At 72.6% G+C, this 112,613-nt stretch carries 98 protein-coding genes and 1 pseudogene (1 of these 99 only partly in view); 53 read left to right on the top strand and 46 right to left on the bottom strand.

Going from position 1 to position 112,613, the window contains the following annotated elements; genetic code table 11:
• The first annotated feature begins 133 nt into the window (after positions 1-133).
• The 6 genes from rhaI (at position 134) to ACWGKT_RS00975 (ending at position 7,933) form a co-directional block, all read left to right on the top strand.
• Positions 134-1,294: an L-rhamnose isomerase gene (gene rhaI, locus ACWGKT_RS01000; RefSeq protein WP_453271921.1), complete on the top strand. Its 1,161-nt coding sequence runs from the start codon at positions 134-136 to the stop codon at positions 1,292-1,294.
• Positions 1,295-1,468: 174 nt separating this feature from the next.
• Entirely contained in the window at positions 1,469-3,508 is a 2,040-nt protein-coding gene (locus ACWGKT_RS00995; RefSeq protein WP_453271920.1) for a bifunctional aldolase/short-chain dehydrogenase, read from the top strand.
• An 8-nt stretch (positions 3,509-3,516) separates the two neighbouring features.
• Entirely contained in the window at positions 3,517-4,953 is a 1,437-nt protein-coding gene (locus ACWGKT_RS00990) for a rhamnulokinase (protein ID WP_453271919.1), read from the top strand.
• Positions 4,954-5,025: 72 nt separating this feature from the next.
• Positions 5,026-5,781 carry a (Fe-S)-binding protein gene (locus ACWGKT_RS00985; protein ID WP_356144740.1) on the top strand — a complete coding sequence of 252 codons (756 nt, stop codon included), beginning with the start codon at positions 5,026-5,028 and terminating at the stop codon, positions 5,779-5,781.
• A complete protein-coding gene (locus ACWGKT_RS00980; RefSeq protein ID WP_453271918.1) occupies positions 5,778-7,256 on the top strand; it encodes a LutB/LldF family L-lactate oxidation iron-sulfur protein in 1,479 nt (492 codons plus the stop codon). The genes ACWGKT_RS00985 and ACWGKT_RS00980 overlap by 4 nt, the downstream gene beginning before the upstream one ends.
• The gene (locus ACWGKT_RS00975; protein WP_453271917.1) at positions 7,253-7,933 is read left to right on the top strand and encodes a LutC/YkgG family protein; all 681 of its coding nucleotides are present in this window, start codon (positions 7,253-7,255) and stop codon (positions 7,931-7,933) included. The genes ACWGKT_RS00980 and ACWGKT_RS00975 overlap by 4 nt, the downstream gene beginning before the upstream one ends.
• Here ACWGKT_RS00975 and ACWGKT_RS00970 read toward each other — a convergent pair.
• Complete coding sequence (locus ACWGKT_RS00970) at positions 7,900-8,853, bottom strand: hypothetical protein (RefSeq protein ID WP_453271916.1); 954 nt, start codon at positions 8,851-8,853, stop codon at positions 7,900-7,902. The genes ACWGKT_RS00975 and ACWGKT_RS00970 overlap by 34 nt on opposite strands.
• 124 nt (positions 8,854-8,977) lie before the next feature.
• A complete protein-coding gene (locus tag ACWGKT_RS00965) occupies positions 8,978-9,550 on the bottom strand; it encodes a TetR/AcrR family transcriptional regulator (protein WP_453271915.1) in 573 nt (190 codons plus the stop codon).
• A 145-nt stretch (positions 9,551-9,695) separates the two neighbouring features.
• On the opposite strand from ACWGKT_RS00965, the gene ACWGKT_RS00960 reads away from it, so the two are divergent.
• From ACWGKT_RS00960 to ACWGKT_RS00945, 4 genes are all read left to right on the top strand, one after another.
• Positions 9,696-10,553 (top strand): AAA family ATPase, encoded by an 858-nt coding sequence (locus ACWGKT_RS00960; protein WP_235452405.1) that lies wholly within the window; start codon positions 9,696-9,698, stop codon positions 10,551-10,553.
• Positions 10,550-11,914: a vWA domain-containing protein gene (locus ACWGKT_RS00955; protein ID WP_453271914.1), complete on the top strand. Its 1,365-nt coding sequence runs from the start codon at positions 10,550-10,552 to the stop codon at positions 11,912-11,914. The genes ACWGKT_RS00960 and ACWGKT_RS00955 overlap by 4 nt, the downstream gene beginning before the upstream one ends.
• 74 nt (positions 11,915-11,988) lie before the next feature.
• Positions 11,989-12,963: a pyridoxal-phosphate dependent enzyme gene (locus ACWGKT_RS00950; RefSeq protein ID WP_453271913.1), complete on the top strand. Its 975-nt coding sequence runs from the start codon at positions 11,989-11,991 to the stop codon at positions 12,961-12,963.
• Positions 12,964-13,074: 111 nt separating this feature from the next.
• The gene (locus ACWGKT_RS00945; RefSeq protein ID WP_453271912.1) at positions 13,075-14,046 is read left to right on the top strand and encodes an NAD(P)-dependent alcohol dehydrogenase; all 972 of its coding nucleotides are present in this window, start codon (positions 13,075-13,077) and stop codon (positions 14,044-14,046) included.
• Between the two features lie 51 nt (positions 14,047-14,097).
• On the opposite strand, the gene ACWGKT_RS00940 is transcribed toward ACWGKT_RS00945, so the two are convergent.
• Positions 14,098-14,463, bottom strand: coding sequence for a cupin domain-containing protein (locus tag ACWGKT_RS00940; RefSeq protein WP_453271911.1), 366 nt, complete (start codon positions 14,461-14,463; stop codon positions 14,098-14,100).
• A gap of 358 nt (positions 14,464-14,821) precedes the next feature.
• Between ACWGKT_RS00940 and ACWGKT_RS00935 the strand changes: the two genes are divergently transcribed.
• Both ACWGKT_RS00935 and ACWGKT_RS00930 read left to right on the top strand, forming a co-directional pair.
• Positions 14,822-16,699, top strand: coding sequence for a glycoside hydrolase family 47 protein (locus tag ACWGKT_RS00935; protein ID WP_453271910.1), 1,878 nt, complete (start codon positions 14,822-14,824; stop codon positions 16,697-16,699).
• A 45-nt stretch (positions 16,700-16,744) separates the two neighbouring features.
• Positions 16,745-17,353 carry an HD domain-containing protein gene (locus ACWGKT_RS00930; RefSeq protein ID WP_453271909.1) on the top strand — a complete coding sequence of 203 codons (609 nt, stop codon included), beginning with the start codon at positions 16,745-16,747 and terminating at the stop codon, positions 17,351-17,353.
• 67 nt (positions 17,354-17,420) lie between these two features.
• On the opposite strand, the gene ACWGKT_RS00925 is transcribed toward ACWGKT_RS00930, so the two are convergent.
• Positions 17,421-18,326 (bottom strand): LysR family transcriptional regulator, encoded by a 906-nt coding sequence (locus tag ACWGKT_RS00925; RefSeq protein ID WP_453271908.1) that lies wholly within the window; start codon positions 18,324-18,326, stop codon positions 17,421-17,423.
• A 165-nt stretch (positions 18,327-18,491) separates the two neighbouring features.
• Between ACWGKT_RS00925 and ACWGKT_RS00920 the strand changes: the two genes are divergently transcribed.
• Positions 18,492-19,457 (top strand): pirin family protein, encoded by a 966-nt coding sequence (locus ACWGKT_RS00920; RefSeq protein ID WP_453271907.1) that lies wholly within the window; start codon positions 18,492-18,494, stop codon positions 19,455-19,457.
• A 20-nt stretch (positions 19,458-19,477) separates the two neighbouring features.
• Here ACWGKT_RS00920 and ACWGKT_RS00915 read toward each other — a convergent pair whose 3' ends face one another.
• From ACWGKT_RS00915 to ACWGKT_RS00885, 7 genes are all read right to left on the bottom strand, one after another.
• A complete protein-coding gene (locus ACWGKT_RS00915) occupies positions 19,478-19,825 on the bottom strand; it encodes a zf-HC2 domain-containing protein (RefSeq protein ID WP_453271906.1) in 348 nt (115 codons plus the stop codon).
• A 233-nt stretch (positions 19,826-20,058) separates the two neighbouring features.
• Positions 20,059-20,754, bottom strand: coding sequence for a response regulator (locus tag ACWGKT_RS00910; protein WP_453271905.1), 696 nt, complete (start codon positions 20,752-20,754; stop codon positions 20,059-20,061).
• Entirely contained in the window at positions 20,751-21,971 is a 1,221-nt protein-coding gene (locus tag ACWGKT_RS00905; protein ID WP_356144710.1) for a sensor histidine kinase, read from the bottom strand. Before ACWGKT_RS00905 ends, ACWGKT_RS00910 begins: the two co-directional genes overlap by 4 nt.
• A 203-nt stretch (positions 21,972-22,174) precedes the next feature.
• Positions 22,175-22,864: a response regulator gene (locus ACWGKT_RS00900; RefSeq protein ID WP_453271904.1), complete on the bottom strand. Its 690-nt coding sequence runs from the start codon at positions 22,862-22,864 to the stop codon at positions 22,175-22,177.
• Complete coding sequence (locus tag ACWGKT_RS00895; protein WP_453272086.1) at positions 22,861-24,141, bottom strand: sensor histidine kinase; 1,281 nt, start codon at positions 24,139-24,141, stop codon at positions 22,861-22,863. The genes ACWGKT_RS00900 and ACWGKT_RS00895 overlap by 4 nt, the downstream gene beginning before the upstream one ends.
• A 70-nt stretch (positions 24,142-24,211) precedes the next feature.
• A complete protein-coding gene (locus ACWGKT_RS00890) occupies positions 24,212-25,051 on the bottom strand; it encodes an ABC transporter permease (protein ID WP_453271903.1) in 840 nt (279 codons plus the stop codon).
• Positions 25,048-25,995 (bottom strand): ATP-binding cassette domain-containing protein, encoded by a 948-nt coding sequence (locus ACWGKT_RS00885; RefSeq protein WP_356144705.1) that lies wholly within the window; start codon positions 25,993-25,995, stop codon positions 25,048-25,050. Before ACWGKT_RS00885 ends, ACWGKT_RS00890 begins: the two co-directional genes overlap by 4 nt.
• 335 nt (positions 25,996-26,330) lie before the next feature.
• On the opposite strand from ACWGKT_RS00885, the gene ACWGKT_RS00880 reads away from it, so the two are divergent.
• The 3 genes from ACWGKT_RS00880 to ACWGKT_RS00870 all read left to right on the top strand — a co-directional run bounded on the left by ACWGKT_RS00880 (position 26,331) and on the right by ACWGKT_RS00870 (position 29,342).
• Complete coding sequence (locus tag ACWGKT_RS00880) at positions 26,331-27,113, top strand: COG4705 family protein (RefSeq protein ID WP_356144703.1); 783 nt, start codon at positions 26,331-26,333, stop codon at positions 27,111-27,113.
• 190 nt (positions 27,114-27,303) lie between these two features.
• Positions 27,304-27,966: a response regulator transcription factor gene (locus tag ACWGKT_RS00875; RefSeq protein WP_356144701.1), complete on the top strand. Its 663-nt coding sequence runs from the start codon at positions 27,304-27,306 to the stop codon at positions 27,964-27,966.
• Complete coding sequence (locus tag ACWGKT_RS00870) at positions 27,963-29,342, top strand: sensor histidine kinase (protein WP_453271902.1); 1,380 nt, start codon at positions 27,963-27,965, stop codon at positions 29,340-29,342. The genes ACWGKT_RS00875 and ACWGKT_RS00870 overlap by 4 nt, the downstream gene beginning before the upstream one ends.
• A gap of 4 nt (positions 29,343-29,346) precedes the next feature.
• Here ACWGKT_RS00870 and ACWGKT_RS00865 read toward each other — a convergent pair whose 3' ends face one another.
• Together ACWGKT_RS00865 and ACWGKT_RS00860 are read right to left on the bottom strand one after the other, a co-directional pair.
• Positions 29,347-30,225: a COG4705 family protein gene (locus ACWGKT_RS00865; RefSeq protein WP_453271901.1), complete on the bottom strand. Its 879-nt coding sequence runs from the start codon at positions 30,223-30,225 to the stop codon at positions 29,347-29,349.
• A 159-nt stretch (positions 30,226-30,384) separates the two neighbouring features.
• Positions 30,385-30,708: pseudogene (locus ACWGKT_RS00860) on the bottom strand (hypothetical protein); the annotation flags it as partial.
• Positions 30,709-30,759: 51 nt separating this feature from the next.
• Between ACWGKT_RS00860 and ACWGKT_RS00855 the strand changes: the two are divergent.
• From ACWGKT_RS00855 to ACWGKT_RS00845, 3 genes are all read left to right on the top strand, one after another.
• A complete protein-coding gene (locus tag ACWGKT_RS00855) occupies positions 30,760-31,206 on the top strand; it encodes a MarR family transcriptional regulator (RefSeq protein ID WP_453271900.1) in 447 nt (148 codons plus the stop codon).
• A gap of 88 nt (positions 31,207-31,294) precedes the next feature.
• Positions 31,295-31,642 carry a tetratricopeptide repeat protein gene (locus tag ACWGKT_RS00850; protein WP_356144836.1) on the top strand — a complete coding sequence of 116 codons (348 nt, stop codon included), beginning with the start codon at positions 31,295-31,297 and terminating at the stop codon, positions 31,640-31,642.
• Positions 31,643-31,769: 127 nt separating this feature from the next.
• Complete coding sequence (locus tag ACWGKT_RS00845; protein ID WP_453271899.1) at positions 31,770-32,447, top strand: peptide deformylase; 678 nt, start codon at positions 31,770-31,772, stop codon at positions 32,445-32,447.
• Between the two features lie 22 nt (positions 32,448-32,469).
• Here the strand turns inward: ACWGKT_RS00845 and ACWGKT_RS00840 are convergent, their stop codons facing one another.
• Complete coding sequence (locus ACWGKT_RS00840) at positions 32,470-33,906, bottom strand: dihydrolipoyl dehydrogenase family protein (protein ID WP_453271898.1); 1,437 nt, start codon at positions 33,904-33,906, stop codon at positions 32,470-32,472.
• Between the two features lie 119 nt (positions 33,907-34,025).
• Between ACWGKT_RS00840 and trxA the strand changes: the two genes are divergently transcribed.
• The gene (gene trxA, locus ACWGKT_RS00835) at positions 34,026-34,406 is read left to right on the top strand and encodes a thioredoxin (RefSeq protein WP_356144687.1); all 381 of its coding nucleotides are present in this window, start codon (positions 34,026-34,028) and stop codon (positions 34,404-34,406) included.
• Between the two features lie 144 nt (positions 34,407-34,550).
• Here the strand turns inward: trxA and ACWGKT_RS00830 are convergent, their stop codons facing one another.
• Entirely contained in the window at positions 34,551-35,597 is a 1,047-nt protein-coding gene (locus ACWGKT_RS00830) for a LacI family DNA-binding transcriptional regulator (RefSeq protein ID WP_453271897.1), read from the bottom strand.
• A gap of 125 nt (positions 35,598-35,722) precedes the next feature.
• Between ACWGKT_RS00830 and ACWGKT_RS00825 the strand changes: the two genes are divergently transcribed.
• The gene (locus ACWGKT_RS00825) at positions 35,723-36,406 is read left to right on the top strand and encodes a TetR/AcrR family transcriptional regulator (RefSeq protein ID WP_453271896.1); all 684 of its coding nucleotides are present in this window, start codon (positions 35,723-35,725) and stop codon (positions 36,404-36,406) included.
• Positions 36,407-36,547: 141 nt separating this feature from the next.
• The gene (locus tag ACWGKT_RS00820; protein ID WP_453271895.1) at positions 36,548-37,684 is read left to right on the top strand and encodes an FAD-dependent oxidoreductase; all 1,137 of its coding nucleotides are present in this window, start codon (positions 36,548-36,550) and stop codon (positions 37,682-37,684) included.
• A gap of 124 nt (positions 37,685-37,808) precedes the next feature.
• On the opposite strand, the gene ACWGKT_RS00815 is transcribed toward ACWGKT_RS00820, so the two are convergent.
• Positions 37,809-38,492, bottom strand: a complete 684-nt coding sequence (locus ACWGKT_RS00815) for a TetR/AcrR family transcriptional regulator (protein ID WP_356144679.1) — start codon at positions 38,490-38,492, stop codon at positions 37,809-37,811.
• A 98-nt stretch (positions 38,493-38,590) separates the two neighbouring features.
• Here ACWGKT_RS00815 and ACWGKT_RS00810 point away from each other — a divergent pair, with 98 nt between their 5' ends.
• Entirely contained in the window at positions 38,591-39,148 is a 558-nt protein-coding gene (locus ACWGKT_RS00810) for an NADPH-dependent FMN reductase (protein ID WP_235452372.1), read from the top strand.
• 133 nt (positions 39,149-39,281) lie between these two features.
• Here ACWGKT_RS00810 and ACWGKT_RS00805 read toward each other — a convergent pair whose 3' ends face one another.
• Together ACWGKT_RS00805 and ACWGKT_RS00800 are read right to left on the bottom strand one after the other, a co-directional pair.
• Positions 39,282-40,163, bottom strand: a complete 882-nt coding sequence (locus ACWGKT_RS00805; RefSeq protein WP_453271894.1) for an LLM class F420-dependent oxidoreductase — start codon at positions 40,161-40,163, stop codon at positions 39,282-39,284.
• Between the two features lie 67 nt (positions 40,164-40,230).
• Positions 40,231-41,220, bottom strand: coding sequence for a metalloregulator ArsR/SmtB family transcription factor (locus ACWGKT_RS00800; RefSeq protein WP_453272085.1), 990 nt, complete (start codon positions 41,218-41,220; stop codon positions 40,231-40,233).
• Positions 41,221-41,276: 56 nt separating this feature from the next.
• Here ACWGKT_RS00800 and ACWGKT_RS00795 point away from each other — a divergent pair, with 56 nt between their 5' ends.
• Complete coding sequence (locus ACWGKT_RS00795; protein ID WP_453271893.1) at positions 41,277-42,581, top strand: MFS transporter; 1,305 nt, start codon at positions 41,277-41,279, stop codon at positions 42,579-42,581.
• Between the two features lie 36 nt (positions 42,582-42,617).
• On the top strand, positions 42,618-43,592 hold the full coding sequence (locus ACWGKT_RS00790; protein ID WP_453271892.1) for an alpha/beta hydrolase: 975 nt from the start codon (positions 42,618-42,620) through the stop codon (positions 43,590-43,592).
• 27 nt (positions 43,593-43,619) lie between these two features.
• Here ACWGKT_RS00790 and ACWGKT_RS00785 read toward each other — a convergent pair whose 3' ends face one another.
• Both ACWGKT_RS00785 and ACWGKT_RS00780 read right to left on the bottom strand, forming a co-directional pair.
• Positions 43,620-44,090, bottom strand: coding sequence for a (2Fe-2S)-binding protein (locus ACWGKT_RS00785; protein ID WP_235452368.1), 471 nt, complete (start codon positions 44,088-44,090; stop codon positions 43,620-43,622).
• Positions 44,091-44,170: 80 nt separating this feature from the next.
• Complete coding sequence (locus tag ACWGKT_RS00780; protein ID WP_453272084.1) at positions 44,171-46,240, bottom strand: molybdopterin cofactor-binding domain-containing protein; 2,070 nt, start codon at positions 46,238-46,240, stop codon at positions 44,171-44,173.
• 203 nt (positions 46,241-46,443) lie between these two features.
• Between ACWGKT_RS00780 and ACWGKT_RS00775 the strand changes: the two genes are divergently transcribed.
• The gene (locus ACWGKT_RS00775; protein WP_453271891.1) at positions 46,444-47,505 is read left to right on the top strand and encodes a helix-turn-helix domain-containing protein; all 1,062 of its coding nucleotides are present in this window, start codon (positions 46,444-46,446) and stop codon (positions 47,503-47,505) included.
• On the opposite strand, the gene ACWGKT_RS00770 is transcribed toward ACWGKT_RS00775, so the two are convergent.
• Entirely contained in the window at positions 47,502-51,596 is a 4,095-nt protein-coding gene (locus ACWGKT_RS00770) for a molybdopterin-dependent oxidoreductase (RefSeq protein WP_453272083.1), read from the bottom strand. The two genes, ACWGKT_RS00775 and ACWGKT_RS00770, sit on opposite strands and share 4 nt — an antisense overlap.
• Before the next feature lie 288 nt (positions 51,597-51,884).
• Here ACWGKT_RS00770 and ACWGKT_RS00765 point away from each other — a divergent pair, with 288 nt between their 5' ends.
• The 6 genes from ACWGKT_RS00765 (at position 51,885) to ACWGKT_RS00740 (ending at position 59,889) form a co-directional block, all read left to right on the top strand.
• Complete coding sequence (locus tag ACWGKT_RS00765) at positions 51,885-52,217, top strand: hypothetical protein (RefSeq protein ID WP_453271890.1); 333 nt, start codon at positions 51,885-51,887, stop codon at positions 52,215-52,217.
• Positions 52,218-52,220: 3 nt separating this feature from the next.
• Positions 52,221-55,949, top strand: a complete 3,729-nt coding sequence (locus ACWGKT_RS00760) for a tetratricopeptide repeat protein (protein ID WP_453271889.1) — start codon at positions 52,221-52,223, stop codon at positions 55,947-55,949.
• A gap of 156 nt (positions 55,950-56,105) precedes the next feature.
• Complete coding sequence (locus tag ACWGKT_RS00755; RefSeq protein ID WP_453271888.1) at positions 56,106-57,530, top strand: amidase; 1,425 nt, start codon at positions 56,106-56,108, stop codon at positions 57,528-57,530.
• Positions 57,531-57,556: 26 nt separating this feature from the next.
• A complete protein-coding gene (locus ACWGKT_RS00750) occupies positions 57,557-57,775 on the top strand; it encodes a hypothetical protein (protein ID WP_235452363.1) in 219 nt (72 codons plus the stop codon).
• Positions 57,776-57,906: 131 nt separating this feature from the next.
• Positions 57,907-59,391 (top strand): flotillin family protein, encoded by a 1,485-nt coding sequence (locus ACWGKT_RS00745; RefSeq protein ID WP_453271887.1) that lies wholly within the window; start codon positions 57,907-57,909, stop codon positions 59,389-59,391.
• A 51-nt stretch (positions 59,392-59,442) separates the two neighbouring features.
• Positions 59,443-59,889 (top strand): type II toxin-antitoxin system PemK/MazF family toxin, encoded by a 447-nt coding sequence (locus ACWGKT_RS00740; protein WP_453271886.1) that lies wholly within the window; start codon positions 59,443-59,445, stop codon positions 59,887-59,889.
• Here ACWGKT_RS00740 and ACWGKT_RS00735 read toward each other — a convergent pair.
• Entirely contained in the window at positions 59,874-60,698 is an 825-nt protein-coding gene (locus tag ACWGKT_RS00735) for a TIGR02452 family protein (protein ID WP_356144655.1), read from the bottom strand. The two genes, ACWGKT_RS00740 and ACWGKT_RS00735, sit on opposite strands and share 16 nt — an antisense overlap.
• Positions 60,699-60,967: 269 nt before the next feature.
• Here ACWGKT_RS00735 and egtA point away from each other — a divergent pair, with 269 nt between their 5' ends.
• Genes egtA through egtD form a run of 4 tightly spaced genes read left to right on the top strand, consistent with a single transcriptional unit; the run spans position 60,968 to position 65,401 of the window.
• Complete coding sequence (gene egtA / locus ACWGKT_RS00730; protein ID WP_453271885.1) at positions 60,968-62,314, top strand: ergothioneine biosynthesis glutamate--cysteine ligase EgtA; 1,347 nt, start codon at positions 60,968-60,970, stop codon at positions 62,312-62,314.
• On the top strand, positions 62,311-63,627 hold the full coding sequence (gene egtB / locus ACWGKT_RS00725) for an ergothioneine biosynthesis protein EgtB (protein WP_453271884.1): 1,317 nt from the start codon (positions 62,311-62,313) through the stop codon (positions 63,625-63,627). The genes egtA and egtB overlap by 4 nt, the downstream gene beginning before the upstream one ends.
• A complete protein-coding gene (gene egtC / locus ACWGKT_RS00720; protein WP_453271883.1) occupies positions 63,627-64,442 on the top strand; it encodes an ergothioneine biosynthesis protein EgtC in 816 nt (271 codons plus the stop codon). Before egtB ends, egtC begins: the two co-directional genes overlap by 1 nt.
• Positions 64,439-65,401: an L-histidine N(alpha)-methyltransferase gene (egtD, locus tag ACWGKT_RS00715; RefSeq protein WP_453271882.1), complete on the top strand. Its 963-nt coding sequence runs from the start codon at positions 64,439-64,441 to the stop codon at positions 65,399-65,401. Before egtC ends, egtD begins: the two co-directional genes overlap by 4 nt.
• 1 nt (position 65,402) lies before the next feature.
• Here the strand turns inward: egtD and ACWGKT_RS00710 are convergent, their stop codons facing one another.
• Positions 65,403-66,662 (bottom strand): extracellular solute-binding protein, encoded by a 1,260-nt coding sequence (locus ACWGKT_RS00710; protein ID WP_453272082.1) that lies wholly within the window; start codon positions 66,660-66,662, stop codon positions 65,403-65,405.
• 249 nt (positions 66,663-66,911) lie between these two features.
• Here ACWGKT_RS00710 and ACWGKT_RS00705 point away from each other — a divergent pair, with 249 nt between their 5' ends.
• Entirely contained in the window at positions 66,912-67,127 is a 216-nt protein-coding gene (locus tag ACWGKT_RS00705; RefSeq protein ID WP_356144645.1) for a dodecin, read from the top strand.
• Positions 67,128-67,172: 45 nt separating this feature from the next.
• Here ACWGKT_RS00705 and ACWGKT_RS00700 read toward each other — a convergent pair whose 3' ends face one another.
• Positions 67,173-67,664 carry a phosphatase domain-containing protein gene (locus ACWGKT_RS00700; RefSeq protein WP_356144643.1) on the bottom strand — a complete coding sequence of 164 codons (492 nt, stop codon included), beginning with the start codon at positions 67,662-67,664 and terminating at the stop codon, positions 67,173-67,175.
• Positions 67,665-67,734: 70 nt separating this feature from the next.
• Between ACWGKT_RS00700 and ACWGKT_RS00695 the strand changes: the two genes are divergently transcribed.
• The gene (locus tag ACWGKT_RS00695) at positions 67,735-68,751 is read left to right on the top strand and encodes an LLM class flavin-dependent oxidoreductase (protein WP_453271881.1); all 1,017 of its coding nucleotides are present in this window, start codon (positions 67,735-67,737) and stop codon (positions 68,749-68,751) included.
• Positions 68,752-68,782: 31 nt separating this feature from the next.
• On the opposite strand, the gene ACWGKT_RS00690 is transcribed toward ACWGKT_RS00695, so the two are convergent.
• Complete coding sequence (locus ACWGKT_RS00690) at positions 68,783-71,281, bottom strand: ATP-dependent Clp protease ATP-binding subunit (RefSeq protein WP_453271880.1); 2,499 nt, start codon at positions 71,279-71,281, stop codon at positions 68,783-68,785.
• Positions 71,282-71,429: 148 nt separating this feature from the next.
• On the opposite strand from ACWGKT_RS00690, the gene ACWGKT_RS00685 reads away from it, so the two are divergent.
• Entirely contained in the window at positions 71,430-71,621 is a 192-nt protein-coding gene (locus ACWGKT_RS00685; RefSeq protein WP_453271879.1) for an antitoxin, read from the top strand.
• Positions 71,622-71,726: 105 nt separating this feature from the next.
• Positions 71,727-74,057: an ATP-binding cassette domain-containing protein gene (locus ACWGKT_RS00680; RefSeq protein WP_453271878.1), complete on the top strand. Its 2,331-nt coding sequence runs from the start codon at positions 71,727-71,729 to the stop codon at positions 74,055-74,057.
• A gap of 89 nt (positions 74,058-74,146) precedes the next feature.
• On the opposite strand, the gene ACWGKT_RS00675 is transcribed toward ACWGKT_RS00680, so the two are convergent.
• From ACWGKT_RS00675 to ACWGKT_RS00655, 5 genes are all read right to left on the bottom strand, one after another.
• Positions 74,147-75,001 carry a lysophospholipid acyltransferase family protein gene (locus ACWGKT_RS00675; RefSeq protein ID WP_453271877.1) on the bottom strand — a complete coding sequence of 285 codons (855 nt, stop codon included), beginning with the start codon at positions 74,999-75,001 and terminating at the stop codon, positions 74,147-74,149.
• The gene (locus tag ACWGKT_RS00670; protein ID WP_453271876.1) at positions 75,001-75,771 is read right to left on the bottom strand and encodes a GNAT family N-acetyltransferase; all 771 of its coding nucleotides are present in this window, start codon (positions 75,769-75,771) and stop codon (positions 75,001-75,003) included. Before ACWGKT_RS00670 ends, ACWGKT_RS00675 begins: the two co-directional genes overlap by 1 nt.
• A gap of 495 nt (positions 75,772-76,266) precedes the next feature.
• Entirely contained in the window at positions 76,267-77,016 is a 750-nt protein-coding gene (locus ACWGKT_RS00665) for a succinate dehydrogenase/fumarate reductase iron-sulfur subunit (RefSeq protein ID WP_356144628.1), read from the bottom strand.
• On the bottom strand, positions 77,013-78,962 hold the full coding sequence (locus ACWGKT_RS00660; RefSeq protein ID WP_453271875.1) for a fumarate reductase/succinate dehydrogenase flavoprotein subunit: 1,950 nt from the start codon (positions 78,960-78,962) through the stop codon (positions 77,013-77,015). Before ACWGKT_RS00660 ends, ACWGKT_RS00665 begins: the two co-directional genes overlap by 4 nt.
• A 1-nt stretch (position 78,963) precedes the next feature.
• Positions 78,964-79,635, bottom strand: a complete 672-nt coding sequence (locus tag ACWGKT_RS00655; RefSeq protein ID WP_356144624.1) for a succinate dehydrogenase — start codon at positions 79,633-79,635, stop codon at positions 78,964-78,966.
• Positions 79,636-79,755: 120 nt separating this feature from the next.
• Between ACWGKT_RS00655 and ACWGKT_RS00650 the strand changes: the two genes are divergently transcribed.
• The gene (locus tag ACWGKT_RS00650) at positions 79,756-80,643 is read left to right on the top strand and encodes a LysR family transcriptional regulator (RefSeq protein WP_356144623.1); all 888 of its coding nucleotides are present in this window, start codon (positions 79,756-79,758) and stop codon (positions 80,641-80,643) included.
• Between the two features lie 319 nt (positions 80,644-80,962).
• Here ACWGKT_RS00650 and ACWGKT_RS00645 read toward each other — a convergent pair whose 3' ends face one another.
• The 3 genes from ACWGKT_RS00645 to ACWGKT_RS00635 form a co-directional block, all read right to left on the bottom strand.
• Positions 80,963-83,107 carry a putative bifunctional diguanylate cyclase/phosphodiesterase gene (locus ACWGKT_RS00645; RefSeq protein WP_453271874.1) on the bottom strand — a complete coding sequence of 715 codons (2,145 nt, stop codon included), beginning with the start codon at positions 83,105-83,107 and terminating at the stop codon, positions 80,963-80,965.
• The gene (locus ACWGKT_RS00640; protein ID WP_453271873.1) at positions 83,104-83,916 is read right to left on the bottom strand and encodes an SAM-dependent methyltransferase; all 813 of its coding nucleotides are present in this window, start codon (positions 83,914-83,916) and stop codon (positions 83,104-83,106) included. Before ACWGKT_RS00640 ends, ACWGKT_RS00645 begins: the two co-directional genes overlap by 4 nt.
• Before the next feature lie 233 nt (positions 83,917-84,149).
• A complete protein-coding gene (locus tag ACWGKT_RS00635; protein WP_453272081.1) occupies positions 84,150-85,115 on the bottom strand; it encodes an SCO0930 family lipoprotein in 966 nt (321 codons plus the stop codon).
• A 324-nt stretch (positions 85,116-85,439) separates the two neighbouring features.
• On the opposite strand from ACWGKT_RS00635, the gene ACWGKT_RS00630 reads away from it, so the two are divergent.
• On the top strand, positions 85,440-85,955 hold the full coding sequence (locus ACWGKT_RS00630) for a hypothetical protein (protein WP_453271872.1): 516 nt from the start codon (positions 85,440-85,442) through the stop codon (positions 85,953-85,955).
• 24 nt (positions 85,956-85,979) lie between these two features.
• Positions 85,980-86,744, top strand: a complete 765-nt coding sequence (locus tag ACWGKT_RS00625; protein ID WP_453271871.1) for a bestrophin-like domain — start codon at positions 85,980-85,982, stop codon at positions 86,742-86,744.
• Between the two features lie 120 nt (positions 86,745-86,864).
• Here the strand turns inward: ACWGKT_RS00625 and ACWGKT_RS00620 are convergent, their stop codons facing one another.
• On the bottom strand, positions 86,865-87,332 hold the full coding sequence (locus ACWGKT_RS00620; RefSeq protein WP_453272080.1) for a hypothetical protein: 468 nt from the start codon (positions 87,330-87,332) through the stop codon (positions 86,865-86,867).
• 846 nt (positions 87,333-88,178) lie between these two features.
• On the opposite strand from ACWGKT_RS00620, the gene ACWGKT_RS00615 reads away from it, so the two are divergent.
• Positions 88,179-88,853: a class F sortase gene (locus tag ACWGKT_RS00615; RefSeq protein ID WP_356150448.1), complete on the top strand. Its 675-nt coding sequence runs from the start codon at positions 88,179-88,181 to the stop codon at positions 88,851-88,853.
• A 30-nt stretch (positions 88,854-88,883) separates the two neighbouring features.
• Here the strand turns inward: ACWGKT_RS00615 and ACWGKT_RS00610 are convergent, their stop codons facing one another.
• Positions 88,884-89,723: a polysaccharide deacetylase family protein gene (locus tag ACWGKT_RS00610; RefSeq protein WP_453271870.1), complete on the bottom strand. Its 840-nt coding sequence runs from the start codon at positions 89,721-89,723 to the stop codon at positions 88,884-88,886.
• Between the two features lie 95 nt (positions 89,724-89,818).
• Entirely contained in the window at positions 89,819-93,109 is a 3,291-nt protein-coding gene (gene lysX / locus ACWGKT_RS00605) for a bifunctional lysylphosphatidylglycerol synthetase/lysine--tRNA ligase LysX (protein ID WP_453271869.1), read from the bottom strand.
• A gap of 89 nt (positions 93,110-93,198) precedes the next feature.
• Here lysX and ACWGKT_RS00600 point away from each other — a divergent pair, with 89 nt between their 5' ends.
• Positions 93,199-93,675, top strand: coding sequence for a universal stress protein (locus tag ACWGKT_RS00600; protein ID WP_235456819.1), 477 nt, complete (start codon positions 93,199-93,201; stop codon positions 93,673-93,675).
• On the opposite strand, the gene ACWGKT_RS00595 is transcribed toward ACWGKT_RS00600, so the two are convergent.
• A complete protein-coding gene (locus tag ACWGKT_RS00595; RefSeq protein WP_453271868.1) occupies positions 93,611-94,870 on the bottom strand; it encodes an MFS transporter in 1,260 nt (419 codons plus the stop codon). The two genes, ACWGKT_RS00600 and ACWGKT_RS00595, sit on opposite strands and share 65 nt — an antisense overlap.
• A 241-nt stretch (positions 94,871-95,111) precedes the next feature.
• On the opposite strand from ACWGKT_RS00595, the gene ACWGKT_RS00590 reads away from it, so the two are divergent.
• Positions 95,112-96,533: an amino acid permease gene (locus ACWGKT_RS00590; protein ID WP_356150439.1), complete on the top strand. Its 1,422-nt coding sequence runs from the start codon at positions 95,112-95,114 to the stop codon at positions 96,531-96,533.
• A 19-nt stretch (positions 96,534-96,552) separates the two neighbouring features.
• Here the strand turns inward: ACWGKT_RS00590 and ACWGKT_RS00585 are convergent, their stop codons facing one another.
• Positions 96,553-97,713, bottom strand: a complete 1,161-nt coding sequence (locus ACWGKT_RS00585) for a CapA family protein (RefSeq protein ID WP_453271867.1) — start codon at positions 97,711-97,713, stop codon at positions 96,553-96,555.
• A gap of 228 nt (positions 97,714-97,941) precedes the next feature.
• On the opposite strand from ACWGKT_RS00585, the gene ACWGKT_RS00580 reads away from it, so the two are divergent.
• The 6 genes from ACWGKT_RS00580 to ACWGKT_RS00555 all read left to right on the top strand — a co-directional run bounded on the left by ACWGKT_RS00580 (position 97,942) and on the right by ACWGKT_RS00555 (position 102,247).
• Complete coding sequence (locus ACWGKT_RS00580) at positions 97,942-98,490, top strand: sigma-70 family RNA polymerase sigma factor (protein ID WP_356150436.1); 549 nt, start codon at positions 97,942-97,944, stop codon at positions 98,488-98,490.
• A 154-nt stretch (positions 98,491-98,644) separates the two neighbouring features.
• Positions 98,645-99,160 (top strand): hypothetical protein, encoded by a 516-nt coding sequence (locus tag ACWGKT_RS00575; RefSeq protein ID WP_453271866.1) that lies wholly within the window; start codon positions 98,645-98,647, stop codon positions 99,158-99,160.
• A gap of 152 nt (positions 99,161-99,312) precedes the next feature.
• On the top strand, positions 99,313-99,969 hold the full coding sequence (locus tag ACWGKT_RS00570) for a zf-HC2 domain-containing protein (protein ID WP_453271865.1): 657 nt from the start codon (positions 99,313-99,315) through the stop codon (positions 99,967-99,969).
• A gap of 192 nt (positions 99,970-100,161) precedes the next feature.
• Positions 100,162-100,392 carry a hypothetical protein gene (locus tag ACWGKT_RS00565; RefSeq protein ID WP_453271864.1) on the top strand — a complete coding sequence of 77 codons (231 nt, stop codon included), beginning with the start codon at positions 100,162-100,164 and terminating at the stop codon, positions 100,390-100,392.
• Positions 100,393-100,394: 2 nt separating this feature from the next.
• Positions 100,395-100,556, top strand: coding sequence for a hypothetical protein (locus ACWGKT_RS00560; protein ID WP_453271863.1), 162 nt, complete (start codon positions 100,395-100,397; stop codon positions 100,554-100,556).
• A complete protein-coding gene (locus ACWGKT_RS00555) occupies positions 100,553-102,247 on the top strand; it encodes a caspase family protein (protein WP_453271862.1) in 1,695 nt (564 codons plus the stop codon). Before ACWGKT_RS00560 ends, ACWGKT_RS00555 begins: the two co-directional genes overlap by 4 nt.
• 9 nt (positions 102,248-102,256) lie before the next feature.
• Here ACWGKT_RS00555 and ACWGKT_RS00550 read toward each other — a convergent pair whose 3' ends face one another.
• The 3 genes from ACWGKT_RS00550 to ACWGKT_RS00540 are packed head-to-tail and all read right to left on the bottom strand — an operon-like array spanning position 102,257 to position 107,368.
• The gene (locus tag ACWGKT_RS00550; protein ID WP_453271861.1) at positions 102,257-103,120 is read right to left on the bottom strand and encodes an Fpg/Nei family DNA glycosylase; all 864 of its coding nucleotides are present in this window, start codon (positions 103,118-103,120) and stop codon (positions 102,257-102,259) included.
• A gap of 31 nt (positions 103,121-103,151) precedes the next feature.
• Positions 103,152-105,242 (bottom strand): SpoIIE family protein phosphatase, encoded by a 2,091-nt coding sequence (locus ACWGKT_RS00545; protein ID WP_453271860.1) that lies wholly within the window; start codon positions 105,240-105,242, stop codon positions 103,152-103,154.
• A gap of 59 nt (positions 105,243-105,301) precedes the next feature.
• Positions 105,302-107,368: a DUF6777 domain-containing protein gene (locus ACWGKT_RS00540; protein WP_453271859.1), complete on the bottom strand. Its 2,067-nt coding sequence runs from the start codon at positions 107,366-107,368 to the stop codon at positions 105,302-105,304.
• Positions 107,369-107,541: 173 nt separating this feature from the next.
• Between ACWGKT_RS00540 and ACWGKT_RS00535 the strand changes: the two genes are divergently transcribed.
• Entirely contained in the window at positions 107,542-108,963 is a 1,422-nt protein-coding gene (locus tag ACWGKT_RS00535) for a lipase maturation factor family protein (protein ID WP_356150420.1), read from the top strand.
• A gap of 30 nt (positions 108,964-108,993) precedes the next feature.
• Here ACWGKT_RS00535 and ACWGKT_RS00530 read toward each other — a convergent pair whose 3' ends face one another.
• The 5 genes in view from ACWGKT_RS00530 to ACWGKT_RS00510 are tightly spaced (each overlapping or abutting the next) and all read right to left on the bottom strand, a layout consistent with a single transcriptional unit that may run on beyond the window.
• A complete protein-coding gene (locus ACWGKT_RS00530; protein WP_453271858.1) occupies positions 108,994-109,830 on the bottom strand; it encodes an amidohydrolase family protein in 837 nt (278 codons plus the stop codon).
• Positions 109,827-110,141, bottom strand: coding sequence for an L-rhamnose mutarotase (locus tag ACWGKT_RS00525; protein ID WP_356150416.1), 315 nt, complete (start codon positions 110,139-110,141; stop codon positions 109,827-109,829). Before ACWGKT_RS00525 ends, ACWGKT_RS00530 begins: the two co-directional genes overlap by 4 nt.
• Positions 110,138-111,106 (bottom strand): aldo/keto reductase, encoded by a 969-nt coding sequence (locus ACWGKT_RS00520; protein WP_453271857.1) that lies wholly within the window; start codon positions 111,104-111,106, stop codon positions 110,138-110,140. Before ACWGKT_RS00520 ends, ACWGKT_RS00525 begins: the two co-directional genes overlap by 4 nt.
• The gene (locus ACWGKT_RS00515) at positions 111,103-111,858 is read right to left on the bottom strand and encodes an SDR family NAD(P)-dependent oxidoreductase (RefSeq protein WP_453271856.1); all 756 of its coding nucleotides are present in this window, start codon (positions 111,856-111,858) and stop codon (positions 111,103-111,105) included. The genes ACWGKT_RS00520 and ACWGKT_RS00515 overlap by 4 nt, the downstream gene beginning before the upstream one ends.
• Positions 111,855-112,613, bottom strand: the 3' portion of a protein-coding gene (locus tag ACWGKT_RS00510; protein WP_453271855.1) for an L-fuconate dehydratase. 582 nt of this gene lie beyond the right edge of the window; 759 of the gene's 1,341 nt are visible here — the last part of the coding sequence; the start codon falls outside the window, past its right edge; it ends in the stop codon at positions 111,855-111,857. Before ACWGKT_RS00510 ends, ACWGKT_RS00515 begins: the two co-directional genes overlap by 4 nt.

The following is a 112,613-nucleotide window of genomic DNA, read 5'->3' as shown; positions in this document are numbered from 1 at the left end:
ACCCGAGTCGGGGAGAGCGGGTCGGGACGGGGGTCTTGACACGTCCGAAGAGGGCTCATAGCTTCCCGTTCTGAATCGTTTCACATGATTGTCGTAGGGAAGCCTTTCCGACCCGATGTCACAGGAGCCCGAAGTGACCGACCTCGCCGCGGTGAAGGCCGCGCTGAAGACCCAGAGGATCGAGACGCCGTCGTGGGCGTACGGGAACTCGGGGACGCGCTTCAAGGTGTTCGCCCAGCCCGGTGTGCCCCGCACACCGCGGGAGAAGGTGGCGGACGCGGCCAAGGTGCAGGAGTTCACCGGCGTCGCGCCGACCGTGGCGCTGCACATCCCCTGGGACACCGTGGACGACTACCCGGCGCTTGCCGCGTACGCCGAGGAGCGGGGGGTGCGGCTCGGCACGATCAACTCCAACACGTTCCAGGACGACGACTACCGGCTCGGCAGCATCTGCCATCCGGACGTGGCGGTGCGCCGCAAGGCCGTCGGTCACCTGCTGGAGTGCGTCGACATCATGGACGCGACCGGTTCGCGCGATCTGAAGCTGTGGTTCGCGGACGGCACGAACTACCCCGGGCAGGACGACGTACGGTCCCGGCAGGACCGGCTGGCCGAGGGGCTCGCCGAGGTGTACGAGCGGCTCGGTGACGGTCAGCGGATGCTGCTGGAGTACAAGTTCTTCGAGCCGGCCTTCTACACGACGGACGTCCCGGACTGGGGCACGGCGTACGCGCACTGTCTGAAGCTGGGGCCGAAGGCGCGCGTCGTGGTGGACACGGGGCACCACGCGCCGGGGACGAACATCGAGTTCATCGTGGCGACGCTGCTGCGGGAGGAGAAGCTCGGGGGGTTCGACTTCAACTCGCGGTTCTACGCCGACGACGACCTGATGGTGGGGGCGGCCGACCCGTTCCAGCTGTTCCGGATCATGTACGAGGTCGCGCGTGGCGGCGGGTTCACCTCCGAGGTGGCGTTCATGCTCGACCAGTGCCACAACATCGAGGCCAAGATCCCGGCGATCATCCGGTCCGTGATGAACGTGCAGGAGGCCACCGCCAAGGCCCTGCTGGTCGACCGGGCGGCGTTGGCCGAGGCGCAGCGGTCGGGGGACGTGCTAGGGGCCAACGCGGTACTGATGGACGCCTACAACACGGACGTGCGGCCGCTGCTGGCCGAGGTGCGGCGGGAATCGGGGCTGGATCCCGACCCCGTGGCCGCGTACGCCCGGTCGGGGTGGGCCGAGAAGACGGTCGCCGAGCGGGTCGGTGGTCAGCAGGCCGGCTGGGGAGCGTGAGCGTCCGCCGGGATCCGATCGTTGCGGGCCGCGGGTCGTGGGTGGTCGATCGCTCCCCCACGTTCTCGGCTTCGCTCGAACAGGGGGACCCCATCGCGGCTGAGCCGCGCATTGATACAGCCCCGCGCCCCTCGGGGCACTTCACCACTGTCTTCCGCAAAGGACGGGAAGTTCATGGCACAGCACCCCGAAGCCGCCGCGCTCCTCGCCCGGTCCCATCGGCTCGGCGCCGATCCGCGCAACACGAACTACGCCGGGGGCAACGCCTCCGCCAAGGGCACCGGCACCGACCCCGTGACCGGGGGCGGCGTCGAGCTCATGTGGGTCAAGGGGTCCGGCGGTGACCTCGGCACGCTCACCGAGGACGGGCTGGCCGTGCTGCGGCTCGACCGGCTGCGGGCGCTCGTCGACGTCTACCCGGGCGTGGAGCGCGAGGACGAGATGGTGACCGCGTTCGACTACTGCCTGCACGGCAGGGGCGGGGCGGCCCCCTCCATCGACACCGCGATGCACGGGCTCGTGGACGCCGCGCACGTGGACCATCTGCACCCCGACTCCGGGATCGCGCTGGCCTGCGCCGCCGACGGGGAGAAGCTGACCGCCGAGTGCTTCGGCGACCGGGTGGTGTGGGTGCCCTGGCGGCGGCCCGGCTTCCAGCTCGGGCTGGACATCGCGGCCGTCAAAAGGGCCAACCCGGTGGCGATCGGGGTGATCCTCGGCGGGCACGGCATCACCGCGTGGGGGGACACGGCCGAGGAGTGCGAGCGGAACTCGCTGCACATCATCCGGACCGCCGAGGCGTTCCTCGCCGAGCGCGGGAAGGCGGAGCCCTTCGGATCCGTCGTCGAGGGGTACGGGGCGCTCCCAGAGGCCGAGCGGCGGGCGTGGGCCGCCGCCCTCGCGCCGTACGTCCGCGCCCTCGCCTCCCAGGACCGGCCGCAGGTCGGCCACTTCACCGACTCCGACGTCGTCCTCGACTTCCTCGCCCGCGACGGGCATCCGCGGCTCGCCGCGCTGGGCACCTCGTGCCCCGACCACTTCCTGCGGACGAAGGTACGGCCGCTGGTGCTCGACCTGCCGGCGACCGTGCCCGTGGCGGAGGCGGTCGACCGACTCAAGGAACTGCACGCCGCGTACCGGGAGGAGTACGCCGCCTACTACGCGCGACACGCCCGGCCCGACTCCCCCGCGATGCGCGGCGCCGACCCGGCCGTCGTGCTGGTGCCGGGCGTGGGCATGTTCAGCTTCGGCAAGGACAAGCAGACGGCCCGGGTGGCGGGCGAGTTCTACGTCAACGCGATCAACGTGATGCGCGGCGCACAGGCGGTGTCGTCGTACGCGCCGATCACGGAGTCGGAGAAGTTCCGCATCGAGTACTGGGCGCTGGAGGAGGCCAAGCTGCGGCGGATGCCGGCGCCCGGGCCGCTCGCCACGCGGGTGGCGCTGGTGACGGGCGCGGGCAGCGGGATCGGGAAGGCCATCGCGCACCGGTTGGCGGCCGAGGGCGCGTGCGTGGTCGTCGCGGACGTCGACGCCGAGCGGGCCGGGCAGGTCGCCGACGCGCTCGGCGGGCCGGACCGGGCGGTCGCCGTGACCGTGGACGTGACGGACGAGGGGCGGATCGCCGCGGCCTTCGAGGCGGCCGTGCTCGCCTTCGGCGGGGTCGACCTCGTGGTCAACAACGCCGGCATCTCCCTCTCCAAGCCCCTGCTGGAGACCACCGCCCGGGACTGGGACCTGCAGCACGCCGTCATGGCCCGCGGCTCCTTCCTCGTGTCGCGCGAGGCGGCCCGGGTGATGATCGCGCAGGGGCTGGGCGGCGACATCGTGTACATCGCCTCGAAGAACGCCGTCTTCGCCGGCCCGAACAACATCGCGTACTCCGCGACCAAGGCCGACCAGGCCCATCAGGTGCGGCTGCTGGCGGCCGAGTTGGGCGGGCACGGCATCCGGGTCAACGGCGTCAACCCGGACGGGGTGGTGCGCGGCTCCGGGATCTTCGCGGGCGGCTGGGGCGCCCAGCGGGCGGCCGTCTACGGGGTCGAGGAGGAGAAGCTGGGCGAGTTCTACGCGCAGCGCACGATCCTCAAGCGCGAGGTGCTGCCCGAGCACGTGGCGAACGCGGTGTTCGCGCTCACGGGCGGGGAGCTGACGCACACCACGGGCCTGCACATCCCGGTCGACGCGGGCGTGGCGGCCGCGTTCCTGCGATGATCGGCGCCGTGACGTCGTACGCCGCGGTCGACCTCGGTGCCTCCAGCGGGCGGGTGATGGTCGGCCGGGTCGGCGCCGACCGCCTGGAGCTGGCCGAGGCCCATCGTTTTCCCAACCGGCCCGTCCGGGTGCCGGAGGGGCTGCGCTGGGACATCCTCGCGCTGTACGCCGGGGTGCTCGAAGGACTGAGGGCGGCCGGGCAGGTGGACTCCGTCGGCATCGACGGGTGGGGCGTGGACTACGGGCTGCTCGACGCCGACGGAGCCCTGCTCGGCAACCCCGTGCACTACCGGGACGCCCGCACCGAGGGCGCCGCGGAGAAGGTGTGGGCGACCGTGCCCGCCGCCGAACTGTACGCGGCGACCGGACTGCAGTACGCGCCCATCAACACCCTGTACCAGCTGACGGCGGCCCGCGACACCCGCCAACTCGCCCACGCCGAGCGCCTGTTGCTCGTCCCCGACCTGATCGCCTACTGGCTGACCGGCGAGCAGGGCACGGAGCTCACCAACGCCTCCACCACCCAGCTCATCGATCCCCGCACGCGCGAGTGGGCGTACGACGTCGCCGCCCGCCTGGGCATCGACCTGAGCCTCTTCGCGCCGCTGCGGCAGCCGGGCGACCCGGCGGGTGTGCTGCGGGCCGAGGTGCTGGAGGAGACGGGGCTCGCCGGTCCCGTGCCGGTGACGGCGGTCGGCTCGCACGACACCGCGTCGGCCGTGGCCGCGGTCCCGGCCGTCGGCGAGCGGTTCGCCTACATCTGCACCGGCACCTGGTCCCTGGCGGGCCTTGAGCTGGACGCGCCCGTACTCACCGAGGCGAGCCGCGTCGCCAACTTCACCAACGAGCTGGGGCTGGACGGCACGGTCCGGTATCTCCGCAACATCATGGGTCTGTGGCTGCTGCAGGAGTGCGTACGAACCTGGGGCGCCCCGGATCTCGACGGGCTGCTGCGCGAGGCGGCCGGGGCCGCGGCGCTGCGGTCGGTCGTGGACGCGGGCGACCCGGCGTTCCTGGCGCCCGGCCGGATGCCGGAGCGGATCGCCGAGGCCTGCCGGGCGACGGGGCAGCCCGTTCCGCGCACCCCGGCCGAGGTCACCCGCTGCATCCTCGACTCCCTCGCCCTCGCCCATCGCCGGGCGGTCGAGGACGCCCAGCGGCTGGCCGCCCATCCGGTCGACGTCGTGCACGTGGTCGGCGGCGGCACCCGCAACGCGCTGCTGTGCCGACTCACCGCCGACGCCTGCGGGCTGCCGGTGGTGGCGGGCCCGGCGGAGGCCGCCGCCCTCGGCAACGTCCTGGTCCAGGCGCGCGCCCACGGTCTGGCCGGCGATCACACCGACCTGCGCCGGCTGGTCGCCCGCACCCAGCCGCTCACCCGATACGAGCCGCTCGGCACGACGGCACGCTGGCAGGAGGCGGAGGCCCGACTCGCCGCGCGATGAGCCGGGGTCTCCCGGCGCCCGTCCCCGCCCATTAGTCTGCACTCATCCGATGATCGATCCCAGGGAGGCGCGATGCGTGTCGCTCTGTTCCTGACCTGCGTCAACGACACGCTCTATCCGGACACCGGCCGCGCGGTGGTGAAACTGCTGACCAGACTGGGTGTCGAGGTCGACTTCCCGATGGCCCAGACCTGTTGCGGGCAGGCGCACTACAACACCGGGTACCGGCACCAGACCGAGCCGCTGGCTCGGCATTTCTCCGATGTCTTCGGGGAGTACGAGGCGATCGTGACCCCGTCCGGATCGTGCGGGGCGATGGTGCGGGAGCTGTATCCGCGGCTGGGCGAACGGGCCCGGGCCGAGGGGCGCGGGGACGGACTGGCCCGGACCCTGGCGCCCGTGGTGCCGAAGACGTACGAACTGACGGAGTTCCTGGTGGACGTGCTGGGCGTGACGGACGTCGGGGCCCACTACCCGCACCGGGTGACCTACCACCCGACCTGCCACGGGCTGCGCGGTCTGCGCCTGGGCGACCGTCCGCACCGGCTGCTCCGGGCGGTCGAGGGGCTGGAACTGGTGGAGCTGCCGGGCGCCGAGGAGTGCTGCGGATTCGGCGGGACGTTCGCGGTGAAGAACTCCGACGTCTCGGCGGCGATGGGCGCGGACAAGGTGCGGGCCGCCGAGTCGACGGGGGCTCAGGTGCTGTGCGCCGCCGACAACTCCTGTCTGATGCACATCGGCGGCACCATGGCCCGGCTGCGGACCGGCATGCGGCCGGTGCACATCGCGGAGATCCTGGCGAGCACGAAGGAGGAGCCGGCCGCATGAGCGGGACGTTCGTAGGGATGCCGGCCTTCCCGAAGGCCGCGCACGACGCCGTGCGGGACGGGACGCTGCGCGCCAATCTGCGCCACGCGACCCACACCATCCGCGCCAAGCGGGCCAAGGCCGTCGCGGAGGTGTCCGACTGGGCGGCCCTGCGGGAGGCCGGCAAGCAGATCAAGGACCATACGCTCCGTCATCTCGACGAGTACCTGGTGCGGTTGGAGCAGTCGGTCACCGCGGCGGGCGGCACGGTCCACTGGGCCGCCGACGCCGAGGAGGCCAACCGGATCGTCGCCGGGCTGATCAGGGCGACCGGCGAGACGGAGGTCGTCAAGGTCAAGTCGATGGCCACCCAGGAGATCGGGCTCAACGAGGCACTCCTCGCCGAGGGCATCCACGCCTACGAGACCGATCTCGCCGAGCTGATCGTGCAGTTGGGCAAGGACCGGCCCTCCCACATCCTCGTCCCCGCGATCCACCGCAACCGGGGCGAGATCCGGGACATCTTCCGCGCCGAGATGGGTGCGTGGGGCCGCCCGGCCCCGGAGGGGCTGACCGACACGCCCGCCGAACTCGCCGAGGCCGCCCGGCTGCACCTGCGGGAGAAGTTCCTGCGCGCCAAGGTCGGCGTCTCGGGCGCCAACTTCATGGTCGCCGAGACCGGCACGCTCGTGGTCGTCGAGTCCGAGGGCAACGGGCGCATGTGCCTGACCCTGCCCGAGACGCTGATCTCGGTCGTCGGCATCGAGAAGGTGGTGCCGACCTGGCGGGACCTGGAGGTCTTCCTCCAGACCCTGCCGCGCTCCTCGACCGCCGAGCGCATGAACCCGTACACGTCGATGTGGACCGGCACCACGGACACGGACGGGCCCCGCACCTTCCACCTGGTCCTGCTGGACAACGGCCGCACCGACACCCTCGCCGACGAGGTCGGCCGTCAGGCGCTGCGCTGCATCCGCTGCTCGGCCTGCCTCAACGTGTGCCCGGTGTACGAGCGGGCGGGCGGGCACGCCTACGGCTCGGTCTACCCCGGTCCGATCGGCGCCATCCTCAGCCCCCAACTGCGGGGCACGCAGAGCGAGATCGACGCCTCGCTGCCGTACGCCTCCTCGCTCTGCGGGGCCTGCTACGAGGTGTGCCCGGTGGCCATCGACATCCCGGAGGTGCTGGTACATCTGCGCGAGCGGGTCGTGGAGGGCGGGCCGGTGGTCCGGGAGGGCAACAAGGTGGTGCTGCGCCCGGCGAAGGGGCACGCCGCCGAACGTGCCGCCCTGCGCGCGGCACGCTGGGCGTTCAGCCGGCCGGGAGCCCTGCGCGCCGGCCAGCGGCTCGCCTCCCGCACCCGGCGCCTGCACCCCCGTACCCTGCCGGGTCCCGGCCGGGCCTGGACCGGCACCCGCGAGCTGCCCGCGGTGCCCGCGGAGCCGTTCCGCGACTGGTGGCAGCGCACCCACGGCGGCAAGGAGGAGGCCGAGTGAGCGGCAGGGATCGGATCCTGGGCCGGGTGCGGCGCGCGCTCGCGGCCGTACCGGCGGGCGACACGCCGTACGAACAGGCCGTCTCCCGGGACTATCTGCGCGAGCACGGGCAGCGCACGGTCGCGGAGACGGTCGATCTGCTGGCGGAGAACCTGGCGGACTACCGGGCGCGGGTGCACCGCTGCTCGGCCGGTGAACTGCCCGCCGTCATCGCCGGGTTGCTGGCGGCGCGGACGTCGGCCTCGGTGCTCGTGCCGCCCGGGCTGGACGAGGGGTGGCTGGCGGACACGCAGGTCACCCGGGTCGCCGACCTGGCGGAGAGCGGCGCGCGCGAGCTCGACGGGGTGGACAGCGTGGTCACTGCGTGCGCGGTGGCGATCGCCGAGACCGGCACCCTCGTGCTGGACGGCAGCCCCGACCAGGGCCGCCGTCGGATCAGCCTGGTCCCCGACCACCACATCTGCGTGGTCCGCGTGCCCGAACAGGTCGTCTCCTCGGTCCCCCAGGCCCTCGGGCGCCTCGACCCGACGCGCCCGCTGACCTGGATCTCCGGTCCGTCGGCGACCAGTGACATCGAGCTGGACCGGGTGGAGGGCGTGCACGGGCCGCGCACCCTGGAGGTCGTCCTGGTCGGCGGGCCCGGTCAGGAGCCGGCCTCGGTGGCGGGCGGCGGCTGATGCGGCTGCGGTTCCCGGCGGTCGGGGCGGGAGCGGTCCAGCAGACCGAACGCCCAGCGCTCGTTGAAGCCGGCCAGGAACCCGACGGCACACCAGAAGCCCCAGAACGCGGTGCCCGCCCCGTCCTGCCGGGCCGTGCAGATGCCGGTGGTCGTGGTGGGCGTCTCGATCACCTGCACGATGCCCGAGCTGAGCAGGAAGTACACCGCGAGGGCCAGGATCCAGCCGACGAAGACCCGGTACACGCCCTCGTGGCGCATTGCGCGCGCCAGTTGTCCCGGGGCCACGGCGCCCCGGTCGCCGTTGGTCCTGCGCCGGGCCAGGGTCTCGCCCTGCCGGCGCAGCCGCACGAGCACGCTGAGCACTGCGCCGAAGGCCCCCACTCCCGCGCACACGAAGGCGCCCATCAGGCTCCAGCGGTCGCTGCATCCGACGTCCACCCGCAGGAGGTCGAGGAGTCCCGCGGCGCCCACCGCCAGCGGCGTGGTCAGCAGCACGACGCTGATCAGCGCGCCCAGGCCGAGTCCGATGTTGAGGCCGCGGCTCACGGCGAGCGCGCGGTCCTCCTCGATCCGGGCGCGCAGGCCCGCGACCTCCTTGGTGAGGTAGTCCTTCAGATGCCTGTCGCACTCCCCCGCGGCCAGTCGCGGGTCGTGCAGCACATTGCCCAGGACACAGCCGACGGTGATCCGCAGCGACTGCCGGGTCTCGTGCTCGAACGCCCGCTGGGCCTCGCCGTGGATCAGCTGGAGGTACAGGTGCTGCGCCGGATACGCGGCGATGAACCGCTCGTAGGCGGCCTCGCGGCCCGGGTCCACCAGGTTGGCCAGGCCGTCGGCCTTCGCGTCGGTGCGGGCACCGAGCACCGCGTCACGTAATCTCCGCCACCACGGCCGGTGGCGTCCCCCGTTGTTCGTCATGGGTAACCACTACCGGCACGGCCCCCGGCCGGGAAAGGCGCCCACGGCACCAGGACGGTCACCGACGTCACCGCACCGTCACGGCACGGATTGCGAAGATCCTTCTCAGCCGAATCCGGCTGACTCAGCCGACCCCCGCCGCGTCCAGCAGCGCCGCCGCCGTCTTCGTCGCCAGGCCGTCGTCCAGGCGCTCCACTCCGGAGCCGGCCCGGGCGCTGGCGCCGTCGAAGACCAGCACGAGCTGGCGGGCGAGCAGGGCCGGGTCGTGTGCGCCGCCCTGTTCGGCCTCGGCACGGAAGAGTGCCTCCAGGCGCCGCTTGACCGTGCGGGCGACCTCACGCGCCGGGTGATCCGGGTCCTTGAGCTCGACCAGGACGGCCAGATACGGGCAGCCGTGGTAGCCGGGCTCCACGGAGGCCTTCTCCAGCACCTCGAAGACGTTCATGATCCGCTCGCGGGGCGTCGCGGCCTGCGGGTCGGGCAGCGAGAACTGGGACTCGTACCACGGGACGCGCCGCTCCAGGCTCGCCGCCAGTACCGCTTCCTTGCTGTCGAAGAGCTGGTACATCGACCGCTTGGAGACCCCCGCCGCCCGGCACAGGGCCTCGACGCCGATGGAGACGCCCTCGGTGTAGAAGAGCTCGCCGGCCGCGTCGAGCAGCCGCTCCCGGGGGGACGCCTTTTCCGTGGTGGTCATACGGCGAGGTTACCGCGCCGTACGAGAATGGGAAACCGATCGGTATACCACCGGGGCCACGGCCGCACAACCCCCGTGACAGCGGAGGTGAACAAGCGCTTAGATAGGAGCAGGCACCCGTACCCCGACCCCGCCGGAGGCCCCGTTGTTCTCTTCTGTCGACGACGTCTCCGCGCGCCTCGCCGAGACCGGCTACCTCGCCTCCCCCGCCGTCGCCACGACCGTCTTCCTGGCCGACCGGCTGGGCAAGCCGTTGCTGGTGGAGGGCCCCGCCGGGGTCGGCAAGACGGAGCTCGCCAAGGCCGTCGCCCAGGTCGCGGACGCCCGGCTGGTCCGGCTCCAGTGCTACGAGGGCGTGGACGAGTCCCGCGCGCTGTACGAGTGGAACCACGCCAAGCAGCTGCTGCGTATCAGCGCGGGCCGCGACGAGAGCTGGGACGAGGCCCGCACCGACATCTTCAGCGAGGAGTTCCTGCTCCCGCGCCCGCTGCTGACCGCCATCCGCGGCGACGATCCCAAGGTCCTGCTCATCGACGAGACCGACAAGGCCGACGTCGAGGTCGAGGGGCTGCTCCTGGAGGTGCTCAGCGACTTCCAGGTCACCGTCCCCGAGCTGGGCACCGTCACCGCGACCCGCCGCCCCTTCGTCGTGCTCACCTCCAACGCCAGCCGCGAGCTGTCCGAGGCGCTGCGCCGCCGCTGCCTGTTCCTGCATATCGGCTTCCCGGAGGAGGAGCTGGAGCGGCGCATCGTACGGCTGAAGGTGCCGGGCCTGAGCGAGGCGCTGACCGAGTCCGTGGTGCGGGTGATCGGCGCGCTGCGCGCGATGGACCTGCGGAAGGTGCCGTCCGTCGCCGAGACCATCGACTGGGCGCGCACGCTCCTCGCGCTGGGCGCCGACACCCTCGACGAGACCGTCGTACGGGACAGCCTGGGCGTGATCCTCAAGCACCAGGACGACATCCAGAAAGCGGCCGCCAAGCTCGACCTGGACGCCCTGTGACCACGCCCGCCGGCGTCCCCGAGCGCCTGACGGGCCTGGTCGGGGCGCTCCGCGCGCACGGTGTCCGGGTCGGCACCGGCGAGACCGTCGACGCCGCCCGCGCCGTCGAGGCGCTCGGGCTCGCCGACCGCGAGCTGCTGCGCGAGGGCCTGGCGGCGACGCTGTTGCACGGGACGGGCCACCGGACGGTGTTCGATCCCGTCTTCGACCTGTACTTCCCGCGCGGCATCGGCGCGCCCGGCACCGGGGCGGCGGACCGCGAGGAGCTGCGCGACCGGCTCACCGAGGCGCTCGCGGCCGACGACCGGGCCCTGATGGCACGGCTGGCGGCCGAGGCCGTCGACGGTCTGGGCGGATACGGGAGTTCGCCGGACTCGGACGGCTGGTCGGCGTACCAGACCCTCGACCGGCTCCGCCCGCAGACGCTGCTGGCTCGGGTGCGCACGGGCGTCCGGGAGCGGAACGGGGGCGGCGGCCCGGAGTTCGCCGACCGGCTGCTCGACGACGAGATCCGGCGCCGTATCGAGGCCTTCCGCGCGATGGTGGGGTCGGAGGCGCGGCGGCGGGTCGCCGAGCGGCGCGACCGGGACATGCTCGCCCGGCGCGCGGTGCGGCCGACCGCCGACCGGGTCGACTTCCTGTTCGCGGGCCGGGACCAGCTGGCCGAGCTGCGCCGGGCGGTGCAGCCGCTGGCCCGGAAGCTGGCCACCCGGCTCGCCGCCCGGCGCCGGCGGGCCGCGCGGGGCACGATCGACCTGCGCCGCACCCTGCGCGGCTCGCTGTCCACGGGCGGCGTGCCGATGCGGCCGGTGCTGCGCCGGCGCCGGCCGGTCCGTCCCGAACTGGTGCTGCTGTGCGACGTGTCGGGCTCGGTGTCGGGTTTCTCCGACTTCACGATGCTGCTGGTGCAGGCGCTGCACGACCAGTTCAGCAAGGTGCGGGTGTTCGCCTTCGTCAACCGGATCGACGAGGTGACCGCGCTCCTCGACCACGGCACGGCCGACCCGGAGGGGCTCAGCGCCCGCATCGGGGCGGAGGCGACGCTCACTGGCTGGCACGGCAGCAGCGACTACGGCGTCGCGCTGGGCGAGTTCGCCGAGCGGTACGGCGACGCGGTCGGCCCGCGCACGACCGTGTTCGTCCTCGGGGACGCCCGGACGAACCAGAGCGACCCGAACCTGCCCGCCGTCCGCCGCATCGCCGAACGGGCCCGCCGGGTCTACTGGTTGAACCCCGAGCAGCGCTCCCAGTGGGGCACCGGCGACTCCGCCGCGCCCGCCTACGCGGAGTTGGTCGAGATGCACGAGTGCCGCACGGCCCGGCAGCTCAGCGGGCTGGTCGGGCGGCTGCTGCCGGTGTGAGGCGGGCGGCGCCGATATGTGGTCGACTTGCCGCACAGCCGCCGCATCCACCGCAGACAAGAAGGACGTACGACATGACCCACCCGCCCGTGGAACTCGGCACCTTCCCCACTCCCGTGGAACCGGCGCCCCGGCTGGCCGCCGCGCTCGGGCTCGGCCCGGACGACCTGTGGGTCAAGCGTGACGACCTGACGGGGCTCGGCGGTGGCGGCAACAAGATCCGCAAGCTGGAGTGGACCGTGGGCGCGGCGCTGGCCGAGGGCGCCGACACGCTGGTGACCACCGGAGCGGCGCAGAGCAACCACGCCCGGCTGACGGCCGCCGCCGGCGCCCGGCTCGGCCTGGACGTCGTCCTCGTCCTGCGCGGTTCGCCGGGCGTGTCGCGGTCCGGGAACCTGGCGCTGGACGGCCTGTTCGGGGCGCGGCCGGTCTGGGCCGGCGAGGTGGACCGGGCGGGCCTGGACGCGGCGGCGGCCGCCGTCTGCGAGCGGCTGCGCGAGAAGGGCGCCCGGCCCGCGCTCGTCCCGTTCGGCGGGTCCAGCGTGCTGGGCGCGCGGGGCTACGTGCGGTGCGGCGAGGAGCTGCGCCGCCAGGTGCCGGACCTGCGGACGGCGGTCGTCGCCCTCGGGTCCGGCGGGACGATGGCGGGACTCGTCGCCGCCCTGGGCGCGGCCTCGGTGCTCGGGGTCGATGTGGGAGCCCTGCCCGATCCGGCGGCCGCCGCGGCGGAGTTCGCGGCCCCGCTCACCGAGGGGACCGTCGCCCCGGACCGGCTGCGGGTGCGGCGCGACCAGGTGGGCGACGGGTACGCGAGGCTCACCGGTCCGGCGGCCGAGGCGCTCCGCCTCGCCGCCCGGACCGAGGGACTCGTCATGGACCCCGTCTACACCGGGCGGGCGCTGGCCGGACTGGCCGCCGCCGTGCGCGACGGTGACGTCCGGCCGGGCGAGCGGACGGTGTTCGTGCACACCGGCGGGCTGCCCGGCCTGTTCGGGCACGCGGAGGCCGTCGCCTACGCCGAAGAGGGCGCCGTCCCCTACGACTTGTGACGGCGCCGGTCCTCGGGGCCGCCCGCCCGTCATCCTCCGGGACTACGGCATCCCCCGGATGCCCGGCCGCCACGGCTCGCCCTACGCTGCCGACAGAGCGAGGGGGAGCCCATGAAGGCAGTGGTCCAGGACCGGTACGGCGCACCGGACGTGTTGCAACTCAGGAATGTGGACCGGCCGGTGCCCGGCGACGACGAGGTGCTGGTGCGCGTACGGGCCGCCGCGCTGAACGCCTACGACTGGCACCTCATGCGCGGCGACCCGTACGTGGCCCGGCTGGCGCTGGGACTGCGGGCACCCCGGGCGACCGTCCGCGGCCGGGACTTCGCGGGTGAGGTGACGGCCGTCGGCCGGAACGTGGCCGGTCTCCGGCCCGGTGACGAGGTGTTCGGCGAGGTGGACGGAACCCTCGCGGAGTACGCGTGCGTCCCGGACGCGGCGGTGGAACGCAAGCCGGCCGGCCTGACCTTCGAGCAGGCGGCGGCGCTGCCGCTGGCCGGCAACACCGCCCTGCGCGGACTGCGGGACGTGGCGGGCCTGCGGCCGGGGCAGCATGTGCTGGTCAACGGCGCCTCGGGCGGGGTCGGCACGTTCGCGGTGCAGATCGCCACGGCGCTCGGCGCGGAGGTGACCGGCGTGTGCAGTGCGCGCAACGCCGACCTGGTGCGCTCGCTCGGCGCGGACCGCGTGATCGACTACGCCCGGGAGGACTTCACGCGCGGCGGGCAGCGCTACGACGTCGTCCTCGACCTCATCGCCAACCACGGGATCTTCGCCCTCCGGCGCGTCCTGCGGCCGGGCGGCACCATCATCCTCGCCGGCGGCGGCAACCCCGGCCGGCTGCTCGGCGCCGTCGGCCTGCTCCTCCGAGGCGTGGTGCTCTCCCCGCTCGTGCGCGGACGCGTGCTGCCGCTCGTCGGACCGGCTCCGAGCAAGGAGGTCCTGGTGGCGCTGCGGGAGCTCGCCGACTCCGGGAAGCTCGCTCCGGTGATCGACCGGACGTATCCGCTGGACGAGGCGGTCGAGGCCATCCGGTACCTGGAGGAGCAGCGCACCCGCGGGAAGATCGTCGTCACGGTGTGACGCGGGTGCGCCCCTCGACGACACGCGGGGCGCACCCGGGCAAGGCGGCGGTCAGCCGTCCGCCGCCTTCGCGTAATCCTGTGCCATGCCTCCGGCGAAGTCGTACACCACGACCTGCTCGTCCCCGACCACCCAGGCGTCGTGCCCAGGCGGGCACACGAACACGTCGCCGGGGCCCACCTCGGCCTCGCCGCCGTCGTCCATCACGAGGCGCATCCGGCCCTTCACCACATAGCCGTTGTGGTGGATCTGGCAGGTCTGGGTCCCCGCGATCGGCGCCACGGACTCCGACCAGCGCCACCCCGGCTCGAACGTCGCCACGGCGAAGTCGAGCCCCGTCAGGTGCACGGCTTCGAGGTGGCCACGGGGGAAGTCACGCCGTTCGTCCGGCTTCTCGACCGTCTTCACTTCCAACATGCCGGCGTCCTCCCTTCCGGCCGTGCGCCACGGCCGTGACCGGCCGTCGGCTCCCGACGGCCACGGGCGGCACCGGCGCTCCGGCGGCGGCCGGGCCGACTCCATCGTCTGCCCGTCAACTCGGCGGCGCCATTCGGCGGAAGGGCGCTTCGTGCCGGGCGTCCGGGCATCGAAGTCACGCAGTCTGATTGACATGCTCACGCCCATCAGCTCAGACTCGGCTACCTGCGCGCCACCCGCCCACCCCGCAACTCCCCGCCACGCGAGACCGTTTCTGCCGCACCTCCCGCACGCAACGCCCCCTGAGCCATGAAATAAGCCCAGACAACGTTGTCAACACTCCGGACGGAGGCCTCTCATGGCAGCCACCCCGACCAGCAGCTTCCCGGCCGGCCCCCCGGGCGCCCGGCTCACCCGGCGCGCCCTGCTGCGCACGGCGGCGGGAGCCACGGCCGCGCTCGCCGCGCTCGGCGGTCCGGGCGCGGTACCGGCGTCCGCCGCCGCGCCCGGACCGGCCGACCCGGCGCTCGCGGACGACGTACGCCAGGAGTTCCTCACCGCCTGGACCGCCTACCGGCGGCAGACCTGGGGCCGGGACGAGCTGCGGCCGGTGAGCGGCACCGGCTCGGAGTTCTTCATCAGCGGGGTGCCGCTGGGCCTGACGATCGTGGAGTCGCTGGACACGCTGTACCTGATGGAGCTGGACGGCGAGCTGGACGCGGCGGTCTCCTGGATCGCCGGGAACCTGGACTTCGACCGCGACGCGAGCGTGCACGTCTTCGAGACGATCATCCGGCTGGTCGGCGGCCTCCTCTCCGGCTACCACTGCACCGGCAACACCGTCCTGCTCACCAAGGCCCGCGACCTGGCCGACCGGCTGCTGCCCGCGTTCACCTCGTCGCCCACCGGGGCGCCGTACCGGTACGTCAACCTGCGCACCGGCGCGGTCAGCGGCAACCAGGTGCCGCTCGCCGAGATCGGCAGCAACATCACCGAGCTGGGATGGCTGTCCCAACTCACCGGTGACCAAGGGTACTTCAACGCGGCGAAGCGGGCGCTGAAAGCCCCGTACGACCGGCGCTCCTCACTCGACCTGGTCGGTACGACGCTCAACGTGGAGACCGGCGTCTGGACGGATACGACCGCCCGGGTGGACCCGCCCGTGGACTCGTACTTCGAGTACCTGTGGGACGCCTACCAGTTCTTCGGGGACACCGAGATCCGCGGCTGGTACCGGACCCTGACCTCGGCGGTCCTGCAACGGCTCGGGGAGACCTACGGCGGGCGGCTGTGGTTCCGGTCGGTCGACATGAACAGCGGGGCGCTGGTGGGCCGGGGGCAGTCCGAACTCACCGCGTTCTACGCGGGGTTGCTCGCGCAGGGCGGGAACGTGGCCGAGGGCGAGTCGTACCACTCGTCGTGGACGGCCGCGCTGACGCAGTACCGGCTGCCGCCGGAGGCCATCGACTACACGACGCTCGCCGCAACCAGCAACGCCTACCAACTCAGGCCCGAGTTCGTGGACTCGGCGCTGTTCCTGTGGCTGCTGACCGGCAAGGAGGTCTACCGGGACCGCGCCAAGTGGCTGTGGACGGCGCAGAAGTCGCACTGCAAGGTCGCGGGCGGCTACACGATCGTGTCGGACCTGCGGACGAACCCGACGACCAAGGGCGATCTGACCCCCGGCTACTGGTACTCGGAGAACATGAAGTACTTCTACCTGCTGTGGGCGGGTGCGCCGCGCTTCGACTACACCACCAACTACCTCACCACCGAGGGCAATGTGCTGCGCGGTGCCGTCCGGGTCGCCGCGCCGGCCCCGAACGGGACCTTCCGGCTGCTCAACCGGGCCACCGGGCGCGCGATGGACGTGAGCGGGGCCTCGACCTCGGACGGCGGCGCGGTGATCGTGTGGACGGCGCACTCCGGGGCCAACCAGCGCTGGATCGCCACGACTTCGGGCGGCTACACCAAGCTGACCAGTCTGAACAGCGGCAAGGTGCTGGAGGTGCCGCGCTCCTCCACGGCGGACGGCACCGCCCTGAACCAGTGGGCCCACAACGGCACCGCCACCCAGCAGTGGACGGTGCAGCCGGTGGCCGACGGCTATCAGCGCCTCGTCGACCGCAACAGCGGCAAGGCGGCCGACGTCGACGGGACCGGCAACGGGGCCGCGGTGGTGCAGCGGCCGGTGAGCGGCGCGGCCTCGCAGCAGTGGCTGTGGGAGAGGGTGTGACGCCAAGGCGTTCCGGGAGCGCGCGCCGGTGACTACTGTGGCCCGGTGACCCCAGCAGACGTGATCTCCCTCGCCGTGGACGAGACGGGGGACCCGCCCCTGAGGCCGCTTCCCCCCGAGGCCGCCGAGCTGCTGCACACGCTGAATGCCCCGCCCCGGCTGGTGGCGCACCTCCGGGCGGTGCACGAGGTCGCGGCGCAACTCCTCGACCGGGTCGCACGGGAGTGCCCGGCGCTGGAGGTCGACCGGGACGCGGTGCTCTTCGGTGCCGCCACGCACGACATCGGCAAGGCCCTGCACCCCGCTGAGCTCTCCGGTCCCGGCGCGGAGCACGAGGAGGCGGGGCGCGCGCTCCTGCTGGCGCACGGGGTGCCGGCCCGCCTCGCCCGGTTCGCCGGCACGCACGCCTCGTGGGACGCGCCGGAAGCCGGCGTCGACGACCTGCTGGTCAGCCTGGCCGACAAGGTCTGGAAGAACAAGCGCGTCCCGGAGCTGGAGGACCTGGTCGTGGCCCACCTCGCAGGCGCCGGCGGACGCCCGGTCTGGGAGGCCTTCCTTCGACTGGACGAGGTCCTCACGGACATCGGCGAGGGCGCCGACCGCAGGCTGGCCTACCAGATGTCCCACCCCGTGACGCGAGGAGGGGGTCTGTGACGGTCGGCCTGTGTCGAGCGGGTACGGCCCGCCCGGTCCACGCCGCCCAGTGACCGCCCCGCCACCGCTACCAAGAATGCGCCGCCCGCAGCAGGTGGTCGCGGACTCGGGGCACGTCGGGGTTGTCGGGGGTGCCGGGGCGTTGGACCAGGAAGGCGGTGTTGATCGGCGGGTCGTCGGGGTCGTGGAGCGGTACGAGGGTGCCGGAGGCCAGCTGGTCGAGGCAGAGGTAGCGGGGCAGCACGGTGAAACCGGCGCCCGCGACCACCGCCGCCAGGACCCCGCGCAGGTCGGGCACGGTCAGCGCGGCGGGGCAGGAGAGTCGGCGGCCGAAGACGTGGCGCCAGTAGCGCCGGGCGATCGGCAGGTCCTCCGCGTAGGTGATGAGCGGTACGGGGTGCAGCGCGGCGGGCCCCTCGGCGGCCAGCGGCTCCTTCAGCCGTTCGGCCCACACCGGTGCGGCGACCAGGACGAACTCCTCGTCGGCGAGCGGCGCCGCGCTCAGGGTGCGGCCGCGCGGGCGTCGGGTGGCGATCACCAGGTCGTGGCGTCCGGCGCGCAGTTCGTCGAGCAGCGGATCCGTCAACCCCGTCGCCACGCGCAGCCGTACGCCCTCGGCGACCAGCGGGGCCAGGGCGGGCAGTACGCGGGCGCAGAGCACTTCGGCGGGGCCGGCGAGGTGAACCGGTTCGGCCCGGCCGCCCGGCGCCGGGTGCGGACCGGCCACGGTGGCGAGCTGGTCGAGCGGCGCGGCGATGCGGGCCGCCAGCTCCTCGGCCACCGCTGTCGGCGCGACGCCCCGGGGCAGCCGTTCGAACAGCTCCCGCCCCACCTGCCGCTCCAGTGTCCGCATCTGCGTGGTCACCGTGGGCTGCGACAGCCCGAGCAGCTGCCCGGCACCGGTGAAGGAGCCCGACCGGTACACGGCCAGGAAGGTGCGCAGCAGATTCAGGTCGAGGGATGAGCTTTCCACTCGAACGAGTATCCACACCGACCCGGTCGCCCGGCTCTTCGAGCTTCACGTCTGCGAGTCTCGCGTCTTCGAATCTCGCGTCTTCGAGCCGCACGCTGGCCGAACGGCCGAGCGTGCAGCCGCGTTGGCCTGCCGGTGACATCGCGGCGGGGCTAGGTTGGCGGCATGAGCAATCTTGACCGTCAGTCGGTGCCCAGTGTGTGCGGCGGCCGGGGGTTCGTCGTCGCCGAGCCCGTCCGGGAGCTGCTGAGTCCTCGCCAGGTCCGGCTGGGCGAGTCGACCGAGGTACGGCGGCTGCTGCCCAACCTGGGCCGCCGCATGATCGGCGCATGGTGCTTCGTCGACCACTACGGTCCCGACGACATCGCCGACGAGCCCGGCATGCAGGTCCCGCCGCATCCCCACATGGGACTGCAGACGGTGAGCTGGCTGCACGAGGGCGAGGTGCTGCACCGCGACTCGACCGGCAGTCTGCAGGCCATCCGGCCCAAGGAGCTCGGGCTGATGACCTCGGGCCGGGCGATCAGCCACTCCGAGGAGAGCCCGAAGCCGCACGCCCGCTTCCTGCACGGCGCGCAGTTGTGGGTCGCGCTGCCCGACGAGCACCGCCACACCGAGCCGCACTTCGAGCACCACCCCGACCTGCCCACGGTCACCGCGCCCGGCCTGACCGCGACGGTGATCCTGGGCGCCCTCGACGGCTCTTCGTCGCCCGGTGCGGCGTACACACCGATCGTCGGTGCCGACCTCACGCTGACCCGTGGCGCCGACGTCCGGCTGCCCCTCGATCCCGACTTCGAGTACGGCGTCCTCGCGATGTCCGGCGAGGTGCACGTGGACGGGGTGCCGGTGCTGCCGGGCACGATGCTCTACCTCGGCTGCGGCCGCACCGAACTCCCCCTGCGCGCCGAGTCGGACGCCGGGCTGATGCTGCTCGGGGGCGAGCCCTTCGAGGAGGAGCTCATCATGTGGTGGAACTTCGTCGGGCGCACGCAGGCGGAGATCGAGCAGGCCCGCCAGGACTGGACGGCGGGCTCCCGCTTCGGCGAGGTCAAGGGCTACGACGGCGCCCCGCTGTCCGCGCCGGAGCTGCCGCCGGTGCCACTCAAGCCACGAGGCCGCGTGCGCTGAGCGACCTCAACCTCGCCCGGTCACCTGACGTACGCCATGCGGTCGACCCACTGGGCCAGGGTGAGGGAGGCGGACCAGGACCGGCCGGCGGGGCCACGGCCGCGGCGCTGACGCGTGGTGGCGTGGCCGGAACCGGACGGGTGCGAGCGCCGCTGGGGGCACATGTGGGGGGCCAGGGCCCCGCGCAGCGAGGACAGGTGCGCGGCAACCGCGGCGAGGCAGTCGTACTCGTCCCTGCACGCGCCGCAGCCGCCCAGGTGCGCGATGACGGCGTCGGCCCGCTCGGGAGGAAGGAGCCCGAGCGCGTGGTCGGCCAGTACGTCACGGAACGCGCCACACGCGTCGTGGGAAGGGGAAGTGGCCATCATCTCGGATCCTCTCCGTACTGCGCTGCCCGGCCGCCGAGGCGTTCCACAAGGTCCAGATGGTTCAGGGGCCGTGCGAAGCATGGATTCAGCCCTTGTGGCGCAGATCCAGGGTGGCCGAAGACCACCCCCGTGCGCGTCGTCCCCCCGCAGTGATTACCGGGTACTGCGACCGCAGTACCCGGCGGGAGGAACTGCTCCGCATGGGGAGGAAGGGGCGCCCAGCTGGGCCTTCGTCACACGGAGAGGGAGGACGGACCACGATCCGTCGTCGCGCTGACCAGGCCGCACTGGTAGGCGATGACGACGAGCTGGGCCCGGTCGCGCACGTCGAGCTTGCTCATGGCGCGGTTGACGTGCGTCTTGACGGTCAACGGACTGACGAACAGATGTTCGGAGATGTCGGCGTTCGACAGGCCGAGCGCGACCAGCCTCGCCACGTCGCGCTCCCGAGGGGTGAGGCAGGCCAGCTGCTCGTGCACCACGCCGGTGCAGGGGTCGGGCTGTGCCAGGAAGCGTGTGATCAAGGCGCGCGTGGCCGCCGGGGACAGCAGCGCCTCACCGGCGGCCACCGTGCGGACGGCGTCGAGGAGCTCGTCCGGCTGCGCCCCCTTGCCCAGAAACCCGCTCGCCCCGGCCCGCAGGGCCTCCGCGACGTACTCGTCGTTCTCGAAGGTGGTCAGGATGAGGACCTTCACGGCCGCGAGGTCCTCGGCCTCGCTGATGGCCCGCGTGGCGTCCAGGCCGTCCGTCCCGGGCATCCGGATGTCCATCAGGACCACGTCGGGGCGCTGCGCGTGCGTCAGTTCCACGGCCTCATGGCCGTCGGACGCCTCGCCCACGACCTCGATGTCCTCCGTGGAATCAAAAAGGATCTTGAAGGTGCCCCGCAGCAACGCCTGGTCGTCAGCGAGCAGAACGCGGATCGTCATGTCCGGCCCTCCGGTGGTACGGGCGATGCCGCGCTCCCCGCTGCCGCGGCGGAGCGCAGGGGTAGTTCGGCGATCACGGTGAATCCGCCCTCGGGCCGCGGCTGTGCGGTGAGTGTCCCGCCCACGCTGGCGGCCCGCTCCCGCATGCCGATCAGCCCGTGGCCGGTCCCCTGTCGCGGCCCCTGCGGGAACGCGCGACCGTCGTCCTCGACGGTGATGGTCAACCACCGAGGGGTGTAGCTCAGGCCCAGCCGGGCCTTGTCCGCGCTGCCGTGCTTGCGCACATTGGTCAGCGCCTCTTGAACGATGCGGTAGGCGGCCAGATCGACCGCCGGAGTCAGCGGCTGGGCCGTTCCCTGGCGGGTGCACAGGACGTCGAGGCCGACGCGTTCGAGCGAGGCGAGCAGGGCCGGTACCTGGGCCAGGCCGGGGATGGGATCGCGCGGTGCGTCGTTGTCGCCGGACTGCCGCAGCAGGCCCACCGTGACCCGCAGCTCGTCCAGCGCGGACCGGCTGGTCTCCTCGATGTCCTTGAGGGCGGCGAGGACGTGTTCGGGGCGCCGCTTCCCCACATGGGCCGCCACACCGGCCTGCGCGTTGATCAGGGCGATGTGATGGGCGACGACGTCGTGCAGCTCGCGGGCGATCCGGACGCGCTCGGCCGCCACGCGCTGCCGCGCCTCCTGTTCACGGGTCCGCTCCGCGTGCTCCGCCCGTTCCTCCACGGCCGTGACATAGGCGCGGCGCGAGCGCACTCCGTCCCCGACGGCCGCCGGCAGGGCCGTCCACGCCACCATCGCGGCGTTGTCCGGTTGCAGCCAGGACCGCGGGGAGTGCACCACGGCGGCTCCGACCAGGACGGCCGCCGAAGCCGATGCCACGGTCAGGGCCGTGCGGCGGTCCGTCAACGCGGCCACCGAGTACACGGACGCGATGACCGGACTGGTCACCAGCGGGCTCTCCCGGAACCCGAGCAACTGGAACGCCGCCCCGCAGCCGACCGCACAGGCCACCACGGCGAAGGGGTAGCGGCGGCGCCACAGCAACGCGAAGCAGCCGACGGCGGCCAGCAGGACAGCGGGCCAGCGCAGTACGAAGCGGTGCTCGTGCGGGACGACCGAGGCGGCCACGACGGACAGCACGAACAGCCCCGACGCGCCCAGCACGTCACGCGTCGCACTTCGGGTCGCCCGCAGGCGGCCGCTGCTCACTGCCATGGCAACACCGTAGGGACGCCGCTCGCGCGATGCCGAGCCGGCGAACGAGGCCCGCACCCCGAATTCCGGCTCCCAGCAGCCCAGTCGGACCATCACGGGAACTGATCTCTTCGAGTGACGAGCCGTCGGCGGACCGGTCGGTGGTCCGCCGGACCGTCGCCGCGTCCGGTGGCCGGGGACGCGTGCCACGGAGGCATCCGGCGTCACATCGCGACCTCTCCGTCGGAACGTCCGGCATGGGGCCGGGCCAGCCCGTGGTCGTAGGCGAAGATCACGGCCTGCACGCGGTCGCGCGCGCCGATCTTGGCCAGGACCCGGCCGACGTGGGTCTTGACGGTCGACTCGGACAGGACGAAGTGCGAGGCGATCTCGCGGTTGGTCCAGCCCCTGCCGATGGCGACGAGGATCTCGCGTTCGCGGTCGGTGAGGCTGCTCAGCCTCGGATCCTCGGGAAGGCCACCCGTGCGGGGCACGAGCTGGGCGAACTCGTGCAGGAGGCGGCGGGTGAGCGCGGGAGCGATCACCGCGTCGCCGACGGCGACGGCCCGGATCCCGGCGAGAAGCTCCTCGGGGCGGGCGTCCTTGAGCAGGAAGCCGCTGGCTCCGGCGCGCAGGGCGGCGTGGACGTATTCGTCGAGGTCGAACGTGGTGAGCACGAGGACGCGGGAGCGGTCGCCCGCGGCGGTGATGCGGCGGGTGGCCTCGATGCCGTCCATGCCGGGCATGCGTACGTCCATGAGGACGACGTCGGGGCGGAGTTCGGCCGCCCTGCGCACCGCTTCCGCGCCATGGGCGGCCTCCCCGACGACCTCCGTCCCGGGGACCGAGTCGAGGAGCATACGAAAGCCGTAGCGTTGCAGCGGCTGGTCGTCCACGACGAGCACGGTGGTCACCGGGCACCGCCCGGGGACACGAGGTCGAGGACGGCCTGCACGGTCCAACCGCCGTCGGCGGGACCCGCGCTCAGGCTCCCGCCGTAGAGAGCCGCCCGTTCGCGCATACCCACCAGACCCTGTCCTTCCTCCTTCGCCGGGCCGGCACGGCCGGCCTTTCCACCGCCCGCTCCACCGGCCGGGCCGCTGTCCTGGATCCTGACGGTCAGCTCGCTGTCCTTCAGGACGATCGACAGGTTCACCCGGGTGTCGGCTCCGGCGTGCTTGAGCGTGTTCGTCAGGGCTTCCTGAACGATGCGGTAGACCGCCAGCTGTACCCCGCTGTCGAGCGTGCCCACCTCACCGGCGGTCCGGTAGACGACGGCCAGACCCGCGGCGCGTACCCCTTCGCAGAGTGCGTCGATGTCCGTGAGGCCGGGCTGCGGGCTGAGCTGCGGGCCATCCGGTCGGCCGTCCGCAGCCTCGCGCAGGACGCCGAGCACGCGCCGCAGTTCTCCGAGGGCCTGCCGACCCGTGTCACCGATGATGAGAAGGGCTTCCCTGCCCCGATCCGGAGCGCGTGCGGTGGCGTAGGCCCCGGCGTCAGCAAGGGTGATGATGACGGACAGGTTGTGGCCGACGATGTCGTGCATCTCGCGGGCCACGCGTGCCCTTTCGGCCGCCGCGGCGAGCCGGCTGCGCTGGTCGCGTTCGATCTCCAGGCGGGTCGCCCGGTCGCGCAGTCCCGCCAGCTGGGCCCGGCGAATGCGCACCACGAGGCCGAGTGCCAGGGCCGCGGTCGCCGTGCTCAGGAGGAAGAACAGCGCGTCCCCGACCGAGACCACCACGGACACCCGCACCGCGAGCAGCGCCATCGCACCCGCCATGACCCCGCAGGCCCAGGGCAGCTGCCGCAGCCGCCCGTGCAGGGCGAGGCTGTACAGGGCGACGAACAGCGCCATGTCCGCGCGCAGCGCGGCACCCAGCGACCACTGGACGACGAACACGACCGTGACGGCGCCGAAGGCGACCGCGGGTCTGCGGCGGCGCCACAGCAGGGGCACGACCAGCCCGGCCTGCAGCGCCAGCATCGCGACGAGCGGAAGCCGGGTGAACGCGAGCCGGAAGCGCCGCGGACCGTCGCCGTCACCGCCGCCGCCCGCGTGGAGCAGGTCCGGCAGACAGACCATCAGGAAGACCAGCGCCGCCACCGCGGTGTCCAACGCCCAAGGATGTGCCCGGTCGGCCTGGCGCAGCCGCTGGCCGGCCCGGGACAGCCGGGCGACCAGCGGTCCCATCCCGCCGATGTCTTCGTCGGGCACGGTGGCCTCGGAGGTCACGGGGGTCACCTGATCATCATGCGGGGTGTCAGACGTCGCTGCGCAGCAGCCGGTACGCCGCCCCGGACAGCGCGAGCGCGGTCCAGCCGAGGAGGACCAGCAGCCCGGACCCGGGCGACAGGCTGGTGGCGTCGTGGGTCAGGGCGAACATCGACTCGCCCGCGTGGCTCGGCAGACAGGGGCTGATGTCGTCCTGCCAGGAGCTGGGGAGCAGGGTGACCAGTCCGGGGATCAGCATCAGCGCGGCGACCAGTACCGAGATGCCGCCCGCCACGGAGCGGAGCAGCGAGCCCAGGGCGGTGCCGATCACGCCGACGAGGCCCAGGTAGAGCCCGGCTCCCAGCAGGCTCCGCAGGACCCCGGCGTGCGGGAGGTCCATGCCCGCGGGTGTTCCGGCGACGATCCGGCTGCCGAACAGGAAGGCGACGAACACGCCGATCGTGCCGATGACCAGCGCCACCAGGCCGAGCACGGCCGCCTTCGACCAGAGCACCGGGAGACGCCTCGGTACGGCCGCCAGGGTGGACCGGATCATGCCGGTCGAGTACTCCCCCGCGGTGACCAGCACACCGAGGGCGCCCAGGGCCAACTGGGCGAAGTTCGTGCCGAACAGCGACAGACTCAGCGCGGTCGAGCGGGCGAAGTCCCGGTCCATGTGGCCGGAGCCGAGCCCGGACTTGTAGCGGCTCGCGGCGATCAGTCCGAACGCGACGAGGAACAGCAGTCCCAGGCCGAGCGTGATCCAGGTCGACCGCAGCGACCAGAGTTTGGCCCATTCCGAGGCGAGCACGCGCCGACCGGTCACCCGGTAGGCGGGACGCGCGGGCGCGGCGGGAGCCGCTTCGGTGGCCGCCGTGAGGGTGCTCATGCGGGCCTCCCGACGGACTCGACGGTCCTGGTGCCGGTGGTGGAGCCGTGATACTCCACGGCATCCCTGGTCAGGTTCATGAACGCCTCCTCCAGCGACACCTGGCGCGTGCTCAGTTCGAACAGCGCGATCCCGTGTTCGGCGGCCGTCAGGCCTATCTCGCGCGCGGTCAGCCCGGTGACCTGCAACTCCTCGGAGCCGATCCGCCCGGTGACCTCGACGCCCGGCCCGGCCAGGACGTCCCTCAACCGCGCCGGGTCCTGCGTGGCCACGCGCACGGTGTCGCCGCCCGCCTCGCGCACCAGGTCCCGTACGGTCGTGTCGGCGAGCAGCCGACCGCGCCCGACGACGATGAGGTGGTCGGCCACCAGCGCCATCTCGCTCATCAGGTGCGACGACACGAACACCGTGCGCCCTTCCTCGGCGAGCGACGTGAGGAGGTTACGGATCCAGAGCACGCCTTCGGGGTCGAGCCCGTTGACGGGTTCGTCCAGCATCACCGTCTGCGGGTCGCCCAGCAGGGCCGCGGCGATGCCGAGCCGCTGGCCCATCCCGAGGGAGAAGGAACCCGCCCGTTTCCTGGCCACGCTGCCCAGGCCGGCGATGTCGACGACCTCCTCGACGCGTCGGCGGGGGATGCCGTGCGTCAGCGCCAGCGCCCTGAGGTGGTGGTAGGCCGATCGGCCCGGGTGGACCGACTTGGCCTCCAGGAGGGCGCCGACCTCCTGGAGCGGCGCCCGATGCCGGCCGTAGCGGTGGCCGTTCACCGTGACGGAGCCGCTCGTGGGGGCGTCCAGGCCGACGACCATGCGCATCGTCGTGGACTTGCCCGCTCCGTTCGGGCCCAGAAAGCCGGTCACCGTGCCCGGCTTCACGACGAATTCCAGGCCGTCCACGGCCGTCTTCTCGCCGTACCTCTTGGTCAGCTGCCGTGCGTCGATCATGGGCGCTCTTTCTCTCGGGCTCGGCGTCCGTCGCATCCGACGTCACACCCACAACCTAAGTTCGAGATCGCCCCATATCGGTGGTACCGGAGGCTGAACCCGGGCGCTTCGGTGGTACCGCGGTACTACGGGACACCCAGCCGACGCGTCACGGATCAGGCAATGCGAAAGTACCGGGTTATCACCGATGCAATTCGCCTGACCAGGGATTTCCTCAAGGTGTTCAGGTTGTGGTCAGACTGCCGGCCCGCTTTTGAAACTCATGTATTTGAGGCGTCAAAACAATGGCAAAGGCATCTGTGGAACCGGGACTTCACCGTGTCATCGTGCGCGTCATGACCACAGAGCGCCTCCTCGACGACCGCCCCCTCGCTCCTCTCCGGACCCTGCTGAACAAGGTGCCGGAAGTGACCGTCTACTTCTGGATGATCAAAGTCCTCACGACGGGGATGGGTGAGACGGCATCGGATCTGCTGGCCCGTCTGCTCGGCCCGGTCCCGGCGGTCGCGCTGGGCGGTCTGGCCCTGGTGGCTTCCCTGGTCGTCCAGTTCGCCGTCCGCCGGTACGTCGCCTGGGTGTACTGGACGGCCATCGTCATGGTCAGCGTGTTCGGCACGATGGCGGCCGACGTCCTGCACGTCGGCCTCGGCATCTCCTACACGGTGTCGACCCCGCTGTTCCTCACCGCACTGGCCGCCGTCTTCGCCCTGTGGTACGCCAGTGAGCGCACCCTCTCCATCCACAGCATCCGCACCCGCCGCCGCGAGGCCTTCTACTGGGCGGCCGTTCTCGCCACGTTCGCCCTCGGCACCGCGGCCGGCGACCTGACCGCCACCGTCGGCTTCGGATACCTGGGGTCCGTCGCCCTGTTCGCCGCCGCGATCTGCGTGCCCGCCCTCGCCCACCGCTTCGCCGGCCTGAACGCCGTGACGTCCTTCTGGACCGCCTACGTGATCACCCGTCCCCTCGGTGCCTCCCTCGCCGACTGGATGGCGCTCGGTCATGCCCGCGGCGGGCTCGGACTGGGGCTGGGGCCGGTCACCCTCGCCTGGACGGTCGCCATCGTGTGCTTCGTGGGTTACCTGGCCGTGTCCCGTCAGGACGTCGAGCGCTACTAGGGCGTACGACGGACAGGGCGTACGACAGGAGGAGGCGCGGCTCGGGAACCCTCCTGGGCCCGGGTTCGTCTACAGTTGCGTAGACGGTCTACTTCTCTGTGGTCATCCGCTCGCTCGGGGGCGACCGCCCGGTGGCCGCCCGAGACGCCCCTCGCACGTACGAGCATGGCCGCAGGGCCGACGGAGGATCATGCGACCCAAGATCCTGGTTGTTGAGGACGATCACGCCCTGCGGGACGTGCTGCGCCGAGGCCTGCAGGACGAGGAGTTCGAGCCGGTCCTCGCTCCCGACGGTGCCACCGCCCTGCGGCTGGCGACCGCCGACACCGCCGCGGCCGTCCTGGACGTCGGCCTGCCCGACTCGGACGGGCGGGACGTCTGCCAGGCCATGCGCGCCAACGGCTTCCTCGCCCCGGTGATCTTCCTGACCGCCCGGCACCATCTCACCGACCGCCTGTCCGGCTTCTCCGCCGGGGGCGACGACTATCTGCCGAAGCCCTTCCATCTCGCCGAACTCGCCGCCAGGCTGCGCGCGGGGATCAGACGGGCCGCCCCACGCCCCAGCACCGCGACCGGTGATCTGGTCCTCGACGCGGTGGATCACAGTGCGACCGTGCACGGTGTCCGCACCGACCTCTCCCCGACGGAGTTCCGGCTGCTGGCCACACTCGTCGCCGCCGACGGAACGCTGGTGCGGCGCCGTGATCTGGTCCGGGCCGGCTGGCCCGAGGGCACGCACGTCAGTGACAACACGGTGGACCAGTATCTGACCCGACTGCGCCGCAAGCTGCGCAAGGCCGGCAGCCGGCTGACGATCGAGACGGCACGTGGCGTCGGACACCGCCTGTCATGAACCGAGTCCTGCGCCGCTCGCGCCGCCTGGTCCCGCGCACCCTGCGGGGCCGGCTCTCCCTCGTGGCGCTGGCCACCGCCGCCCTGCTGATGACGGTCCTGACCGTGGCGTTCAACGCCGTGATGGACGAGCACCTGCAACACCAGGCGGACGACGAGCTGCGCACCAGAGCGGCGGCGGCGACCACCACCGTCGACACCAGCGGTCCCCGGGTACGCGTCCTGGAGACCGTCAACGACCGGCTCCTCGACGCGAACGTGTGGATCTACGCGGGCGCCCGCCTGCTGGAGAAGCCCCCCTCCGCCACCACCGGGAGCCCGCTGAGCCGGGCCGCCGGCCGGCTGGCCGCACAGCCGAAGCCGGTGTGCGCGACGGCCGACGGTCACCGGCCCGTCCGGCTGTGCTCCCAGCGGATCCCCGGCCGCGACGCCACGGCCACGGTCGTCACCGCCCTGGACCTGGCTCCGTACCGCAGTTCGGCCGACACCCTGCTGCTGGCGTCGCTCGTCCTGGACGCGGTGATGCTCGGGTGCACGTACATCCTCACGCGCCTGTCCGTCGGCCGGGCGCTGCGACCGGTGCGGACGATGACCGACCAGGCCACCCAGTGGAGCGCCGTGGGCTCCGACGACCGCTTCGGCGCGGCGGATCACCCGGCCGAACTCGCCCGTCTGGGCGGCTCGTTGGACGCGCTCCTCGACCGCATACGCACCGTACTGCGCCATGAGCAGCAGCTGACGGGAGAGCTGTCCCACGAACTGCGCACGCCGCTCGCCCGGATCATCATGGAACTCGACTGGTGGCGGGCCGGCCCGCGCACGGACGCCGAGACCCAGGCCACCCACGAGGTGATCAGCGAGGCCGCCCAGTCCATGCGCTCGATCTGCGACACGCTCCTCAACGACGCTCGCGAGAACGCGCTCAACCCGGCGACCGCCCCCGCGACGACCGATGTCGTGCCCGTGCTGAGTGACCTGCTGCGGAGCCTGGACCCGCCGGACCGGGTGAAGGCCACGGTGGAGACGGGCACGCGGGTGCTGGAGGCGGGAGTGGCACCCGCTCTCCTCGAACGCATCGTCGGCCCGCTGCTCGCCAACGCCGTCCGCTATGCCCGCTCCAGCGTGGTCGTGTCCGCGCGGCGCCTGCCCAGTGGCGTGTGGATCGACGTCGTCGACGACGGCCCCGGCGTGCCCGAGCCGTTCGTGAACGAGCTGTTCCAGCCCGGCCGCCGTGCCGACACCGGCGACGGCCACGACGGCGCGGGCCTCGGACTGCCGCTCGCGCGACGTCTGGCCCGCGCCGTCGGCGGCGAGGTCTCCTACGATCCCGGGCACACGCCTGGAGCCAGGTTCACCGTCAGTCTCCCCGCCGGGTGACCGGCTACCGCTCCTCGTGCCCCGCCGCGGTGACGGTCCGGCGCTCCTGCAGGTGGGCGTACGCCATCAGCCCGAACAGGAGGACGAGCAGCACGGCGGACGAGCCCGCGGTGCCGAGGTCCAGGCCGCCCTTGGCGACCGGCTTGGTGAGGAAGTCGCCCGCGGTGGCGCCCAGCGGGCGGGTGAGGACGAAGGCGATCCAGAACAGCAGCACGTTGGGCACGACCGGCACCTTCATCAGCGCCAGGAGCACGCCGAGCGTCCCGGCCACGAGGAGCGCGCCACCGGCGTAGCCGAGGCCGGAGCTGTCGGACAGGAAGTCGCCCATCGAGGTGCCGAGGGTGTTCGACACGAGGATCGCCGCCCAGAACAGGGCCTCGCCCCTGAAGGTGACGATGTCGCGGATCTGGAAGGTCATCCCGCTCAGCTTCCAGGCGAGGAAGATCGCCAGGAGGATCGAGATCAGGATCGCCGCTCCGGCGGGGTAGCCCAGGCCGAGGCCCTGTGGGCCCCAGCCCAGCTTGGTCGCGCCGTTCGAGAGGAACTTGGCGCTGGCGTCACGGTTCATGAAGTCGGACATCGTGGTGCCGGCCATGCTGGTCGACAGGATCACGGTCCAGTAGAAGAACGGGTTGTAGCGGCTGGATCGCAGCTGCACCACGAGTGTCACCACGAAGATCACGAACAGCGCGATCGTGGTGAGGAAGTAGCCCAGCTTCAGGGTCTGTGCGAAGAGGTCGCCCGCCGTCTCGCCCAGGGTCGTCGCGGCGATCTTCATGATCCAGAAAGCCAGCGTGACCTCGGGCAGTTTCTTCATCACCGACTTGGTCGTTCCCGACGTGTTCGCCACGTCGAGGTCGGTGAAGACCTCGGATTTCTCCAACTCAGCTTCTCCTTGTCCGGTCGAACGACAGGGCGCTCGCCCCCGGAGTCGGGACGAGCGCCCTGTGAGTTGAGTCGGCCGCCGACGGCGGCCGAGATCGATCTCTTCGACCGTGGCACAGAGATCCTGAACGCATCCTGAACGCGTAAAGGGTGCAGTTCACACCGTCTGTCGGCCGGTCCGCTCCGGCGTGGCGACGTCCTTGCGGGTCACCCCCAGATACACGACCAGACCCAGGATGACGGCCAGGAACAGGGCACTGGTGATCACGGTGCCGAGGCCCAGCCCGCCGTCCGAGGTCGGCTGGGAGAGGTAGTCACCGATCGAGGCGCCGAGCGGCCGGGTGAGGATGTAGGCGATCCAGAAACTCCACACCGCGTCGAGCCCGAGCGCGAAGTGCGCGACGCCGATGGCGGCGATGGCCGAGGCGAACAGGACGGCGGAGAGCCAGTAGCCGGGATCCATGCGCTCGGACACGCTGCTCGACGCACCACTCGATCCGTTCAGCACGACCGACCACGAGACGGAGCAGTCATGACCACCACCGCACCCCTCGCCGACGGCCGCGTCATCGGCCTGGCCCACTACGCCTCGCGGGCCGTCCTGGAGCACGTCCTGGCCCCGTACGACATCGGCTTCACGCAGCTCGTCACCCTGCGGCTGGTCACCGTCGCGGACGGGTCCGTCGAGCGCGACGCGCTGGTCGACGGCGTCGTCGGCACCGTCAAGATCGGCGCCTCCGAGGCCCAGGGCTCGATCGACGGACTGATCACGGCGGGGCTGCTGACCCCGGAAGCACCCTCCCGCATGCGGATCACGGACGCGGGCCGGGACCTGTACGCCAAGGCCTCCGCCGAGGGCGCGGCCGTCGCCGACCGCCTCTACGCGGGCATCTCCGAGGAGGACCGGGCCGTCGCCGGCCGCGTGCTGACCCTAGTGACCGAGCGGGCCAACGCCGAGCTGGCCACCCTCGGCAGTTAGCCGAGCCAAGTAGCGGAATCGAGTAGTGGAATATTGAACCAACTGGCTCCGTTGTCGGCCTCGAAGGAGGTCACGAGTGGAGACTCAGGTGGAGACGACGTACTACGACCACGGAACGGCGGCCGAGCGCTGGGAGCGCGCGCGGCAGTTCTTCGACGCCAAGGACTACGCGGGCGCGGCCCGCGTCCTGGCCGGGCTGGTCGAGGAGGTGCCGGAGCAGACCGGACCCCGGCTGCTGCTGGCGCGCGCCTACTACCACTCGGCCCAACTGCGGCGCGCCGAGGCCGAGTTGCGCGTGATCGTCGAGCGCGACCCGGTGGAGCACTACGCCCGGCTGCTGCTGGGCCGCACGCTCCAGCGGCAGGCGCGGGACGCGGAGGCGCAGCCGCACCTGCGGATCGCCTCGGCGCTCGCGGGCGACCTCGACCGCGACTGATCACGGCGGCGGCGCACGGCGCCGACGCACGGCACACGGGGCCCGGTTCACCTGAACCGGGCCCCGCGCATGCGCTCGACGCTCCGGGCCGACACCGCCACCGGGCGGCCCGTGGCATGCTGACCCGATGGCGACTCCCCATGACCGTGCCGAACGCGCGCCCCTCGTCGAACGGGTCGAGCAACTCCTCGCGGGTGACGGCCCGTTGCCCATCGTCGCGGCCGGCGACCCCGTACTGCGGCGCGGCACCGAGCCGTTCGACGGCCAGCTGGAGCCCGCCCTGCTGGCCCGTTTCATCGAGGCGCTGCGCCGCACCATGCATGCGGCCCCGGGCGTCGGACTGGCCGCGCCACAGGTCGGCCTGGAACTCCGGCTCGCGGTCATCGAGGATCCGGCGCCGGTCCCGGACGAGGTACGGCTCGCCCGCGGCCGGGTCCCGCAGCCGTTCCGCGTCCTGGTCAACCCGTCGTACGAGCCGGTCGGCACCGCCCGCGCCGCGTTCTTCGAGGGCTGCCTGAGCGTGCCGGGCTGGCAGGCCGTGGTCGCCCGCCACTCCGAGGTGCGCCTGCGCGCCCAGGACGAACACGGCCGCACCGTCGACGAGACGTTCACCGGCTGGCCCGCCCGCATCGTCCAGCACGAGACGGACCACCTCGACGGCACCCTCTACCTCGACCGCGCGGAACTGCGCTCCCTGTCCTCCAACCAGTCGATGCTGGAGCGCTGGACACAGCCGACACCGGAGGCGGCGGCAGCGGCGCTCGGCTTCCCTCTCCCCACGGGCCGGGAAGGGGAAGGCCGCTAGCGGGCGGTGGGGCCGGGGCCGGTCAGGCGCCGTCCCGGTACGCCTCCAGCAGGCGCAGCCAGACCTCGCTGATCGTCGGGTAGGACGGGACAGCGTGCCAGAGGCGGTTGACCGGGACCTGGCCGGCGACCGCGATGGTCGCCGAGTGGATCAGTTCGCCGACGCCGGGGCCGACGAAGGTGACACCGCGCAGGATCTCCTCGTCCAGGTCGACGACCATGCGGGCGCGGCCCCGGTAGCCGTCGGCGTACAGGCCCGCGCCGGCGACCGAGGAGAGCTCGACGTCGACGGCCCGGACGCGGTGGCCGGCCTGTTCGGCCTCGGCGAGGGACAGGCCGACGGCGGCGGCCTCGGGGTCGGTGAAGACGACCTGGGGTACGGCGTGGTGGTCGGCCGTGGCGGCGTGGGCGCCCCAGGGGTCCGACTCCAGGATGGGCACGCCCAGGGCGCGGGCCGCGATGGCGGCGCCCGCGATGCGCGCCTGGTACTTGCCCTGGTGGGTGAGCAGGGCGCGGTGGTTGACGTCGCCGACCGCGTAGAGCCAGTCGCTGCCGGTGACCCGGAGGCTGTCGTCGACGGGCAGCCAGGAACCGGGCTCCAGGCCGATCGAGTCGAGACCGATGTCGTCGGTGTGCGGGGCGCGGCCGGTGGCGAAGAGGATCTCGTCGGCCTCGATGCGGTCGCCGGCGTCGGTGACCGCCACGACGGTGCCGTTCTCGCGGGTCACGGACGCGACGGAGGTGCCGAGACGGACCTCCGAACCGGCCTCGGCGAGCGCATCGGCCACCAGTTCGCCGGCGAAGGGCTCCATGCGGGGCAGCAGGCCCTTGCCCCGGACCAGGAGGGTGACCTGGGAGCCGAGGGCCTGCCAGGCGGTGGCCATCTCGGTGGCGACCACGCCGCCGCCCACCACGATCAGCCGGCCGGGCGCGGCCTGGGCGCTGGTGGCCTCGCGGCTGGTCCAGGGCTTGACGTCGGCGAGCCCTGGCAGGCCGGGCAGCTGGGCGCGGGTGCCGGTGCAGACGGCGACCGCGTGCCGGGCGGTGAGGGTCGTGACGTCGCCGTCGGGGCCGGTCACGGTGACCGTGCGCGGTCCGGCGAGGCGGCCGTGGCCGCGGTACAGGTCGGCGCCGATGCCGTCGAGCCACCCGACCTGGCCGTCGTCCTTCCAGTGCGAGGTGTAGTCGTCGCGGCGGGCGAGGACCGCCGTGGTGTCGAGGGGGCCTTGCACAGCCTGGGCGAGGCCGGGCAGGCGGCGGGCGTCGGCGCGGGCGATGACCGGGCGCAGCAGGGCCTTGCTGGGCATGCACGCCCAGTACGAGCACTCGCCGCCGACCAGCTCGCTCTCCACGACCGCGGTGGACAGACCGGCCGCGCGGGTGCGGTCGGCCACGTTCTCCCCCACGGGTCCGGCCCCGAGCACCACGACGTCGTACGCGATGGATTCCGTTTCCGTCATGGGCACAGTCTGCTGGGTGGTGTGCGCGAGGGCCACACGGGTACGAGCGCGGAATACCTCACCGGATGGCCGTGTTGTGCCCACGGCTTCGCCCCCACAGCAGGAAGAAGGAATCGCGCATGAGCAGCACCGTGGAGCTCACCAAGGAGAACTTCGACCAGACGGTCACGGACAACGACTTCGTCCTGATCGACTTCTGGGCGTCCTGGTGCGGGCCGTGCCGTCAGTTCGCGCCGGTCTACGAGAAGGCGGCCGAGGAGAACCCGGACCTGGTGTTCGGCAAGGTGGACACCGAGGCCCAGCCGGAGCTGGCCGCGGCCTTCGGTATCCAGTCGATCCCCACGCTGATGATCGTCCGCGACCGGGTCGCCGTGTTCGCCCAGCCTGGCGCCCTGCCGGAGGCCGCCCTGACGGACGTCATCGGCCAGGCCCGCAAGCTGGACATGGACGAGGTCCGCAAGGCCGTCGCCGCGCAGCAGGCGGAGGGCGGCGAGCAGTAGGCCGGCAAGGCCCCGCAGGGTCCGGCTCAGGTCCGGACCGCGGGCCGGTGAAAGAGATGCTGATGGGTACCGCCCGCGGCGCGTCGCGCGCCGCGGGCGGTTCTGCGTCCGCTTCGGACCGGCCGGCCCGTACGGAGTCCGCCGTCAGGTGGAGTCGCGGTGCACCACCGACGCTCCGAGCACCTTGTGGGTCTCGGGTTCGGCGCCGGGGTCGCGCACCGCGCGGTCGACCAGTTCGGCGAGGTCGCGGCCGGAGGGCAGGTCGATGTGGACCGTGCTGAGCCGGGGCCGCAGCAGCCGACCGAGCATCAGGTCGTCGGCGCCGATCACCGCCGCATCCTCGGGGACGCGGACGCCCTCGTCCTGCAGGGCGCGCATCAGCAGCATCGCGTACTCGTCGTTGTAGGCGAAGACGGCGTCCAGTCCCGACTGCCGCCAGCGCGCGGCCAGTTCGGCGGCCGCCCGTTCCTCGTGGGCGAGCGGCAGCTCGGTCACCGTCGCGTCGGTGTCGCGCAGGGCCTGGCGTACGCCGTCGAGGCGAGGCCGGGAGAAGACCTCCAGTCCGGGTTCCTCGGGTACGACGACGCCGATCCGGCGCCGGCCTCGGGCGTACAGGTGGGTGCCGGCGCAGTGGCCGACGCTGTCGTGGTCCATGAGCAGCGCGTGGGCCCCCTCGACGCCGTCGGGGCCGAGCGTGACCACGGCGCGGGCACCGGCCCGCTTGAGGACCGCGACGCCATGGGGGCCGAGTCCCGCGCCGGGCGCCAGTACGGCCACCGGCCGCAGTTCGGCCCAGGCGCGGGCGGCCTCGTCACCCCGCAGACCGACGGTGCCGAACTGCACCACCGTGTAGTCGAGGCGGCCGAGCGCCCACTGGAGATCGTTGATGAACTGGCTGTAGAGCGGGCCGACCGGCACGGTCGGGGCGGGCATCAGGACGATGCGGCTGTGCCCGGCGCGCAGGCTGCGGGCGGCGGCGTGGGGCACGTAGCCGAGTTCCTCGGCGGCTTCGTGGACGCGACGGCGCGTGGCCTCGCTGATCCGCACGGCGCTGGTGTTGTTGAGGACGTAGGAGACGGTCGCGCGCGATACGCCGGCCAGTCGGGCGACATCGGCGCTCGTGGGAACGGAGCGCGGTGCGGGCGACGCGGACGAGGGCGTGTTCGGTATCTGCACCATGACGTACCGCATCTTGGCAGAAGCGCCGAGGCCTGAAACCGGCGGGGGAACGCCCGATTTCCGCCCTACGGCCACCCTGCGACGAACATGTTCGTCACGTACTTGTTCTTTACGAACATGTTCGTTAGCGTGAAGACATGACAGCCCGCCCCGACTCCCCCCGCAGCCGCCGCGAGCGCCCGGCCAAGCCCGCCCTGACCAGGAAGGGCATCGTGGCCGCCGCCGTCGCCGTGCTGCGCGCCGAAGGACTCCGGAAGGTCACCATGCGCCGCCTGGCCCAGGAGCTCGACACCGGCCCGGCCTCGCTGTACGTGTACGTGCGCAACACCGACGAGCTGCACGCCGCCGTCCTGGACGAACTGCTCGGCACCGTCGGACCGGCCCCGGCCGAGGGAACTTGGCGGGAGCGGCTGGAGCGGGTGCTCACCGCGTACACCGTGATGCTCCTCGAACACCCGAGCCTCGCCCGCTCCGCGCTGTCGGCCCGCCCCAGCGGCCCGCACTACCTGAACCTGATCGAGACGCTGCTGGCGCTGCTGGACGAGGGCGGGGTGCCGCCCGCGCAGGCCGCGTGGGGCGTGGACCTGCTCCTCCAGCACGCCACCGCGACGGCCGCCGAGCACTCCGGCCAGGACGCCTCACCCCTCGCCCGGGACGACTGGGACGCCCTGACCCGGGCCCTGCGCGAGGCGTCCGACCGCACCCACCCGCACATCGCCGCGACCGCCGGCGAGCTGGTGTCGGGGGCGCCCGAGACCCGCCTGTCGTGGGCGTTCCAGGCACTGATCGGCGGCATCGAGCGGACCGCCGTACCGAACTGACCACCTACCGGGCCGAATTGACCACCCGCCGGGCCGGACTGACGCTCCCCGGGCCGAACCCACCCTCCCCCGGGCCGACTCGACCACGCCCCGGGGCGAGTGGACCGCCACACCCCACCGAGCACACCTCAGGAGGCCACCATGCCCTTGCCCCACCACCCCATAGCCGTCGTAGGCGCCGGACTGGGCGGGCTCGCCCTCGCCCGGGTCCTGCACGTGCACGGCATCGAGGCGGCCGTCTTCGACCTCGACGTCTCGCCCGACGTCCGCGCCCAGGGCGGCATGCTCGACATCCACGACGAGTCCGGGCAGGAGGCCCTGCGCGCCGCCGGACTGCACGAGCGGTTCCTCGCACGGGTCCTCCCGGGCGGCCAGGAGCTGCGGGTCCTCGACAAGGACGCCGTGGTCCGCAGGGCCGAGGCCGACGACGGCACCGGCGGGCGGCCCGAGATCGACCGCGGCGCGCTGCGCGACCTGCTGCTGGACTCGCTGCCGCAGGGCACGATCCGCTGGGGCGCGAAGGTCACCGCGGCCCGCCCGCTCGGCGGCGGCCGGCACGAGGTCGTACTCGCGGACGGCAGCGGGTTCACCACGGACCTCCTGGTCGGCGCGGACGGCGCCTGGTCCCGGATCCGCCCGCTGCTCTCCCCCGCCCAACCCGCCTACACGGGCGTCTCGTTCATCGAGGCGGACCTGCTGGAGGCCGAACTGCGGCACCCGGTGGGCGCGGAGGTCGTCGGCGGCGGCATGCTCTTCGCGCTCGCGCCCGGGCGGGGCTTCCTCGCCCACCGCGAGAGCGACGGCAGCCTGCACGTGTACGTCGCCGTGGTGGCCCCCGAGGAGTGGCCGGACGGCATCGACTTCGGCGACACCGAGGCGGCCAAGGCCGCCGTGCTGGAGCACTTCGCAGGCTGGGACAAGAGCCTGCGGTCACTGGTCGCGGACGCGGACGGCGCGCTGGTGCCGCGGCGCATCCACGCCCTGCCCGTCGGCCACCGCTGGGACCGGGTCCCCGGTGTCACGCTGCTCGGCGACGCCGCCCATCTGATGTCGCCGTTCGCGGGCGAGGGCGCCAACCTGGCGCTGCTCGACGGCGCCGAACTGGGCCTGGCCATCGCCGCGCACCCCGGCGCGACCGAGGCGGCGCTGGCCGCCTACGAGGAGCGGCTGTTCCCGCGCGGCGAGGCGGCCGCGGCAGACTCCGCGCGCGGCATCGAGCTGCTGTTCGGCGCCGACGCCCCGCAGGGGCTGATCGACATGTTCACCGCCGGCGGCTGAACGGGGCTCGGCGGGACGGATCCGTACCCGCGGACACCACCGCGCCCACGGACACCACCGCGCCCACGGACACCTCCGTACCCGCGGACGACCGCGCAACCGTCACGCGGACGACCGCCCCCCGTCACCCGGCCGCCTCCGTGCCCGTCACCCGGGCGACGAGGTCGAGCCAGCCGGCCTCCAGCCGCTCCATGGGCATCCCGCACTCCCGGGTCAGATGGAGGATCAGGGCGGGGTCGAGACGGCTCATCAGCGTGTGGGCGAGGAGCTCGCAGTCGGCGTCCGGCTGGACCTGCCGCAGCAGCACCAGGACGTGCGTGTGCAGCGCCCTCACCGAGGGGTGGGAGAACCGGCGGGCCCCGTCCGCCTGGGCGGCCAGCTGCAGGTCCAGCTGCTCGGCCGTGCGGTAGAGCACCGCCACGCCGAACGCCCGCAGCCGCTCGACCGGCGGTGCGCCGGGGCCCAGCGGCGGCGGCCCGCAGAGGAAGTCCGCCTGCAGCGTCTTCGCGGAATGGTCCAGCAGCGCCGTGAGCAGGCCGGTGCGGTCCCCGAAGCGGCGGAAGACCGTCCCCTTGCCCACCTCGGCCGCGGCGGCCACCGCCTCCATGGTGACCCCGGCCGCTCCGTGCTCCGCGACCAGCCGGGCGGCCGCCTCCAGCAGCCGGGCACGGTTGCGGGCCGCGTCGGCGCGCAGGCACGGCTCGTCGGGCGCCGAGCCGACCTCCAGCAACTGGGGTGTTTCGACGAGCTCCTGGGGCTGCTTAGGGAAGGGCGGCAGGGCGCTGGACATGAAGACAGCGTAAAGCACGGGAAGAAAACTGGACCACGGTCCGTTTGGGGTGCTAGAAACTAAGCGGACCCCGGTCCGGATGTAGCGGCAGTGTTTCACCCCCCTTGGAGTTCCCCATGTCTGTTCGTATCCTCGCGCTCGTCGGCAGCCTCCGCGCCGGTTCCCACAACCGCCAGCTCGCCGAGGCGGCCGTCAAGGTCGCTCCGGAGGGCTCCGAGGTCAATGTCTACGAGGGCCTGGCCGAGATCCCCTTCTACAACGAGGACCTCGACGTCGAGGGCAGCGTGCCGGCCGCCGCCGCGCGTCTGCGTGAGGCTGCCCAGGCCGCCGACGCGTTCCTGCTCTTCTCCCCCGAGTACAACGGCACGATCCCGGCCGTCCTGAAGAACGCCATCGACTGGCTGTCCCGCCCGTACGGCGCCGGCGCCTTCGGCGGCAAGCCCGTCGCCGTGATCGGCACCGCCTTCGGCCAGTACGGCGGCGTGTGGGCGCAGGACGAGGCCCGCAAGGCCGTGGGCATCGCCGGTGGCAAGGTGATCGAGGACATCAAGCTCTCCATCCCCGGCTCCGTGACCCGCTTCGCCGAGACCCACCCGGTCGACGACGCCGAGGTCGCCGCGCAGCTGACCGAGGTCGTCGCGCGCCTGCACGGCAACGTGGGCGCGGCCGCCTGATCCGGGCCCCCCGCACGCCGAAGGGGCCGGAGCTCACCGAGCTCCGGCCCCTTCGCGCCGCCCGCTCCCGCCTCGACCGCCGGATCCCGCCCCCGCCCGGCGTCCCCGACCGCCCCGCCCCGGCCCGCTCTCGTCAGTCGAGGTCGGCCAGCCGGCGCACGGCAGGCGCGGCGAACCTCTCGATCCACTCGGCCGTCTCGCCCAGGCGCGGCGCCAGGATCACCGTGTCGATGCCGAGCTTCGCGTACCCGTCGATGTCGCGCAGGAAGGCGTCGAGGTCGCCGGTGGTGGCGGGGTCGCCGGTGTAGGCGAAGGTCTTGCGGACGGTGTCGTAGTCGCGGCCGACCGCGTCGCAGTGCCCGCGCAGCACCTCCAGCTTGTGCCGCAGTTCCTCGGGGGACGAGGGGATCAGGTTGCAGGCGTCCGCGTACTGGGCGGCCAGCCGGAGCGTCTTCTTCTCTCCCCCGCCCCCGATCATGATCTCCGGGTGCGGCGCGCTCACCGGCGCCGGTACGCACAGGGTCTCGGCGAGCCGGTAGTGCCGGCCCTCGAAGGGGCCGTTGTCCCGCGGGTCCCACATCTGCAGACAGATCCGCAGGGTCTCCTCCAGCCGCTCGAACCGCTCGGCCAGTGGCGGGTAGGGCACGCCGAGCCCGTGGTGCTCGCGGTCGTACCAGGCCGCCCCGATGCCGAGTGTGGCCCGGCCGCCGGACAGCACGTCGAGGGTGGTGGCGATCTTGGCCAGCAGCCCGGGACGGCGGTACGTCACGCCGGTCACCAGCGCGCCGAGTCGGACCGTGGAGGTGTGGCCGGCGAGGTAGCCCAGCGTCGTGTAGGCCTCCAGCATCGGTGCCTCGGCGCCGCCGTTGAACTCCATCTGGAAGTAGTGGTCCATCACCGACAGCCAGCTCACGCCCGCCGCCTCGGCCGCGGCACCCGCGGCGGCCAGTTCGCCGCCGAGCGCGGGCCCGCCGCCCAAGTGGTCGAACCGGTTGATGTGCACGCCCACGCGCATGTCCGTCTCCCTCGCGACCGGATCCTCGCCGTCGCACACGAAGCTAGGACTTCGAGCGCTCTCGAAGTCAACCGGCGCCCGGTTGCCCGGCGAGCGTGTCGCCCAGGGGAGTGCGTCGGTAGAGCACCCTCCGTCCGTCGCGGGCGCGGGTCACCAGGCCGGTGCCGTGCAGTACCCGCAGGTGCTGGGAGACGGCGCTCGGTGTCACCCCGAGGCGGCGGGCGAGCTCCACCGTCGGGAGGGGCTCGGCCAGCAGGCGCAGGACGGTCGTCCGGGGCGCGCCGAGCAGGGCGGCGAGCGCCGAGGCGTCGGGGCCGGGTCGCGGTTCCCAGAGGGTGGCGGCGCCCCGGCCGGGGTAGGCGACCATCGGCGCCTCGGCGGCGCTGATCGGCGGCGCGGGCTTGTGCGCGAACAGTGACGGGACGAGTCTCAACCCCCGCCCCGACGCGTCCACTTGGTGGTGGCCGATCATCTTGTCGACGGTCAGCACGCTGTCCCGCCAGCGCAGGTTCGGGTGCAGGTCGCCGAAGAGCAGCCGCGCGCCGCCCATGGCCAACTGCCGGGCTCGATAGGTGATGTCGCCCTCCAGCACGAGCCGCATCCGGGGCCAGTGCGGCAGCAGGGCCGCTGTCCAGTAGCGGCGCAGCACCGCGCAGAGGGCGTCGACCAGGTCGCGCACGGGCGCGTCGCCGGGTGCCGCGGCCTGCCGCAGGGCGTGCGGGAGCGGCCGGGGCGCGTGGGCGGCGAGCAGGTCGCGCCGTACGACCTCCACTGGCGTGGCACGTACGGCGGCCAACTCGTCCTCGAAGGCGGGCGCGAAGTCCGTCGGGCGGGGCGTCAGGAAGTCGGGCAGCGCCAGGGTGTCGCCCACCAGCGCGGACAGCAGCGGCAGGTCGGCCGGGTCGAGGGTGCCGAGGACGCGGGCGCGCCACCGGGCGTGCAGCGGGTAGAGGGCGGGGGCGCGCAGCGCGCGCAGGCTGCCCATGACCTCGGACAGCGGAGAGATCGCGAACCGGGTGTCCGCGAGGTCCTCGGCACCGAGCCGGAAGCCGATCATGTAGCCCCCGTCTTCATTCTTTGGCAACCGCTCGTCCGTGGCCTGGACTTCGACGCATGACGGATCACATCCACCGGCAGGCTACTGCGGCCGCGCCCGTGTCGTCGCGGGTGATCGCCCTGCTGGCGCTCGCCTGCGGGGTCGCGGTCGGGAACGTGTACTTCCCGCAGACCATCGGCCCGCTCGCCGCCGCGGGCCTGCATGTCTCCCCCGACGCGGCCACCTCCGTGGTCACCGCGACCCAGTTCGGCTACGCGGCGGGCATCTTCCTGCTGGTCCCGCTCGGCGACCGGTTCCCGCACCGCCCTCTGCTCGTCACGCTGCTCGCGCTGACCGGCCTCGGACTGGCCGTCGCGGCCGCCGCGCCCGGGCTGCCGCTCCTCCTCGGCGCGAGCGCCCTGGTCGGTGTCACCACGGTGATCGCCCCGCTGGCCGGGCCGCTGGCGGCCGGTCTGGTCCCCGAAGGGCGGCGCGGGGTGATCGGCGGCACCCTGCTGAGCGGCGCCATCGCGGGCATGCTGCTGTCCCGCGCGATCGGCGGCACGCTCGGCGACCGGCTCGGCTGGCGGGCTCCGTACGTCCTGGCCGCCCTGCTCTCCCTGACGGTCGCCGCACTCCTGGCCCGTACGCTCCCGGCCACGGCGCCCTCCGCCAGGGACCGCTATCCGGCCCTGCTCACCGAGCCATTGCGCCTGCTGGGCGCCGAGCCCCTACTGCGCCGCTCCTGCCTCTACCAGGCCACGGTGTTCGCCGGATTCTCCGCCGTGTGGACCGGCGTCGCGCTGTTGCTGACCGGCCCCGTCTACGGCATGGGCGCGGACGCGGTCGGACTGCTCGCGCTGGTCAACGCGGCGACGATGCTGGTCACGCCGGTCGCCGGACGTCAGGTGGACCGGCGAGGCCCGGACACGGTGAACCTCGTGTGCTTCCTGGGGGTGGCCGTCTCGGCGGCCGTGCTGGCGTGCGGCGGGTTCGGCGGCGCGGCGGGGCTGACGGCCCTGGTGGTGGGCACGCTGCTGCTCGACGTCGGGATGCAGTCCGGCATGGTCGCCAACCAGGTGCGCGTCTACGCCCTGGGCGCCGAGGTCCGCAGCCGCCTCAACACCGCCTACATGACGTGCGCGTACCTCGGTGGCAGCCTGGGCTCCTGGCTCGGCGCCCGCGCCTACGCCGCCTTCGCCTGGCCGGGGGTGTGCGCCCTGGTGGCCGTCCTCACCGCCGTGGCCCTCGGCCGGCACCTGGCGAGCCCGCGGAGTCCGAACCGGCGGACGGGGCAGACGGGTCGGGACGACGCCACCCGCCTGGCGGCGGGCGGCTTCCGCCGGACGGCGGCCCCCGGTTCGCCCGCCGCGCGCGGATGATGACTGATGTCCCAGTGGCCAACAGGAGGAGACGCCATGAGCTCGGCCCCGCCCCCGTTCGACCCGGAACTCGCCGCATCGCTGGAGTTGATCAAGGACGTGGTCTCGCCGGGCTTCACCCGGGAGGAGATCGACACCGTCCGGCAGCAAGCCACGGTCGGGGCGCTCACGCCGCTCGACCTCACCCTGGGCGGCGCGTTCGAGGTGGCGGACCGGGTCGTCCCAGGGCCCCTGGACGCGCCCGACATCTCCCTGCTGATCTGCCGCCCCACCGCCCCGGCCACCGCCGGCCCGCTGCCGGTCGTCTACCAGGTGCACGGCGGCGGGATGGTCCTCGGCGACAACAGGTTCGGCGTGGACAGTCCGTTGGAGTGGGCGAGGGAACTGGACGCGGTGGTGGTGTCGGTGGAGTACCGGCTGGCGCCGGAGCATCCGCACCCGGCCCCGATCGACGACGTCCACGCGGGTCTGCTGTGGACGGCCGCGCACGCCGAGGAGTTCGGCGCCGACCCGGAGCGGATCGTGATCGCCGGGACCAGCGCGGGCGGCGGCCTCGCCGCGGCACTGGCCCTGCGGCTGCGGGACGAGGAAGGGCCGCGGGCCATCGGGCAGATGCTGATGTGCCCGATGCTCGACGACCGCAACGACACCCCGTCCACCCACCAGATGGCGGGGCTCGGCCTCTGGGACCGTACGGCCAACGAGACCGGCTGGAGCGCGCTGCTCGGCGACGCGCGGGGCGGGCCGGACGTGTCGCCGTACGCCGCCCCGGCCCGCGCCACGGACCTGTCCGGTCTGCCGCCCGCCTTCCTGGACGTCGGATCCGCGGAGACCTTCCGCGACGAGGTCGTCGCCTACGCCTCGCGGCTGTGGCAGGCCGGCGGCGTGGCCGAACTCCACGTCTGGCCGGGCGGCTTCCACGGTTTCGACGGCTTCGCCCCGCAGGCGGCGCTGTCGCGGGCGGCGCGTGCGGCGCAACTGGACTGGCTGCGCAGGCTGCTGGCGCAGTAGCGTGGGCCCGGTCAGCCCTGGGCCAGGTCAGCCCTGGGCCGGGGGGCTCGCCGCGGCGGCCTGTTTGATCGCCTCGCGGATCCGGGCGTAGGTGCCGCAGCGGCACACGTTCTCGATGCGGTCGATGTCGGCGTCGGTCGGGTGGGACGTCCTCTTCAACAGAGCGGCCGCGGCCATGATCTGCCCGGGCTGGCAGAAGCCGCACTGCGCCACGTCGCGGTCGATCCAGGCCTGTTGGACGGGGTGCAGGGTGTCCCCGTCGGCCAGCCCCTCGATGGTGGTGACGGTCCGGTCGGCGCAGTCCGCGACGGGCACGACGCAGGGCTGGATCTCCGCGCCGTCGAGATGGCTGGTGCAGGCGCGGCAGACGCCCACCCCGCAGCCGTACTTGGGGCCGGTGACGCCGAGCAGGTCGCGCAGCACCCACAACAGCGGCATGTCGTCGGGTGCCTCGACGGTGACGGGTTTTCCGTTGAGGACGAAGGAGTACGAACGCATCGGGGCCTTCTCGGAAGTCGATCAGATGGGGAGTTCGATCAGGAGCTGATCGGCAGCGATCGGCAGCGATCGGAAATGGATCAGAAGTTGAGCGGGAAGCGGCGGGGCCTGGTGCCGGTCGCGCGGGCGTACGCGTTGGCGACGGCTCCGGCCGCGGCCGGCACCCCGAGTTCGCCCGCGCCGCCCGGCTCGCCGTGGGAGGGCATGACGTGCGCCTCGAAGCGCAGCGGTGCCTGTCCCTGGCGGGCGTAGCGGAAGTCGGCGAAGCTGCCCTCGCGGACGGCGCCCCGGTCGATGTGCAGGCCGGCCTGCAGGACGGTGGAGATCCCGTCCATCGCCGTGCCCATCAACTGGGCTTCCAGGCCACGCGGGTTGACGCAGGTACCGACGTCCGCCGCCATGACCACCTTGGTCACCCGGGGCTTCTTCGGGTCAGTGGCGTCGATCTCGACGAGGCAGGCCACGCAGGAGCCGTACTCCTCGTGGACGGCCACGCCCTGGCCGGTGCCGGCCGGCATGGCGCGGCCCCAGTGACCGGCGGCGGCGACCTTGTCGAGCACGGCCCGCACCGCCTTGCTCCGCAGCGTGGTGCGCCGGAAGGCGACCGGGTCCTTGCCCAGGGCGCGGGCGACCTCGTCGACGACGACCTCCTCGGCCGTCCGCATCGTGCCGGAGTCCACCGACCGCCAGGCGCCCAGCGGGATCGGCAGCTGGATCCCGCCCGAATTCCCGCCGACGCGGCCGAAGTTGTACAGGCCGCTGTCGCTGGGCACCGGGCCGGCGGCGCGGGTGACGCCGCCCTGCGCGGCCAGGCCCTTCCCGTCGAACGACTCGCCCACCGAGGCCATCAGGTGCTCGAAGGCCACCACCCGACCTCCCGAGACGCTCGCCCGGATCCGGTGGTGGCTGGCCGGGCGCATCCGGCCGTGCCGGATGTCGTCGGCGCGGGTCCACATCAGTTTCACCGGGCGGCGGGCCGCCTTCGAGATCAGAGCCGCCTCGATCGCGGCGTCGAAGTTCAGCCGCCGTCCGAACGAGCCACCGCCGCGCACGACATGCACCCGGACCTTGGACGCGGGCAGCCCGACCGTCTGGGCGAGGCTGTCGCGCGCGTCCATCGGCGTCTGCGTGGAGAACCAGAACTCCGCGCGGTCGGCGCGGACGTCCGCGACCGCCGTCAGCACCTCCATCGGGGCATGGCTGACGAACGCGAACTCGAACTCGCCCTGCACCTGGGTCGATCCGCGCGGCGGCGTGGAGGACCGGGGGACGGCGGCCTTCAGCCGGGACCGGATCGCGGCGTCCGAGAACGGCGCGAGCGGGCCCGGGGCCCAGGTGATGCGCAGCGCGTCCCTGGCCTTGAGGGCGTAGTGGAAGGACTCGGCGACCACGGCGACCGTGCCGGCGGCCTTGACGATCGCGAGGACGCCGGGCATGGCCCGGGCCGCCGTGTCGTCCACCGAGACGAGCTTGCCCCTGACCGTCGGCGGCCGGGCCACCACGGTGGGCTTCGCCCCGGCGGCCGGCAGGTCGCCCGCGAACCTGGCGCGGCCGGTGACGATGTCCCGCGCGTCGATCCGGTTCGTCGGCCGGCCGATCACCCGGTGCCGGGAGGCCGGCTTGGGCTTGTCGGACACGGCCGGGTGACGGATCCGGGCGGCGGCCTCGGTGAGCGCGCCGAAGGTGGCGTTGCGCCCGTCCGGCGCCACGACCCGGCCGTTCCAGGTGCGCAGGGTCCGCGCGGGCAGGTGCCACCGCTGGGCGGCGGCGGTCACCAGCTTGGCGCGGGCCGTGGCGGCGAGCTGCCGGGCCGGGCCGTACAGCGAACTGACCGAGCTGGAACCGCCGGTGTACTGGTTGCCCTTGGTCCGGGCATCGGCGAGCGGGATGTCGACATCGGCGAGCCGGGCGTCGAGCTCCTCGGCGATCATCATGGCGACCGCGGTGGTGATGCCCTGGCCGACCTCGACGCGCGGCAGCCGGACGACCACCTTGTTCTGCGCCGTGACCTCCAGGACGAGCATCTCCTCGTCGGCGCCGGTCACCAGGACGTCGGAGGCCCGCGCGCCCTCGGCGCCCTGGGCGGACGGGGAGTCGCAGGCGAGCGGCGCGGCGACCGTGAGGGTGGTCGCGGCCAGCGTGTAGACCATGAATCTCCGGCGGGACAGCCCGCCGTGCCGCTCGGGCGCGGTGCCGTCGTTGAGGTCCAACCGAGGACTCCTGTCGATTGTCTGTGCGTCGGTCGGTGCGTCGCGACTCGGTTCTCGACAGGTATGAGGGTTCCACCTCACGCTCGGTTGCGTGCCGGGCCCGGTCTCCTCGAACGGTGTGCGGATGACGGATGATGGGCCGTATGAAGGAGCTGGCCGGGCGCCTGGCGGCGGTGGATCCGGATGCCGGGGCCGCCGTCCGGGTCATCGCCTACTTCGACCGTCTGACCGAGACCCGGGCCGGTCTGGAGGCGCTGGTGCGCGGCGCCGCCGTCCTGTCGGGCTGTCCCGCGCGGCTCGTCGACGTCGAGCGGCGGGTCGGGATGCGGGTGGAGCCGGACGGGCGGCGCGTGGCGGCGGACGGGCCGCCGGACCCGGGCCGGCCGTCCGCGCCTCTGGTTCCGGGCGGGCCGCCGGCGTTGTGGCTGGAGCGGGCGTCGGCCGGGCCGAGCGTGGTCGACGCGGTGATCCTGGAGCGGGCGGCCTCGGCGGTACGGTCCGTGCTGGACCGCATCCGGGGCCGCGCCCCGGCCGCGCCGGTCGACGATCCGGCGCTGGTCGAGACGGTGCTGGACGCCACGGCCCCCGAACGGACCCGGCTGCACGCAGCCCGCGGCCTCGGCCTGGACACGGCCGACCCGGCGGCCCGGGCCCGCGTCGTCGTCACGCCCCTGGGTCCGCCGCGGATCCGGCCGGTCGCCGAGGACACCGCGCGAGGCCGGGCCGCCGGCCTGGACCTGCCGCCCGGCCGGGTGGGCATCGGCCCGGCCGTCCCCCTGCCGGAGCTCCCCCACTCCTGGGCCGCCGCCCGCACCGCCCTGCGGTTCACCGCCGACGGCAACGCGCAGGACCCGGGGCAACGGGTCGTCCGCGCCGAGGAGTTGGGCGGCATCGCCCTGCTCGCCGACCTCGTCGCGCCCGGTGCCGCACCGCCCCCCGACGTCCTGGCCGTCGAGGCCGCGGCGGTGGACGCGCCCTGGATGCTGCGCACGCTGCACGCGGTCGTGTCGACGCCGAGCCTGCGGGCGGCCGCCGCGGAGGCCGGCGTGCACCACTCCACGCTCCAGGACCGGCTGACCCACGCCGAACACCTGCTGGGCTGGCCGGTACGGTCCCCGCAGGGCCGATTCCGGCTGCAACTGGCCCTGACCATACGGCACTTGGCGCGCGGTCAAGCACCGTCCGCGGCGGTCGACACCCCCTAGTAGACGTCGCGCACGTACCTGCGGTCGGCGGCGAGCTGCTTGACGTACGCCGCCGCCGCGTCCTCGGTGAGGCCCCCGTGGAGCACGGCGATGTCGCGGAGGGCCCGGTCGACGTCCTTGGCCATGCGGGAGGCGTCGCCGCAGACGTAGAAGTGGGCGCCGTCCTGGAGCCAGGACCACAGCAGGGGGCCGTGTTCGCGCATCCGGTCCTGGACGTAGACCTTGGCGCGCTGGTCGCGGGAGAACGCGGTGTCGAGGCGGTCGAGGGCGCCCTCGGCGAGGAAGCCGGTCAGCTCCTGCTCGTAGTAGAAGTCGGTGGCCCGGTGCTGTTCGCCGAAGAACAGCCAGTTGGGCGCCCGATGGCCGCGCGCCCGGCGTTCGTGCAGGAACCCGAGGAAGGGGGCGACGCCGGTGCCGGGGCCGACCATCACCATGGGTGTCGACGGGTCGGCGGGCGGGCGGAAGTGCGCCGAGCGCTGGATGTGCACCGGTACGGCCGTGCCGGGTTCGGCGTCGGCGAGGAAGGGGGAGCAGACGCCCTGCCGGGAGCGGCCGAGCCGGTTCTCGTACCGGACGACGGAGACGGTCACCGACACCAGGTGGGGGTCGGTCAGCGGGCTGGAGGAGATGGAGTACAGGCGGGGCTGCAGACGGCCCAGGACCCCGGCCCACTCCGGCGCGCCCGCCCGGACGCCGAACTCGCCGACCACGTCCACCGCCTGGCGGCCCCAGGACCACTTCGCCAGCTCGCCCTTGTTGTCCGGGCGTAGCAGTTTCCGCAGCTCGCGCGGGTCGCGGGTCCGGTCGGCGACGAAGCGCAGCAGGTCCGGGGTGATCCGGGTGATGTCCAGATGGCGCAGGAGCGCCTCGCCGAGGGCGACCTCGCCCACGTCCGCGACCTCGACCGCCGCGTGTGCGTCCAGGCCGGTGATGGTCAGCCACTCGTCCACCAACGAAGGGGAGTTGAGCGGCCGTACGCCGAGAGCGTCCCCGGCCTCGTAGACGAGCGGTGTCTCGCTGTCGCGGGTGTCGAAGGTGAAGCGGCGCACCTCCTTGCCCGCGCCCGGCAGGCTCAGCAGCCGGTTGCCGGTGAGGCGGGCGGTGACCGGGGCGGGGCGCGGGCGGCGCGGCGGCGCGGGCGGCGCCGATGGGGGCCCCTGGGCCGGGCCCGCCGAGGTGTCCTTGAGGGCGGTGAGCACCTGGTCGAACCAGTCCTCGGCCGCGCTCTCGTAGTCCGGTTCGCAGTCGGTGCGCGGTGCCAGCCGGACCGCGCCGAGCTCGTCGAGGCGGTGGTCGAGGCGGCGGCCGTGGCCGCAGAAGTCGTCGTACGACGAGTCCCCGAAGGCCAGGACCGCGTAGCGGCGTCCCTCCAGGCGATCGGCGCCGGGCGCGGCCAGGGTGTCCCAGAAGCCGGTGCCGTTGTCGGGCGCGTCGCCGTCGCCGAAGGTGCTGGTGATGAGCAGCAGATCGGCGTCGGAGGGCAGCGCGGCGGGGTCGGCCTCGTCCATGGCGACCAGGGCCGGGGCATGGCCGTGGGCGGTGAGCCGCTCCGCGGTGCTGGCGGCGAACTCCTCGGCGTTGCCGGTCTGGGAGGCCCACAGGATCACGATCTGCCGTCCGGGCACCGGCTGCGTGACCGGGGCGGAGACGGCACGGGAGTACATGCCGGCGAGGGTGCCGTTCACCCACCGGGCGTGCTCGGGGCTGAAGGGGGCGTCCGGGGGCAGGACGGGCACGCCGGGGGCTCCGACCGGGATACCGGCGAGGAAGCCGACCAGGTACTGCCGTTCGGGCTCGGTCAGGACGGGCGGGGGCGTGGCGGCGAGGCCGAAGACGGCGACGGCCGCGGACGGGGAGGGCGGAGGGGACGAGGCCGCGTGGACGGCGGCCGGCGGGAGTCCCGGCGGCGCGGCACCCGGCCCGAGGCCCGGCGCTCCGGGCCCGTGGCCCGCTGCCCCGGAGCCCGGCTCGGGACCCGCCCCCACGGCCGTCGGCGGCCGCACGGTCACCGGCGTGTTGACCTTCGTCAGCGAGACCGCGCACACCTTCAGCTCCGGCTGGAAGGACAGCGGGTCGACGGCGTCGCTGGTCACCGCGTTGACGCTCAGGTACTCCCCGAACAGGTCGTTCCAGTGGAAGGGCGCGAAGCAGCAGCCGGGCAGCACCCGGTCGGTGACCACGGCGGGCAGCACGGCCCGTCCGCGCCGTGAGGCGACCTCGACCGAGTCCCCGTCGGCGATGCCGAGACCGGCCGCGTCCTGCGGGTGCACCTCCACGAAGGGCCCGGGGTTGAGCTTGTTGAGCTTGGGCACCTTCGCCGTCTTGGTGAGGGTGTGCCACTGGTGCTGGAGGCGGCCGGTGTTGAGGAGGAACGGGTAGTCGTCGTCCGGCAGTTCGGCCGGCGGGACGTGCGGGCGGGCGTGGAAGACGGCCCGGCCGCCGGGGGTGGGGAAGGTGAGGGTGCCGTCCGCCTCGACGTACCGGACGGGGTTGCGGGCGGGGCCGTCGGGGGTCGGCGCGGGCCACTGGACGGGGGTGGAGCGCAGCCGCTCGTAGGTCACGCCCCGCAGGTCGTAGCCGGTCTTGGGGTTGTGGGCCCGCTTGATCTCCTCGAAGACCTGCTCGGCGCTGTCGTACGCGAACCCCTCGTAGCCCATCGCGCGGGCGACGGCGGCGATGATCCGCCAGTCGGCCGTGGCCTCGCCGGGCGGGTCGGCGGCGGGCCGGGCGAGGGTGAGGTTGCGCTCGCTGTTGACGAGGACGCCCTCCGTCTCGGTCCACAGGGCGCCGGGCAGGACGACATCGGCGTACGCGTTGGTCTCGGTGTCGGTGAAGACGTCCTGGGTGACGACGAACTCGGCGGCCTCCAGGCCCTCGATGACCGTCTTGCGGTTGCCGACGGAGGCGACCGGGTTGGTGCAGATGATCCAGCACGCCTTGATGTCTCCGTCGGCCATCCTGCGGAACATGTCGACGGTGCCCTGGCCGACGCCGTCGGCACGGACCGTGCCCGGGGGCAGCTCCCACAGGTCCTCGGCGAAGGCGCGGTCGGCGTCGACGAGGACGGACCGCTGTCCCGGCAGCCCCGGCCCCATGTAGCCCATCTCCCGTCCGCCCATGGCGTTGGGCTGGCCGGTGAGGGAGAAGGGCCCGCTGCCGGGGCGGCAGATCGCGCCGGTGGCGAGGTGCAGGTTGATCAGGGCGTTGGTGTTCCAGGTGCCGTGCGTGGACTGGTTGAGGCCCATGGTCCAGCAGCTGGTCCACTCCCCCGCCTCGCCGATCAGCCGGGCGGCCTCGCGCAGGTCGGCCTCCGGGATGCCGGTGAGCTCCGCCACGGTGGCGGGCGGGTAGTCGGCGAGGAACTCGGGCATCGCCTCCCAGCCCTCGGTGTGGGCGGCGATGAAGGCGGGGTCGGTGCGGCCGTTCTCGTGCAGGAGGTACAGGAGGCCGTTGAGCAGGGCGAGGTCGGTGCCCGGCCTGATGCGCAGGAACAGGTCGGCCTTGGCGGCGGTGGCGGTGTGCCGGGGGTCGACGACGATCAGCTTGGCGCCGGCCGACTTGACCCGGTCCATCATGCGCAGGAAGAGGATCGGGTGGCAGTCGGCCATGTTCGAGCCGATGACCAGGAACAGGTCGGCGTGGTCGAAGTCCTCGTACGAGCCGGGCGGGCCGTCCGCGCCCAGCGACAGCTTGTAGCCGGTGGCGGCACTGGCCATGCACAGCCGGGAGTTGGACTCGATCAGGTTGGTGCGGATGTAGCCCTTGGCCAGCTTGGTCGCCAGGTACTGCGCCTCCAGGCTCAGCTGCCCGGAGACGTAGAGCGCGACCGCGTCGGGCCCGTGCTCGTCGATGATCGCCCGCAGCCGCCGCGCGGTCTCCAGGACCGCCGTGTCCAGCCCGGTGGGCACCGCCTCCTCGCCCCGCTCGGGCCGCAGCAGGGCGGTGGTGAGCCGGCCGGGGGCACCGAGCATGTCGGCCGTGGTGGCGCCCTTGGTGCACAGCCGGCCGGCGTTCACCGGGTGCTCCTTGTCGCCGGACGCCTTGAGCACCGTACGACGGCCGTCCGGTCCCCGTCCGATGTCGAGGACCATGCCGCAGCCCACTCCGCAGTACGAGCACACCGTGCGTACGGTCGACGCGTCCTCGGTGAGCGAGTCCGGCGGGGCCACGGGCGCCTCCTGTCCGCTGATCGGCCTGTTCCGTCCCAGCCGACCTTAGGAAGGGCTGATTACGCGGACGTCACCTCGGCTGATCATCGGGAGTTAAGCGCACCGCACAGGGCCCCGCCGGGCGGTGTGAGCTGCCGCCCCGCGCCCGGTCCGGCCACCGAAATAGCCATTCTCGTGTGACGTCGGTCACGCCCGACTATCGTGACGGCAATGAGCTCTACGGGGGTCTTTCTGCTCGGCATGGTCGGTGCGCTGGCGCCGGAGATCGTGCGCGTGTACGAGATTCGCAGCGATCCGTCACGCTTTCAGTGGTCGTGGTTCTACGTCGCGGCCTCGCTGGCCTTCGCGGGGCTCGGCGGGGTGCTCGCGCTGATTCTGCCCGCCACCACCTACTGGGGTGCGCTGTACATCGGGGTGTCCACGCCGGTGCTGGTGAACTCCATGGTGCGCAAGGGACGGGAGCGTTCCCGGACCCCGTTGCGGTCGTGGCCGCCGGCCACCGCTCGGTATTCGCTGGTCGACTCCTTCGTGTACGCGCTGTAGATCATGGATCTCGGGCCGTCCCACGGCATCAGGTTCCGTTTCGACGACGGGCTGCTCGGTGCCGTCCTGCTCGACATGCATCGCAAGCCCCTGCTCCCCGTGCGGGAACACCTCACGGGTGCGGGCGTCCACGCCGAGCCACCGACCGCGCCGGAGGTGCCGGCGACCCGTGCGCGACAGCGACTCGGCGTGGGCGAGCGGGAACTGGACCTGGTCGCCACGCACGACGACGGGATCACCTCAACCCTTGAGCAGCGCTTCGACCTGCGTGCCCCGATGGACTGGTGGCTGGACGTCGACGGCACCGCGGAACCGACCGGACAGGGCGTTGGCTATCGCTTGTCCGGCAACGTCACGCTGACCGTTCAAACGCCTGAGCCGTGGGAGGTCCATCGGGGCGGGCTGCGTGTCGCGTTACCGGCCGGCAGCTCCACCGTGGTGCTGGCCGTGTCCAGCAGACCCATTTTCGATGTCGGCGAGACCCTCGTCGTCTGTCGCCCCGACCAGATGGTGGAGGCGGCCGTCGTCGCGTCCTGCCTCCCCACGGATCGGCTGACGCCCGTCATCGCCCTCGAACCTCCGCCGATGACCGAGACCGACTACATCCGGCTGTACGACGAGTTCGATCGCAGCAAGGAAAACACGCTGCGGCTCGTGGGGACACCGCTGGGCCGTGCCGAGGTGGTGTCCGGCAGTCCGGAGCTCCAGCTGCGGGCGCTGCGGAATTTCGCCGAGCACGCGTCGCTCGCCAAGGCCCTGAGCGAGTACCGGTCCTGGCTCAAGCACAACGAGATGATCTCCGGCCTGGTGTCCCGGCTGGGCGTCGGGCGCGCGGTGTTCCTGCACGACTTCGCGCCGGAGGAGCTCAACACCGTCGATCCCGGTATGCGTGAACGGCTCGACCAGGAGTGGGAGGCGCACACCGGCGAGAACGCCGACGACCCGGGCGACCGGATGTTCGGTGACGTACCGGAGACGCTGCGTCTGCGGTGGACCGGCCTCGCCGACCTCACCACCGCCGCATGGCGGTCGTTGCGCGATCCGGCGGGCGAACCGGAGCGAACGATCGAGGTCTGCGCTCACGACAGCGGGAGCTGCGTCGCCGCGCTGTTCGTCGCCCTGCGTACGGGGGCGGCGCTGCGTGCGGTCGACCGTCCGGGTACCGGGCTCGACGCGCTGTTCACCGAGGCCAACCCCGACTCCGACGAGGCGGTCCTGGTCGAGAACACGGCCGATGTGAGCGCGCTGTGGGCCGCGCTCTACGCCCACCACCGCGGCGCACGTCTGGTGATCACTCCCCGACCCGACCTCGGCCCGGTCCGACAGGCGGTCGACGAGCGGCAACGCCGGATCACGGCCACCGGCCGGGCGATCGACGCCGCGAACAGGGGCGAGGAGGACGAGGGCGCGCGAGGCGGGGGCGCCGACGTCGAAGCGGGGGGCGTGCAGGGGAGGGGGGTCGCGTTCGCCTCCGGACTTCGGCGGTGGCTGCCGTACCCCGGGAGGAACCCCTACCGACGGCTGGAAGAGGCGGTGACGGCGCAGGTCCCGAACGCCGCGGTCGCCGCCGTCGGCGAGCGCAGACTGACCGCGTTCACCACGGGGTTGCCGTACTCGTTCGTCCGGACCCCGCAGGCGGACTGGTCGCGCAAGCCGATCGGTCACGTCGCGGCCGATCCGGCGCTGATCGTCCTGAACGAGCTCTACAGCGAGGGCATCGAACGATCGCCCGGCGCGTTCAGTCTCGTGTTCGATCCGGGCTTCTTCAAGGTCTCGGAAACCGAGGACGTGATGCGGTCCGTGGGCGGCCACTTCACCCACCCCATCCTGCTGCCCGGACCGGACGAGGTCATGCTCGGGGCACTGCAGTCCCTCCCCAAGGACCTGCCGGTCGAGTTGATCTTCTTCAACACGCACGGTCTGGACGACGGGATCGTGCTGGGCGAGCGGTACACCCTGCCGAACTGGCGGATTCCGCAGTGGGTGACGCTGCCGCACCGGCCCGTGGTGTTCAACAACTCCTGTCAGTCCTGGACGGGGGTCGGCCGGGAGTTCGTCCGGGTCGGCGCTCGTGGGTACATCGGCTCACTGTGGAGCGTCCCGGCGAAGCCGGCAGCCGATTTCGGACGGACCGTGGTGCACCGCATCACCGCGGAGGAGGCCGCGGTGTGTGCCGCCATCGTGAACACCGGACTACCCCCTCGGATCGAGCGGTCCTACATCTACGTGGGGACCGCCAACGGGCGCCTGGACCAGTGGCGGGACCGGGCCGCGACGGCAGGCGAGGCGGCGCTCGCGGAGTGCTCGATGCTCGGCCGGGCCGCCCTCGACAACGACGGCGACCTGGCACGCCTGTTGCACCGGGAGATCACGGCCCTGCGCCGAACGGTCGAGGCCACGCCGCACGGCCGGACGGTGTCCTGCCTGGACGTCCTCCTGATCGAACTCGGACTGACCGTCACGGCCGAGCCCCTCGACGAGGCGGCCGCACATGAACTGGCGGTGAAAATCGACTCGTTGCTGAGCCTGCTCGACCTGCCCGAGGACGCCGCCGACCGACGCCGGGCCACCCGGTTCGAACTGACCGGCACTCTCCATGAGCGCACGGGGGCGTTGGCCGCGGCGCTCGCGGACCTGCGGCGCAGCGTGGCGTACGGCGAGGCCTGCGGCAACCGGGCGAACCTCCTGCTGCGCATGACGGAGATGCACATGAAGCAGGGTGACTTGGAGGAGCCCCTCCGGCTGGCTCAACGCGCTCGCGCCCTCTTCCTGGACGAGGACGATCAGAGGGGATTGCTGCGCACGAGCGGGGTGTTGGGCCAGCTGAGCAAGAGGCTGGGCCGCCGCGACGAGGCGATGCGCCACGCCCGGGACGGCTATGCCCGCGCGGTCCACCTCGCGGACCGGCGGGAGCAGGGCGCGTTCAAACTCGACGAGGCGACCCTGCACCAGGTGGGCGGGAACGTGGACGCCGCGATCGCCGCCGCCACCGAAGCGCTGGACCTCTTCCGCGTCGGCCGGCACGACCACGGCGAACTGGCCGCCGTGGGCAGGCTGTGCATGTGCCACCTGGACAAGGGCGACCTGGAGACCTCCGAGCGGTACGCCACGACCGGACTGGTGCAGGCGCAGAAGCTCGGGCTCCCGGTCGAGACGGCGTGCTTCCACCGGGACGTCGGCGAGACACTGGCCCGGCGCGGGCACGACGCGCAGGCTCTGCCCCACTATCGCGACGCGGCCGACATCCTGGTCGGGCTCGGTCACTGGGAACTCGCCGCACCCATGCTCGCCTCGTTGAACGACTGCGCCGCACGCCTGGAGGACGCGGACGCCCTGTGGTCGACCGCGATGTGGGGCAGCAGCCTCTGCTCAGCGGTCGAGCGGCATCTGTGGGAGATGGTGCTGCCCCTTGTCGTCGACGCGCTCAAGACAGCGATCGTGGTCGGCACCTTCGACACGACGAAACACCGCTTGGGCGACCTGCTGGCAGTCGCCCCGGCCGACCTGAGCGAGGACCGTCCCGAACAGATGCGGTTCCTGGGCGGTGTGCTCACGCTCGTGGTGCATTGGCTGACCGGACGCGACCAGGCGGGCGTCACCAGCCTGGCCCGTCTCCTCGACGGCCAGGTCGAGGGAGTCGAACTCGGCCTGGAGGAGTTCGTGTCCCTGCCCTACTTCCGACGCGCGCCCCGCCACGGCGTCCCCCTCGACCGCCGCACCGGCGGCGCATGAGCCGGCGGCGGTGTCCGGCCCGGCGGCCTGCTCCCGGCTCGCCCAGGCCGTCAATGTCTTCAACATGGCTGGATGACGACTGTGCGAAACCTGTACTACGCCCCCGGTCCGGACGTTACCGTTCGGTAGACAACGTGCTCACGGAGGTGTCCCGCAATGACGCTCGACCGTTCCGCAGGCCTGGCGGAGTCCGCTCGCGCACTGTCCGAAGGGGAAGTGACGTCCCGTGCGCTCGTCGAGCGGACGCTGGCACGGATCGAGGCCACCCAGGGGACCCTGAACGCCTTCCGGATCGTCCGCGCCGAGGCCGCCCTCGCCGAAGCGGACGCCGCAGACCGGGAGTTGGCGTCCGGAGCGCGGCGGCCGCTGCTCGGGGTGCCGGTGGCGGTCAAGGACGACATGGACGTGGCGGGCGAGCCGACCGCCTTCGGCTGCCCGGGCGAGTACCCGCCGGTGGCCGAGGACGGCGAGGCGGTACGGCGGCTGCGCGCGGCCGGTGCCGTGATCGTCGGCAAGACGAACACCTGCGAGCTCGGCCAGTGGCCGTTCACCGAGGGACCCGCCTTCGGCGTCACCCGCAACCCGTGGAACGGGGAGCACACCCCGGGCGGCTCGTCCGGCGGTTCGGCGGCGGCGGTGGCCGCCGGTCTGGTGCCGGCCGCGCTCGGCTCCGACGGCGCCGGATCGGTCCGCATCCCGGCCTCCTGGACCCATCTGATCGGCATCAAGCCACAGCGCGGCCGTATCTCGACCTGGCCGCGCGGCGAGTCCTTCCAGGGCATCACGGTCAACGGCACGCTGGCCCGGACGGTCGCCGACGCGGCGCTGCTCCTCGACGCGGCGAGCGGCAACCACGCGCGGGATCCGCACCAGCCCCCGGCCCTGAGCGCCTCGGAGGCGGTCGGCCGCGAACCCGGGCGGCTGCGCATCGCGCTCTCCCTGAAGCCGCCGTTCACCGCGGTGCCCGCGCGGCTGCGGCCGGAGGTGAAGGCCCGGATCCTCGAACTCGCCGGGAAACTGGCCGCGTTGGGGCACACGGTCGAGGAGGCGGATCCGCCGTACGGACAGATCGGGCTGACCTTCGTCCCCCGGGCCACCGTCGGACTCGCCGAGCACGTCAGCGAGGCACCGCACCCCGCGCTGCTCGACCGGCGCACCCGCGACGCGGCCCGGCTGGGCCGGCTGCTCGGCGGGGCCCCGCTGCGGGTGGCCCGGCGCGCGGAGGCGACGCTGCACCGGCGCATCGGCGCGTTCTTCGGGACGTACGACGTGATGCTCGCCCCGACGACGGCCGCTCCCCCGCCCCGGATCGGCGCGATGCTCCCGCTGGGCGGTATGGCCACCGACCGCGCCATGATCGCCGCCTGTCCGTACGCCTGGCCGTGGAACGTCCTCGGCTGGCCCGGGGTGAACGTCCCGGCCGGCTTCGTCGACGGGGGTCTGCCGGTCGGCGCCCAGCTCCTCGGCCCGGCGAACAGCGAGACCTTGCTGCTCTCCCTCGCCGCCCAGTTGGAGGCGGAGCTGCGCTGGCACGAGCTGTGGCCGCCGCAGCACCTCGCCACGGATTCCCCGGCGGCCTGAGGGCCTTGGGCACGTACCCTGTGACCATGGACGATGCGTCGTTGGTCGGGCTCATGGGGCGGGTCACGGGGACGATCGGGCCCGGGCTCGTCGGCGAGGTGATCGTCCGGGTGCGCGGGGGTGCGGAGCACTTCCTCGCGTACGCCGCGGACGGACGCGGCCGGATCGAGTGCGGAACGGTGGTCATGGTGGTGGAACACCTGCCGCCGAGAACGGTCTACGTCACTGCCGCCTACGACAATTGAGCACGCTCCGCCGCAGGTGAGAAGCCGGTATCAAGATTGCGACAAGGAACCGTCAGCGTCTTCACCCGGGCCTTGCACGGGAGCACACTCCCTTCGTTCGGTGCCGAAAGGGCACCATGCAAAGGGGGCGTATGCCGATGGTTGTCGGCGTCGTTGCGGGAGTGGTGGTCGTTGCCGCTCTCGTGTTGATCGGTCTCTTCAAGATGATGTGGCGGGTCGCCGAACCGAACGAGGCGCTCATCATCTCCGGTTCGAAGCATCGGACCGAGGGTCTTGAGGAGGGCATGGGATTTCGCATCGTCACCGGGCGCGGCACGCTGGTGCTGCCCGGTGTGCAGGCGGTGCGCAAGCTCTCCCTGGACCTGAACGAGACCGAGCTGCAAGTGGACTGCGTGACCCACCAGGGCATCCCGCTCAAGGTGCGGGGCGTGGTCATCTTCAAGGTCGGCGACGACTTCGTGTCGATCGCCAACGCCGCCCGCCGTTTCCTCGACCAGCAGAAGCTGATGTCGGAGCGGGTGCACAACGTCTTCGCCGGTCATCTGCGCTCCATCGTGGGCGGGTTGACCGTCGAGGACATGATCCGCGACCGGGAGAAGCTCACGGGGCAGACCCGGGCGGCCTGTGGCACGGAGATGGAGAAGCTCGGCCTGATCGTCGACTCGCTGCAGATCCACGAGATCGAGGACCCGACGGGGTACATCCAGAACCTGTCCATGCCGCACGCGGCGGCCGTGCAGCGGGACGCGCGCATCGCGCAGGCGGAGGCGAATCGTGTCGCCACCGAGGCGGAGCAGCAGTCCTACGCCCGGATGGCGGAGGCCACCCGGGACAGCGAGATCCTCCAGGCCGGCTACCAGGCCGAGCGGGACAAGGCGGGGGCCAAGGCCCGCCAGGCCGGTCCCCTCGCCGACGCGGCCGCCCGGCAGGAGGTCGTGGTCCAGGAGACGCGGGTCGCCGAACTGGAGGCCCACCGGCGCGAGCAGCAGCTCCAGGCGGACGTGCGCAAGCCCGCCGATGCCCGGGCCTACGAGAAGCGCACGCTGGCCGAGGCCGAGCGCGACGCCCGGATCTCGGCCGCGCAGGCCAAGGCGAGGGAGACGGAGCTCGCGGCGGCGGCCGAGGCGACCCGGGTCAAGACGGCCGCGGGTGCCGAGGCCGAGGCGACCAAGGCCCGTGGTGCCGCCACCGCGGCGGCCACCCGGGCCACCGGTGAGGCCGAGGCCGCCTCCGCCCAGGCGAAGGGTCTGGCGGCGGCCGAGGCGACCAAGGCCAAGGGTCTCGCCGAGGCGGAGGCCATCAAGGCACGCGCCTTTGCCCTCGCCGAGAACCAGGAGGCGGTCGTCGCCCAGCAACTCGCCGAGAACTGGCCGGAGATCGTCCGGGCGGGCGCGTCCGCGTTCGGCAATGTGGACAACATGGTGCTGCTCAACGGCGCCGACGGTATGTCCGAACTGTTCGCCAAGGCGCTCACCATGGGCGGCACCGGTCTGGGCCTGGCCCGGCAGCTGCTCGCCTCGATGAACCAGAACGGGCAGACCCCGACCGGGACTTCGTCCCTCAACGGGGTCGCGACGCCGCCGCCGTCCCAGAAGGTGCCGGTGGAGAAGGAGTAGAGGTGGTGACGCACTGACGCGGTTCACGGGGGCACCCTCTAAGGTGCCCCCGTGACTGCGTTTACCGAAGAGAACGTCCCCGGCCGCCACGGCCCCACCGCGACCACCGAGGCCGACCCCCGCAAGGTGGGCCGGGTGCGCACCGAGTACTCGCCCGCGCACGACGGCGACCCGGATCCCGGCGAGATCGTGTGGACCTGGGTGCCCTTCGAGGAGAACGACGGGCGGGGCAAGGACCGGCCGGTCCTCGTCGTCGCCCGGGAGGCCGCCGGAACGTTTCTCGCGGTGCAGCTGTCCAGCAAGCGGCACGACGGCGACCGCGAGTGGGTGGCGATCGGCAGCGGTCCCTGGGACCGCACCGGGCGCGACTCCTGGGTGGACGTGGACCGGGTGCTCCGGCTGCATGAGGAGGGCATGCGGCGCGAGGCCTGCGCCCTGGACCGGGGCCGGTTCAACCTGGTCAGGCACCGGCTCCACGAGCGCTACGGCTGGAGCTGAGGCTCCCCGAAGGCCCGTACGAAGGCCTCGCGCACCACGGCCCCCGGCGTGCGGTCCAGGATTCCGAACACCACGTGCTCGAAGGTCCCCGCGAACCGGCCGCCGGGGCCGATCAGCGCCCGGAAGGCGCCCGCGACCTGGGCGGGGTCGTTCTGGAAGACCCCGCAGCCCCAGGCGCCCAGCACCAGTCGCCGGTAGCCGTGCGCCGCGGCGGTCTCCAGCACCCGCTCGGCGCGCGACGCGAGGGCTCGTGGCAGCTCGGGCGTCCGCTCCGGGGCCGTGCGCCGCACGACCCCGGCGTTCGGGGCGGCCGCCGTCAGGAAACCGGCCGAGAACGGCTCGGCCAGCAGGCTGCCGCGGTCGTCCCGGAAGACGGGCACGGCGGGTGAGTGGATGACACGGTCCGTGTAGAACGGGTCGCGGTGGGCGCGGTGGTGGTCGTAGAACTCCCGGGCCCGCAGCAGGCAGGTGTACAGGGCCGAGGCGCGGCACAGGGCCTCTTCCTGGGCCTGAGCGCCGCCCAGGTAGCCGCCGCCGGGATTGCGGGCCGAGGCGAAGTTCAGCACGGCGACCGGTTCTTCGAGGCGGCGGGCCGCCTCCAGGCTGCTCTCCCCGGTGACCTCGACGACCGTGGCCGTCCCGGGCGCGTCCGGGACCGGGACCGGGTCGGGCCCGTACATGCGGGTGCCCTCGCACGCGGCGTCGATCGCCGCGGCCAGGGACACCTCGCGGCCGCCGGGCGCGTGGTACGCCCCGGCCGCCACGATCTGTTCGGTTTCCTGCGCGACACCGCGCAGCCGCGCGCTCATGGCGCAACCCCCGTGTGCGCCACGACCGCGCGCCGCGCGGCTTCCCCCGTTGTGCTCATGAACGCATCGTGAGCGATGCTGGTCCTCAGGTGCAACAGAGTTTTCCGGCCCCGGAAACGCCCGGGAAACGGAGATTACGTATCGCGAACGCGCCGAAGCGCACCCTTGTGCGAATCGGCGCGAGCGTCTTGGGTGGGACGAGTGCCTCCGAGCCGGCCTTGTCGAACACCGGAGCGGTGGCATCACGGAATCTTTGAGAGGATCCCGATATGTCCGATTCGGTGGAAGACTGTGGCGACTGTACGGATCCCCGTGCGGCCGTCACCGAGGCCGAAGTGGAGGCCCTGGTCCGGGGCATCTGCTTCAAGACGGGCCCGCCCAGGTGTCTCGGGGTCGAAGTGGAATGGCTCGTCCACGAGCTGCGCCGGCCGCAGCTCTCCGTGACACCCGAACGACTCGAAGCGGCCTATGCCGCACTGCGCACCGTGCCCCTGGAGTCGGCGCTCACCGTGGAGCCCGGCGGCCAGCTGGAGCTGAGCTCGCCGCCCGCCGCCTCCCTGATGGAGTGCATCGGCACCGTCTCCGCCGACCTGGACGCCGTGCGCGCCGTACTGGCCGAGGACGGCCTCGGCCTCGCCGGCTTCGGCCACGACCCGTGGCACGCTCCCCGCCGTTTCCTGCGCCGGCCGCGCTACGACGCCATGGAGACCTGCCTGGACCGTACCGGCACGGCGGGCCGCCACATGATGTGCTCGTCGGCCTCCGTGCAGGTGTGCGTGGACGCCGGTCACGAGGAGCCCGGCCCGCTGGGCCACGGGCGCCGCTGGTGGCTGGCCCACCAGCTGGGCCCGGTCCTGGTGGCCGCGTTCGCCAACTCCCCGCTGGTCGGTCACCGGCCCACGGGCTGGCGGTCCACCCGGCAGCTGCACTGGACGGAGATCGGCCCGGACCGGGCGGGCGCTCCCCCGCTGAACGGGGACCCGCGCGGGGCCTGGGCGCGGCACGTGCTGGACGCCCCGGTGATGTGCGTACGCCGGGACGACGGCGCGTGGGACGTGCCCGAGGGGCTCACCCTGCGGGAATGGACCCGGTCGGGCGTGCCCAGGCCGCCGACGCGCGAGGACGTCGACTACCACCTCACGACGCTGTTCCCGCCGGTCAGACCGCGCGGCCACCTGGAACTGCGCATGATCGACGCACAGCCCGGCGACGACGGGTGGATCGTGCCGCTCGCGGTGACGGCGGCGCTGTTCGACGACCCGGAGGCCGCCGAGACGGCCTACCGCACCGTGAAACCGCTGGCCGAGCGGGCCCTGAACCTGCCCGCTCCGCACAACCCGCTGTGGATCGACGCGGCCCGTGACGGGCTGCGCGACCCCGAGCTGCACGAGGCCGCCACGGTCTGTTTCGCGGCGGCACTTCGGGCCCTGCCCCGGCTCGGCGCCACACCCGAGGTCACGGGCGCCGTCGCGGCGTACATCGACCGCTATGTCGCGCGGGGCCGCTGCCCCGCCGACGACCTGCTGGACCGTGTGCGCGGCACGGCCCTCCCCCCGTCCCGGCTTCGCTCGATCAGGGGCACCTCCACCATCCACGGGAAGGACATCCGCACATGACCGCCCCCGAACTCGACGCCGAGGACCTGCGCCGGCGCGCGCTGGCCTCGCTCCTCACCGCCCGCGACCGCACGACCCTGCTCACCAGTTGCATCGAGGACCCCGATCTCACCGCCCAGCACTCGCCGCTGATGTCCCCGCTGGTGTGGGACCTCGCCCACATCGGCAACCAGGAAGAGCTGTGGCTGCTGCGCACGGTCGGCGGCCGGGAGCCGATGCGGCCCGAGATCGACAGCCTGTACGACGCCTTCGAGCACCCGCGGTCCGAACGGCCCTCGCTGCCGCTGCTGGCGCCCGCCGAGGCCCGCCGGTACGCGGCCGACGTGCGCGGCCGGGCACTGGACCTGCTGGAGAGCACGGCCCTGCACGGTACGCGGCTGACCGAGGCGGGCTTCGCCTTCGGGATGATCGCGCAGCACGAACAGCAGCACGACGAGACGATGCTGATCACCCATCAGCTGCGCAAGGGGCCGCAGGCCCTGACCGCCCCGGACCCGGACCCGGCACCGCCGTTCACCGGCCCCACCGAAGTCCTCATACCCGGCGGCCCGTTCACCATGGGCACCTCCACCGAACCCTGGGCGCTGGACAACGAACGCCCCGCGCACCGGCGCGAGGTGGCGCCCTTCCACATCGACACCACCCCGGTGACGAACCGCCGGTACCAGGCGTTCATCGAGGACGGCGGCTACGAGGACGAGCGCTGGTGGGCGCCGGAGGGCTGGGCGCACATCCGGCAGCACGCCATCACCGCGCCGCTGTTCTGGCGCCGGGAGGGCGGGCAGTGGCTGCGGCGCCACTTCGGCGCCACGGAGGTCGTCCCGCCCCACGAGCCGGTGCTGCACGTGTGCTGGTACGAGGCCGACGCGTACGCCCGCTGGGCCGGACGCCGGCTGCCCACCGAGGCGGAGTGGGAGAAGGCGGCCCGCCACGACCCCGCCGCCGACCGCTCGACGCGCTATCCGTGGGGCGACGCGGATCCGGCGCCGGAGCACGCCAACCTGGGCCAGCGGCACCTGCGGCCGGCGCCCGCGGGCAGCTACCCGGCCGGCGCGTCCCCGCTGGGCGTACGGCAGTTGATCGGTGACGTGTGGGAGTGGACGTCGAGCGAGTTCCTGCCGTACCCGGGCTTCACCGCCTTCCCGTACAAGGAGTACTCGGAGGTGTTCTTCGGGTCCGAGTACAAGGTGCTGCGCGGCGGTTCGTTCGCCGTGGACCAGGTGGCCTGCCGGGGCACGTTCCGCAACTGGGACTATCCGATCCGCCGGCAGATCTTCTCCGGCTTCCGCACCGCCCGCTCGGGGGACGTCTGATGTGCCGTCATCTGGCGTACCTGGGCCCCGAGGAGCCGCTCGGCCGGCTGCTCGTGGAGCCCCCGCACGGCCTGTACCGCCAGTCGTGGGCACCGCGCCGGCAGCGCTACGGGACGGTCAACGCCGACGGATTCGGGGTGGGCTGGTACGCGGCGGACGATCCCGTGCCCGCCCGCTACCGGCGGACCGGCCCGATCTGGGCGGACCCGTCCTTCACCGACCTGGCCCGGGTGGTGCGCACCGGCGCGCTGCTCGCCGCGGTGCGGGACGCGACCCTGCCGGGCGCGGACGGGGAGGCCGCGGCGGCCCCGTTCGCCGCGGGCCGCTGGCTGTTCAGCCACAACGGCGCCGTCGCGGACTGGCCGCGGTCGATGGCGTCCCTGGTCCCCGGGCTGCCCCCGGTGGACCTGCTGTCGATGGAGGCGCGCACCGACTCGGCGTTCGTCTGGGCCCTCGTGCTGCACCGGCTGCACGCCGGGGACGAGCCCGGGCAGGCCCTGGTCCACACGGTCCGCGCGGTCGCCGAGGCGGCCCCCGCGTCCCGGCTCAACCTGCTGCTCACCGACGGCGAGACCATCACCGCCACCGCCTGGGGCGACACCCTCTGGCACCGCACGGAGCCCGGCCGTCTCACGGTAGTCGCCTCCGAGCCGTACGACGACGATCCGCACTGGCAGGAGGTGCCCGACCGCACGCTGCTCTCGGCGAGCCGAACCGGCGTGCGGCTCGCCCCGGTCGAGGACCGGGCACCCTCCCCCACCCTCGACTCCGTTCGAGCGGGGGAATCCCCATCTCCGAAGGAGCCCTGTACGTGAGCCCGCTGTACGTCACCCGCACACTCCCCGAGGACGCGACGGACGCCGCGCTGCGCGCCGATGTCCGCAGCGGCCTCGCCGCCACCCCCAAGACGCTGCCGCCGAAGTGGTTCTACGACGCCCGGGGCAGTGAGCTGTTCGACAAGATCACCGAGCTGCCCGAGTACTACCCGACGCGGGCCGAGCGCGAGATCCTCGACGCCCGGTCCGGCGAGATCGCGGCGGCCGCCCACGCCCGCACGCTGGTGGAACTGGGCTCCGGCTCCTCCGAGAAGACCCGCTACCTGATCGACGCGCTCACCGACCTGGACACCTATGTGCCGGTCGACGTCAGCGAGAGCGCGCTCACCCGGGCCGGGCAGTCGCTCGTCGAGGAGCGGCCCGGGCTCGCCGTGCACGCGCTGATCGCCGACTTCACCGGCCGGCTGACCCTGCCCGCGACGCCCGGCCCCCGGCTGATCGCCTTCCTGGGCGGCACGATCGGCAACCTGCTGCCCGCCGAACGGGCCGAGTTCCTCGCCTCCGTACGACAGTTGATGTCACCGGGCGACACCCTGCTGCTGGGCACGGACCTGGTCAAGGACGAGCGGGTCCTGGTGCGGGCGTACGACGACGCGGCCGGAGTGACCGCCGAGTTCAACAAGAACGTGCTGGCCGTGATCAACCGGGAGCTGGGCGCCGACTTCGATCCGGACGCCTTCGAGCACGTGGCGCGCTGGGACGCGCAGCACGAGTGGATCGAGATGCGGCTGCGGTCGCTCACGGAGCAGTCCGTGAAGGTTCCGGCGCTCGAACTCGCCGTCGACTTCGCGGCGGGCGAGGAACTGCGCACCGAGGTGTCCGCGAAGTTCCGCAGGGACGGCGTCGCCGCCGAACTCGCCGGGGCGGGCCTGGAGCTGACCCACTGGTGGACGGACGCGGAGGGCCGGTTCGCGCTGTCGCTGAGCACGGTCCGGTGAGTCAGCCGAGGCCCGGCGCCAGGGCGTCGGTGATCCGGCGGGAGGCACGGCGGGCCTCGGCCTGCGGGTCGGCGCCCCCGAGCACCCGGGTCATGTACTCCTTGATGGGGTTGTCGGCCTCGACCGCCGTCCACTGAGGCGTGCTGGGGGTCGCCCGGCCGTGCGCGGCTCCGGCCGCCATGGCGGCGACCCCCTCCTCCCCGGCCACGGCGCCCGCCAGGGTCGTCTTGTTGGGGACGTAGTTCATGGTGCGGGCCAGCTCGGTGTCCCACTTGGCGCCGGTGAGCGCGGCGACGACGGCGACGGCTCCGTCCTCGTTGCCGGTGTTGCGCGGGACGACGAGGTCGGATCCGCCGGTGAAGACGGTGCCGGGCCGTTGCGCGGACTTGCCGGGCACGGGGAAGTAGCCCAGTTCGCCGTCGAGTTCGGGGTTCTTCTGGACGATGGCCTGGGCGAGGCCCGGCACGGCCACGATCTGTGCCACCCTGCCGTTCGCGAACACGCCCGCCTGGGGCGGGTGTTCCTCGTCGGAGCCGACGGGTCCGGCGCCGAGCGCCTGCAGCCGGCGGTAGAAGTCCATGCCACGCAGGGCGGCCGGGGAGTCCAGGGCGCCCTTCCAGAGGCCGTCCGTGTGCCGGGCGAGGTCGCCGCCCTCGTCCCAGATGAACCCGGAGAGCGTGTACCAGTCCTGTCCGGCCAGGTAAATCCCCTGGTTCCCGGCGGAGTTGAGCCGCTCGGTGTCGGCGAGCCACTGCTCGCGGGTCTTCGGCGGGGCGCTGATGCCCGCCTTCTCGAACAGGTCCTTGCGGTAGATGACGACGCGGTTGGCCGCGTACCAGGGGATGCCGTACTGCTGGGTGTCCTCCCGGCCGGGTTCGGCGAGGCCGGGCAGCCAGCGGTCCTTGCCCCAGTCGCGCATCGACTCCAGGGTCAGGTCGGTGAGCCGGCCGCCCTCCACGTACTGCGGGACCTGGGTGTTGCCGACCTCGATGACGTCGGGCCCGTTGTCGCCGTCCGACTTCAGCGCGGCCTGCACCTTGTCGACGATGCCGGTCCACTGCTGGATGCGGATGTCGAGCCGGAGGTCGTCGTGGCCGCGCTCGAAGTCCTCGGTGAAGCGGCGCAGGAACTCCTTCGAGGCGCTGTCCTTCATCAGCCACACGGTGACCGTCCGCCGGTGGCCACCGCTGTCCGGCAGCACGCCGCACCCGGCGGCGAGGGAGGCGGACACACAGACGAGGGCGAGGAGACGGCGTCGCAGCGGGGCGTGCCGCACATCGTGTCTCACGAGGGGTCCTGTTCTGTCTGACGGACAGGGCAAACGGGCCCGACGTGGGGGGAACGAGCACGTGGCTCGTACGGGTGTGCTGATTTTGGTATGGACCAATGCGGCGGTCAAGGGCTACCCCGGGGTACGGCCCCGACGTCTCGCGCTCCGCCCGCACATACGGCACGGTGGAGTGACGCGTGACACACCCGTCACGGCGCAGCGGCGCAGAGGAGCTCCCGCATGTCCAACCACACCTACCGGCTCACGGAGATCGTCGGCACCTCGCACGAGGGCGTCGACCAGGCCATCCGCAACGGCATCTCCCGCGCCAACGACACCCTGCGCAACCTGGACTGGTTCGAGGTCACCCAGGTGCGGGGCCAGATCGAGAACGGGCAGATCGAGCACTGGCAGGTCTGTCTGAAGGTGGGCTTCCGCATCGAGGGCGAGGACTGACCGCCCCGCGCGGGCGGACCGCTCCCCCCGGCCCCACCGCGCGCCTCAGGTACGGCCTTCCCGCTCCTGGGCGTCCTTCAGCGCGGCGGACTTCTTGGCCCAGCGCGCCCGTACGACCGTGAACCCGGCCCGTTCGGCGTCGTCGCACACCAGCTCGTCGTCGTCCACGAGGACGCGGATCACCCGGTCGCGGGCAAGGCGGCGCAAAATCTCCAGCTTGGTGTTCCGGGCGGGCCTGCGATCGGCGTCCCGCCGCATGTACACGCGCCCCTCGGGCAACCCGTGCCGGGCGAGCCAGTCCAGCGTGTCGAACCGGCAGCGCTCGGGCCGCCCGGTGAGATACACGACCTCGCACTCCCCCGCCAGCTCGCGGAGCAGGGCCACCCCCTCGGCGAGCGGCGGATCCTTCGGCGCCGCCGCGAAGAACCCCGCCCAGTCCCGCGGCCTGCGCTCCAGGAACCGCTGCCGGTGCCCGGTGTCGGCGAGGGTGTTGTCGAGGTCGAACACGGCGACCTGGGGTTCACTGCTGTCAGCCACCCGGCCACCCTAATCGGCGTCCCGCCGGACGGTCCGGGAATCCTGCGGCCTGACCTGTGTTGACATCCGTGTGACCTCGTTGACCGCCCGGACCCGCTTCTCCGTACTCGACCGCTCCCGTACGCGGGAGGGGCACACGCACGCCGAGGCGCTGCGGGACACCGTCGCGCTGGCGCGGGAGCTGGAAGAGCTGGGGTACCACCGGTTCTGGGTCTCCGAGCACCACGGCGTGCCCGGGGTCGCCGGGTCCGCGCCGACCGTGCTGGCCGCCGCCGTGGCCGGCGCGACCCGCACCATCCGGGTCGGCACCGGCGGGGTGATGCTGCCCAACCACCAACCCCTCGTCGTCGCCGAGCAGTTCGGGGTGCTGGAGTCGCTGTTCCCGGGGCGGATCGACATGGGTCTGGGTCGGTCCGTGGGCTTCACCGACGGCGTGCGCAGGGCGCTGGGGCGCGGCAAGGACGACGCCGAGGACTTCGCGGCCCAGCTCGACGAGCTGCTGGGCTGGTTCCGGGGGACCTCCCCGACCGGGGTGCACGCCCGCCCGGCCGAGGGGCTGAGCGTGCCCCCGTTCGTGCTGGCCATGGGCGAGGGCGCCAAGATCGCCGCCCGTGCGGGGCTGCCGATGGTCGTCGGCGACCTGCGCGACCGCGAGCGGATGCGGCGCGGCATCGACCACTACCGGGAGCACTTCCGGCCGTCGCCGTGGGCGTCGGAGCCGTACGTCGTCGTCTCGGGCACGGTGGCGGTGGCCGACACGCCCGAGGAGGCGCGGCGGCTGCTGATCCCGGAGGCGTGGTCCATGGCGTACGCGCGCACGCACGGCGCCTTCCCGCCCCTGCCGCCGGCCGACGACGCCGCCGCCCGCGATATGACCGCGAAGGAACGGGACTTCTACGCGTCCGGGCTCGCCGGGCACCTGGCCGGCACCGAGGAGCAGGTCGCCCACGAGCTGGAGACGCTGCTGAAGGAGACCGGCGCGCAGGAAGTCCTCGTGACCACCAGCACGTACGACCGTGGCGCCCTGCTGGACTCCTACCGGCGGCTGGCCGAGATCGTGAACCGGGCGAAGAACACCGGGCCCTGAGCCTTTGCGAGCCTAGGGGCCCCGAGCCTCCTCAGCCGGTCTCGTCCGTCTTCCGCGCCCCGGCCCCGGCCGGCTTGTCCGCCCGGATCACGACGGCGCCGTCGGCCGCGTCCACCACGGCCCGGTCGCCCGGGGCCAGTTCGCCGGACAGGAGCAGATCGGCGAGCCGGTCGTCCACCTCGCGCTGGATGGTACGGCGCAGCGGGCGGGCACCGAAGTCGGGCTGGTAGCCGATGTTCCCGAGCAGATCGGCGGCCGTGTCGGTGACCTCCATGTCGACGTCCTGGGCGTGCAGCCGGCGCCGGGTGTGCTCCAGGAGCAGGTCGACGATCTGGCGCAGCTGGCCGCGGTCCAGGCCGCGGAAGACGATGATCTCGTCGATGCGGTTGAGGAACTCCGGCCGGAAGTGCTGGTTCAGCACCGGCATCACCGACTCGCGGACCTTGGTGTAGTCCTCCACGCCGGAGGCCAGGATGCGGTCGGCGCCGATGTTGGACGTCATGATCACGACGGTGTTCTTGAAGTCGACGGTGCGGCCCTGGGAGTCGGTCAGCCGGCCGTCGTCGAGCAGCTGCAGCAGGGTGTTGAAGACGTCGGGGTGCGCCTTCTCGACCTCGTCGAGCAGCAGCACGGCGTACGGCTGCCTGCGCACCGCCTCGGTGAGCTGGCCGGCCTCCTCGTGGCCGACGTATCCGGGAGGCGCTCCGACCAGCCGGGAGACCGTGTGCCGCTCCTGGAACTCGCTCATGTCCAGCCGGATCATGCGGGTCTCGTCGCCGAACAGGGCCGCGGCGAGGGCGCGGGCGAGCTCCGTCTTGCCGACACCGGTGGGGCCGAGGAAGAGGAAGCTGCCCACGGGGCGGTTGGGGTCGCTCATGCCGGCCCGGGCGCGGCGGACGGCCCGCGCGACCGCGGTGATCGCCTCGTCCTGGCCGACGACGCGTTCGTGGAGGTGCTCCTCCAGTTTCATCAGCCGCTCGCGCTCCTCCTCGGTGAGCTGGGCGACGGGGATGCCGGTGGTGCGGGAGACGACCTCGGCGATGTCCTCGGCGGTGACCCTGGGCGCGTGCTCGTCCGCCTTGCCCATGTCGGCCCGCTCGCCCTCGGCGGCCTTGATCCGGTCGCGCAGTTCCTTGGCGCGCTCGTACTCCTCGTCGGCGACCGCCTGGTCCTTCTCCCGGTTCAGGGCGGCCATCCGGTCCTCGATCTCCCGGATGTCGGCGACAGGGGTCTTGGCGCGCAGCCGGACCCGCGCGGCGGCCTGGTCCATCAGGTCGATGGCCTTGTCGGGCAGGAAGCGGGAGGTGATGTAGCGGTCGGACAGCTCGGCCGCGGCGACGAGCGCCTCGTCGGTGATGCGGACCTGGTGGTGCGCCTCGTAGCGGTCGCGCAGGCCGCGCAGGATCTCGATGGTGTCGTCGACGGTGGGCTCGCCGACCAGGATCGGGGCGAACCGGCGCTCCAGGGCGGCGTCCTTCTCGATGTGCCGGCGGTACTCGTCGACGGTCGTCGCGCCGATGAGGTGCAGTTCACCGCGGGCCAGGGCGGGCTTGAGCATGTTGCCCGCGTCCATGGCGCCCTCGCCGCCCGCGCCGGCGCCGACGACGGTGTGCAGTTCGTCGAGGAAGAGGACGAGCTCGTCGGCGTGCTCCTGCACCTCGTCGAGCAGCTTCTTCAGGCGTTCCTCGAACTCGCCCCGGTACTTGGTGCCGGCCACCATGCCCGCCAGGTCCAGCGAGATCAGCCGCTTGCCCTCCAGGGTCCTGGGCACGTCCCCGGCGGCGATGCGCTGCGCGATGCCCTCGACGATGGCCGTCTTGCCGACGCCGGGGTCACCGATGAGCACGGGGTTGTTCTTGCTGCGCCGGGACAGGACTTCGATCGTCTGTTCGACCTCGTCGTCCCGTCCGATCACCGGGTCGAGGCGGCCGGCGTGGGCGTCCTCGGTGAGATCACGGCCGTACTCGTCGATGGTCGGCGTGCTGCTGGGCTTCCTGCGCTCGGCCGCGCCCTCGACGGGCATCCGGGTGGGCTCCCAGCCGCTCTCGGCGAGCTCCCGCCCGGCCGCCGATTCCGGATTCAGGGCAAGGGCCCGCAACAGGTGCTCGGGACCGATGTAGGAGGCCTCCTCGGCCCGGGAGAGCTGGTAGGCGTCCAGCAGGGCGCGCTTGGCGGCCGGGGTCAACGTGGCGGGCTCGGTCTTCTGGGCGCCCTCGGCACCGGCGCCGAGCCGCTCCCGGATCCGGTCGGGGTCCGCGCCCGCCTCGGTCATCAGCCGCCGGGTCGAGTCGTGCCGGGTGGCGGCGGCCAGCAGATGCCGGGCGTCGAGTTCGTCGCTGCCCTCCGCGGCGGCGATCTCCCGCGCCTCGGCGACCAGCTCGCGGGCCCGTTCCGAGAGCAGGCTGCCGATGTCGACCGTCTGTACCCGCCGGGAGGGCGAGGCCGGACCGGCCCCACCGAAGAATCGGTTCATCAGCTCGTCGAACTCCTCGAACGGGCTGCGTCCGAATCCGAAACCAGGAGTAGTCATGGGACGGACCTTTCTGCGGGAACAGGCGTCCGTTCTCCAAGCTCGCACAGGCCCGGGCACCGTGCATTTGGAGGCCGGCCGAGATGCGAACCGCGTCCGGGGCGGTGAGGCTGGGACGCGGGGGCCTCTATCAGGCAGGAGGGTTGCCATGTCCATCATGGACAAGCTCAAGGGCATGCTCAAAGGCCACGAGGACGAGGCGGGCAAGGGCATCGACAAGGCGGGCGACCACGTCGACGAGAAGACCCAGGGCAAGTACCGGTCCCAGGTCGACACGGCCCAGCAGAGGATGAAGGACGAGCTGGGCGGTCAGCAGCGGGACATCCCGCCGCACCCCTGAACCGCGACCGCGGGAAGGCAGAGCCGCGCCGGCGGGGCGCACCGTGCCGCGGGCTAGAATCGCGGGGTTTGTCCCCGCCCGGCCGGCCCGTACGGAGTTCCCCCGATGCACAGCCCCCACGACCCGTACGTCCGCGTCCGCGGCGCCCGTGAGCACAACCTCAAGGGCGTCGACGTGGACATCCCGCGGGACGTGCTGGTCGTCTTCACGGGCGTGTCCGGCTCGGGCAAGTCGTCGCTGGCGTTCGGCACGGTGTACGCGGAGGCGCAACGGCGCTACTTCGAGTCGGTGGCGCCGTACGCGCGCAGGCTGATCCACCAGGTGGGAGCGCCGAAGGTCGGGGAGATCACGGGGCTGCCGCCGGCGGTCTCGCTCCAGCAGCGCCGCTCGTCGCCGACCTCCCGCTCCTCCGTCGGCACGGTCACGAACCTCTCCAACTCGCTGCGCATGCTCTTCTCCCGCGCCGGCACCTATCCGCCCGGCGCCGAGCGGCTCGACTCCGACGCCTTCTCCCCCAACACGGCGGCCGGAGCGTGCCCGGAGTGCCACGGCCTCGGGCGGGTGCACCGCACGACCGAACAGTCGCTGGTCCCCGATCCCTCGCTGTCCGTGCGCGAGGGCGCGATCGCGGCGTGGCCGGGCGCCTGGCAGGGCAAGAACCTGCGCGACATCCTCGACGCGCTCGGGCACGACGTGGACCGGCCGTGGCGGGACCTGCCCGCCGAGGAGCGGGAGTGGATCCTGTTCACCGACGAGCAGCCGGTGGTCACGGTGCACCCGGTGCGGGACGCCGATCGCATCCAACGCCCGTACCAGGGCACGTACATGAGTGCCCGTCGGTATGTGATGAAGACGTTCGCGGACTCCAAGAGCCCGACCCTGCGGGCGAAGGCGGAGCGCTTCCTGACCAGCGCGCCCTGTCCGGTGTGTCGCGGCGCCCGGCTGCGGCCCGAGGCACTGGCGGTGACCTTCGCGGGCCGTACGATCGCCGAACTGGCCGCGCTGCCCCTGGCCGAGCTGGCCGGGCTGCTCGACGGCGGGTCCGAGACCGCGCGCGTCCTCACCGACGACCTCAAGTCCCGTATCGCCCCGGTCGTCGAGCTCGGTCTCGGCTATCTCGGCCTCGACCGCGCCACGCCCACCCTCTCGGCCGGTGAGCTCCAACGGCTGCGGCTCGCCACGCAGTTGCGCTCCGGGCTCTTCGGCGTGGTGTACGTCCTCGACGAGCCGTCCGCCGGTCTGCACCCGGCGGACACCGAGGCGCTGCTCACGGTGCTGGCCCGGCTGAAGGCGGCCGGCAACTCGGTGTTCGTGGTGGAGCACCACCTGGACGTGGTGCGCGGCGCCGACTGGCTGGTGGACGTGGGCCCGCGCGCAGGCGAGCACGGCGGACGGGTGCTGCACAGCGGCCCGGTGGCGGACCTGGCGTCGGTCCCGGAGTCGGCGACGGCCCGCTTCCTCTTCGGCCGCTCCCCCGCACCCGCGCGGTCGGCGCGTTCGCCGCGCGGCCGGCTGACGGTCGGGCCGGTCACCCGGCACAACCTGCGCGGGGTGACGGCCGAGTTCCCGCTCGGCGTGTTCACGGCGGTCACCGGTGTGTCGGGCTCCGGCAAGTCGACGCTGATCGGCGAGATCACCGAGGATGCGGCGGGGGTGGAACGGCTGGTCTCGGTCGACCAGCGGCCCATCGGGCGCACCCCGCGCTCCAACCTGGCGACCTACACAGGACTGTTCGACGTGGTACGGAAGGTGTTCGCGGCCACCGACGAGGCACGGGAGCGCGGTTACGGCGTCGGGCGGTTCTCCTTCAACGTGGCGGGAGGGCGCTGCGAGACCTGTCAGGGCGAGGGTTTCGTCAGTGTCGAGCTGCTGTTCCTGCCGAGCACGTACGCGCCCTGCCCGGACTGCGGCGGGGCCCGCTACAACCCCGAGACCCTGCGGGTGACCCACCAGGGGCGGAACATCGCGCAGGTCCTCGACCTCACGGTGGAGAGCGCGGCGGAGTTCTTCGCGGACACCCCGGCCGTGGCCCGCAGCCTGGGCACGCTGCTCGACGTGGGGCTCGGCTATCTGCGGCTCGGGCAGCCGGCGACGGAGCTGTCCGGCGGGGAGGCCCAGCGGATCAAGCTGGCGAGCGAACTGCAGCGCGGGCGGCGCGGCCACACCCTCTACCTGCTGGACGAGCCGACGACCGGTCTGCACCCGGCCGATGTCGAGGTGCTGATGGGCCAGTTGCACGATCTGGTCGACGCGGGGCACACCGTGGTGGTCGTCGAGCACGACATGTCGGTGGTCGCGGGCGCGGACTGGGTGATCGACCTGGGACCGGGCGGCGGCGACGCGGGCGGCCGCATCGTGGCGGCGGGCACTCCGGAGCAGGTGGCCGAGGCGAAGGACAGCGCCACCGCGCCCTACCTGGCCCGCGTCATGGTCTGAGCCGGGTCCGCCCCTGCCCTGCGTGCTGAGCCGGGCCCACGTCACCGTCGTCCGCGTCCCGTGGGGCGGCGACAGTGGCGTGGGCCCGGTCAGGCGGCGCTCGGGGAACGGCCGCTGTCGGCGACGACGGCCGTGTGGGTCCAGGTCGGTTCGCCCATGACCGGCTCGGCGGCGCGGGCGAGGGTGCGGCGGTCGGGGTACGAGCCGGGACGGATCGCGTCCCGCACCTCCACCTCGGCCGTCAGCCCCCGCGCCTTGACCACCCGCCACATCGAGGCGAGCAGCGAGTCGTCGCCGACGAACGCGGCGGCGGTCCCGGCGGCCCCGCCGTCGAGCCGGTAGCGGATGCCGACCGGCTGGACCGGCACTCCCGCGTTCAGCGCGGCCTGGAACACGGCACGCCGGAAGCGGCCGTGCGCCCGGCCGCACCAGGTGCTGCCCTCGGGGAAGACCGCGACCGCCGCGCCGCCGCGCAGGGTGTCGGCGATCCGCTCGACCGTGTCCGGCAGCGTCCGCAGCCGGTCACGCTCGATGAACAGCACGCCGCCGCGCGCGGCCAGCGGGCCCGCCACCGGCCACTTCCGTATCTCGGACTTGGCCAGCATCCGGGCCGGCCGCACGGCGGCCAGCAGCGGGATGTCCAGCCAGGAGATGTGATTGGCCACCAGGAGCAGTCCGCCGGTGGGTGCGGCGGTGCCGGTGATCCGGATCCGGACCCCGGCGACCCGTACGATCGCCCGGCACCACCACCTGACCGGCCCGGCGGGGATCCTCCCCCGCAAGCGGGGGGACCCCCAGCCGAGCGGGAGCAGCACGACCCCGGCCAGGACCAGGATCACGACCCCCGTGAGCCGCAGCACGGCACGTGGTACGGCCGTGGCGGACCCCGTCGGTTCCACGCACGCCCCGGGGGTGCAGGGCGCGCTGGGCAGCCAGACGCTCATCAGGACGGCACGAGCGAGAGGAAGTGCTTCAGGTAGCGCGGGTTGACCCGGCGCATCGACAGCAGCACGTACAGGTCCGCGACCCCGAAGTCCGGGTCGTGCGCCGGCTCGGCGCAGACCCAGGCGCCGAGGCGGAGGTAGCCGCGCAGCAGGGCCGGGAGCTCGGCCCGCTCGGTGGGGGCGGGCCGGTTCGGGATCCAGGGCACCAGCGGACGTACTCGGAACTCCTCGGGCGCCAGGTGCTTGGCCTGGACCCGGTCCCAGGTGGCGCTCGCGAGGGCGCCGCCGTCGGCGAGCGGGATGGAGCAGCAGCCCGCCAGCCACTCGTGGCCGCGGTCGACCATGTAGCGGGCGATGCCGGCCCAGATCAGCCCTATGACCGCGCCGTCGCGGTGGTCGGGGTGGACGCAGGAACGGCCGACCTCGACCAGGCCCGGTCGGATCGAGTCGAGCGGGGCCAGGTCGAACTCGCTCTCCGAGTACAGCCGCCCGGCGACCGCGGCCCGCTCCGGCGGCAGCAGCCGGTAGGTGCCGACGACCTGCCCGGTCATGGTGTCGTTCACGAGCAGGTGGTCGCAGTACGCGTCGAAGGCGTCGATGTCGTACCCCGGCTGCGGGGTGGACAGCAGAGCGCCCATCTCGCCGGCGAAGACGTCGTGCCGCAGACGCTGCGCGGCACGCACGTCGGCCTCGTCACGGGCGAGGGTGACGGTGTAGCGGGTGGGTGCCGCGGGCTGCGGGGGACGGTCGAGGGTGGAAACGCCGGTCATGGCTCTCTCCTGGTCACGGGCCGGTTCGGCGACGGAGGCGACGGGCCGGTTGCGTACGGCCCGCCGCTCCTGTTCTTCCTATGCCGGTTGGCGTGCGCGTGACCTGTGTCAGGAGAGGGGATGTGGGGATGTTGAACGCCGGGTCCCGGACGTTCAGCTGTCCTTCGTCACGCACCCGGCGAGCAGGTGCCCGGCCTCCGCCGGAGCGAGCACGCGCTCCATGACGAGGGCGCCCGTCATGTGCGGGAAGAACCGCCCCGCGGGCCAGCTCCGCTCGTACGGCGGCGGGTCCAGGAAGTGCCGCGCACCGCGGCCTCGAAACCGGCGACGGCTGCGCGGAACCGCTCCCTCCCCCTGTTTCCAAAGATCATGTGCGCAGCCTATCGACGGCGGGGTCGCGAAGCGGGACCGGGGATGAGCACCACTCCCGGTCCCGCCCGTCCGCCCGCTCGGCGAACGTCTGGTGCGCGAGGGCCGCCAACTACGCCGAAGGCGCTACCTCTTCGCGCCCTTCCGGGTGGCCCGCAGCCACTCCTTGTTCATGCTGGTGATCGACACCAGTGGAATGCCCTTGGGACAGGCGGTCGCGCACTCACCGGCCAGCGTGCAGCCGCCGAAGCCCTCCTCGTCCATCTGCGCCACCATGTCCAGCACCCGCGTCTCGCGCTCGGGCGCCCCCTGCGGCAGCACGTTCAGGTGGTTGATCTTGGCGGAGGTGAACAGCATGGCCGCCCCGTTCGGGCAGGCGGCCACGCATGCCCCGCACCCGATGCACTCGGCGTGCTCGAAGGCGAAGTCCGCGTCCGGCTTCGGCACCGGCGTCGCGTGCGCCTCCGGCGCGGACCCGGTCGGCGCCGTGATGTACCCGCCGGCCTGGATGATCCGGTCGAACGCGGACCGGTCGACGACCAGGTCCTTGATCACCGGGAACGCCGAGGCCCGCCACGGCTCGATGTCGATCGTGTCGCCGTCCCGGAAGGACCGCATGTGCAGCTGGCAGGTCGTGGTGCGCTCCGGCCCGTGCGCGTCGCCGTTGATGACGAGCGAGCACGCGCCGCAGATGCCCTCGCGGCAGTCGTGGTCGAAGGCGACCGGGTCCTCGCCCCGGAGGATGAGCTCCTCGTTGAGCGTGTCGAGCATCTCCAGGAAGGACATGTCGGAGGAGATGCCGTCCACCTCGTACGTGGACATGGCGCCGTCGGCGTCGGCGTTCTTCTGCCGCCAGACGCGCAGGGTGAGCTTCATGCGTAGCTCCGCTGGGTGGGGTGGACGTACTCGAAGACCAGGTCTTCCTTGTGCAGGACGGGGGCCCCGCCGGTGCCGGTGAACTCCCAGGCGGCCGCGTAGGAGAACGCGTCGTCCCGGCGGGCGGCCTCGCCGTCGGGTGTCTGGGACTCCTCGCGGAAGTGGCCGCCGCAGGACTCGGCGCGGTGCAGTGCGTCGAGGCACATCAGCTCGGCGAGCTCCAGGTAGTCGACGACGCGGTTGGCCTTCTCCAGCGACTGGTTGAACTCCTCGCCGGTGCCGGGCACCTTGATGCGCCGCCAGAACTCCTCGCGGATCTGCGGGATGCGCTCCAGTGCCTTGCGCAGTCCCGCGTCGCTGCGGGCCATGCCGCAGAACTCCCACATCAGTTCGCCGAGTTCGCGGTGGAAGGAGTCGGGGGTGCGGTCGCCGTCGACGGCGAGGAGCAGGTTGAGCCGGTCCTCGGTCTCGGCCAGCACCTCCTGGACCGCCGGGTGTTCGGCGGTGATCCGCTCCTGGTGCGGATTGCGGGCGAGGTAGTCGTTGACGGTGGCCGGGAGGACGAAGTAGCCGTCGGCCAGGCCCTGCATCAGCGCGGAGGCGCCGAGCCGGTTGGCGCCGTGGTCGGAGAAGTTGGCCTCGCCGACCGCGAACAGGCCCGGGACCGTGGTCTGCAGGTCGTAGTCGACCCACAGTCCGCCCATCGTGTAGTGCACGGCGGGGTAGATCCGCATCGGCACCTCGTACGGATCCTCGTCGGTGATCCGCTGGTACATGTCGAAGAGGTTGCCGTACTTCGCCTCGACGGCGGCCCGACCCATTCGCTTGATCGCGTCCGCGAAGTCCAGGTACACGCCCTGCCCGCCGGGGCCCACTCCCCTGCCCTCGTCGCAGACGTTCTTGGCGGCGCGGGAGGCGATGTCGCGCGGGACCAGGTTGCCGAAGGACGGGTAGATGCGCTCCAGGTAGTAGTCGCGCTCGTCCTCGGGGATCTTGTTCGGCGGCCGGGTGTCGCCCTTGGCCTTCGGCACCCAGATCCGGCCGTCGTTGCGCAGCGACTCGCTCATCAGGGTGAGCTTGGACTGGTGGTCGCCGGTGCGCGGGATGCAGGTGGGGTGGATCTGGGTGAAGCACGGGTTGCCGAAGTAGGCACCCCGGCGGTGCGCCCGCCAGATCGCGGTGGCGTTGGAGTTCATGGCGTTCGTCGACAGGTAGAAGACGTTGCCGTAGCCGCCGCTGGCGAGGACGACGGCGTCCGCGAAGTACGTGTCGATGCGGCCCGTGATCAGGTCCCGCGCCACGATCCCGCGCGCCCGTCCGTCGATGACGATCAGGTCGAGCATCTCGGTGCGCGGGTGCATTTCCACGTTCCCGGCCGCGATCTGCCGCGACAGCGCCTGGTAGGCACCGAGGAGGAGCTGCTGTCCCGTCTGGCCGCGGGCGTAGAACGTGCGCGAGACCTGGACGCCGCCGAAGGAGCGGGTGTCGAGCAGGCCGCCGTACTCGCGGGCGAAGGGCACGCCCTGCGCCACGCACTGGTCGATGATCTCCACCGAGATCTGCGCCAGGCGGTGGACGTTGGACTCGCGGGCGCGGAAGTCGCCGCCCTTGACGGTGTCGTAGAACAGCCGGTGGATCGAGTCGCCGTCGTTGCGGTAGTTCTTCGCCGCGTTGATGCCGCCCTGCGCGGCGATCGAGTGGGCGCGGCGCGGGGAGTCCTGGTAGCAGAACTGGACGACGTGGTAGCCCTGTTCGGCGAGCGTGGCACCGGCGGAGCCGCCCGCGAGACCGGTGCCGACGACGATCACCGTGTGCTTGCGCCGGTTGGCGGGGTTGACCAGCTTGGCCTCGAAGCGGCGCTTGTCCCAGCGCTCGTGGATCGGGCCGGAGGGTGCCCTGCCGTCGACGACGGGCGAGCCGGTCTCGTAGTTCGCGTAGGTTGTCATGTCAGCTCACCACTCCGGTCATGACGCCCACGGGTACGGCGATGAAGCCGGCCGTGAGCAGCAGTGCGAGAACATCGGCGACGGCCTTGAGGGCGCGGTCGCGGGTGCGGCTGCCGACGCCGAGGGTCTGGGCGGCGCTCCAGAATCCGTGCCGGACGTGCAGGCCGAGCGCCAGCATCGCGACGATGTAGACGACGTTGCCGTACCAGGTGGAGAAGGTGTCCACGACGTTCTGGTACGGGTGGCCCTCCTGGAAACCGCCGGAGTGCACGGTGCCGGTGGTCAGGTCCAGGAGGTGCCACACGAGGAACAGGCCGAGGATGATCCCGCCCCAGCGCATGGTGCGCGTCGCGTAGCTCGCCCGCGGCTTCTTGTGCACGTACTTGCTGGGCCGCGCCTTGATGTCGCGGCGGCTGAGCTGGTACGCGGACGTGGCGTGGGCGATCACGGCGGCCACGAGGACCACGCGGATGAGCCACAGCGTCCACTCGTAGTGCATGAACGGTTCGCCGACGGTGCGCAGCCAGTGGGCGTAGTGGTTGAACTCGCCCGCCCCGAAGTAGATCTTCAGGTTGCCGATCATGTGGGCGACCAGGTACAGCAGCATGATCAGCCCGCTGACCGCCATCACGGTCTTCTTGCCGACGGTGGAGTCCCACACGGTGCGTGCCATGGACGGCCGTCGGTCCGTCCGCGTTGCCAGAGCCATGAGTCAGCACGCTAGGGCCGAAGGTCCCGATCGGTCCAAGACATGATCCGGCTCGTTTCCATAGGCCGGAGCTATCCTGAAGCCATGCAGTTCCAGCAGCTCCAGTACTTCGTGGCGGTCGCCGAGACCCGGCACTTCACCCGGGCCGCCGAGCTGGTCCATGTCGCGCAGCCGTCGCTGTCCCAGCAGATCAAGGCGCTGGAGCGGGAGCTGGGGGCGGATCTGTTCCTGCGGGCCCGGGGCAACATCACGCTCACCGACGCGGGCGAGGCGCTGCTCCCACTGGCCCGGCGGATCCTGGCCGACGCCGACACCGCCCGGCACGAGGTGCAGGAGCTGGTGCAGCTGCGCGGCGGCCGCGTCCGCCTGGGCGCCACGCCGAGCCTGTGCACCGGGCTGCTCCCGGACGTGCTGCGGGCCTTCCACGACCGCTATCCCGGCATCCGGCTGCTGATCGAGGAGGGCGGCTCCCACGATCTCGTACGGGAGCTCGCGCGCGGCGCCCTCGACCTCGCCCTGATCGTCCTCCCCCTGCCCCCCGCCTCGCCCGCCCTGACCACGGTGGAGTTGCTGCGCGAGGACCTGGTGGTGGTCTCGTCGACGGAGGCGCCCGCGCCGGGATGCCGGGACGGACTGGTGATGCGCGTCGCCGACCTGGAGGGCGAGCGCCTCGTGATGTTCCGGCACGGCTACGACCTGCGCGAGCTCACCGTGGCCGCGTGCCGCTCCGCGGGGTTCGAGCCGCACTTCGCTGTCGAGGGGGGTGAGATGGACGCGGTGTTGGGGTTCGTGCGGGCGGGGCTGGGCGTGGCCGTGGTGCCGCGCATGGTTGCCACGCGGGCCGGACAGGGGCTCAGGGTGACGCCGCTCGCCCGGCCGGGGCTGCACCGCACGATCGCGCTGGCCCACCGCAGCGATGTGGCTCCGCCTCGGGCCGCGCGGGAGTTGCAGCGGATGTTGCTTGAGCGGTGAGGGTGGGTTTGCCCGGGTGCGTCTGCCTCTGGGGCGCCGTCGGGGGGTGCGGGTTGTGTGTGGCTGGTCGCGCAGTTCCCCGCGCCCCCAAGGGGGAGGGCGGGCGCTTGGCCAGGTACCTCTGCCTCTTCAGCGCCGCCCGGCGGTGCGGGCTTGGCGTGGCTGGTCGCGCAGTTCCCCGCGCCCCCAAGGGGGAGGGCGGGCGCTTGGCCGGGTGCGTCTGCCTCTTCAGCGCCGCCCGGGGGTGCGGGCTTGGCGTGGCTGGTCGCGCAGTTCCCCGTGCCCCTGGGGGGAACTGCGCCGACCGTGTTTCTTGGGTTCAGCCCGTTGCGTCCACCAGGGCCAGGTCGTGGAGGCGCTCCGGTGGGCCCGGGCGGGCGTAGTACCAGCCCTGGGCCGTGTCGCAGCCCAGAATCCGCAGCTGTTCGGCCTGCGCGCCCGTCTCCACGCCCTCCACGGTGACCGCGAGGTCGAGGCTGTGGGCCAGCGAGACGATCCCCTCGACGATCTTGAGGTCGACCGGGTCCGCCGGGAACTGCTGCATGCTCTGCGTGAAGGAGCGGTCCAGCTTGAGGATGCTCACCGGCAGCCGGCGCAGGTTGGCGAGGTTGGAGTAGCCGGTGCCGAAGTCGTCGAGGGCGATGTCGACACCCATCTCGGCGAGCCGGCGCAGCGGTTTGAGCAGGTCGTCGTCGGCGCCGATCAACGCGGACTCGGTGACCTCCAGGCACAGCGAGTCCGGCTGCACGCCGAGGCGTTCCAGAATGTCCACCGTGTCCTGCACCAGCCCGGGATGGGTGAGCTGGCACGGCGAGAGGTTGACGTTGATGCGCAGCGGGCCGGAGTCCGTCTGCTCGCCATGGCGCTCGCGCCACTCGCGGGCCTGGCGGACCGACTCCTCCAGGACCCAGCGGCCCAACGGCACGATGAGCCCGGTGTGTTCGGCGAGCGGGATGAACCGGTCGGGGCCGAGGACGCCGTGCTGCGGATGCAGCCAGCGCACCAGGGCCTCGGCGCCGCGGACACTGCCGTCGCCGAGGTGGACCAGCGGCTGGTACTCGATGAAGAACTCGCCCCGGTCCAGGGCCGCGGGCAGCGCGGTGGTCAGGCCGTGCCGGGTGATGGCGCGGGCGTCGGCCTCCGGGTCGGCCAGCTCGGAGCGGTTGCCGCCCGCCGACTTGGCCCGGTACATCGTGATGTCGGCGCTGCGCAGCACCTCGGCCGGGGTGCGCTCGCCCGCCGGGCCCTCGACGATGCCGATGCTGCCGCGCACCAGGAGTTCACGGCCGTCGATGCGGATCGGGGTGACGAGCGCGTTCATGATGCGTTCGGCGAGGTCGTCGACCTCGCTCTCGGTGGCGGGACCGGTGGTCAACGCCACGAACTCGTCGCCGCCGAGCCGGGCGACCATCTCGCCCGGCGCGGTCGCGCAGGACTGGAGCCGGTCGGCGACCTCGACGAGCAGCCGGTCGCCGGCCGCGTGGCCCAGGCTGTCGTTGATGGTCTTGAAGCCGTCCAGGTCGAGGTAGCACAGTCCGAAGCGCTGCCCCTCGCCCGCGTTCAGGGCCTTCTCCAGGCGCTCGAAGAACAGCGTGCGGTTGGGCAGTCCGGTGAGCGCGTCGTGCGTGGCCTCGTAGCGCAGCCGGAGGTTGAGCAGCCGCCGCTCGGTGGTGTCCTCCATGAGGGCGAGCTGGTACTGCGGGTTGCCGTCGGCGTCGCGCAGCAGGGAGACCGTCAGGTTGGTCCAAAGGACCGTGCCGTCGGGGCGGTTGAACGCCTTCTCGACGTGGTAGTGGTCGCGGTCGCCGCGCACCAGTTCGTCGTAGAGCCGCCAGGTCTGGGGCGCGTCGTCGGGGTGGGTCCACTCCATGACGTTGCGGCCGCGCACGCTCTGCTCGGAGCCGCCGAACATGCGCAGCAGCGCCCCGTTGACCTGGAGCACGTTTCCGTCGAGGTCGGCGATGCCGATTCCTATGGCCGCGCCCTCGAACACCGCGCGGAAGCGGGCCTCGGTGGCGTGCAGCGCCTGCGCCACGACTCCCTGGGCGCGCAACGCGGCCTGGGCGATGGCCTCCTGCTCGCCCAGGGTGCGCTCGCGCAGCGCCTGGGCGAACCCGGCCGCCATGGCGTGCTGGAGCCGCGAGGAGCGCATCCGCAACTCCTCCTGCGGGCCGTCCTCACCGCAGTAGAGCACCAGGTAGGCGTCGACGCAGTCCAGGGTGCGGGTGAGCGCCTCGGGGTCGGTGCAGTGCGCGCCGATGAGCGCGGCGCCGACCGCCTTGGCCTCGTCGGCGTCGAAGCTCCTGGTCCGCAGCGCCCCGCTCAACCGGCGGGCGAGCGGGAGGAGTTGTTCCTCGAACTCCGGCCGGGTCAGCGACGTCGAGGTCACCGGGAAGACCGCCCGGCTCCAGATCGTCGCGAACCGGCGCAGTCTGTCCTCCGGGCCGTCCGGCTCCGCGGTCACGCCGTACGCCCCACGCCGGCGAATCCGGAGAAGGCATACGGATCCTCGTCCTCCGGCGCCGATTCCGGCCGCCAGCGCGGCATCGGCACCAGTCCGGGTTCCACCATGTCGTACCCCTCGAAGAACCGCGCGATCTCCTCGCGCGAGCGCATGATCAGAGGATTGCGAATGTCCTTGTATACGTCCACCGCGCCCTCGGCCCGCTCCGGTGACAGCGGGATTCCCTCGTACGAGGCATGCGTGAGGATCAGCAGGCTGCCGGGAGCGAGCGCGTCGCTCAACTCGGCCACCGCCGCATACGGGTCGTCCGCGTCTTCCACGAAATGCAGTATGGCAACGAGAAGCAGCGCCACTGGCCGATTCAGGTCGATGAGCCGCTCGACCTGGTGGCTGGAGAGGATCTCCTGGGGCTTGCGGAGGTCGGCGGCGACGACGTCCGCGTCCTCGTTGCCCGCCAGGACGGCATGGCTGTGCGCCACGGCCACCGGGTCGTGGTCGACGTAGACGACCCGGGTGCCGGGCCTGGCCGCCTGGGCCACCTCGTGGACATTGCCGAACGTCGGGATGCCGGAGCCGATGTCGAGGAACTGCGTGATGCCCTCGTCGGCCGCGAACCGCACGGCGCGGCGCATGAACGCCCGGTTCGCCTGCATGATCTTGGGGAGCCCCGGCATGAACTCCATCGCCTTGCGGGCCGCCTCACGGTCGACCTCGAAATTGTGCGAACCGCCCAGGTAGTAGTCATAGATACGCGAAACGCTCGGCACCGTGATGTCGATGCTCCGTGGGGCCCAGGCGGGACGCTCCATGTATCTCTCCAAGGGGTAGGCGACAGGTCCAGGCGATCCGGTGTTCGAGCAGAGGCTACTGATCGCCCGCCAAAGGAGCGACCCGAACCGGAAATTGACCGTCCGTTCCCGGTCACCACGTCTGGCCTGTGACGGTGCGCCACGCGGCAAAGGGTCCGCCCCCTCCGTGCGGTGCGGAGGGGGCGGACCCGGTGGTCGGGCGTCGGTGCGGGACGACCCTGGGGAGGTGGTCTCTACTTGGACGCGCCGACCAGCTTGCCGTCGGGGCGGACGGCGTACCACGTGCCGCCGACGCCCTGACCGTTGGTCTCCCCGGCAGCCTTGTCGCCGGAGAAGGTGTAGATCGGCCAGCAGTCGACCGTCATCTGCTTGACGCCGTCGGACCGGGTGAAGCCCATCAGGCCCTTCTTCTCCACGCCCTTGGTGTCACCGGCCTCGACCGGAGCGACCGCGGGCCACTTCTCCAGGCAGGCTCCGGTGCAGTTGGACACGGACTTGGGCCATGCCTTGTCCTTGACGAAGCGGTAGACGGTCATGCCGTTGCGGTCGACCACGATCTCGCCGAGCTTGGCGTCCTTGCGGGTCGACAGGCCGGCCGAGCTCGACCCGCTCGCCTTCTTGCCGTTGGGGGCCAGCGCGAACCACTTGCCGCCCACGCCCTGGCCGTTGACGTCACCGGAGTTGACGTCCTTGGCGTAGCGGTAGGCCGGCCAGCCGCCGACGGTCAGCTGCTTGGTGCCGTCGGCACGGGTCACCTCGCCGAGCAGGGCCTTGTCGATACCGGCGCCGGCCGTGGCGTCGTCCGCGGGGACCGGCGGCCAGGTGGTGGCACAGTCGCCGTTGCAGTTCGACTTGGGGGGATTGGCGGTGTCCGCGTCGAACCGGTAGAGGGTGAGGCCGGCCTTGTCGGTCAGCACACTGCCCAGCTCCGGGTTCTTCGCCACGGACAGCTCACCGGCCGGCGACGCGGCCGCGGTCGGGGCGCTCGACGCCTGGCTGCCGTCGGCGCCGTAACCATTGCCCGCACCGGTGCCGGCACCCGCCGTGACACTGCCGTAATCGCCCGCGGCCGCCGTCGCACCGACGTTCTGGGCCGCCGACGACGGAGTGGTGGCGTTGTCCTGACCGCACGCCGTCGTCAGCACCAGCACCGACGCGGCCGTCGCCACCATTGAGGCGCCCCGCCAGGAGGTCTTCATCGTCAACTCCCCATTATCGCCTGGATGTTGCAGCGCCTCTGTGTCGCCGCACGACATTGGGTACGGACGGGACGGGCCGATGTGTTCAACGCGGGCCCAAATTTCTTTCCGGAACCTGTGACACCCCCGGCCACTCCCCGCACAGGCGTGCGCGCCGGACGGCCGCCGGAGACGGGGCTTTCAAACCGCCGTACGCCCTTTGTCCCCCCTTCGGGCCATTCCCCGGGCACCCCGGCGTGACAGGGCCTTTGGCGGCTCATGATCTCGATCGTGCATGGACCCGTACGGACCCGATTCGCGCCCGCCGCAAGGATGTTGACCCTGTTGACGCTGACGTGGGTGTGCGTGGGCTGCCCGGCCGGCCCGGCGGAGGCCGACGCCTGCGCGTACGCCTCGACGGGGCCGGACGGCACGGTGGCGGTGGCCGTCGCCGGTGGCGACTCCTGGCCCACTTTGCCGCCCTGGCCGAAGCCCACCCTGCCGCACTGCCCGCCCCCCACGCCGACCCCGACCCCCACACCGCCCCCACCCAAGCCCACGCCGCACCCGGCGCCACCGAAGCCGAGGCCCACGCCGAAACCGAGGCCCACGCCGAAGGCACCACCTCCGCCCGCGCCCCGGCCGGTCCCGCCGCCGCCCGCACCGGCACCGCGGCCGACACCGAAGCCGACCCCGCCGCCCAAGCCCAGCCCGCGTCCCTCGCTCACCCCGGTGAGCTATCCGCGGTACCAGCCCCGGCCGACCGGACGGCCCTCGCCAGGCCGCACGTCCCCGGTCACCTACGTCCTGCTCATCACCGTTCCCGCGGTGGTCGCCGTCGCCGCGCTGCGTCCGCGCTGACGCGCCGTTCTCTGGAGGTACCTGTTGTCGGATTGGCTTGTTCTCGCCCTCGCCATGCTGGGCGCGTGTGCCGTGGTGGTCGTCATCACCCTCGTTCGGCACCGCACGGCGTCCGAGGACGACGATCCCACCGAGACCCCCGACGTCATCGAGTACATGACCATGTGGATCGGCGTCGTCTACGCCATCGTGCTGGGTCTGGCCGTGGCGGGCGTGTGGGAGGCACGCAGCGTCGCCCAGGACCACGTCCAGGCGGAGGCCCAGGCGCTGCACGAGATCTCGGAGAGGGTCCGGGTCTACCCGCCGGACGTCCGTAACCGCATTCGGGAGGATGTCAACGCCTATGTCGGACACGTCGTGACCACCGAGTGGAAGACGATGGTCGACCACGGCAGCCTCACCGACCGCGGCACCGAACTGCTCGGCCGGGTCCGCGAGGACGTCACGGACTTCGAACCGAAGTCGGACTTCGAGGCGCAGGCCTACCAGCCGCTCCTCGACCAGGTCGCCGCGGCCGACCAGGCGCGCAACGCCCGGGCGGACTCGACCGGGGCGACCATGCCGGGCGTGGTGTGGTTCGGACTGCTCACCGGAGGCGCGGTCACCGTCGCCATGGTGTTCGCCCTGCAGATCCGCCGCACCCGGCGCGAGCTCATCCTGGCCGGGCTGTTCTCCGCGACGATCGCCTTCATGCTCTTCCTGATCTGGGACCTCGACGCGCCCTACAGCCGGGGCATCACGGCGACGGCCCAGCCGTTCCTGAGTCTCTTCCCGCACATCAGGGCGTGAGGTCCCACTCCGTGTCCCCACAGGCCTTCGCCCCGGGGTCCCTGGCGGGACCGGGGCGAAGGCCTGTCGGTGTGCGAGGTGTTCTTCGAAGGGATGCCACCCGGCAGCGGGGCCGCCGGGTCAGATGCGCCGCTCCTGCCTGCGACGCAGCAGGAACACCCCGCCGCCGATCACGGACGAGGCCACCAGACCGCCGCCGATGGCCATGTCGGTCTTCGTCGCCCCGGTGGAGGAACTGCCGCCGAGGCCGCCCAGGACGCCGCCCATGACGGTGAAGGCCCCCGGACTGGTGAGGGTCCGTCCGTTGCAGTTGACCGTGATGTCGTACCGGCCGGGACGAGCGTCCCGGTTGACGGTGGCGAAGCCGCTCGACTGGCCGTTGCCGCCGTTGACCCCCGACAGCGAGGGCGAGCGGAAGGCCTGCGAGGACGCGGTGCCGCCGCCCTGGCAGCCCTGGACCGTGATGCCGAGCCGGCCCCCTGGGGCGATCACGTTCGGCGAGGCGATGATGTTCCTCGCGAAGCCGCCGAAGTCGTCGATGCCCGGTCGGAACCCGGTGCTGTTGCCGACGGAGCCGTTGAGGCCCACCCCGTCGTTCCAGACCCCGTTGTTGTTCCCGACGCCGTTGTTGTTCCCGACGCCGTTGCCCGGGCGGAACCCTTCGTTGTTGCCGATCCCGTTGGGATACCCGTTGGGGAACCCGTTGCCGAAACCGTTGTTCGGGCGGAACCCGTTGTTGTTGCCCAGGCCGTTGTTCCCGAAGCCGTTGTTGTTGAAGAAGTTGTTGTTGAAGACGTTGTTGCCGTCGCGGTCGTTGAACCCCGGTCGGAACCCGTTGTTGGGCAGGTTGTTGAAGCCGAACCCGCCGATGCCGACGCCGACCCCGCCCACGCCGAAGCCGTTGACGCCGCCGACCCCGTTGCCCAGGACGGACGTGTTGTTGTTGCTGCTCGGACCGCCCGGGTTGCCCGGAACGGCCGACTCGTTGCTGCTGGGGCCGCCCCCGTTGCCCACCGTGCCGTCCGCGACGGCCACCGGCGCGGTGACCCCGAGGGTGGCGACCACGGCGGCCGCTGCCGCCAGGGCGCGTGAGTTTCCCATGTGATCCTCCGCGGGAGGCACCCCGGGACCCGTCCCCGGTCGATCGGCGAGAAAGCACCTCCCGTACAGACCCTCAGATGTGCGGAACACGCCCGCATTTCGAGAATGGTCCGTCCTGGTGAGGGGACATGCCCGATAAAAGCCACATGATCGGATATTGTCGCAGGTCACGGACCGTCAGAAAATTTCCGGTCGACGGCTACTCGGATGGCGCAGCAAAGGCCGTTCGGGCCACCCGTTCGTACCTGTCCTCGTCGCCGCTCGCGTCGAGGGGTCTTAGCGTTTTCGTATGCGCGAATGACGTGGCGAAGGCTGCGCCGAGAGGGGAAGCGAATGTACGGGTCCGAGCTCTCCGAGCTGTTCGCGGAGGAGGAGCGGCAAAGGAAGCGTGCCCCATGGGGCGTCATAGCGCTCGTTCTGCTGACCGGTCTCGCACTCATTCGGAACGGTTCCGGGGAGTTCGACGTGGGGCCGCCGCAGCCCGCACAGGCGGCGGCGGCCGTGGACAGCCGTGTTCCGGGCGCCGTCGTCGCGAAGGCCCCGGACGCGCTGCCGTTCGCCGCCGCCGACCGGGTGAGGATCACCGCGATCCAGGTCGACGCGCCCGTGCAGCCCGTCGGCCTCGACGCGAACGGCTGGGTCGACGCGCCTCCCCCGGAGAACCCGAACCTGGCCGGCTGGTTCACCGGGGCCGTCTCGCCCGGCGAGAAGGGCACCGCCGTGATCGTCGGTCATGTCGACAACCAGCAGGGGCCCGCCGTGTTCTACGGGCTGGGCTCCCTGAAGAAGGGGAACCAGATCGAGGTCGGCCGCAAGGACGGCAGGACCGCCGTGTTCGAGGTCTACGGCGTGGAGGTGTTCGCGAAGAGCAACTTCCCCGGCGACCGCGTCTACGGCTCCAAGGGCACGCCCGAGCTGCGGGTCATCACCTGCGGGGGCGGTTTCTCCAAGCAGCACGGCTACGACGGGAACGTCGTCGTCTTCGCCCGCCTGGTCGGGGTCCGCTGAGCGGGCCCCGGCCGGGCGGGCGGCGGGCGGTCAGCCGAGCGCCCGCCTCGGTACGGTCGGGTGGTAGCCCTCGTCCAGGAGGTACGGCAGATAGGTGCGCAGGGCGCGGACGCTCTGCGAGCGGTCGCCGCCGGCGTCGTGGGAGAGCACGACGACACCGGCACCGGCACCCTCCTCGATCCGCTCGATGATGGTGCCGGTGCCGGGGGTGGTCCAGTCGAGGCTGTCGACCGTCCAGGCCAGCGGCTCCATGCCCAGCTCGGCGCCGAGTTGGAAGGCGGCCCGGTTCCAGGCGCCGTAGGGGGCGCGGAACCACTGCGGGCGTTCCCCGTAGGCCTCCTCGATGACGTCGCTGGTGCTCTCCATCTCGGTGCGGATGCGGGAGCGGCCGAGCTCGGTCAGGAGCGGGTGGGACCAGGTGTGGTTGCCGACGACATGGCCCTCGTCGGCCATGCGGGCCAGCAGGTCCCGGTTCCAGTCGGCCATCTCGCCGCAGACGAAGAACGTGGCCCGGACGTCGTACTGGGCCAGCGTGTCCAGGATGTGCGGGGTGAAGTCGGGGTCGGGGCCGTCGTCGAAGGTCAGGAACATGTGGTGGCCGCGCCCGGACATGCGCAGGATCGGTTCGCGCCGTACGGGGGTGCGGCCGGGTACGGCGCGGGTGGGCCCGTTCTCCGTCAGGGGCCTCAGCCGGTAGACGGAGGGTTTGTGCGGACGGCTCGCCGGGGCGCCGGCGGCGGGCGCGGCCGGCCGGGCGGGGGCGGTGTCCGAGGGGCCGGAGAAGAGCAGACCGGCCGTGCCGGCCGCCCCCAGGGCACCGGCGCCGGCGAGCAGCAGCCGGCGTCGTGTGAGCAACTGATCCTTCTGCATGCCCCATCAGTCGCCCCGCGGGCGACGGGCGCACCGCAGCGACACCGCCGTGGCGTCGGGAAACACCCGCTCGGCCCAGTAGGTCCCGCCGCAGGTCAGCGGCGGCGGACCAGCGGGAAGGGCAGGGTCTCCCGGATCGTCAGGCCGGTGAGGAACATGACGAGCCGGTCGACGCCGATGCCGAGTCCGCCGGTGGGTGGCATGGCGTACTCCAGGGCGTCGAGGAAGTCCTCGTCCAGCTCCATCGCCTCGGGGTCTCCCCCGGCGGCGAGCAGCGACTGGGCGGTGAGCCGGCGGCGCTGTTCGACGGGGTCGGTCAGTTCGGAGTAGGCGGTGCCGAGTTCGGTGCCGAAGGCGACGAGGTCCCAGCGTTCGGCGAGCCGCGGGTCGCTGCGGTGCTGCCGGGTGAGCGGGGAGACGTCGGTCGGGAAGTCCTTGTAGAAGGTGGGCAGCCGGGTCGCTCCCTCCACCAGGCGCTCGTACATCTCCAGGACGATGTCGCCGTGGCGGTCGTCCGCGATGTAGGGGACGTGCGCGCGTTCGCACAGCCGGCGCAGGCTCGGTACGTCCGTGCCGGGGTCGATCTCCTCGCCGAGCGCCTCGGAGACGGCCGCGTACACCGTGGTGACGGGCCAGCGCCCGGAGATGTCGTACTCCTCGCCGTCCTTGCGGACGACGGGCGCGCCGAGGGCGGCGGTGGCGGCGCCCTGGATCAGTTCGCGGGTGAGGTCGAGCATCACGTCGTAGTCGGCGTGCGCCTGGTAGGCCTCCAGCATCGTGAACTCGGGGTTGTGCTTGTGGTCGACGCCCTCGTTGCGGAAGGTGCGGCCGAGTTCGAAGACCCTCTCCAGACCGCCGACGCACAGCCGCTTCAGATACAGCTCGGGCGCGATGCGCAGATAGAGGTCGAGGTCGTAGGCGTTGATGTGGGTGGTGAAGGGGCGGGCGTTGGCCCCGCCGTGGATCTGCTGGAGCATCGGGGTCTCGACCTCCAGGAAGCCGCGCTCCAGCAGCCCCTGGCGCAGGGCCTGTACGGCGGTGGAGCGGGCGCGGATCACGGCGCGGGCGTCGGCGCTGGTGACCAGGTCGAGGTAGCGCATGCGGACCTTGGTCTCGGGGTCGGCGAGGCCACGGCGCTTGTCGGGCAGCGGGCGCAGGCATTTGCCGGTCAGCCGCCAGGAGGTGACGAAGACGGTCGGCTCGCCCTTGTCGCTGCGGCCCGCGCGGCCGGTCGCGGTGAGATGGTCGCCGATGTCGGTGTCGGCGGTGAACCGGCGGAGGTCGGGTCCGAGGGCGGCGCGGGTGAGGGCGAGTTGACGGTCGTCGGACCAGTCGCGCAGCACCACGAAGACGATGCCGCCGAAGTCGCGGACCAGCATGACGCGGCCGGCGACGGTGACCTCCGCTCCCTCGGCGGCCTCGACGATCTGGGCGACCTCGGCGAGGCTGTGGGTGGGCGGGGGGACGCCCACGGGGTAGGGGTCGATGCCGTCCGCGCGGAGCCGGTCGAGGGTGTGGTGCCGGACGCGGACCTGCTCGGGCAGGCCCGTGTCCGGGGCGGCGGGCCCGGTCTCGCCCCCTCCGTCGAGGCCGAGCTCCGCCAGGGGCGGCAGGCCTTCGGTGGTCGCGGGCCGCTGCCCGGCCTTCGGGTGCCCCTTTTCCCGGAGTTTGCGCAGTGACGGTACGGAGACGAAGCCCTCGGCGATGGCGGAGGCGAGGCCGATGCGGGCGAGGGAGGCGGTCTCGCCGTAGCAGATGAAGCGCGGGTACCAGTCGGGGTGGTACTTGGCGTTGGAGCGGTACAGGGCCTCCAGTTGCCACCACCGGGAGAAGAACAGCAGCAGGCGGCGCCACAGCCTGAGGACGGGTCCGGCGCCGATGCGGGCGCCCTCCTCGAACACCGAGCGGAACACCGCGAAGTTGAGGGAGATGCGGTGCACGCCCACTTTCGGGGCGGCCGCGCACAGGTCGGCGACCATGAACTCCATGACGCCGTTGGGGGCGGTGCGGTCACGGCGCATCAGGTCGAGGGAGATGCCGTCGCGGCCCCAGGGCACGAAGGACAGCAGGGCGAGGAGCCGGCCGTCCGCACCGAGCGCCTCCACCAGGAGGCAGTCGCCGTCGGCCGGGTCGCCGAGCCGGTCGAGCGCCATGGAGAAGCCGCGTTCGGTCTCGGTGTCGCGCCAGGCGTCGGCCTTGTCGACGACCTGCTCCGTCTCGGCGTCGGTGAGGTCGCGGTGGCGGCGGACGCGGCAGGTGGCGCCGGTGCGCCGCACGCGGTGCACGGCCTGCCGGGTGACGCGCATGTCCCGGCCCTCCAGGTCGAAGCCGGGCACGTGCAGGATCGCCTCGTCGCCGAGTTGGAGGGCGCCGAGCCCGGCGCGGGCGTAGGCGGTGGCGCCGTCCTCGGAGGCGCCCATCACGGCGGGCGCCCAGGCGTGCCGGCGGGCGATGCCCAGCCATGCGGCGATGGCGTGCGGCCAGGCCTCGCGGTCGCCGACGGGGTCGCCGCTTGCCAGGCAGACGCCGGCCTCGACGCGGTAGGTGACGGCGGCCTTGCCGCTGGGCGAGAAGACGACGGCTTTGTCGCGCCGGGTGGCGAAGTAGCCGAGGGAGTCGTCCTCGCCGTACGCCCGAAGGAGGGCGCGGATACGGGGCTCCTCGTCGTCGTGCAGGGCGGCCTCCAGGCGCTGCGAACGGAACAGCGTGGCCGCCGCGTTCAGCAGGGCGAGGGCGCCGAACAGGCCGAGCAGGAAGGTGACGAAGTGGGGCGGGCGGCCGCCGAAGGAGCGGGCCGAGACCAGTCCGCCGCACACCCGGTCGGCGGCCCAGCCCAGATGCTGGGTCGGTGGCAGCGTGCCGGGGAACAGCGCGACCAGGCCCCAGCCGATCAGGATGGCCACGGCGAGTCCGGCCAGCAGCACGACGAGGGCCCGCCACACGGCGCCGCGGCGGGAGGCGGCGTAGAACTCCCCGCGGGCCACGACCAGCAGGGCGAGCGCGAGCCCGCACACCACCAGGGACGGGAGCGACTGGGCGTACAGGCCGAGGGCGAGGCCGAGGACGTCGGAGAGGACCAGCAGGCCCAGGTAGACGACGACCAGCCACCAGGCGACCTTCTTGCGCGCGCCGGTCGCGGCGGCCAGCAGGAACAGGAAGACGGCGTAGGCGAGGTTGGCGCTGACGGGGACGACGAGCAGGTCGAGGGTGCGCACGACCGGGCGGAGCAGGACGCGCAGCGGAGCGATGAACGCGAGCAGGCCGCACAGCAGTCCGAGGGCGCCGAAGAAGGTGGCGAAGCCTTCCGGCACCCGGCTGAGGAAGCCGCTCGCGGGCCGGCGGCCCGCGGTGTCCTTGCGGGGGGCGGCCGCCACGGTGGCACTCATGTTCCGACTGTAGGAAGGCCTCGGGCCGCGCGCCCGTCGAGCGGCCCGCGGCGGTCCGCGGACCAGGGGATTCCGATAGCCTCACTGCCGTGAGGGAACAGCACGGGCACGAACAGCACGCGCAAGGGTTCGAGCGGGGCACCGACGGCCCCAAGGTCATCGTGGTCGGCGTCGACGGCTCCGATTCCTCGCTGCGGGCCGCGGCCTACGCGGGCGGCCTGGCGCGCCGGCAGCGCGCGCTGCTCGCCGTCGTGTACGTGCAGCCGGTGCTCACGGCCGGCGCGGCGCTCGGAGCGCCGGTCGCGGAGACGACCGACGAGATCGCCGAGGACCTGATCGCGCAGATCCGGGCGGCGGCCGAGCGGGTCAAGGGGATCTTCGACATGCGCTGGGAGTTCCACACGTTCCGCGGCGACCCCTACAACGGTCTGGTCAAGGCCGCGGACGAGCTCAAGGCGGACGCGGTGGTGGTGGGCGCCTCGGAGCAGGCGGGCCACCGGATCATCGGCTCGGTGGCGATCCGGCTGGTGAAGGCGGGGCGGTGGCCGGTGACGGTGGTGCCGTAGCGGGCGCCTCCCGTTCGGGCCGGCGCAGCAGGAGCGGGGTCGCGAGAAGCAGCACCCCGGCCACGGCGATCGCGGTGCGCGGGCCGGTCAGCGCGGCGAGCGGGCCCCACAGGGCGGTCAGGGCGGCGATGGTGGCCTTGCTGGTGACGGACCAGGCGGAGAGGGTGCGGGTGACCCGGTCGGCCGGGGTCCGGTCGAGGCGGTGGGTGGCCAGCACCGGGTTGAACACCGCGCAGCAGGTGATCAGGCCGAATTCGACGGCCATGACGAGGAGCAGGCCGGGGATTCCCGGGCGGACGAAGGCCAGTCCGACCGGCCAGCAGGCGCGCAGGGTCCCGGCGGTGCGCAGGACCCGGCGCCGCCCGTAGCGGGTGACGAGCGGGCGGGCCAGCCGGGAGCCGAGCAGGCCGCCCAGGCAGGGCACGGCGAAGGCCAGGCCGTACTGCCAGGGCGGGAAGCCGAGCGGGCCGAGCATGAGGACGGCGAGCAGCGGCGCGGAGACCATGATCAGGCCGTTGACCAGGACCGTGTTGAGAAAGAGCGGGCGCAGGGCGGGGCTGGTCAGGATGTACCGCCAGCCCGCGAGGAGGTCCGCCGCGGTGGCGCGTGGGGTGTCCGGGCGGGCCGGGCGTGGTTCGGGTCCGCCGACGGCGCGGAGACCGGCGGCCGACAGGAGGTAACTGAGCGCGTCGGCGGCCACGGTCGTCACCGGTCCGAAGAGCCCGATGGCGGCGCCGCCGAGCGGCGGGCCGAGCACGGTGGCGGCCCAGGTCGTGGATTCGAACCGGGCGTTGGCGGCGAGCAGGTCCTCCGGTGGGACGAGGCCCTTCAGGAACGCTCCGGAGGCCGCGTTGAAGGTGAGGTCGGCCGCCGAGACGACGACGGAGACAACCAGGAGCTGGGCGAGGCCGAGCCCGCCGAGCGCGAAGGCGGCGGGCACGCTCAGCAGCGCGGCGCACCGCACCAGGTCCATCGCGACCATCACCGGCCGTTTGCGGCGGAACTCCACCCAGGGCCCGAGCGGTACCGCCACCGCCGCCCCCGCCGCGAGGCCGGTGGCGGCGAGCGCCGACACCTCGGCGGCCCCGGCGTGCAGGACGAGGACCGCGATCATCGGGAAGGCGTCGAAGGCCAGCCAGGTGCCGAGGGAGCTGACCCCGTACGCGGCCCACAGCCACCCGAATCGCCGCCCCATGCACAACCTCCCGTTGACCCCGGCCATCAAAGCGGGCGGGCGGCGTGCGCATCAAACAACCGACACGGCCGGGGACACAACCATCCGTTGTACGCCCGGCAGGGCGGCGTGGCCCGCGACCGTCGCGCGGCCCCGGACACCCCCGTGGATCGAGACCGTGCGTGGCGCCTTTCGTGGGGCGCGGCCCTGAGCCATCATGATCGGCCGTCAGCCGTTTCCCGCCGGCGAAGAGGTGAGGCGCATGCCCAGGCTCCACATGGGCGAAGGCATTCTCCGTCGCAAACCCATCGAACACATCGACGACACGGAGATCACCGAGGGCGCCCGGCTCGAACGGACGCTCGGCCTCTGGCAACTGACCGCGATCGGCGTCGGCGGCATCATCGGCGCGGGCATCTTCACCCTCGCGGGCACGGTGGCCAACCAGGTGGCGGGACCCGCGGTGGTCGTCTCCTTCCTGATCGCCGGTCTCGCGAGCGCGGCGGCCGCGCTGTCGTACGCCGAGTTCGCGGGGCTCATCCCGAAGGCGGGCTCGGCCTACACCTACGGGTACGCGGTGCTCGGCGAGTTCGCGGGCTGGTTCATCGGCTGGGACCTGCTGCTGGAGTACACGGCGATCGTGGCGGTGGTCGCGATCGGCATCTCCGGGTACTTCGGCTTCCTCGTCGAGCAGATGGGCGCGAACCTGCCGGCCTGGATGCTGGGCGCGCCGGGCACCGGGCACGGGCACCGGATCGACCTGTTCGCCGCGGTCCTGTGTCTGCTCATCGCCTGGCTGCTGAACCAGGGCATCCGCAGCGCGGCCCGCTTCGAGACGACGATCGTCGTGATCAAGGTGCTGGTGGTGCTGCTGGTGATCGGCGTCGGCGTCTTCCACATCGACGCCGCGAACTATCACCCGTTCTTCCCCTACCACGTCAGCGGGGCGTTCACCGGTGCGGCGACCGTGTTCTTCGCGGTCTTCGGGTACGACGCCATGTCGACGGCGGCCGAGGAGTCCAAGGACGCGCAGCGCCACATGCCGAGGGCGATCATCTACTCGCTCGCGATCTCGATGGTGCTGTACGTGGCGGCGTGCCTGGTGCTGACGGGCATGCAGCACTACACGGAGATCGACCCGGAGAGCGGCTTCTCGACGGCGTTCAAGTCGGTGGGGCTGAGCGGGCTCGCCAACGTGATCGCGGTGGGCGCGATCATCGGCATCCTCACGGTGATGTTCACGTTCATGCTGGGCGTGACCCGGGTGTGGTTCAGCATGAGCCGCGACGGGCTGCTGCCCGCCTGGTTCGCGAAGACGCACGCGACGCGGCACGTGCCGACGCGCGTCACCTGGATCGTCGGGGGCGCGTCCGCCGCCCTCGCCGGGTTCGTGCCGATCGGCGAGGCGGCCGAGCTCACCAACATCGGCATCCTGCTGGCGTTCGTGGTGGTGTGCACGGCGGTGATCGTGCTGCGCTACCGGCAGCCGGATCTGCCGCGCACCTTCCGCACCCCGTGGATGCCGTTCGTGCCGGCCCTGGGTGTCGTCTTCTCCCTCTGGCTGATCACGTTCCTGCAGTGGCAGACCTGGGTGCGGTTCGCCGTGTGGTTCGTGGTCGGTGTGGTGATCTACTTCGGCTACTCGTACCGGAATTCCAAGCTGGCGGCTGCCCCGCGGGCCTGAACGCCCCGCGGACAGGGCGTCACCCGCCCATGACCAGCCCGTCCTTGGCGGCGCCCCGGCCGAGGACCACGTCCCGGATCCGGTCGCGCACGTACGTGAAGTCGGCGCCCTGGGCGATGGCCGCGTTCAGGTCCACCACGCGGCCGGCGTCGAGGTCGAACATCTGCGGGACGAACTCGGCCCTGGTCACCTCCCAGCGGCCGCCGGGCTTGACGGGCGGGGCGAAGGTGAAGCGGCCGAGGGTGGACTCGTTGGCGCGCGGGTCCCGGTTGCCCTGCTGGTCGGACATCTCGCCGGCGATCTGGTCGCCCAGGCCGTAGACCACCCAGGTGCCGTTGATCTTCTCGTACGCCTGTGGGACGTGCGTGTGCGTGCCGAGGATGAGGTCGATGTCGGGGCGGCCGCCCGAGCGCGAGGCGGTGAGCCGCTTGGCGAGGGCGAGCTGCTGCTCGTCGGGGTCGTCCCGCCACTCGGTGCCCCAGTGCAGGGACAGGACCACCACGTCGGCACCGGCGGCCCGGGCCGCGCGGGCGTCGGCGACGATGCGCTGCTCGTCGATCAGGTTGACGGCCCAGGGCTGGCCCTGCGGCAGCGCGACCCCGTTCGTGCCGTACGTGTACGACAGGTGCGCCACCTTCGCGGGCCCCGCCGGCAGGAGCGTGACGGTGCGGGCCTCGCCCTCGCTGCGCGCGGTCCCGGCGTGCCTGAGGCCCACCCGGTCCATGGCGTCCAGGGTGCGCCCGATACCGGCGGCGCCGTCGTCCAGGGAGTGGCTGGAGGCGGTGGAGCAGTCGTCGTAGCCGGTGGCGACGAGGCCGAGGGCCACCTCCGGCGGGGACTTCAGCACCGGGTAGCCGGAGTAGTCGCCGTTCGCTCCGTAGACGCCCTCCATGTGACACAGCGCCAGATCAGCGCCGGCGACGACGGGTTGGACGCCCGACAGCATCGGGCGGAAGTCGAAGCCCTGGCCACCCGCGTCGAACTGGGCCCGTTCCATGACGGAGACCTGCGGCAGAACGTCGCCGGAGGCGACGAGCGTGAAGCCGCGGGCGACGGGCGGGGCCGCCCGGCCGGGCTGGGCGGGCTGCGTGGGGTCCTGCCGCTCGTGGGCCTGGCAGGCGGCGCCCGCCGCGAGGAGGGCGGTCAGGGCCAGCGCCGCGGTTCGTCTGCGCGTGATCATCGGTTCACCCCAGAGATGCCGAATGCCGGATAACCGTATTTACTGCTCTATGGGTACGAATCTGGCCGCCCCGGCAAACGGTCCGGGCGCCCTCATTAACCCGTCCGGTGTCCGCCAAAGGGGTCTGACGGACCGTTCGTCGCACCGTTCGTCGACGCGATCGACCGTCCGCCGCAGACCCGTGTGCGCACCCTGTCCACGCGGCGGCCCCTGCGGTGGCATACGGCCATGACGGCCGGAACCACCCTTCCCGACGGGACGACGACCGCCGAGCACGAGCTCGCCGCGCTCCAGCGCGAGCACGGCCGACCCCTCTTCGCGCTGCTGCTGCGGCTGTGCGACGGGGACCGGCAGCGGGCCGAGGACCTCGTCCAGGAGACCTTCGTACGCGCCTGGCAGCACCCCGAGGCGCTGCGCGCGGACGCCTTCGAATCCGTACGGCCCTGGCTGCTGACCGTGGGTCGGCGGCTCGCCATCGACGCGCGCCGGGCCCGGCAGGCGCGCCCGCCGGAGGTCGGCGACGCGATCCTGGAGAACGCCCGGGTGATCGCCGACCACGCCGAGCGCTCGGCCGCCGCGCTGGATGTCCGCGAGGCTGTGAAGACTCTCACTCCGGAGCACCGTGAAGTCCTGGTGCTCGTGTATTTCCGAGGGGCGAGTGTTGCGGAGGCCGCGCAGGCCCTGGGAATTCCGCCCGGTACGGTGAAGTCGCGCGCTTACTACGCGCTGCGCGCCCTGCGCAGGGTGCTTCCGGGATACGCGGCCGACCTGCGATGAAACCCAGGTCCATGCAAAGCCTTCGCAAAGTGCCTTGCTGAGGACCACGTTTGAGCAATCAGCTGTCTTCATCCGTGTTCCGGAGGGAGCCCGGCGACCGGAGCCCCGGCCCGGGTTCGGGCGACGCGTACGCACCGGAGGAAGGCAGGAAGGGATGCTGCACAGAGGTCAAGAGAGCACGGACGGCACCGGCGGCGGTGAACTGGTCGTCCCCATGGCGTGGTTGTACGCGGAATACATCGCCGACGAACTGCTGCGCACCGGCGACCTGATGCCGCCCACGTCCTTCGAGTTCCGCGCCGGCCGCGACGCGCTGGCCCTGACCATCTTCCTCTCCGACACCGACGGCGAACTCTCCGGGATCCGGGTCGTCACCCAGCTGGAGACCTGGCTGTCGCTGACGGCGTACGACCAGCCGTGGCAGGACTGGGTGCGCGAGCGCATGGCACAGCTCGGCGCCGAGGCGGCCACGACGGGATCCCCCTCGCCGGACCTGGAGCTGGCGGCGGAGGCCTGGCGCTGGCTCCAGGAGACCGAGCTGCTCGCCCCCGACCTCGACGCGGTCCCGGGCGGTGGATCCGTGGTCGGCGAAGAGGACGGTCCGAAGGTCTGGACCCCCGCCTGGCAGCTCGGGCTGCCCCTCGGACACCTGGCCATCCATCTTTTTTGAGGTTTCTTCGAAGAGGGACCAATCCGCTGCCCCGGCCGCTCCGAATCCCTTGATTACGATTCTCTACGTGGCTTGAGTGATTCGGCTGTCTGGTGCGTACGGGTGGGAGCAAGGAGTAACAACACCCACACCCTTCGGCACGAGGATTCGGCATGAGGTCCCTGGAAAGGCATGGCGACGTCGGCGCATATGCGCTCGGCGTGCTGGACGAAGCGGAGGCGTTCCGTTTCGAGGACCACCTCATGGAGTGCCCTCGCTGCGCGGCGCACGTGACCGAATTCGGCCCCACGACACGGCAGTTGATGCTGTACCGGCGGGCCACGCCGCGCTTCGTGCACCCCATGACCCAGCCCGGTCCCCGGCTGCTGGACAGCCTGATGGGCGAGGTGGCGACGCGGCACCGGGCCCGCGGGCGACGCTTCCTGTACGGCCTGGCGGCCTCCGTGGTGCTCGCCGTGGCCGGTGCCGGGATCGCCGTGCAGACCGTCGGCACGAGCGGCCCGCCCGTCTCCGTCACGGCGGCGACCGACCCTAAGTCGGGCGTATGGGCGCAGGTCAGAACGCTGGACGCGGACTGGGGCAGCCAACTGGAGCTGCAGGTGAAGGACGCGAAGGGCCCGCACTCCTGCAACCTCGTCGCCGTCGGCGACGACGGCTCGGAGCAGATCGTGGCCAGCTGGGCCGAGACCGGACACGGTTCCGGGGCGATCACCGTGCGGGGCGGCTCCGCGATGCACTCCGCCGAGATCGACCGGTTCGAGGTGCGCACCACGGACGGGGATCACCTGGTGACGCTGGACACCGACTGACGACACCGGCCGACCGGGAGCCGGCGGTTGAAGCGTGGATCACCCCATTGAAGCGTCAATCACGTTGCCCGGCAACGGACTTGCCGAATTTGCCACCTCACAGCCCCGGGCGGAGACTGAAGACGATGACGCGGAGCCGCTGACGGCCCGCTCCGCGCCGCCCCTCAGAGCACGACCGAAGGGGCCGAGCCGGTGGAGAACGAACTGCTGATCCGCCTCTCCGAGGAGGGTGCGGAAGCCGAAGACCTGGAACAGCTGACCGGCTTTCTGCGTACCGAGCTGCTCGCACTCGACGTGGACGACGTCCGCACGGTACCCGCCGGTCAGACACCACCCGGTGCCCGGGCCGTGGACGTCGCCCTCGTCGGGACCCTGCTGGTGAGCCTGGGCGGGGGGGGCTCACCGGGCTCAGCCAGGTGGTGACGGTGGTCCGCGAATGGCTGGGCCGCACCCGCACCGCGCGCCCCTCGCCGAGCCTCACGCTGAACGGCGACACCCTGGAGATCACCGCGCCCACCGACGCGCAGATGGCCGAGGCCCTGCGGATCTTCGTCGAGAAGCACTCCGCGCTGGGGACCCGGCCATGAGCGAATCCCGGCACGCGCTGATCATCGCCAACGACTCCTACGCGGACCAGGGCCTGAAGCAGTTGAACGCACCCGGGCACGATGCCGAGGCCCTGCACGGGGTGCTGGGCGATCCGCGGATCGGCGACTTCGAGGTGGACGTCCGGCACAACCTGGGCGCCCAGGAGATGCGGACCCGCATCGAGGACTTCTTCGCCGACCGCAGCCGCGACGACCAGCTGGTGCTGCACTTCTCCTGCCACGGGATCAAGAGCGAGTCCGGCGAACTGTACTTCGCCGCCAGCGACACCCAGCCCCGGCTGCTCGACGCCACGGCGATCTCCGCCCAGTTCGTCCACCGGTGCATGTCCCGCACCCGGGCGGGCTGCACCGCCCTGTTCCTCGACTGCTGCTACGGCGGCGCCTTCTCCCGTGGGGCGTCCGTGCGCGCCGCCGGGGACATGCAGGTGCTGGAGGCCTTCGAGGGCGACCGGCCGAGCGGGGGGCGGGGCTGGGCCGTCGTCACGGCGTCGAACTCCATGGAGTACGCCTTCGAGGGCGGCGAACTCACCGAGGGCAGCGCCGCGCGGCCGTCGGTGTTCACCCACGCGGTGGTGGAGGGCCTGGAATCCGGTGCGGCCGACCGCAGTGCGACCGGCACGGTCACCCTCGACGAGCTGTACGACTACGTATACGACCGGGTGCGGGAGCAGAACCCGAACCAGACCCCGAGCAAGACCGTCGAGATGCAGGGCAGCATGATGCTGGCGCACAGCCGGCACCGCGAGCCCCTCATCGAGCCCGAGCCCCTCCCGCGCGCCGTGCAGGACGCCCTGCGCAGCCGGAACGGCTTCTCCCGTCTCGGTGCCGTCGCCGAAGTGCGCGCCCGCATGGCGAGCCCAATGCTGCCCGTCGCCGAAGGGGCCCGCCGGGCCCTGGAGGCGGTGGTCCGCGACGACACCCAGCAGATCGCGGACGAGGCGCGCCGCGCCCTGGACGACGTCCGGCTCCAGCCCGACCCGGTCCGTCTGGACTTCGGCCGGGTGCCCCGTGGCACGGCCGTGCCGCCGCGGACCGTGACGCTGCGGGGCATCCCCCTGGCCCGCCACTGCGCCGCCCACGCCACGGGCAAGTGGCTGCGGGCCGAGCCGTCCGCGGAGGGTCTGGCCGTCGAGGTCGACACGTCCGCCGAAGGCCGGCTGACCGGCGACATCCTGCTGAAGGGGGTCGCCGACGATGCCGTGGTCCACGTCGAGGCGGAGGTGGTCCCGCACGCGGTGACGCCGCCACGGCCAACCCGACCGCCGACCCAGCCGCCGCCCGAGCACGGACTCCTGCTCGCCCCGGCACTGGCATCGGCCGCCCTGGCCCTGGCCGTTACCTCGGTGATCACTTTTGTCGCGGCCGCCGTGGCGACCGCGTACGCCGTGCAGGACCGCGCGGCCGCGGGAACGACCGGCGAGTTCGCGGTGTCCGTCAAAGGCCACGGAGTGCTCCCACTCGTCATCACCGCCCTGGTCACCGCGGCGGCCGCCCTCCTCTGCGGGGCCCTCGCCCGGCGCCGGCTGAGTGCGCGGCGCACGCGTTACACCCCGTGGGCGAAGACCACCACGCGTTCCATGACCTCGGTGGCGAGGCGCTGCGCGGTCCCGGTCCTCGTCCTGACCGTGCTCTGGAGCATCGCCTACAACATCGTGAGCAAGCAGTGGTAAGCGCGCCGGCTACTTCAGCAGCCGCGACATCCTGCGGTCCGCCAGCGGTTTGCCGCCCGTCTGGCAGGTCGGGCAGTACTGCAGCGAGGAGTCGCTGAAGGACACCTCGCGGACGGTGTCGCCGCAGACCGGGCAGGGCTCGCCGGTGCGGCCGTGGACGCGCAGGCCGCTCTTCTTCTCCGCCTTGAGGCGTCCGGCGGCGAGGCCGCGGGAGCGCTCGACCGCCTCGGTGAGGGTGGTGCGCAACGCCGCGTAGAGGTTCCGTACCTCTTCCGGGGTGAGGGAGGCGGCGAGCTTGAAGGGGGACATCCGCGCCGCGTGCAGGATCTCGTCGCTGTAGGCGTTGCCCACCCCGGCGATCAGACTCTGGTCGCGCAGGGCTCCCTTGAGCTGACGCCGTTCGTCCTTCAGCAGCGCCGCGAACCGCTCCTCGTCGAAGTCGTCGGCCAGCGGGTCCGGACCCAGCCGGGCCACGCCCGGCACCTCCTGGGCATCCCGTACGAGGTACACCGCGAGCCGCTTCTGCGTGCCGGCCTCCGTCAGGTCGAAGCCCGCGCCGGTCTCCAGGGCGACCCTGAGCGCGAGCGGGCCCTTGCCGGGGCGCGGCGGGCCGTCGGGCAGCCGGTCCTTCCACTGCAGCCAGCCCGCGCGGGCCAGATGGGTGACGAAGTGCAGACCGGAGTCGCCCTCGATGTCGAGGAACTTCCCGTGCCGGCGCACGCCGGTGACCGCGCTGCCCTCGAAGGCGCCGAGCGGGGGGTCGTACGTCTTCAGGACGCTGATCGCCACCGGCAGCACCCGTACGACCTCGTGGCCGACGAGGTTCTCGGTGAGGAAGTCCTTGAGCGCTTCGACCTCGGGCAGTTCCGGCATAGGTCCAGAGTGCCATCCGGTGCCCCTGGGGTCAGCGGCGATCGGTCATCAGGAACTCGCACCACACGCACTTGCCGCCACCCCGCGCCTCGACCCCCCACACGTCGGTGAGCCGGTCGACGAGCAGCAGGCCGCGCCCGGAGACGCCGGACTCCCCCGCCTCCCGGCGGCGCGGCAGGGCGCTGGAGGAGTCCTCGACCTCCACGCGTATCCGGTGCTCGGTGCCGGTGAGCACCCTGAGGGTGACGATCGCGGAGCCCTCGGTGTGCATCAGGGCGTTGGTGATCAGCTCGTCGGCGACCAGCTCGATCTCGTCGGTGCGGTCCCGGGCGCCCCAGGCGCGGACCGCGGCGCGGATCATGTGCCGGGCCAGCGTCAGGGCCTCCGGGTCGCCGGGGGTCACGTGCTGCTGGAGCCGGCCGCCGGTCCGTACGGTGTCCAGGACCCGGCGGCGCAGCAGGAGCAGCGCGACGTCGTCGTCGCCGCCGCGCGCCTCGGCCACCTCGATGAGGCGGTTGGCGAGTCCGCGCACGTCGTCCGGGCCCTCGGCGATCACGTGCGTGAGGGCAAGCACGCCGTCGTCGAGGTCGACGCCGGGCTGCTCGACGAGGCCGTCGGTGCACAGCAGCAGGGTCTGTCCGGGGTCCAGTTCGAGGGTGGCGACCGGGTACTCCAGCCGACCGAACTCCGCGGACAGGCCGAGCGGCAGTCCGCCGTCCACGGGGACGCGGCGGCAGCTCCCGTCGGTCGCCCGGATCAGCGGGTCGATATGACCGGCGCGCACGACCTGGACCACGCCGGTGGACAGGTCGGCCTCGGCGTACAGGCAGGTGGCGAACCGGTCGGTGTCGAGTTCGTGCAGGAAGACGGAGGCGCGGGCCATCACGGTGGCCGGGGTGTGTCCCTCGGCGGCATAGGCGCGCAGCACGATGCGCAGCTGGCCCATGACGGCCGCCGCGTGCGTGTCGTGGCCCTGGACGTCGCCGATCACGGCGCCCACCCGGCCGCCCGGCAGGGGGATCAGGTCGTACCAGTCGCCCCCGATGTCCCGGCCGGGCGAGCCGCCCCCGGCGGAGGCGGAGCGGTAGCGGACGGCGACGTCGGCGCCGGGAACGCTGGGGATGGTGCGCGGCAGCATCGCCTGCTGGAGGCCCTGGGCGAGGTCCTTCTCCTGCTCGTAGAGCATGGCCCGCTGCAGGCTCTGCGCGATGCTGCTGCCGAGCGCGACCAGGACGGTGCGCTCCTCGTCCGAGAAGCCGCGCCGGTCGCCGTAGAGCAGGCCCATCGCGCCGATCGGACGGGCCTGCGCGATGAGGGGCAGGTAGGCGGCGGAGGTGATGTTGAGGTCGGTGATGTGCGGCCAGAGGATCGGATAGCCCTCCGCGAACTCCTCCGGGGACTGGATGAAGCGCGGGCTGAGCGTGCGGACGACCTCGCCCATCGGGTAGGGCTCTTCGATCCGGGTGACCCGGGTGCCGGGTACGAAGCTGCCCTCGGGTCCCTCGGCGACCAGCCGGATCCGGCCGGCCTCCACCAGGCCCATGACCAGGCTGGTCGCGCCGAGGTGCCGTACGCCGTGGGTGTCCTTGAGGACGTCGATGACGTCCTGCACGCTGCGGGCGTGGGAGAGCGCGGCGGTGATGACCTGCACGACGTTGGTCTGCCGGCGGACGCCCGCCTCCTGGGCGGCCCTGAGGCTGCTCGCCTCGATGTCCTTCAGCTCCTGGGTGGCGTCTCGGACGATGCCGATGACCCGGCGGGGCCGGCCCGTCTCGTCGCGCCGGATGTAGCCCTGGGTGTGCGTCCAGCGCATGGTGCCGTCGCGGCAGCGGATGCGGAAGTACGCGCCGTAGTTCTCGCTGCCGTCCTTGATGGCCTGGGAGACCACGGCGTCGAGCCTGCTGCTCTCCGGCTGGGGCACCCTCAGGGACAGGCTCTCGGGGCGTCCGTCGTACTCCTCGGGGAGGATGTCGAACACCTCGTGCGCCTGGGCGTCCATGTGAAGGAGACCGGAGTCCAGATCCCAGTCGAAGGAGCCCATGCGATTGAGCGCCAGGATCGGATCCGGGTGCGCGGGCCAGTCCTCCTGGACTGACAGGGCGCTCACTCCCCGATCAGTCATGGGGCCACCTTGCCAGGATTCGCCCGATTCTTCGACCGGTGTTGACGGCACGTTCGCACTCAGCCGCCGATGTCGCCGCTGGGGCTGCCGAAGGCACCGCCCGTGACCGCCGGGTCGCCCTCCGGGACGAGGCCGCCGCCGTCGCCGGTGGCGTCGGGAGCGTTGGGGACGGCAGGGGCGTCGGGGACGATGCCGGGGTCGACGGGCAGCGCCGGGAACGTTCCCTCGGCCGGGCCGGTGCCTACGACGGCGTCGGGCAGACCGGTGTACGGCTCGGGGGCGCCGGCGATCCGGCCGGGGACACCGTCCATCTCGCCAGGGACTTCGCTGATCGGGTCGGGGACACCGTCCAGCTGGCCGGGGACTTCGCTGATCGGGCCGGGGACACCGCCGAATTGGTCCAAGGCTCCGCTGGTCCGGCCCGGACCACCGGCGGACCGGTCCAGGACTTCGCCGTTGCGGCCAGAGAGACCACCGAACTGGTCCGGAACTCCGCCGATCCGGTAGGGGACACCGCTGAACTGGCCAAAGACTCCGCCGAACTGATCCGGCAGGACGCTGCCCTGGCCGGGAAAGCCGCTGCCCGGGTCGAGCGCACCGAAGCCCGGGTCGAGCGCACCGCTCCCCTGGTAGGTCAGGCCACTGCCCTGGCCGGTAAGGCTGTTCCCTTGGCCGGTCAACCCGCTCCCCTGCCCGGTGAGACCGCTGCCTTGGCCGGTCAAGCCGCTCCCCTGAGCGGTCAGGCCGCTCCCCTGCCCCGTCAGCCCGCTGCCCTGCCCGGTCAAGCCGTTCGCCTGGCCGGTCAGACCGTTCCCCTGGCCGGTCAAGCCGCTCCCCTGCCCGGTGAGACCGCTGCCTTGGCCGGTCAAGCCGCTCCCCTGCCCCGTCAGCCCGCTGCCCTGCCCGGTCAAGCCGTTCGCCTGGCCGGTCAGACCGTTCCCCTGGCCCGTGAGGCCGCTCCCCTGGCCGGTCAAGCCGCTGCCCAGCCCCGTCAGCCCACTCCCCTGCCCCGTCATCCCGCTCCCCGGAGGGACCGCGCCGCCCGAGTCGGCCCCGCCGGTCTTCCCGGCCCCGGTGCCGGAACCGGCTCCCGTGCCGGTGCCCGTGTTGGTCCCAGGGGCGATGGCCGCCGCTGTGGGGGTCGGATGGTTGCCGGGGCGGGCCGTGGGGGCCGCGGAGGGGGCGCAGTCCGTGGTGCCCGCCGGGAGGGCGGGGGCCGCGACGCCGCCGATCTCCGGCTCGGTGGTCCTCGGGGCGGTGCAGCCCGCCGGGGCGGCCGAGGGGCCGACGTCCGGGGTCGCGTCGGAGCCGGTCTCGTAGGGGTCCGGCTCCTCGGTCGACTGCGTGTCCGGCGGCGGTACGACCTGGTCGCGGGCGACATCGTGGCCCGTCCGGCGTTCGATCCAGGTGCGGCTGCCGAGGTCGATGAGCGTGAGGCTGGTCATGACCTGCGGCGCCGGCGTCACCTCGACCACGTCGGCGGGCCGGTAGCCGGCCCAGGAGCTCCCGCCGGTGCGGGCGCCGCCCCCGGTCGCCTCGGGCGCCTTCAGCGGGTTGCCGCAGGTGCAGCGGACGCGGGGCATGCCCCGGTCGTCGACGAGGACGGCGGTGCCGGCCTGCAGGACCGACTGGAACGCGGCCGCCCGCCCGTCCCGGTAGCCGTGGCTGGTGACGCGGGTGTCGGCCCGCAGCACGACCGGGGTCAGCCCCCGCAGGTAGGCGGGGACGGTCTCCTCGGAGATGCCCTCGGCCTCGGCGAAGGCGCGGCGCTTGGAGCGGTCGGCGGTCAGATAGCCGATCTGCCGTTGCACGTCGCAACTGCCGACCCGCGCGATGCCGCTGTACAGGCCGGGGGTGCCGCCGGAGAGGGTCCGCATCCCGGTCACCGGCACGGAGGTGTCCCCCGTGGCGTCCTCGGACCGCGGCGTCCGGTTGTCCGCGGTGGTGGCCGTGGAGCCGGTGAAGGGGTCGGGGCCTTGGGCTCCGACCGGCTGCAGGAGGAGTTCGTCGCTGGTCTCGTTGTCCTGGTCGCCGCCGGCGGCGCATCCGGCGACGAGGAGCGCCGCCGAGAGCGCGCCGGCCGCGACGATGGTTCCGGTGGGTCTCCGCACCGCGTTCTCCGACATCGTCTCGACCGATCCATCTCGGGCACGTTCGTCACTATTGTCTGCTTGGCTTTCTCGGGTCACGCAAGCGGAGCGGAGGGGTACACAGAGTGACGGGCCCCTTCGGCGGCCCTTCAACGGCCCTTCGGCGGCCCGCGCCACCGGCGCCACAATGGAGAAAGGAGCGCACGACCGTGGACTGGTTCACCGCACCCGACTACTGGTGGAGCCGGCTGATCTTCCAGCGGGCCCTGGCCGGCGTGTATCTCGTCGCGTTCCTGACGGCGGCCCTCCAGTTCCGTGCCCTGCTCGGTGAGCGCGGCATGCTGCCGATCCCGCGTTTTTTGGCGCGGGTGTCGTTCCGGAGTGCGCCGAGCCTGTTCCACCTGCACTACTCGGACCGCTTCTTCGCGGCCTGCTCCTGGGCGGGTTGTGCCGTGTCGGCGGCGCTGCTGGCGGGACTGGACGGCCAACTCCCGCTGTGGGGCGGGATCCTGCTGTGGCTGGTCCCCTGGGCGCTGTACCTGTCCGTCGTCAACGTCGGCCAGACCTGGTACTCGTTCGGCTGGGAGTCGCTGCTGCTGGAGGTCGGCTTCCTCGGCGCCTTCCTGGGCAACGACGCGGTCGCGCCCCCGGTGCTGGTGCTCTTCCTGCTGCGCTGGATCCTGTTCCGGGTCGAGTTCGGGGCCGGTCTGATCAAGATGCGGGGCGACGCCTGCTGGCGGAAGCTGACCTGCCTGTACTACCACCACGAGACCCAGCCGATGCCGGGCCCGCTGAGCTGGTTCTTCCACCATCTGCCGCAACCGCTGCACAGGGTGGAGGTGGCGGCGAACCACTTCACCCAACTCGTGGTGCCCGTGCTGCTGTTCACTCCGCAGCCGATCGCCACGGCCGCCGCCGCCCTGATGATCGTCACCCAGCTGTGGCTGGTGCTGTCCGGCAACTTCTCCTGGCTGAACTGGATCACCATCGTGCTGGCCCTGTCGGCGCTGCGGATCCCGGCCGCCGCGCCGTCCGTGCCCGCGGCTCCGCTCTGGTACGAGATCGTGGTGTGCGCCGTCGCCGCGCTGCTGCTCTTCCTGAGCTACCACCCGGTGCGGAACATGATCTCCCGCCGCCAGGTGATGAACCGCTCCTTCGACCCCCTGCACCTGGTGAACACCTACGGCGCGTTCGGCAGTGTCAGCCGCGTCCGGTACGAGGTGGTGGTCGAGGGCACGCTCGACGACGTGCCGCGCGAGGACGCGGACTGGCGGGAGTACGAGTTCAAGGGCAAGCCCGGCGATCCCCGGCACTGGCCGCGCCAGTTCGCCCCCTACCATCTGCGCCTGGACTGGCTGATGTGGTTCGCCGCGCTGTCGCCCATGTACGCCGAGTCCTGGTTCGGCGGCCTGGTGGAGCGCCTGCTGGAGAACGACCGCGACACGCTGCGGCTGCTGCGCCACTCGCCGTTCCCGGCCGAGGAGCCGCCGCGGTTCGTCCGCGCCCGCCTGTTCCGCTACCGCTACACGACCTGGCGGGAGCTGCGGGAGACGGGTGCGTGCTGGGAGCGGACCTTCGTACGGGAGTACCTGCCGCCGACCCGGCTGGCGACGCGGGTGCGGCGGCTGTGAGCCCCGCCCGGGTTGCGGGCGGTGGTCCGGTCAGAGGTAGACGCGGGTGGCGGTGCCCTCGAAGACCTGGGTGCGTTCGGCCTCGCCGAGACCGGCCGTCAGCTCGTGCGCGGCGGCGAGCACGTCGGCGTACGTCGCCGCGAGCGTGCACACCGGCCAGTCCGAGCCGAACATCAGCCGCGCGGGACCGAACGCGTCCAGCACCACCTCGGCGTACGGGCGCAGGTCGGCCACCGTCCAGGCGGCGAGGTCCGCCTCGGTCACCAGGCCGGAGAGCTTGCAGACGGTGTTGGGGAGCGCGGCCAGGGTGCGGACGGCACGCGCCCAGGGTTCCCGCGCGCCCGAGGCGACGGGCGGCTTGCCCAGGTGGTCGAGGACGAAGGTGAGCCCGGGCAGGGACGCGGCCGCCGCGGCGCAGGCCGGCAGCTGGTGGGGCAGGACGACGAGGTCGTACACCAGCCCCGCGTCGGCCACGGCGGCCAGTCCCCGGCGTACGTCCGGGCGCAGCAGCCACTGGGGATCGGGTTCGCCCTGGACCTGGTGGCGGATGCCCTTCAGATAGCGGCCGCCGGGGAGTTCGCGCAGCCGGGCCAACTGGTCGGGGACGTCGGGGCGGGTGAGGTCGGTCCAGCCCACGACCCCGCCGATCAGCTCGTGTTTCTCCGCCAGGGCCAGGAACTCCGGGGTCTCCTCCGCCACGGTGACCGTCTGTACGAGGACCGTGCGCCGGACTCCGGCCGGGCGGGCCTCGACCTCCAGGTCGGCGACCGTGAAGTTCCGTCGCAGCGGCCGGAGTTCAGGACCGGCGATCCATTCCTGGTCGCGGACGGAGAGGTCCCAGACGTGGTGGTGGGCGTCGACGGTCACGGCAGCTCCCACACGACGGGCAGCACGGCACCCGCGCCCTCGCCGGAGTAGTCGTGCACCACGTCGAGGAGTTCCGCCATCCGCGCCTGCCAGGCGATGTTGACCGGCAGTCCCTCCAACTCGGCCAGGAGACGGGCGTAGTCCGCGCACTCCAGGAGGTGGAAGAGGTCGGTGCCGCTGCGCCAGATCGTCCAGGAGGTGGCGCCGGCGGCGCGGATCGCGTCGGTGAGTTCCTTCGGGACCTCGCGGTGGGCGGCCTCGTACGCGGCGACGCGGTCCGCGCGGACCTTGGTGTGCAGGGCCACTCTCATGACGGCTCCTCGGGGGGCAGCAGGCCGGTGTCCCGCAGTTCCTGCCAGAACGCCGCGGGGATCGGTGTGGTGAACTGCTCGGCGCAGTCGCGGACTTCGGCGGCCGAGCGGGCTCCCACCAGCACGCTCGCGACGGCCGGGGGCGCGGAGCAGAAGGCCAGGGCGGCGGCGCGCAGGGTGATGCCGTGCCGGTCGGCGACCTCCCTCATGCGCAGGGCCCGCTCCAGCAGGTCGGCGGGCGCCCGTGTGTAGTCGTACGTCGCGCCGGGTCTCGGGTCCGCGAGCAGCCCGGAGTTGAAGGCCCCGCCGAGGACGACGGACACGCCCCGTTCTTCGGCCGCGGGCAGCAGTTCGGTCCGGGCGCGCTGGTCCAGCAGGGTGTAGCGGCCCGCGCAGAGCACCACGTCGACATCGGTGTCGCGGACGAACCGGGTGAGCATCTCGGCCTGGTTCATGCCCGCGCCGATCGCGCCCACGACCCCCTCCGAGCGCAGCCGCTCCAGGGCGGGGTAGCCCTCACGGAAGGCCTGCTCGGCGTGGTCGTCCGGGTCGTGGAGGTGCACGACGTCGACGTGGTCGAGGCCGAGCCGGTCCAGACTGGCCTCCAGGGTGCGGCGGATGCCGTCGGCGCTGAAGTCCCACACCCGGCGGTGCGTGGCGGGCACGGCGAAGCCGTCGGCCAGGTCGTCGCCGCCCTCCGACGACGGCTCCAGGCGGCGGCCCACCTTCGTGGCGACGGCGTACTCGGAGCGGGGGAAGGCCCGCAGGGCGGCGCCCAGGCGCCGTTCGGACAGCCCGAGGCCGTAGTGCGGGGCGGTGTCGAAGAAGCGGATGCCGCTGCGCCAGGCGGCCGTGACCGCCTCGTACGCCTGTTCCTCGCCGACCTCGGTGTACAGGTTGCCGATCCCGGCCGCGCCGAAGGCCAGCGGGCTCACCCGGACGCCGCTGCGGCCCAGGGTGTTCACCGGCCCGCCGGGCGGAGCCTGAGGCCCTGCATGCCGCCGTCGACGGCGAGGGCGGTGCCGGTGGTGGCGCCGGAGAGCGGGCTCGCCAGATAGGCGATGGCGCCCGCGACCTCGGCCGCGGACACGAGCCGTCCGGTGGGCTGCCGGGCCTCCAGGGCTGCCCGTTCGGCGGCCGGGTCGGGGGCGGCGTCCAGCAGGCGGCCGATCCACGGGGTGTCCGCCGTACCGGGGTTGACGCAGTTGACGCGGATGCCCTCGCGGACGTGGTCGGCGGCCATGGCCAGGGTCAGGGAGTACACGGCGCCCTTGGTGGCGCTGTAGAGGGCGCGCTGCGGAAGTCCCGCGGTGGCGGCGATCGAGCAGGTGTTGACGATCGCCGCGTGCCGGGAGCGGCGCAGGTGGGGCAGGGCGGCACGGGCGGCACGGACCATGCCGAGGACGTTGACGTCGAAGACCCGGCGCCATTCCGTGTCGTCGTTGTCCTCGACGGTGCCCTGGGCGCCGATGCCCGCGTTGTTGACCAGGACGTCGAGGCCGCCGAGGTCCTCGGCCGCCCGCGCGACGGCGGCGCGCACCGACGCGTCGTCGCCGACGTCGGCGCGCAGGCCCAGCAGGGGCTTGTCCACCGTCGACGGGTCCAGGTCGAGGACGGCGACCCGGGCGCCGCGCTCGGCGAGGAGTTCCGCGGTGGCCCGGCCGATCCCGCCGGCACCGCCGGTCACCAGGGCCGTCAGGCCCTCGAAGTCGCTCATGCCGCCTGTCCCTTCCGCGTCTCGGGGTCGGCGGCCCAGAAGGTGCCGCCGGGGAACGTGTAGCGCGCGATGGACTCGGGCCGCATGGCGGCCGAGAAGCCCGGCGCGGTGGGTACCGTGTAGTGACCCCGGCGGATCACCACCGGGTCGAGGAAGTGGTCGTGCAGGTGGTCGACGTATTCGATGACCCGGTCGTCGGTGGTGCCGGAGACCGCCAGGTAGTCGAACATCGAGAGGTGCTGGACGAGTTCGCACAGGCCGACGCCGCCCGCGTGCGGGCAGACGGGGACGCCGAACTTGGCCGCGAGCAGCAGGATGGCGAGGTTCTCGTTGACGCCGCCGACCCGGGCCGCGTCGATCTGCACCACGTCGAGGGCGCCGGCCTGGAGCATCTGCTTGAAGACGATGCGGTTGTGCACGTGCTCGCCGGTGGCCACCTTGACGGGCGCGACCGCCTTGCGGATCACCGCGTGGCCGAGGACGTCGTCGGGGCTGGTGGGCTCCTCGATCCAGTACGGGTCGAACTCGGCGAGGGCCCTGGTCCAGCGGATCGCCTCCGCGACGTCCCAGCGCTGGTTGGCGTCGATGGCCATGCGGATGCCGGGGCCGACCACCGAGCGGGCGACGCGGCAGCGGCGCACGTCGTCGTCGAGGTCGGCGCCCACCTTGAGCTTGATCTGCCCGAAGCCGTCGGCGACCGCCTGGGCGGCCAGCCGGGTCAGCTTGTCGTCGTCGTAGCCGAGCCAGCCGGCGGA

This window comes from Streptomyces sp. NPDC054794 (assembly GCF_053611585.1).
The sequence above is the reverse complement of the archived record's forward strand: the minus strand, read 5'-3'. Positions and strand labels throughout refer to the sequence as shown.

Excerpts from the sequence above, each read along its gene's own strand:
- ACWGKT_RS00800 (WP_453272085.1), bottom strand. The coding sequence starts at position 41,220 with ATGATCGGCTTCCGGCTCGGTGCCGAGGACCTCGCGGACACCCGGTTC.
- ACWGKT_RS00550 (WP_453271861.1), bottom strand. The coding sequence starts at position 103,120 with ATGCCGGAACTGCCCGAGGTCGAAGCGCTCAAGGACTTCCTCACCGAG.
- ACWGKT_RS00580 (WP_356150436.1), top strand. The coding sequence starts at position 97,942 with ATGACGGCCGGAACCACCCTTCCCGACGGGACGACGACCGCCGAGCAC.
- ACWGKT_RS00935 (WP_453271910.1), top strand. The coding sequence starts at position 14,822 with ATGGCAGCCACCCCGACCAGCAGCTTCCCGGCCGGCCCCCCGGGCGCC.
- ACWGKT_RS00750 (WP_235452363.1), top strand. The coding sequence starts at position 57,557 with ATGGACGATGCGTCGTTGGTCGGGCTCATGGGGCGGGTCACGGGGACG.
- ACWGKT_RS00845 (WP_453271899.1), top strand. The coding sequence starts at position 31,770 with ATGGCGACTCCCCATGACCGTGCCGAACGCGCGCCCCTCGTCGAACGG.
- ACWGKT_RS00795 (WP_453271893.1), top strand. The coding sequence starts at position 41,277 with ATGACGGATCACATCCACCGGCAGGCTACTGCGGCCGCGCCCGTGTCG.
- ACWGKT_RS00790 (WP_453271892.1), top strand. The coding sequence starts at position 42,618 with ATGAGCTCGGCCCCGCCCCCGTTCGACCCGGAACTCGCCGCATCGCTG.
- ACWGKT_RS00830 (WP_453271897.1), bottom strand. The coding sequence starts at position 35,597 with ATGCGGTACGTCATGGTGCAGATACCGAACACGCCCTCGTCCGCGTCG.
- ACWGKT_RS00840 (WP_453271898.1), bottom strand. The coding sequence starts at position 33,906 with ATGACGGAAACGGAATCCATCGCGTACGACGTCGTGGTGCTCGGGGCC.
- ACWGKT_RS00575 (WP_453271866.1), top strand. The coding sequence starts at position 98,645 with ATGCTGCACAGAGGTCAAGAGAGCACGGACGGCACCGGCGGCGGTGAA.
- ACWGKT_RS00745 (WP_453271887.1), top strand. The coding sequence starts at position 57,907 with ATGCCGATGGTTGTCGGCGTCGTTGCGGGAGTGGTGGTCGTTGCCGCT.
- ACWGKT_RS00780 (WP_453272084.1), bottom strand. The coding sequence starts at position 46,240 with ATGGTCTACACGCTGGCCGCGACCACCCTCACGGTCGCCGCGCCGCTC.
- ACWGKT_RS00555 (WP_453271862.1), top strand. The coding sequence starts at position 100,553 with ATGAGCGAATCCCGGCACGCGCTGATCATCGCCAACGACTCCTACGCG.
- ACWGKT_RS00585 (WP_453271867.1), bottom strand. The coding sequence starts at position 97,713 with ATGATCACGCGCAGACGAACCGCGGCGCTGGCCCTGACCGCCCTCCTC.
- ACWGKT_RS00610 (WP_453271870.1), bottom strand. The coding sequence starts at position 89,723 with ATGCAGAAGGATCAGTTGCTCACACGACGCCGGCTGCTGCTCGCCGGC.
- ACWGKT_RS00915 (WP_453271906.1), bottom strand. The coding sequence starts at position 19,825 with ATGATGGCCACTTCCCCTTCCCACGACGCGTGTGGCGCGTTCCGTGAC.
- ACWGKT_RS00805 (WP_453271894.1), bottom strand. The coding sequence starts at position 40,163 with ATGCGCGTGGGCGTGCACATCAACCGGTTCGACCACTTGGGCGGCGGG.
- ACWGKT_RS00595 (WP_453271868.1), bottom strand. The coding sequence starts at position 94,870 with ATGGGGCGGCGATTCGGGTGGCTGTGGGCCGCGTACGGGGTCAGCTCC.
- ACWGKT_RS00885 (WP_356144705.1), bottom strand. The coding sequence starts at position 25,995 with ATGATCGACGCACGGCAGCTGACCAAGAGGTACGGCGAGAAGACGGCC.
- ACWGKT_RS00775 (WP_453271891.1), top strand. The coding sequence starts at position 46,444 with ATGAAGGAGCTGGCCGGGCGCCTGGCGGCGGTGGATCCGGATGCCGGG.
- ACWGKT_RS00810 (WP_235452372.1), top strand. The coding sequence starts at position 38,591 with ATGTCTGTTCGTATCCTCGCGCTCGTCGGCAGCCTCCGCGCCGGTTCC.
- ACWGKT_RS00825 (WP_453271896.1), top strand. The coding sequence starts at position 35,723 with ATGACAGCCCGCCCCGACTCCCCCCGCAGCCGCCGCGAGCGCCCGGCC.
- ACWGKT_RS00755 (WP_453271888.1), top strand. The coding sequence starts at position 56,106 with ATGACGCTCGACCGTTCCGCAGGCCTGGCGGAGTCCGCTCGCGCACTG.
- ACWGKT_RS00650 (WP_356144623.1), top strand. The coding sequence starts at position 79,756 with ATGCAGTTCCAGCAGCTCCAGTACTTCGTGGCGGTCGCCGAGACCCGG.
- ACWGKT_RS00970 (WP_453271916.1), bottom strand. The coding sequence starts at position 8,853 with ATGACGAACAACGGGGGACGCCACCGGCCGTGGTGGCGGAGATTACGT.
- ACWGKT_RS00965 (WP_453271915.1), bottom strand. The coding sequence starts at position 9,550 with ATGACCACCACGGAAAAGGCGTCCCCCCGGGAGCGGCTGCTCGACGCG.
- ACWGKT_RS00985 (WP_356144740.1), top strand. The coding sequence starts at position 5,026 with ATGCGTGTCGCTCTGTTCCTGACCTGCGTCAACGACACGCTCTATCCG.
- ACWGKT_RS00615 (WP_356150448.1), top strand. The coding sequence starts at position 88,179 with ATGTACGGGTCCGAGCTCTCCGAGCTGTTCGCGGAGGAGGAGCGGCAA.
- ACWGKT_RS00545 (WP_453271860.1), bottom strand. The coding sequence starts at position 105,242 with ATGACTGATCGGGGAGTGAGCGCCCTGTCAGTCCAGGAGGACTGGCCC.
- ACWGKT_RS00770 (WP_453272083.1), bottom strand. The coding sequence starts at position 51,596 with ATGGTCCTCGACATCGGACGGGGACCGGACGGCCGTCGTACGGTGCTC.
- ACWGKT_RS00950 (WP_453271913.1), top strand. The coding sequence starts at position 11,989 with ATGACCCACCCGCCCGTGGAACTCGGCACCTTCCCCACTCCCGTGGAA.
- ACWGKT_RS00685 (WP_453271879.1), top strand. The coding sequence starts at position 71,430 with ATGTCCATCATGGACAAGCTCAAGGGCATGCTCAAAGGCCACGAGGAC.
- ACWGKT_RS00995 (WP_453271920.1), top strand. The coding sequence starts at position 1,469 with ATGGCACAGCACCCCGAAGCCGCCGCGCTCCTCGCCCGGTCCCATCGG.
- ACWGKT_RS00875 (WP_356144701.1), top strand. The coding sequence starts at position 27,304 with ATGCGACCCAAGATCCTGGTTGTTGAGGACGATCACGCCCTGCGGGAC.
- lysX (WP_453271869.1), bottom strand. The coding sequence starts at position 93,109 with ATGAGTGCCACCGTGGCGGCCGCCCCCCGCAAGGACACCGCGGGCCGC.
- egtA (WP_453271885.1), top strand. The coding sequence starts at position 60,968 with ATGTCCGATTCGGTGGAAGACTGTGGCGACTGTACGGATCCCCGTGCG.
- ACWGKT_RS00735 (WP_356144655.1), bottom strand. The coding sequence starts at position 60,698 with ATGAGCGCGCGGCTGCGCGGTGTCGCGCAGGAAACCGAACAGATCGTG.
- ACWGKT_RS00910 (WP_453271905.1), bottom strand. The coding sequence starts at position 20,754 with ATGACGATCCGCGTTCTGCTCGCTGACGACCAGGCGTTGCTGCGGGGC.
- trxA (WP_356144687.1), top strand. The coding sequence starts at position 34,026 with ATGAGCAGCACCGTGGAGCTCACCAAGGAGAACTTCGACCAGACGGTC.
- ACWGKT_RS00880 (WP_356144703.1), top strand. The coding sequence starts at position 26,331 with ATGACCACAGAGCGCCTCCTCGACGACCGCCCCCTCGCTCCTCTCCGG.
- ACWGKT_RS00940 (WP_453271911.1), bottom strand. The coding sequence starts at position 14,463 with ATGTTGGAAGTGAAGACGGTCGAGAAGCCGGACGAACGGCGTGACTTC.
- ACWGKT_RS00570 (WP_453271865.1), top strand. The coding sequence starts at position 99,313 with ATGAGGTCCCTGGAAAGGCATGGCGACGTCGGCGCATATGCGCTCGGC.
- ACWGKT_RS00945 (WP_453271912.1), top strand. The coding sequence starts at position 13,075 with ATGAAGGCAGTGGTCCAGGACCGGTACGGCGCACCGGACGTGTTGCAA.
- ACWGKT_RS00920 (WP_453271907.1), top strand. The coding sequence starts at position 18,492 with ATGAGCAATCTTGACCGTCAGTCGGTGCCCAGTGTGTGCGGCGGCCGG.
- ACWGKT_RS00895 (WP_453272086.1), bottom strand. The coding sequence starts at position 24,141 with ATGGGACCGCTGGTCGCCCGGCTGTCCCGGGCCGGCCAGCGGCTGCGC.
- ACWGKT_RS00820 (WP_453271895.1), top strand. The coding sequence starts at position 36,548 with ATGCCCTTGCCCCACCACCCCATAGCCGTCGTAGGCGCCGGACTGGGC.
- ACWGKT_RS00705 (WP_356144645.1), top strand. The coding sequence starts at position 66,912 with ATGTCCAACCACACCTACCGGCTCACGGAGATCGTCGGCACCTCGCAC.
- ACWGKT_RS00640 (WP_453271873.1), bottom strand. The coding sequence starts at position 83,916 with ATGGAGCGTCCCGCCTGGGCCCCACGGAGCATCGACATCACGGTGCCG.
- ACWGKT_RS00905 (WP_356144710.1), bottom strand. The coding sequence starts at position 21,971 with ATGGCAGTGAGCAGCGGCCGCCTGCGGGCGACCCGAAGTGCGACGCGT.
- ACWGKT_RS00540 (WP_453271859.1), bottom strand. The coding sequence starts at position 107,368 with ATGTCGGAGAACGCGGTGCGGAGACCCACCGGAACCATCGTCGCGGCC.
- ACWGKT_RS00635 (WP_453272081.1), bottom strand. The coding sequence starts at position 85,115 with ATGAAGACCTCCTGGCGGGGCGCCTCAATGGTGGCGACGGCCGCGTCG.
- ACWGKT_RS00690 (WP_453271880.1), bottom strand. The coding sequence starts at position 71,281 with ATGACTACTCCTGGTTTCGGATTCGGACGCAGCCCGTTCGAGGAGTTC.
- ACWGKT_RS00590 (WP_356150439.1), top strand. The coding sequence starts at position 95,112 with ATGCCCAGGCTCCACATGGGCGAAGGCATTCTCCGTCGCAAACCCATC.
- ACWGKT_RS00890 (WP_453271903.1), bottom strand. The coding sequence starts at position 25,051 with ATGAGCACCCTCACGGCGGCCACCGAAGCGGCTCCCGCCGCGCCCGCG.
- ACWGKT_RS00660 (WP_453271875.1), bottom strand. The coding sequence starts at position 78,962 with ATGACAACCTACGCGAACTACGAGACCGGCTCGCCCGTCGTCGACGGC.
- ACWGKT_RS00670 (WP_453271876.1), bottom strand. The coding sequence starts at position 75,771 with ATGACCGGCGTTTCCACCCTCGACCGTCCCCCGCAGCCCGCGGCACCC.
- egtB (WP_453271884.1), top strand. The coding sequence starts at position 62,311 with ATGACCGCCCCCGAACTCGACGCCGAGGACCTGCGCCGGCGCGCGCTG.
- ACWGKT_RS00655 (WP_356144624.1), bottom strand. The coding sequence starts at position 79,635 with ATGGCACGCACCGTGTGGGACTCCACCGTCGGCAAGAAGACCGTGATG.
- egtC (WP_453271883.1), top strand. The coding sequence starts at position 63,627 with ATGTGCCGTCATCTGGCGTACCTGGGCCCCGAGGAGCCGCTCGGCCGG.
- ACWGKT_RS00765 (WP_453271890.1), top strand. The coding sequence starts at position 51,885 with ATGAGCTCTACGGGGGTCTTTCTGCTCGGCATGGTCGGTGCGCTGGCG.
- ACWGKT_RS00675 (WP_453271877.1), bottom strand. The coding sequence starts at position 75,001 with ATGAGCGTCTGGCTGCCCAGCGCGCCCTGCACCCCCGGGGCGTGCGTG.
- ACWGKT_RS00515 (WP_453271856.1), bottom strand. The coding sequence starts at position 111,858 with ATGAGCGACTTCGAGGGCCTGACGGCCCTGGTGACCGGCGGTGCCGGC.
- ACWGKT_RS00980 (WP_453271918.1), top strand. The coding sequence starts at position 5,778 with ATGAGCGGGACGTTCGTAGGGATGCCGGCCTTCCCGAAGGCCGCGCAC.
- ACWGKT_RS00760 (WP_453271889.1), top strand. The coding sequence starts at position 52,221 with ATGGATCTCGGGCCGTCCCACGGCATCAGGTTCCGTTTCGACGACGGG.
- ACWGKT_RS00665 (WP_356144628.1), bottom strand. The coding sequence starts at position 77,016 with ATGAAGCTCACCCTGCGCGTCTGGCGGCAGAAGAACGCCGACGCCGAC.
- ACWGKT_RS00785 (WP_235452368.1), bottom strand. The coding sequence starts at position 44,090 with ATGCGTTCGTACTCCTTCGTCCTCAACGGAAAACCCGTCACCGTCGAG.
- ACWGKT_RS00870 (WP_453271902.1), top strand. The coding sequence starts at position 27,963 with ATGAACCGAGTCCTGCGCCGCTCGCGCCGCCTGGTCCCGCGCACCCTG.
- ACWGKT_RS00680 (WP_453271878.1), top strand. The coding sequence starts at position 71,727 with ATGCACAGCCCCCACGACCCGTACGTCCGCGTCCGCGGCGCCCGTGAG.
- ACWGKT_RS00525 (WP_356150416.1), bottom strand. The coding sequence starts at position 110,141 with ATGAGAGTGGCCCTGCACACCAAGGTCCGCGCGGACCGCGTCGCCGCG.
- ACWGKT_RS00855 (WP_453271900.1), top strand. The coding sequence starts at position 30,760 with ATGACCACCACCGCACCCCTCGCCGACGGCCGCGTCATCGGCCTGGCC.